General features: G+C 71.6%; 111 protein-coding genes and 1 pseudogene (1 of these 112 cut by a window edge). 72 read left to right on the top strand and 40 right to left on the bottom strand.

Translation table 11 applies throughout. The features are described from left to right. Nucleotides 1-83 precede the first annotated feature (83 nt). The 4 genes from WFK95_RS22145 (at nucleotide 84) to WFK95_RS22135 (ending at nucleotide 1,472) form a co-directional block, all read left to right on the top strand. Complete coding sequence (locus tag WFK95_RS22145; RefSeq protein ID WP_336672009.1) at nucleotides 84-275, top strand: hypothetical protein; 192 nt, start codon at nucleotides 84-86, stop codon at nucleotides 273-275. Beyond that, nucleotides 236-607: an HNH endonuclease gene (locus tag WFK95_RS24790; protein ID WP_443081585.1), complete on the top strand. Its 372-nt coding sequence runs from the start codon at nucleotides 236-238 to the stop codon at nucleotides 605-607. The genes WFK95_RS22145 and WFK95_RS24790 overlap by 40 nt, the downstream gene beginning before the upstream one ends. Nucleotides 608-632: 25 nt before the next feature. Then, nucleotides 633-1,022 carry a hypothetical protein gene (locus WFK95_RS22140; RefSeq protein ID WP_336672008.1) on the top strand — a complete coding sequence of 130 codons (390 nt, stop codon included), beginning with the start codon at nucleotides 633-635 and terminating at the stop codon, nucleotides 1,020-1,022. 108 nt (nucleotides 1,023-1,130) lie between these two features. Then, a complete protein-coding gene (locus tag WFK95_RS22135) occupies nucleotides 1,131-1,472 on the top strand; it encodes a hypothetical protein (RefSeq protein ID WP_336672007.1) in 342 nt (113 codons plus the stop codon). 337 nt (nucleotides 1,473-1,809) lie between these two features. On the opposite strand, the gene WFK95_RS22130 is transcribed toward WFK95_RS22135, so the two are convergent. Next, nucleotides 1,810-2,025 carry a hypothetical protein gene (locus tag WFK95_RS22130; protein WP_336672006.1) on the bottom strand — a complete coding sequence of 72 codons (216 nt, stop codon included), beginning with the start codon at nucleotides 2,023-2,025 and terminating at the stop codon, nucleotides 1,810-1,812. 137 nt (nucleotides 2,026-2,162) lie between these two features. On the opposite strand from WFK95_RS22130, the gene WFK95_RS22125 reads away from it, so the two are divergent. Beyond that, the gene (locus tag WFK95_RS22125; RefSeq protein ID WP_336672005.1) at nucleotides 2,163-2,552 is read left to right on the top strand and encodes an Ltp family lipoprotein; all 390 of its coding nucleotides are present in this window, start codon (nucleotides 2,163-2,165) and stop codon (nucleotides 2,550-2,552) included. 11 nt (nucleotides 2,553-2,563) lie between these two features. On the opposite strand, the gene WFK95_RS22120 is transcribed toward WFK95_RS22125, so the two are convergent. Genes WFK95_RS22120 through WFK95_RS22110 form a run of 3 tightly spaced genes read right to left on the bottom strand, consistent with a single transcriptional unit; the run spans nucleotide 2,564 to nucleotide 3,219 of the window. Further along, a complete protein-coding gene (locus WFK95_RS22120; protein ID WP_336672004.1) occupies nucleotides 2,564-2,734 on the bottom strand; it encodes a hypothetical protein in 171 nt (56 codons plus the stop codon). Between the two features lie 59 nt (nucleotides 2,735-2,793). Continuing rightward, on the bottom strand, nucleotides 2,794-2,985 hold the full coding sequence (locus WFK95_RS22115; RefSeq protein ID WP_336672003.1) for a hypothetical protein: 192 nt from the start codon (nucleotides 2,983-2,985) through the stop codon (nucleotides 2,794-2,796). A 36-nt stretch (nucleotides 2,986-3,021) separates the two neighbouring features. After that, the gene (locus WFK95_RS22110) at nucleotides 3,022-3,219 is read right to left on the bottom strand and encodes a helix-turn-helix transcriptional regulator (RefSeq protein WP_336672002.1); all 198 of its coding nucleotides are present in this window, start codon (nucleotides 3,217-3,219) and stop codon (nucleotides 3,022-3,024) included. 166 nt (nucleotides 3,220-3,385) lie between these two features. Here WFK95_RS22110 and WFK95_RS22105 point away from each other — a divergent pair, with 166 nt between their 5' ends. Then, on the top strand, nucleotides 3,386-3,850 hold the full coding sequence (locus tag WFK95_RS22105) for a hypothetical protein (protein ID WP_336672001.1): 465 nt from the start codon (nucleotides 3,386-3,388) through the stop codon (nucleotides 3,848-3,850). Nucleotides 3,851-3,919: 69 nt separating this feature from the next. Here the strand turns inward: WFK95_RS22105 and WFK95_RS22100 are convergent, their stop codons facing one another. Then, nucleotides 3,920-4,528, bottom strand: a complete 609-nt coding sequence (locus WFK95_RS22100) for a SanA/YdcF family protein (RefSeq protein ID WP_336672000.1) — start codon at nucleotides 4,526-4,528, stop codon at nucleotides 3,920-3,922. A 110-nt stretch (nucleotides 4,529-4,638) separates the two neighbouring features. On the opposite strand from WFK95_RS22100, the gene WFK95_RS22095 reads away from it, so the two are divergent. The 8 genes from WFK95_RS22095 (at nucleotide 4,639) to WFK95_RS22060 (ending at nucleotide 10,578) form a co-directional block, all read left to right on the top strand. Continuing rightward, nucleotides 4,639-5,325: a hypothetical protein gene (locus WFK95_RS22095; protein ID WP_336671999.1), complete on the top strand. Its 687-nt coding sequence runs from the start codon at nucleotides 4,639-4,641 to the stop codon at nucleotides 5,323-5,325. Nucleotides 5,326-5,408: 83 nt separating this feature from the next. Continuing rightward, the gene (locus WFK95_RS22090; RefSeq protein WP_336671998.1) at nucleotides 5,409-6,893 is read left to right on the top strand and encodes an MDR family MFS transporter; all 1,485 of its coding nucleotides are present in this window, start codon (nucleotides 5,409-5,411) and stop codon (nucleotides 6,891-6,893) included. Between the two features lie 23 nt (nucleotides 6,894-6,916). Next, nucleotides 6,917-7,744 (top strand): hypothetical protein, encoded by an 828-nt coding sequence (locus tag WFK95_RS22085; protein WP_336671997.1) that lies wholly within the window; start codon nucleotides 6,917-6,919, stop codon nucleotides 7,742-7,744. Nucleotides 7,745-7,746: 2 nt separating this feature from the next. Then, nucleotides 7,747-8,082, top strand: coding sequence for a VOC family protein (locus WFK95_RS22080; RefSeq protein WP_224645895.1), 336 nt, complete (start codon nucleotides 7,747-7,749; stop codon nucleotides 8,080-8,082). Between the two features lie 28 nt (nucleotides 8,083-8,110). Continuing rightward, complete coding sequence (locus tag WFK95_RS22075) at nucleotides 8,111-8,542, top strand: YdeI/OmpD-associated family protein (RefSeq protein ID WP_336671996.1); 432 nt, start codon at nucleotides 8,111-8,113, stop codon at nucleotides 8,540-8,542. Nucleotides 8,543-8,581: 39 nt separating this feature from the next. After that, nucleotides 8,582-9,580 (top strand): acrylyl-CoA reductase family protein, encoded by a 999-nt coding sequence (locus WFK95_RS22070; RefSeq protein ID WP_336671995.1) that lies wholly within the window; start codon nucleotides 8,582-8,584, stop codon nucleotides 9,578-9,580. Between the two features lie 126 nt (nucleotides 9,581-9,706). Beyond that, nucleotides 9,707-10,138 carry a VOC family protein gene (locus WFK95_RS22065; protein WP_336671994.1) on the top strand — a complete coding sequence of 144 codons (432 nt, stop codon included), beginning with the start codon at nucleotides 9,707-9,709 and terminating at the stop codon, nucleotides 10,136-10,138. A gap of 89 nt (nucleotides 10,139-10,227) precedes the next feature. Beyond that, the gene (locus WFK95_RS22060) at nucleotides 10,228-10,578 is read left to right on the top strand and encodes a hypothetical protein (RefSeq protein WP_336671993.1); all 351 of its coding nucleotides are present in this window, start codon (nucleotides 10,228-10,230) and stop codon (nucleotides 10,576-10,578) included. On the opposite strand, the gene WFK95_RS22055 is transcribed toward WFK95_RS22060, so the two are convergent. After that, entirely contained in the window at nucleotides 10,559-11,014 is a 456-nt protein-coding gene (locus WFK95_RS22055; protein WP_336671991.1) for a YbaN family protein, read from the bottom strand. The two genes, WFK95_RS22060 and WFK95_RS22055, sit on opposite strands and share 20 nt — an antisense overlap. 28 nt (nucleotides 11,015-11,042) lie before the next feature. Next, nucleotides 11,043-11,675, bottom strand: coding sequence for a DUF2461 domain-containing protein (locus WFK95_RS22050; RefSeq protein ID WP_224645901.1), 633 nt, complete (start codon nucleotides 11,673-11,675; stop codon nucleotides 11,043-11,045). A 68-nt stretch (nucleotides 11,676-11,743) separates the two neighbouring features. Here WFK95_RS22050 and WFK95_RS22045 point away from each other — a divergent pair, with 68 nt between their 5' ends. The 4 genes from WFK95_RS22045 to WFK95_RS22030 are packed head-to-tail and all read left to right on the top strand — an operon-like array spanning nucleotide 11,744 to nucleotide 14,580. Beyond that, nucleotides 11,744-13,012 carry an ATP-binding protein gene (locus WFK95_RS22045; protein WP_336671989.1) on the top strand — a complete coding sequence of 423 codons (1,269 nt, stop codon included), beginning with the start codon at nucleotides 11,744-11,746 and terminating at the stop codon, nucleotides 13,010-13,012. Between the two features lie 49 nt (nucleotides 13,013-13,061). Continuing rightward, nucleotides 13,062-13,520 (top strand): peroxiredoxin, encoded by a 459-nt coding sequence (locus WFK95_RS22040; protein ID WP_336671988.1) that lies wholly within the window; start codon nucleotides 13,062-13,064, stop codon nucleotides 13,518-13,520. Next, entirely contained in the window at nucleotides 13,517-14,134 is a 618-nt protein-coding gene (locus tag WFK95_RS22035) for a hypothetical protein (protein ID WP_336671987.1), read from the top strand. The genes WFK95_RS22040 and WFK95_RS22035 overlap by 4 nt, the downstream gene beginning before the upstream one ends. Beyond that, entirely contained in the window at nucleotides 14,131-14,580 is a 450-nt protein-coding gene (locus WFK95_RS22030; RefSeq protein WP_336671985.1) for an acetyltransferase, read from the top strand. Before WFK95_RS22035 ends, WFK95_RS22030 begins: the two co-directional genes overlap by 4 nt. On the opposite strand, the gene WFK95_RS22025 is transcribed toward WFK95_RS22030, so the two are convergent. After that, on the bottom strand, nucleotides 14,577-15,020 hold the full coding sequence (locus tag WFK95_RS22025; protein ID WP_336671984.1) for a MarR family winged helix-turn-helix transcriptional regulator: 444 nt from the start codon (nucleotides 15,018-15,020) through the stop codon (nucleotides 14,577-14,579). The two genes, WFK95_RS22030 and WFK95_RS22025, sit on opposite strands and share 4 nt — an antisense overlap. Before the next feature lie 92 nt (nucleotides 15,021-15,112). On the opposite strand from WFK95_RS22025, the gene WFK95_RS22020 reads away from it, so the two are divergent. From WFK95_RS22020 to WFK95_RS22000, 5 genes are all read left to right on the top strand, one after another. Further along, entirely contained in the window at nucleotides 15,113-15,805 is a 693-nt protein-coding gene (locus tag WFK95_RS22020) for a type 1 glutamine amidotransferase domain-containing protein (RefSeq protein ID WP_336671983.1), read from the top strand. A gap of 91 nt (nucleotides 15,806-15,896) precedes the next feature. Then, nucleotides 15,897-16,274 carry a YciI family protein gene (locus WFK95_RS22015; protein ID WP_336671982.1) on the top strand — a complete coding sequence of 126 codons (378 nt, stop codon included), beginning with the start codon at nucleotides 15,897-15,899 and terminating at the stop codon, nucleotides 16,272-16,274. Further along, a complete protein-coding gene (locus WFK95_RS22010; RefSeq protein ID WP_336671981.1) occupies nucleotides 16,274-17,461 on the top strand; it encodes an RNA polymerase sigma factor in 1,188 nt (395 codons plus the stop codon). Before WFK95_RS22015 ends, WFK95_RS22010 begins: the two co-directional genes overlap by 1 nt. Nucleotides 17,462-17,497: 36 nt before the next feature. Beyond that, nucleotides 17,498-18,058, top strand: a complete 561-nt coding sequence (locus WFK95_RS22005) for a DUF1707 SHOCT-like domain-containing protein (protein WP_224645911.1) — start codon at nucleotides 17,498-17,500, stop codon at nucleotides 18,056-18,058. 43 nt (nucleotides 18,059-18,101) lie between these two features. Then, nucleotides 18,102-18,725, top strand: a complete 624-nt coding sequence (locus WFK95_RS22000; RefSeq protein WP_336671980.1) for a maleylpyruvate isomerase family mycothiol-dependent enzyme — start codon at nucleotides 18,102-18,104, stop codon at nucleotides 18,723-18,725. A 3-nt stretch (nucleotides 18,726-18,728) separates the two neighbouring features. On the opposite strand, the gene WFK95_RS21995 is transcribed toward WFK95_RS22000, so the two are convergent. From WFK95_RS21995 to WFK95_RS21985, 3 genes are read right to left on the bottom strand one after another with little or no spacing between them, the layout of a single operon-like run. Then, nucleotides 18,729-19,193: a hypothetical protein gene (locus WFK95_RS21995; protein WP_336671979.1), complete on the bottom strand. Its 465-nt coding sequence runs from the start codon at nucleotides 19,191-19,193 to the stop codon at nucleotides 18,729-18,731. A gap of 26 nt (nucleotides 19,194-19,219) precedes the next feature. Continuing rightward, on the bottom strand, nucleotides 19,220-19,957 hold the full coding sequence (locus WFK95_RS21990; protein ID WP_336671978.1) for a Clp protease N-terminal domain-containing protein: 738 nt from the start codon (nucleotides 19,955-19,957) through the stop codon (nucleotides 19,220-19,222). 52 nt (nucleotides 19,958-20,009) lie between these two features. Next, on the bottom strand, nucleotides 20,010-20,639 hold the full coding sequence (locus WFK95_RS21985; RefSeq protein ID WP_336671977.1) for an NAD(P)H-dependent oxidoreductase: 630 nt from the start codon (nucleotides 20,637-20,639) through the stop codon (nucleotides 20,010-20,012). A gap of 9 nt (nucleotides 20,640-20,648) precedes the next feature. Here WFK95_RS21985 and WFK95_RS21980 point away from each other — a divergent pair, with 9 nt between their 5' ends. Beyond that, complete coding sequence (locus WFK95_RS21980; RefSeq protein ID WP_224645916.1) at nucleotides 20,649-21,056, top strand: MerR family transcriptional regulator; 408 nt, start codon at nucleotides 20,649-20,651, stop codon at nucleotides 21,054-21,056. On the opposite strand, the gene WFK95_RS21975 is transcribed toward WFK95_RS21980, so the two are convergent. Further along, nucleotides 21,046-21,399, bottom strand: a complete 354-nt coding sequence (locus tag WFK95_RS21975; protein WP_336671976.1) for a Fe-S protein — start codon at nucleotides 21,397-21,399, stop codon at nucleotides 21,046-21,048. The two genes, WFK95_RS21980 and WFK95_RS21975, sit on opposite strands and share 11 nt — an antisense overlap. A gap of 91 nt (nucleotides 21,400-21,490) precedes the next feature. Between WFK95_RS21975 and WFK95_RS21970 the strand changes: the two genes are divergently transcribed. The 3 genes from WFK95_RS21970 to WFK95_RS21960 are packed head-to-tail and all read left to right on the top strand — an operon-like array spanning nucleotide 21,491 to nucleotide 24,102. Then, nucleotides 21,491-22,684 (top strand): NAD(P)/FAD-dependent oxidoreductase, encoded by a 1,194-nt coding sequence (locus WFK95_RS21970; protein WP_336671975.1) that lies wholly within the window; start codon nucleotides 21,491-21,493, stop codon nucleotides 22,682-22,684. 8 nt (nucleotides 22,685-22,692) lie between these two features. Continuing rightward, nucleotides 22,693-23,676: a DUF5995 family protein gene (locus WFK95_RS21965; protein WP_336671974.1), complete on the top strand. Its 984-nt coding sequence runs from the start codon at nucleotides 22,693-22,695 to the stop codon at nucleotides 23,674-23,676. Between the two features lie 24 nt (nucleotides 23,677-23,700). Further along, nucleotides 23,701-24,102 (top strand): PaaI family thioesterase, encoded by a 402-nt coding sequence (locus tag WFK95_RS21960; protein WP_336671973.1) that lies wholly within the window; start codon nucleotides 23,701-23,703, stop codon nucleotides 24,100-24,102. 4 nt (nucleotides 24,103-24,106) lie between these two features. Here WFK95_RS21960 and WFK95_RS21955 read toward each other — a convergent pair whose 3' ends face one another. The 4 genes from WFK95_RS21955 to WFK95_RS21940 form a co-directional block, all read right to left on the bottom strand. Beyond that, a complete protein-coding gene (locus WFK95_RS21955) occupies nucleotides 24,107-25,117 on the bottom strand; it encodes a DUF4349 domain-containing protein (RefSeq protein ID WP_336671972.1) in 1,011 nt (336 codons plus the stop codon). Continuing rightward, entirely contained in the window at nucleotides 25,114-25,680 is a 567-nt protein-coding gene (locus WFK95_RS21950) for an RNA polymerase sigma factor (protein ID WP_336671971.1), read from the bottom strand. The genes WFK95_RS21955 and WFK95_RS21950 overlap by 4 nt, the downstream gene beginning before the upstream one ends. A 68-nt stretch (nucleotides 25,681-25,748) precedes the next feature. Next, a complete protein-coding gene (locus WFK95_RS21945; RefSeq protein WP_336671970.1) occupies nucleotides 25,749-26,387 on the bottom strand; it encodes an HAD-IA family hydrolase in 639 nt (212 codons plus the stop codon). A 66-nt stretch (nucleotides 26,388-26,453) separates the two neighbouring features. After that, the gene (locus tag WFK95_RS21940) at nucleotides 26,454-27,461 is read right to left on the bottom strand and encodes an alpha-hydroxy acid oxidase (protein ID WP_336671969.1); all 1,008 of its coding nucleotides are present in this window, start codon (nucleotides 27,459-27,461) and stop codon (nucleotides 26,454-26,456) included. Nucleotides 27,462-27,645: 184 nt separating this feature from the next. Here WFK95_RS21940 and WFK95_RS21935 point away from each other — a divergent pair, with 184 nt between their 5' ends. Continuing rightward, the gene (locus WFK95_RS21935) at nucleotides 27,646-27,852 is read left to right on the top strand and encodes a hypothetical protein (protein ID WP_224646123.1); all 207 of its coding nucleotides are present in this window, start codon (nucleotides 27,646-27,648) and stop codon (nucleotides 27,850-27,852) included. 16 nt (nucleotides 27,853-27,868) lie between these two features. On the opposite strand, the gene WFK95_RS21930 is transcribed toward WFK95_RS21935, so the two are convergent. Continuing rightward, nucleotides 27,869-28,864, bottom strand: a complete 996-nt coding sequence (locus WFK95_RS21930) for an ArsR/SmtB family transcription factor (RefSeq protein WP_224646122.1) — start codon at nucleotides 28,862-28,864, stop codon at nucleotides 27,869-27,871. A 128-nt stretch (nucleotides 28,865-28,992) separates the two neighbouring features. Beyond that, nucleotides 28,993-30,168 (bottom strand): FAD-dependent oxidoreductase, encoded by a 1,176-nt coding sequence (locus WFK95_RS21925; RefSeq protein ID WP_336671968.1) that lies wholly within the window; start codon nucleotides 30,166-30,168, stop codon nucleotides 28,993-28,995. 94 nt (nucleotides 30,169-30,262) lie between these two features. Here WFK95_RS21925 and WFK95_RS21920 point away from each other — a divergent pair, with 94 nt between their 5' ends. Beyond that, nucleotides 30,263-30,853 (top strand): TetR/AcrR family transcriptional regulator, encoded by a 591-nt coding sequence (locus tag WFK95_RS21920; protein ID WP_336671967.1) that lies wholly within the window; start codon nucleotides 30,263-30,265, stop codon nucleotides 30,851-30,853. Here WFK95_RS21920 and WFK95_RS21915 read toward each other — a convergent pair. The 3 genes from WFK95_RS21915 to WFK95_RS21905 are packed head-to-tail and all read right to left on the bottom strand — an operon-like array spanning nucleotide 30,840 to nucleotide 34,904. Then, nucleotides 30,840-32,429, bottom strand: a complete 1,590-nt coding sequence (locus WFK95_RS21915) for an ABC transporter permease (protein WP_336671966.1) — start codon at nucleotides 32,427-32,429, stop codon at nucleotides 30,840-30,842. The genes WFK95_RS21920 and WFK95_RS21915 overlap by 14 nt on opposite strands. Next, entirely contained in the window at nucleotides 32,417-33,178 is a 762-nt protein-coding gene (locus tag WFK95_RS21910; protein WP_336671965.1) for an ABC transporter ATP-binding protein, read from the bottom strand. Before WFK95_RS21910 ends, WFK95_RS21915 begins: the two co-directional genes overlap by 13 nt. A gap of 58 nt (nucleotides 33,179-33,236) precedes the next feature. Beyond that, nucleotides 33,237-34,904 carry an AMP-binding protein gene (locus WFK95_RS21905; protein ID WP_336671964.1) on the bottom strand — a complete coding sequence of 556 codons (1,668 nt, stop codon included), beginning with the start codon at nucleotides 34,902-34,904 and terminating at the stop codon, nucleotides 33,237-33,239. 106 nt (nucleotides 34,905-35,010) lie between these two features. Between WFK95_RS21905 and WFK95_RS21900 the strand changes: the two genes are divergently transcribed. The 4 genes from WFK95_RS21900 to WFK95_RS21885 are packed head-to-tail and all read left to right on the top strand — an operon-like array spanning nucleotide 35,011 to nucleotide 39,118. Beyond that, entirely contained in the window at nucleotides 35,011-36,534 is a 1,524-nt protein-coding gene (locus tag WFK95_RS21900; protein WP_336671963.1) for a CoA-acylating methylmalonate-semialdehyde dehydrogenase, read from the top strand. A gap of 9 nt (nucleotides 36,535-36,543) precedes the next feature. Continuing rightward, entirely contained in the window at nucleotides 36,544-37,707 is a 1,164-nt protein-coding gene (locus WFK95_RS21895; RefSeq protein WP_336671962.1) for an acyl-CoA dehydrogenase family protein, read from the top strand. 13 nt (nucleotides 37,708-37,720) lie between these two features. Next, entirely contained in the window at nucleotides 37,721-38,590 is an 870-nt protein-coding gene (gene mmsB / locus WFK95_RS21890) for a 3-hydroxyisobutyrate dehydrogenase (RefSeq protein WP_336671961.1), read from the top strand. A gap of 27 nt (nucleotides 38,591-38,617) precedes the next feature. Next, on the top strand, nucleotides 38,618-39,118 hold the full coding sequence (locus tag WFK95_RS21885; RefSeq protein ID WP_068524523.1) for a MarR family winged helix-turn-helix transcriptional regulator: 501 nt from the start codon (nucleotides 38,618-38,620) through the stop codon (nucleotides 39,116-39,118). Here WFK95_RS21885 and WFK95_RS21880 read toward each other — a convergent pair. After that, the gene (locus tag WFK95_RS21880; protein WP_336671960.1) at nucleotides 39,102-40,544 is read right to left on the bottom strand and encodes an MFS transporter; all 1,443 of its coding nucleotides are present in this window, start codon (nucleotides 40,542-40,544) and stop codon (nucleotides 39,102-39,104) included. The genes WFK95_RS21885 and WFK95_RS21880 overlap by 17 nt on opposite strands. A gap of 111 nt (nucleotides 40,545-40,655) precedes the next feature. On the opposite strand from WFK95_RS21880, the gene WFK95_RS21875 reads away from it, so the two are divergent. Continuing rightward, nucleotides 40,656-41,486 carry a helix-turn-helix transcriptional regulator gene (locus tag WFK95_RS21875; protein ID WP_336671959.1) on the top strand — a complete coding sequence of 277 codons (831 nt, stop codon included), beginning with the start codon at nucleotides 40,656-40,658 and terminating at the stop codon, nucleotides 41,484-41,486. Nucleotides 41,487-41,678: 192 nt separating this feature from the next. Here WFK95_RS21875 and WFK95_RS21870 read toward each other — a convergent pair whose 3' ends face one another. The 4 genes from WFK95_RS21870 to WFK95_RS21855 are packed head-to-tail and all read right to left on the bottom strand — an operon-like array spanning nucleotide 41,679 to nucleotide 46,043. After that, the gene (locus WFK95_RS21870) at nucleotides 41,679-42,461 is read right to left on the bottom strand and encodes a hypothetical protein (protein WP_336671958.1); all 783 of its coding nucleotides are present in this window, start codon (nucleotides 42,459-42,461) and stop codon (nucleotides 41,679-41,681) included. Then, on the bottom strand, nucleotides 42,458-43,654 hold the full coding sequence (locus tag WFK95_RS21865) for a DegT/DnrJ/EryC1/StrS family aminotransferase (protein ID WP_336671957.1): 1,197 nt from the start codon (nucleotides 43,652-43,654) through the stop codon (nucleotides 42,458-42,460). The genes WFK95_RS21870 and WFK95_RS21865 overlap by 4 nt, the downstream gene beginning before the upstream one ends. Beyond that, a complete protein-coding gene (locus WFK95_RS21860) occupies nucleotides 43,654-44,823 on the bottom strand; it encodes a sedoheptulose 7-phosphate cyclase (protein WP_336671956.1) in 1,170 nt (389 codons plus the stop codon). The genes WFK95_RS21865 and WFK95_RS21860 overlap by 1 nt, the downstream gene beginning before the upstream one ends. Then, complete coding sequence (locus tag WFK95_RS21855) at nucleotides 44,820-46,043, bottom strand: MFS transporter (RefSeq protein WP_336671955.1); 1,224 nt, start codon at nucleotides 46,041-46,043, stop codon at nucleotides 44,820-44,822. The genes WFK95_RS21860 and WFK95_RS21855 overlap by 4 nt, the downstream gene beginning before the upstream one ends. Nucleotides 46,044-46,227: 184 nt before the next feature. Here WFK95_RS21855 and WFK95_RS21850 point away from each other — a divergent pair, with 184 nt between their 5' ends. The 3 genes from WFK95_RS21850 to WFK95_RS21840 all read left to right on the top strand — a co-directional run bounded on the left by WFK95_RS21850 (nucleotide 46,228) and on the right by WFK95_RS21840 (nucleotide 48,902). Then, entirely contained in the window at nucleotides 46,228-46,929 is a 702-nt protein-coding gene (locus WFK95_RS21850; RefSeq protein WP_336671954.1) for a FadR/GntR family transcriptional regulator, read from the top strand. 186 nt (nucleotides 46,930-47,115) lie between these two features. Beyond that, nucleotides 47,116-48,267, top strand: a complete 1,152-nt coding sequence (locus WFK95_RS21845) for an acyltransferase family protein (RefSeq protein ID WP_336671953.1) — start codon at nucleotides 47,116-47,118, stop codon at nucleotides 48,265-48,267. 32 nt (nucleotides 48,268-48,299) lie between these two features. Further along, nucleotides 48,300-48,902, top strand: a complete 603-nt coding sequence (locus WFK95_RS21840) for an RBBP9/YdeN family alpha/beta hydrolase (RefSeq protein ID WP_336671952.1) — start codon at nucleotides 48,300-48,302, stop codon at nucleotides 48,900-48,902. Nucleotides 48,903-49,160: 258 nt separating this feature from the next. On the opposite strand, the gene WFK95_RS21835 is transcribed toward WFK95_RS21840, so the two are convergent. Then, nucleotides 49,161-49,838: a FadR/GntR family transcriptional regulator gene (locus tag WFK95_RS21835; RefSeq protein WP_336671951.1), complete on the bottom strand. Its 678-nt coding sequence runs from the start codon at nucleotides 49,836-49,838 to the stop codon at nucleotides 49,161-49,163. Nucleotides 49,839-50,010: 172 nt separating this feature from the next. Here WFK95_RS21835 and WFK95_RS21830 point away from each other — a divergent pair, with 172 nt between their 5' ends. From WFK95_RS21830 to WFK95_RS21820, 3 genes are read left to right on the top strand one after another with little or no spacing between them, the layout of a single operon-like run. Then, entirely contained in the window at nucleotides 50,011-51,762 is a 1,752-nt protein-coding gene (locus tag WFK95_RS21830; protein ID WP_336671950.1) for a 2-isopropylmalate synthase, read from the top strand. 50 nt (nucleotides 51,763-51,812) lie between these two features. Further along, nucleotides 51,813-54,278, top strand: coding sequence for an alpha-glucan family phosphorylase (gene glgP / locus WFK95_RS21825; RefSeq protein ID WP_336671949.1), 2,466 nt, complete (start codon nucleotides 51,813-51,815; stop codon nucleotides 54,276-54,278). Continuing rightward, the gene (locus tag WFK95_RS21820) at nucleotides 54,275-55,180 is read left to right on the top strand and encodes an ROK family protein (protein WP_336671948.1); all 906 of its coding nucleotides are present in this window, start codon (nucleotides 54,275-54,277) and stop codon (nucleotides 55,178-55,180) included. Before glgP ends, WFK95_RS21820 begins: the two co-directional genes overlap by 4 nt. A gap of 9 nt (nucleotides 55,181-55,189) precedes the next feature. Here WFK95_RS21820 and WFK95_RS21815 read toward each other — a convergent pair whose 3' ends face one another. After that, a complete protein-coding gene (locus WFK95_RS21815; protein ID WP_336671947.1) occupies nucleotides 55,190-56,287 on the bottom strand; it encodes an FAD-dependent oxidoreductase in 1,098 nt (365 codons plus the stop codon). A 165-nt stretch (nucleotides 56,288-56,452) separates the two neighbouring features. On the opposite strand from WFK95_RS21815, the gene WFK95_RS21810 reads away from it, so the two are divergent. Next, nucleotides 56,453-57,781, top strand: coding sequence for a WS/DGAT domain-containing protein (locus WFK95_RS21810; protein WP_336671946.1), 1,329 nt, complete (start codon nucleotides 56,453-56,455; stop codon nucleotides 57,779-57,781). Here the strand turns inward: WFK95_RS21810 and WFK95_RS21805 are convergent. Then, nucleotides 57,769-58,758, bottom strand: a complete 990-nt coding sequence (locus WFK95_RS21805; protein ID WP_336671945.1) for a LacI family DNA-binding transcriptional regulator — start codon at nucleotides 58,756-58,758, stop codon at nucleotides 57,769-57,771. The two genes, WFK95_RS21810 and WFK95_RS21805, sit on opposite strands and share 13 nt — an antisense overlap. A gap of 50 nt (nucleotides 58,759-58,808) precedes the next feature. Between WFK95_RS21805 and WFK95_RS21800 the strand changes: the two genes are divergently transcribed. Next, nucleotides 58,809-60,026 carry an MFS transporter gene (locus tag WFK95_RS21800; RefSeq protein ID WP_336671944.1) on the top strand — a complete coding sequence of 406 codons (1,218 nt, stop codon included), beginning with the start codon at nucleotides 58,809-58,811 and terminating at the stop codon, nucleotides 60,024-60,026. A 23-nt stretch (nucleotides 60,027-60,049) separates the two neighbouring features. Here the strand turns inward: WFK95_RS21800 and WFK95_RS21795 are convergent, their stop codons facing one another. Beyond that, entirely contained in the window at nucleotides 60,050-60,646 is a 597-nt protein-coding gene (locus WFK95_RS21795; protein WP_336671943.1) for a TetR/AcrR family transcriptional regulator, read from the bottom strand. Nucleotides 60,647-60,752: 106 nt separating this feature from the next. Here WFK95_RS21795 and WFK95_RS21790 point away from each other — a divergent pair, with 106 nt between their 5' ends. From WFK95_RS21790 to WFK95_RS21775, 4 genes and pseudogenes are all read left to right on the top strand, one after another. Further along, nucleotides 60,753-62,489, top strand: a complete 1,737-nt coding sequence (locus WFK95_RS21790; RefSeq protein ID WP_336671942.1) for an amidohydrolase — start codon at nucleotides 60,753-60,755, stop codon at nucleotides 62,487-62,489. After that, nucleotides 62,486-63,805, top strand: coding sequence for a M20/M25/M40 family metallo-hydrolase (locus WFK95_RS21785; protein ID WP_336671941.1), 1,320 nt, complete (start codon nucleotides 62,486-62,488; stop codon nucleotides 63,803-63,805). Before WFK95_RS21790 ends, WFK95_RS21785 begins: the two co-directional genes overlap by 4 nt. Beyond that, nucleotides 63,802-64,692, top strand: a pseudogene (locus tag WFK95_RS21780) (nitrilase-related carbon-nitrogen hydrolase); the annotation flags it as partial. The gene WFK95_RS21785 and the pseudogene WFK95_RS21780, both read left to right, overlap by 4 nt. Before the next feature lie 99 nt (nucleotides 64,693-64,791). Next, entirely contained in the window at nucleotides 64,792-64,971 is a 180-nt protein-coding gene (locus tag WFK95_RS21775) for a hypothetical protein (protein ID WP_336672016.1), read from the top strand. A gap of 16 nt (nucleotides 64,972-64,987) precedes the next feature. Here WFK95_RS21775 and WFK95_RS21770 read toward each other — a convergent pair whose 3' ends face one another. Then, entirely contained in the window at nucleotides 64,988-65,704 is a 717-nt protein-coding gene (locus tag WFK95_RS21770) for a CPBP family intramembrane glutamic endopeptidase (protein WP_374201286.1), read from the bottom strand. 105 nt (nucleotides 65,705-65,809) lie between these two features. Between WFK95_RS21770 and WFK95_RS21765 the strand changes: the two genes are divergently transcribed. From WFK95_RS21765 to WFK95_RS21745, 5 genes are read left to right on the top strand one after another with little or no spacing between them, the layout of a single operon-like run. Then, nucleotides 65,810-67,120 carry a glycosyltransferase 87 family protein gene (locus WFK95_RS21765; RefSeq protein WP_336671940.1) on the top strand — a complete coding sequence of 437 codons (1,311 nt, stop codon included), beginning with the start codon at nucleotides 65,810-65,812 and terminating at the stop codon, nucleotides 67,118-67,120. A 4-nt stretch (nucleotides 67,121-67,124) separates the two neighbouring features. Beyond that, a complete protein-coding gene (locus WFK95_RS21760) occupies nucleotides 67,125-68,189 on the top strand; it encodes a thiamine ABC transporter substrate-binding protein (RefSeq protein ID WP_336671939.1) in 1,065 nt (354 codons plus the stop codon). Between the two features lie 13 nt (nucleotides 68,190-68,202). Further along, a complete protein-coding gene (locus WFK95_RS21755; RefSeq protein ID WP_336672015.1) occupies nucleotides 68,203-69,810 on the top strand; it encodes an ABC transporter permease in 1,608 nt (535 codons plus the stop codon). 28 nt (nucleotides 69,811-69,838) lie between these two features. Further along, nucleotides 69,839-70,867 carry an ABC transporter ATP-binding protein gene (locus tag WFK95_RS21750; protein ID WP_336671938.1) on the top strand — a complete coding sequence of 343 codons (1,029 nt, stop codon included), beginning with the start codon at nucleotides 69,839-69,841 and terminating at the stop codon, nucleotides 70,865-70,867. 4 nt (nucleotides 70,868-70,871) lie between these two features. Continuing rightward, entirely contained in the window at nucleotides 70,872-72,818 is a 1,947-nt protein-coding gene (locus tag WFK95_RS21745; RefSeq protein WP_336671937.1) for a GMC family oxidoreductase, read from the top strand. 29 nt (nucleotides 72,819-72,847) lie between these two features. Here the strand turns inward: WFK95_RS21745 and WFK95_RS21740 are convergent, their stop codons facing one another. Next, nucleotides 72,848-73,846 (bottom strand): cation diffusion facilitator family transporter, encoded by a 999-nt coding sequence (locus WFK95_RS21740; protein ID WP_336671936.1) that lies wholly within the window; start codon nucleotides 73,844-73,846, stop codon nucleotides 72,848-72,850. 49 nt (nucleotides 73,847-73,895) lie between these two features. On the opposite strand from WFK95_RS21740, the gene mgrA reads away from it, so the two are divergent. The 3 genes from mgrA to WFK95_RS21725 are packed head-to-tail and all read left to right on the top strand — an operon-like array spanning nucleotide 73,896 to nucleotide 76,430. Next, the gene (gene mgrA / locus WFK95_RS21735; RefSeq protein ID WP_336671935.1) at nucleotides 73,896-74,960 is read left to right on the top strand and encodes an L-glyceraldehyde 3-phosphate reductase; all 1,065 of its coding nucleotides are present in this window, start codon (nucleotides 73,896-73,898) and stop codon (nucleotides 74,958-74,960) included. Further along, entirely contained in the window at nucleotides 74,957-75,697 is a 741-nt protein-coding gene (locus WFK95_RS21730; RefSeq protein ID WP_224646095.1) for a TetR/AcrR family transcriptional regulator, read from the top strand. Before mgrA ends, WFK95_RS21730 begins: the two co-directional genes overlap by 4 nt. A gap of 25 nt (nucleotides 75,698-75,722) precedes the next feature. Then, nucleotides 75,723-76,430 (top strand): glyoxalase, encoded by a 708-nt coding sequence (locus WFK95_RS21725; protein WP_224646094.1) that lies wholly within the window; start codon nucleotides 75,723-75,725, stop codon nucleotides 76,428-76,430. On the opposite strand, the gene WFK95_RS21720 is transcribed toward WFK95_RS21725, so the two are convergent. Next, entirely contained in the window at nucleotides 76,427-76,624 is a 198-nt protein-coding gene (locus WFK95_RS21720; protein WP_224646093.1) for a hypothetical protein, read from the bottom strand. The genes WFK95_RS21725 and WFK95_RS21720 overlap by 4 nt on opposite strands. Before the next feature lie 181 nt (nucleotides 76,625-76,805). Between WFK95_RS21720 and typA the strand changes: the two genes are divergently transcribed. From typA to WFK95_RS21690, 6 genes are all read left to right on the top strand, one after another. Beyond that, nucleotides 76,806-78,713, top strand: coding sequence for a translational GTPase TypA (gene typA, locus WFK95_RS21715; protein ID WP_224646092.1), 1,908 nt, complete (start codon nucleotides 76,806-76,808; stop codon nucleotides 78,711-78,713). Between the two features lie 75 nt (nucleotides 78,714-78,788). After that, a complete protein-coding gene (locus WFK95_RS21710) occupies nucleotides 78,789-80,648 on the top strand; it encodes an ABC transporter family substrate-binding protein (protein WP_224646091.1) in 1,860 nt (619 codons plus the stop codon). Further along, nucleotides 80,633-81,556 carry an N-acetyl-1-D-myo-inositol-2-amino-2-deoxy-alpha-D-glucopyranoside deacetylase gene (mshB, locus tag WFK95_RS21705; protein WP_336671934.1) on the top strand — a complete coding sequence of 308 codons (924 nt, stop codon included), beginning with the start codon at nucleotides 80,633-80,635 and terminating at the stop codon, nucleotides 81,554-81,556. The genes WFK95_RS21710 and mshB overlap by 16 nt, the downstream gene beginning before the upstream one ends. Next, nucleotides 81,556-81,909: a hypothetical protein gene (locus WFK95_RS21700; protein WP_336671933.1), complete on the top strand. Its 354-nt coding sequence runs from the start codon at nucleotides 81,556-81,558 to the stop codon at nucleotides 81,907-81,909. The genes mshB and WFK95_RS21700 overlap by 1 nt, the downstream gene beginning before the upstream one ends. Next, complete coding sequence (locus WFK95_RS21695) at nucleotides 81,906-84,497, top strand: bifunctional FO biosynthesis protein CofGH (protein ID WP_224646088.1); 2,592 nt, start codon at nucleotides 81,906-81,908, stop codon at nucleotides 84,495-84,497. Before WFK95_RS21700 ends, WFK95_RS21695 begins: the two co-directional genes overlap by 4 nt. Next, a complete protein-coding gene (locus tag WFK95_RS21690; RefSeq protein WP_336671932.1) occupies nucleotides 84,494-85,261 on the top strand; it encodes a hypothetical protein in 768 nt (255 codons plus the stop codon). The genes WFK95_RS21695 and WFK95_RS21690 overlap by 4 nt, the downstream gene beginning before the upstream one ends. Before the next feature lie 100 nt (nucleotides 85,262-85,361). Here the strand turns inward: WFK95_RS21690 and WFK95_RS21685 are convergent, their stop codons facing one another. Beyond that, nucleotides 85,362-86,567 carry a NupC/NupG family nucleoside CNT transporter gene (locus tag WFK95_RS21685; RefSeq protein WP_443081584.1) on the bottom strand — a complete coding sequence of 402 codons (1,206 nt, stop codon included), beginning with the start codon at nucleotides 86,565-86,567 and terminating at the stop codon, nucleotides 85,362-85,364. 126 nt (nucleotides 86,568-86,693) lie between these two features. Here WFK95_RS21685 and fdxA point away from each other — a divergent pair, with 126 nt between their 5' ends. From fdxA to WFK95_RS21660, 5 genes are read left to right on the top strand one after another with little or no spacing between them, the layout of a single operon-like run. Further along, nucleotides 86,694-87,026 carry a ferredoxin gene (gene fdxA, locus WFK95_RS21680; protein WP_224646084.1) on the top strand — a complete coding sequence of 111 codons (333 nt, stop codon included), beginning with the start codon at nucleotides 86,694-86,696 and terminating at the stop codon, nucleotides 87,024-87,026. 17 nt (nucleotides 87,027-87,043) lie between these two features. Next, nucleotides 87,044-88,129: a succinyldiaminopimelate transaminase gene (gene dapC, locus WFK95_RS21675; protein ID WP_336672014.1), complete on the top strand. Its 1,086-nt coding sequence runs from the start codon at nucleotides 87,044-87,046 to the stop codon at nucleotides 88,127-88,129. Further along, a complete protein-coding gene (locus tag WFK95_RS21670; RefSeq protein WP_336671931.1) occupies nucleotides 88,129-89,025 on the top strand; it encodes a multinuclear nonheme iron-dependent oxidase in 897 nt (298 codons plus the stop codon). The genes dapC and WFK95_RS21670 overlap by 1 nt, the downstream gene beginning before the upstream one ends. A 21-nt stretch (nucleotides 89,026-89,046) precedes the next feature. Continuing rightward, nucleotides 89,047-89,325, top strand: coding sequence for a hypothetical protein (locus WFK95_RS21665; RefSeq protein ID WP_336671930.1), 279 nt, complete (start codon nucleotides 89,047-89,049; stop codon nucleotides 89,323-89,325). After that, complete coding sequence (locus WFK95_RS21660) at nucleotides 89,312-89,713, top strand: hypothetical protein (RefSeq protein WP_336671929.1); 402 nt, start codon at nucleotides 89,312-89,314, stop codon at nucleotides 89,711-89,713. Before WFK95_RS21665 ends, WFK95_RS21660 begins: the two co-directional genes overlap by 14 nt. A gap of 4 nt (nucleotides 89,714-89,717) precedes the next feature. Here WFK95_RS21660 and WFK95_RS21655 read toward each other — a convergent pair whose 3' ends face one another. The 5 genes from WFK95_RS21655 to WFK95_RS21635 are packed head-to-tail and all read right to left on the bottom strand — an operon-like array spanning nucleotide 89,718 to nucleotide 93,766. Further along, nucleotides 89,718-90,527: an alpha/beta fold hydrolase gene (locus tag WFK95_RS21655; RefSeq protein WP_336671928.1), complete on the bottom strand. Its 810-nt coding sequence runs from the start codon at nucleotides 90,525-90,527 to the stop codon at nucleotides 89,718-89,720. After that, on the bottom strand, nucleotides 90,520-90,810 hold the full coding sequence (gene catC / locus WFK95_RS21650) for a muconolactone Delta-isomerase (RefSeq protein WP_336671927.1): 291 nt from the start codon (nucleotides 90,808-90,810) through the stop codon (nucleotides 90,520-90,522). Before catC ends, WFK95_RS21655 begins: the two co-directional genes overlap by 8 nt. Continuing rightward, complete coding sequence (catA, locus tag WFK95_RS21645; protein ID WP_336671926.1) at nucleotides 90,810-91,664, bottom strand: catechol 1,2-dioxygenase; 855 nt, start codon at nucleotides 91,662-91,664, stop codon at nucleotides 90,810-90,812. The genes catC and catA overlap by 1 nt, the downstream gene beginning before the upstream one ends. A 54-nt stretch (nucleotides 91,665-91,718) precedes the next feature. Next, nucleotides 91,719-92,822: a mandelate racemase/muconate lactonizing enzyme family protein gene (locus WFK95_RS21640; RefSeq protein ID WP_336672013.1), complete on the bottom strand. Its 1,104-nt coding sequence runs from the start codon at nucleotides 92,820-92,822 to the stop codon at nucleotides 91,719-91,721. A gap of 5 nt (nucleotides 92,823-92,827) precedes the next feature. After that, on the bottom strand, nucleotides 92,828-93,766 hold the full coding sequence (locus WFK95_RS21635) for a LysR substrate-binding domain-containing protein (RefSeq protein WP_336671925.1): 939 nt from the start codon (nucleotides 93,764-93,766) through the stop codon (nucleotides 92,828-92,830). Between the two features lie 173 nt (nucleotides 93,767-93,939). On the opposite strand from WFK95_RS21635, the gene benA reads away from it, so the two are divergent. The 5 genes from benA to WFK95_RS21610 all read left to right on the top strand — a co-directional run bounded on the left by benA (nucleotide 93,940) and on the right by WFK95_RS21610 (nucleotide 101,366). Further along, complete coding sequence (gene benA / locus WFK95_RS21630) at nucleotides 93,940-95,316, top strand: benzoate 1,2-dioxygenase large subunit (RefSeq protein ID WP_336671924.1); 1,377 nt, start codon at nucleotides 93,940-93,942, stop codon at nucleotides 95,314-95,316. Continuing rightward, nucleotides 95,313-95,837, top strand: coding sequence for a benzoate 1,2-dioxygenase small subunit (gene benB, locus WFK95_RS21625; RefSeq protein WP_336671923.1), 525 nt, complete (start codon nucleotides 95,313-95,315; stop codon nucleotides 95,835-95,837). The genes benA and benB overlap by 4 nt, the downstream gene beginning before the upstream one ends. 21 nt (nucleotides 95,838-95,858) lie before the next feature. Then, nucleotides 95,859-98,456: a benzoate 1,2-dioxygenase electron transfer component BenC gene (benC, locus tag WFK95_RS21620; protein WP_336671922.1), complete on the top strand. Its 2,598-nt coding sequence runs from the start codon at nucleotides 95,859-95,861 to the stop codon at nucleotides 98,454-98,456. Nucleotides 98,457-98,497: 41 nt separating this feature from the next. After that, entirely contained in the window at nucleotides 98,498-101,005 is a 2,508-nt protein-coding gene (locus WFK95_RS21615; protein WP_336671921.1) for a LuxR C-terminal-related transcriptional regulator, read from the top strand. A gap of 100 nt (nucleotides 101,006-101,105) precedes the next feature. Continuing rightward, on the top strand, nucleotides 101,106-101,366 hold the full coding sequence (locus tag WFK95_RS21610; RefSeq protein ID WP_336671920.1) for a hypothetical protein: 261 nt from the start codon (nucleotides 101,106-101,108) through the stop codon (nucleotides 101,364-101,366). Nucleotides 101,367-101,424: 58 nt separating this feature from the next. Here the strand turns inward: WFK95_RS21610 and dapD are convergent, their stop codons facing one another. Beyond that, nucleotides 101,425-102,375, bottom strand: a complete 951-nt coding sequence (dapD, locus tag WFK95_RS21605) for a 2,3,4,5-tetrahydropyridine-2,6-dicarboxylate N-succinyltransferase (RefSeq protein WP_336671919.1) — start codon at nucleotides 102,373-102,375, stop codon at nucleotides 101,425-101,427. A gap of 130 nt (nucleotides 102,376-102,505) precedes the next feature. Between dapD and WFK95_RS21600 the strand changes: the two genes are divergently transcribed. Both WFK95_RS21600 and mgtE read left to right on the top strand, forming a co-directional pair. Continuing rightward, nucleotides 102,506-103,015: a hypothetical protein gene (locus WFK95_RS21600; protein ID WP_336671918.1), complete on the top strand. Its 510-nt coding sequence runs from the start codon at nucleotides 102,506-102,508 to the stop codon at nucleotides 103,013-103,015. A gap of 53 nt (nucleotides 103,016-103,068) precedes the next feature. After that, nucleotides 103,069-104,139: the 5' portion of a magnesium transporter gene (mgtE, locus tag WFK95_RS21595; RefSeq protein WP_224646067.1), read on the top strand. 282 nt of this gene lie beyond the right edge of the window; only the first 1,071 of its 1,353 coding nucleotides appear in the window; it begins with the start codon at nucleotides 103,069-103,071; the stop codon falls past the right edge of the window.

The raw sequence follows: 104,139 nt of genomic DNA, 5'->3' as shown, positions 1-104,139 counted from the left end.
ACATCATCACGGAACTCTTTCGGATAAGGCTTAGGCACAGTAGTCATCCTTCCAGGCCGCCCTCCCGGGGCAAGCCAGATCAGATGTCACCTAACCGTGCACCAGTCCCCATCGCCGAGGTCGTGCCCGAGTACAAGAAGGCCCGCGACGCGGCGAAGCGAGCCACACAGGCAGTAGCGGTCACCCGCCACAATGTGGATGCAGTCAAGCGCCACATCAGCAGCGGCTCGACCCAATGGCGGCAGCCCAAGTTCGTCGACCCGGCGGTCCTCTAATGCCGCGCGCACCCAAGCACTGCGGCCACCCCGACTGCACCACACCAGTCCGAGGCACCAGCTACTGCCCAAGCCACAGGAACAAGTGGACCAGCACAGGACGCACAGCCTCCTCGCTCACCCACCGCAGCGCCGAGTGGAAGAGGTTGCGGTCAGCAGCTCTCGCCGGCAATCCCGACTGTGCACTGCAGATCAGCCCACGCTGCACCCACCAGCCGACCGAAGTCGACCTCATCACCCCAGCATCACAAGGCGGCACACTCACGCCGGCCAACACACAGCCCGTGTGCAACCCATGCCACGTACTCAAGACCCGACGCGAACGAGCCTGACCACCACAACCAGAGGAGCGAACACATGACCAACCTGCGACGCATCGCCACACCCCACGTCCTCAACGCCAACGACGACGGCCAGATCACCGTCTCCATCGAGCTATCCGAAGCCATCCCAACCAAATGGGGCTCGCACCTCAAGCGCGCGGCCACCACGTTCGACCTGCGTGCCGACGTCAACGACGACGCCACGCACCCCCAGATCACATTCGGATGCAGCGCCGACCACCTCGCCTCCGCAGTCGCCGACATGGACACCGCGATCACCGCCGCCAACCTCGCCCACACCGACGGCTACACCGCCGCATCAGAAGCACTCGCCGACGCCGCCAAAGCGAACGCCACCGCCGCCCGAACCCAGGCCCTGCACGACGCCCGAGCCGTCGCAGCGACCATCGCACCGCCCGCCTAACGACCCACCCCCACCCACCCCCTGCCCCACGCCCAAGGTCGACCGATGGGTGCTGCGGAATCCGCCAGACGCACGCATAAACGCTGACCCACAGATCGGAGGTACGCCGTGAGGCGATCCGCTGAAGCCCGCAAACTGGCGAAAGCCCTGGCTGACGAGCTGTCCGCAGCCGGCGAAGCAGCCGGTGTGTCCCTCGAATGGGGTGCCGCAGAGGCCACAATTATCGAGCAGATCCAGGACGAAACTGACCGAAAGTGCGAGATTCTGGACCTCTATCACGGGTGTGACGATGCGGGGCTGAAGCTGAAGCTCTCGGCGGAGGCCCGGTTGTTGGAGGGCTCGATCGCGAGGTTGCTGAAGCAGGTTCGGACCGAGTTGCCGCCGTCGGAGTCGCAGAAGACGGTGAAGGCGCGCGCGGCCGCGGATGCTCGTTGGCGGCGCGGTGCCTAGGGTCGTTGGCGCCGCGGGTGGCCGGCGCTCGGGAGCGGGTCTGTACGAGTGCCTGGTGGCTGCCGCCCGCGCGTCGGAGGCACGGTCTCGAGCGGCCGGGCTAACCGGCAACTACTGGGCCCGAGTGCTGGAGCCGGCCGCCAAGGGGAAGCCGATCACCGTGCCCGTCACAGCGCTCAACGGCCACTCGACGCGACGCGCAGCTGTCCCCGACGTTTCGCTGCCCGCACGCGATGAAAGAGCGAGCTGGTACCTCGTAGCGCCAGACGGATCCGTGCGATCGACGACTACCCCGATATTGGAGCAGGAAGGCACTCACGGAGGGTGACCTGGTAGCTCAGTCCTCGGAGTCCACGTTGGTGACCTCCACGTTGACCACATCTCGGGCACCGTTACTGAAGCCCTCCTTCCAAACGGCCTCGTTCTTCTCCCGATCCCAGACCTCCATCAGTCCATTGGGCCCGTTGGGTTCCTTGATGTGGAAGTCGTCGCCGACGAACTCTCTTAAGCCGCCGTCGCGGAGCTGCAGGGTGATCTTCCGTGTCTTCGCCATGTCCGAGACAGTAGCGACCGGTGTGCGCCGTCGGGAGCGAAACCGGGTTTGGAAGGTTGGCGAACAGTCATATGCCGCAGAGATTTTGCGAGGTACGATCCGGGTTTAACCCTTCTCAAGAATCGGGATCACCCGCTATGAAGCGCACCGTCAACGCCGCCATCGTCGGGATCGTAGGCGCGGCATCCATCGCCTTCGCTACCCCCGTGGTCGTCTCTGCCACGCCGCTGCCGCAGACGCCCGCTAGCCAGTCCAACGCGGTCTCGAAGGCGAAGGAGTATCTCAACTACTCGGCGTTCTCACGCACGGGCCTCATCGCTCAGCTGGAGTACGAGGGCTTCTCCACTTCAGACTCGACGTACGCGGTGGACAACATCGTCGTGAACTGGAATGAGCAGGCCGCCAAGAAGGCGAAGGAGTACCTGGCATACTCGTCATTCTCCCGGAGCGGCCTAATCGATCAGCTCATGTACGAAGGGTTCACTAGCGCCCAAGCGGCGTACGGGGTGAACGCGGTAGGGCTCTAGCGCGCCTCCGTTCAGCGGCAGATCACGAGTTGAACTGCCGAGTGTTGCAGCCCGACGACGGTGCAGATGAAGTCGCGTGCCTCCTGCTCGATGTCGGCGTACCGGCGGGCCTGAGTGACCGTGCCGACGTTGATCGCGCCGCCGGCAGTTCGGTAACCCTCAAGCTCAGGAACGTCGATCATCCACCAACGATCCTCGCGATGGACGTTCACTCTGTACGTGGTCATGGTGTTCCTCTCGGCTACCAGTACCAGGGCCGGCGGTATGCCTCGGGCGAGTCGCCCCGCTGCAGCGACGCACTCGCCCGGCGCCGCTCCACACGACGCTCATGCGCACGCCACCACCCGGGCCCGTTGTCGCGCCGGTACGGGTAGCCGTACCGAGCAGCGAGCATCGCGCGGTACTCGCGGGTGTCCTTGTCCGTGCCGCTCATCGTTATGACCTCCTGTTCGAAGGGCAGCCGATCAGCCTATCGCGGATTCGTCACCTCCGGTAGGCCCCGGATGTAGCTCTGGATGTCGCTGCCCCGGAACCGAACGAGGCGCGAGCCGCGCCGCGGGTGCACTGGGATCAACTCGCCGTCGTGGACGAGTTGTTCGACGCCTCGTTTGCTGATGGTGAGGAGGCGGGCGACGTCTTCGTATTTGAGGAGGTGGTCTGCGGTCATGGCAAGAGGCTAGTCCGCAGCCAGTCCGCAGCGCATTCGGTCACCCTCATGCATAGCCAACGGAACCAACGCTGTGAGCAGGCAGAATTCGGCTTACCCAACGGAACCAGTATCGACAAACTCCCAGGACGTAGTTCCGCTTCAACGTGTAGGTCGGGACGTCCCGATGCCCCGGCGCCGCGAGCTCGAAGACGTGTGCCGAGGGATCGCCACCAGTTTCGGTAGCCGGAACAACGACATCGCGGGCTGGTGGGGCATCGGCGTTCTCTGTCGTGAAGCGGGCCCGTCGGGAGTCGATCTCGACCTGCGAGCCGATACCCACGCTGATCCGCTCGCACGGAAGTACGGCGAGCAGTTCGTCCGTCAGCTATCCGCTCGCCGCATCCCGGGCGAGTGGGTGGACAGCGTGGCTCTCGCCCTGCGATTCACACCGGATCCGGTCGACGGCCGGTTCTGGCAGTACACGGTGACCGTGCGGATTCGTGACGATCGCGGGCGAACCTGGTCTGCGATTGACGCAGGGCGATGTTGGGCTCACGATCCTTCGCTCGAGCGCAGGTCGGGGAGATATCGCGCCGAGGGGCCGAGTATCTGGGATGCAATGAAGATCCGCCGGCGCCGGATGGCATGATCCGCTCGACTAGTCGTCGACTTCCGCTGGTCGCCCGGCCGGGCAAGGAAGTCGTGGACGCTCGCCCGCTCACCTGTCGAGCGACACCGGTCCGGGATCGCGGAGGGCGTCGAGCGCGGCCTTCGGGCGCGACAGAGAGACCTCGCGGACCCAGTTCCGCACCGTCAGATAGACGCCGGCGTCGGAATCCGCCTCGACGCCCACCGCGTCGATGCCCTGCGCCTGGCACAGCGCGACGGCGCGGCGCAGGTGGAAGTCCTGCGTCACCAGGATCGACTGCGTGATCCCGAAGACCAATGCCGCGCGGGCGCACGTGTTGTACGTCGTCACGCCGAAGCGGTCGTCGGTGATGGTGCCGGCGGCGACGCCGCGCTCTTCGAGGTACTTCCGCATCGCGGCCACCTCGTCGCCCTTCGTCGATGCCGCGTGTCCGGAGACGAGAACGCGCTGCGCCCGGTTCTCACGCAGGACCGTCAGTGCGGTGTCGAGCCGCTCGCGTAGATAGACCGAGGGTTCGCCGTCGTGCACGCGGTCGCCCAGCACGATCACCCACGGCCGGGACGCGTCCTGCTGGATGCGCGAGCGGCTCTCCCACTGCACCCACGCGCTCGAGGCGGCCATCGACAGGACGGCAGCGATCACGGCGTAGCGGATCAGGCGGCGCAGGATGGCGAACACTGGACCGAGCGTACCCATCACGTGGGCGTCGCCGCGGCCAGCGACTGGTACGAGTTGATCCGCCTTGCCGGTCAGCGCTGGATGTCAGACCTATCGCGCATACTCGCGTCATGTTGGAGATTGGTGGCAACGGGACCCCGGTGGTGGTTGGGGTGCCGTGCATGGGCGAGCTGCGAATGTGGTCCGCCGAGGAGGAGTTCGTCTACTTCACGGACGACTCATTCCTTCCCTCATTGCTTGGATGGGGGCGTGTCTCGCGCGCGCGATTCGGGTCCGGCGGCGAGCGGGAGATCGGGTTCCTCGATCAGTCAGCCGCGACACTGACCCTGTTGCCCCGCGAGTCGGGTGCGATGCTCGCCGAGGGCGTTCCGTTCCGCGGCCACATCGTTGCGCTCGGCGATGCGCCCGATCCGCTCATCGCCGGTTTGCACGAGCTCGAAGCAGTGCTGGAGAGCGCGGTCTTCCACGCTGCGATGACAGGCGAAACGGTGCGCCTGTCGCCGGGGAGGTGGTCCGTGGACCAGGGGCCCGACGAGGGAATTCCTGGTTGGCTCGAATGTGCCGTACATCGGCAGACCGAGTGGGATGAACACATCGCGCTTGTCACCGCGCCGGATCCGAGCGCGGCGTCGCCGAGTTCGTGGTCCGACTCCCGCGATCACTCCGCGAACGAGATGTCGATTCCGCTGCACGGCGACGGGATCGCACGCGCGGTTGCATTGATAGTCGACGCCGCCGCTCGTTGGGGAGTCGATCCGCCCGGGCTGATGCTCACGTTCGGCGAGGCCCGCCCATGATGTCGAAATCAGGCGCTCGCGTTCGTCGTATAGATGACGGCGACGGACGCCGGTCGCCGGAAAACGACTATGAGGAAGCCACCATGGCCACGCACACTGAACAGATGGACCATCCCCCCACCGACCTGACGAAGCCCGCCGACGCATCGCGGACCGAGCAGGCCGGGCGCACGCCGCTGGTGATCAAGCTGCTGGTCGCGGCCACCTTCGTCGTGATCCTCAACGAGACGATCATGATCAACGCGATCCCGCGCCTCATGACGGACTTCCGCGTCGACGCCCGCGCCGTTCAGTGGCTGTCCACCGTGTTCATGCTGACCATGGCCGCGGTGATCCCGGTGACCGGCTGGTTCCTGCAGCGCGTCAGCACCCGCACGGCGTACGCGGTGGCGATGGCGACGTTCAGCGCCGGCACCGCCCTCGCCGCGATCGCCCCGACCTTCGAGGTGCTGCTCGCGGCCCGCGTCGTCCAGGCGGGCGGCACAGCGGTGATGATGCCGCTGCTCATGACCACGCTGATGACAGTCGTCCCCGAGAGCGACCGCGGCCGCGTGATGGGCCAGGTCACCCTGGCCATGTCGTGCGCGCCCGCCCTCGGCCCGGCGGTCTCCGGCGTGATCCTGCACCTCGGCTCCTGGCGCCTGATCTTCGTGTTCGTGCTGCCCATCGCGGTGCTCGTCGGCGTCGCCGGGATGCGGCAGCTGCAGAACGTCGGCGAGACTGAGAGCACGCCGATCAGCTGGCTCAGCGTCGTGCTCGCGGCGGGCGGTTTCGGCAGCCTCGTGTACGGGCTCAGCGAGATTGGCACGGGTGACGTCACGGGCCCGGTGCTCATCGTCGTCGCGGGCGTCCTGCTCATCGCCGCGTTCGCGGCGTACCAGGTCCGGCTCCAGCAGCGCGAGATGCCGCTCCTGGACCTGCGCGCCCTGCGGCACCGCACCTTCACGGTCTCCCTGCTGCTGATGACCGCCGGGTTCATGGCCTTCCTCGGCTCGATGATCCTGCTGCCGTTGTACCTGCAGGAGCTGCGTGGGCTGTCCGAGCTGCAGACCGGTTTGCTGGTGATGCCCGGCGGACTCGCGATGGGCCTGCTCGGCCCGCAGGTCGGCAAGCTTTACGACCGCGTCGGCGCACGCCCGCTGGTGATCCCCGGTGCGATCGGCATCGTCGTCGCCCTCGCGGCACTGAGCCGCATCAGCGCGACCACGCCCTACCCGGTGCTCGTCGCGGTGCACATCGGCCTGATGGTGTCGCTGGCCGCCGTCTTCACCCCGGTCTTCACCGTCGGCCTCGGCGACCTGCCGGAGCACCTGTACTCGCACGGTTCCTCGCTGCTCGGCACGCTCCAGCAGGTGGCGGGCGCGATCGGCACCGCGGCGCTCATCGTCGTCATGTCGAACCGCTCGTCGCACCTCGCCGAGACGGGTGCCTCCCAGCCGGAGGCCTTCGTCGGCGGACTCCAGTGGGCCTTCGCCGCCGCCGCGCTCATGGGCGTCGTTGTCGTCGTGGCCGCCCTGCTCCTGCCCTCCAAGGTCGACGGTGCCCCCTCCGGCCCGGTGCATCACTGACGGCCCCGGCCTACGATCCGCCCATGCTGATCTCCACGGCCCCGCAGCGTCGCCTCGGCGTCCCGCACGACGAGGCGACACTGCGGATCGGCCCGATCGATCCGGAGACTCCGACGTCTTCCCGGCAGCTTTTCATCGAGGGAACCCCGTCGTTCGAGCTCTCCTACTGGTGCGGCACCTGTCCGTTCCTCTTCGAGCGCAAGACCATCGGCTACAACATCTCGGCCGAGCGGGAACCACTCCTGAGCTTGGAGGTCGGCCTGGACCTGGCCGACGACGAGGTCATCACCACGTTCGCGAGGCTGCTGCCCGAGGGGGAGTATCTGCCGCTTCTGATAGAGGTCGCGCCGGAGTCGGTCGCGCCCTACGACGACCGCGACTACTTCACGCGCGAGCAACTCGCGACCTGGGGAATCGACCGGGCGTGGGGCCTACCCCAGAACCCGCTGACCCCGTACTACCGCACTTTCGAGACCGAGGTCGGCCCGGACGCCCATCTCTTCGAGTTCGTTGTTCCCATGGTGCCTCCCACCTGGAACGACCAGAAGCGAGTCCAGCACTACGCCGACCTGCTCGACGCGGGCACGACGCCCACGGCGGTGTCGTTGTCGATACTCGATCGGCAGGCGCCGGCGGTCTCCGAACCGGGTGCGGACTGGTACGAGCACTGGGCAGTGACCCACTTCCTCCTCGACGGCCACCACAAGTTCGAGGCCGCGGCGCGAGTGGGCGCGCCGCTGCGCCTGCTCGCCCTCGTCAACATCGACGAGAGCCTCGCCGGCGCCGAGGCTGTCGCCGCACTCCCGGACCTACTGCGCCGCGCACCGTCGAAACGCCGACCCAAGGAGTGATCATGGATCTCTTCGCACGCCTCGCCGTGACCGACCTGCCCCGCGCGATCGCATGGGGCGAGCAGCTCTTCGGTGACGTGGAATCGTTCGCGCCCAACGATGTCGAGCATGTCTGGACGCTGGGGGAGCACGTGCACGTCTACGTCGAGCTGCTCCCCGAGCACGCGGGCCATTCCGCGGTCACGCTGTTCCTCGGCGACTTCGAGACCTTCCTCGCCGCAGCGGCCGGACGCGGACTGCGGCCGGACTCGGAGGAGTCCTACGACAACGGTGTGCGCAAGGCGGTCTTCATCGATCCCGACGGCAACGAGGTCGGGATCGGCGGCGGGCCCGCATAGCCCGACGAATTCGGGGACGATGGAACGCATGGCACTGCACGTACGAACCACGCTGGAGCCGGTTGGGCCGGCCACCGCCATCGAACTCACCGATGCGCAGGTCGAGGAACTCGGCGGAGGGAAGCGCGCGGCGGTGCGCGTCACGATCGGCGATCGCACCGCGCGGCTGCGGCTCGCGGGCATGGGTGGGTGCAACCTGATCGGCCTGTCCAAGGCCGCACGCAAGGACCTCGAGGTCGAGATCGGCGATACCGTCGACGCCCTGGTCGAGCTCGACGAGGCCGAGCGGACCGTCGAACTCCCGGACGATCTCGCCGCCGCGCTGCAGACGGCGGGCCGCCGCGAGGCCTTCGACGCCCTCAGCTACACCCGCCGCAAGGAGGCGGCGCGCGGCGTGGCCGAGGCGAAGCGGGCCGAGACCCGCGAGCGGCGCATCGCCGCCGTCGTCGCCTCCCTCTAGGATCGCGGGAAAGCCGCCGAGACCCTAGGAGAGACCACGATGACCCAGTTCCGGGCCCTGATCGCCGAATCCGCCGACGACGCGGTGACCACCCGCGTGGAGACCCGCGAACCGGCGGCGCTGGAGCCCGGGCAGCTGCGGATCGCCGTCGAGTTCTCGGGCGTGAACTTCAAGGACGCCCTGGCCCTCACACCGGGCGGCGGTGTGGTGCGCCAGTACCCGATCGTCCCCGGCATCGACATCGCCGGCACCGTCCTGGAGACCACCTCGGACGAGTTCGCCGCGGGTGACCGCGTCATCGCGCACGGCTACGAGATCGGCACCGCCCGCGACGGCGGCTACGCCGAACAGGCCGTCGTCCCCGCCGAGTGGGCCGTCAAGCTGGCGGCCCTGAGCACCCGCGAGGCCGCTGCCATCGGCACCGCCGGCTTCACCGCGGCCATGAGCGTCGCCGCCATCCTCGACGCCGGCATCACCCCCGATGCCGGGCCCGTCGTGGTCACCGGCGCGACCGGCGGCGTGGGCTCCACCAGCATCGACCTGCTCGCCGGCCTCGGCTACGAGGTCGTGGCGTCGTCAGGCAAGCCCGCCGCCGCGGATCGCCTGCGCGAGCTCGGCGCCGCCGAGGTCATCGGCCGGCTCCCGCTCGACCCCGACGCCAAGCCCCGGCCGCTGGGCAGGAGCCGCTGGGCCGCCGCGGTCGACTGCGTCGGCGGGGCCGCGCTCGCCGACGTGATCAGCACCCTCAACTACGGCGGCGTCGTCGCCGCTAGCGGCCTCACCGGCGGCGCCGGCCTCAAGACCACGGTCATGCCGTTCATCCTCCGCGGCGTCACCCTCGCGGGCATCGACTCGGTGCTCATGCCGATCGCGCCGCGTCGCGCCCTGTGGCAGCGGATCGAGACCGATCTGCGCCCGCGGCATCTCGACCTCGTCGCCAACGACATCGGGATCGACGGTGTCGGCACCGTTGTCGAGGCCCTCCGCGCGGGCGGGTACACCGGCCGCGCGGTCGTGGACCTCGGCCGCGGCTGGTAACCGGCGGACGCGTCGCGGTGAAATGTGCGGTCGTTCGTCCTCACGATCGCTTGGATCGATGACCGCATGTTCGGCGAGCCTGAAAAGAGGTCGAGATCTGGCCGCTGCCGCCGCTACCGTTTCCGCATGACCGTCAGACAGATTCAGGTGACCTTCGACTGTGCGGATCCGAAGCGCGTCGCGCTGTTCTGGTGCGAGGTGCTCGGGTACATCGTGCCGCCGCCCCCGCCGGGTTTCGAGGACTGGGACGCCTTCGAGGCGTCGCTGCCGGCGGAGGTGCACGGCTCGGCGTTCGCGTGCGTCGACCCCAACGGCGTCGGCCCGCGCCTGTTCTTCCAGCGCGTGCCCGAGGGCAAGACGGTCAAGAACCGCGTGCACCTCGACGTCCGCGTCGGCACCGGCATGGTGGGCGCCGAACGGCTCGCTGCCCTCGAGGCGGAGTGCGCGAGACTGGAGAAGCTCGGTGCTATTCGCCTCTACCTGCAGGAGGCCGACGGCGCGAACGAGTCCTGCCTCACCATGGCCGACGTCGAGGGCAACGAGTTCTGCCTCGATTGACGGTTCGCCCTGGATGAACGGGGTGGCCGTGGTCCCCTCCGGTGTGGACACTGGAGTCAAGTGGGTCCCTACGGCTCGAGGAGTCAGTCATGGCAGGTAACGACAACCCGTTCGGGTTCGGTCCGGGCGAGTTCGACGACCTCGCGCGCGAGGCCCGGGACATGATCGGCCGGATCGTCGGCGGCACCGCGGGCCGGGAGGCCTTCTCCGGGCTGTTCGACGATGCCGTCCGCCGCCCGAAGCGCCAGCCGGAGACGGCGGGCGAGACCGGCGACGGGGTGTGGGCGATCATCGCCACCGCCGAGGACGGGGGAGCCCGCGTCGAGCAGGTCTACGCCACCGAGATCGACGCGCTGCGCTCCAACCAGCACAACACCGACGTCACCCGGAAGGTCCGCTTCCTGCCGTACGGGATCGCGGTCACTGCTCTGGACGACTGACGGCCTCGGGGGCCGCCTCGGCCTCGCCGTCGGCGGCGGGCTCAGGCCCGCGCATCGGATCTGGCGTCGGCTCGGGGCGCAGCCACAGCCACGTGCCCACGATCGCCATGATCGCGGTGCCGATGCCGGCGATCCACCAGTGCGGCGTCACGAGGAACAGGATCACGGCGCACACGGCCATGCTGCCGACGGCCATGTACTTGGCCTTGCGGCTGACGGCGCCGGTGGCCTGCCAGTCCCGGATCATCGGGCCGAAGACCCGGTGCTCGAGCAGCTTGCGGTGCAGGGTGTCGGAACCGCGCGCCGCGCAGTACGCCGCGATCAGGATGAACACGGTGGTCGGCATGAGCGGAACCACGACGCCGATGATGCCCAGGCCGAGCGCGATGTAGGCGCAGAGCCACCACATCCACTTCAGTCGAGATCGCCCTGCCATGCCACCAGTGTAGGGAAGGGCCGCGGGGTCAGGCGTCGCCGTGCTCGACCAGCCAGTCGAGCAGGGCGGAGGTCTCGCGCCAGTGCTTGCGGATCTGGGGCACCAGCTTCGGCGTGTGGATGATCTCCTCGAAGCCGTAGTCGCGCATCACGGTGAGCGACTTGTGCCGCAACAGGTCGATCCGCGGGTGGTCGGCATCCCATCCGCGCGGGGAGGTCTTGAGCGTCTCGCCGCCGATCTCCCAGCCCTTGCGGCGGAGCTTCGCGATGACCTGCTCGAGCGCGGGGCCGTACAGGTCGTTGTCGATCGCCTTCCGGAAGGCGGCCAGCCGGGTGGGGCTCGCCTCGTAGAAGCCGGCGCCGACCCGCATTCCGGGCGCGCCGATCTGCAGGTAGTAGCCGGTGGCGGGGCCGACGCCGATGAAGGCGCCCTGGTGCGTCTTGTACGGCGTCTTGTCCTTGGAGAAGCGGACGTCGCGGTAGGGGCGGAAGATCTTCGCGGTGCCGAACTCGTCGGCCAGCTCCTCGGTCAGCGCGGCCATCGGCGCGGCGACGGAGGTCTTGTAGACCTCCTTGTGCGCCTCCCAGAAGACCTTCGAGTTGTCGGCCTCGAGGTCGTCGTAGAAGTCCAGCGCAGCCTCGGGGAATCCGGTGAAGCTCATGCGCCGAGGTTACCGCCGGCCCGGATATTCGATGGCGCCGGACGGCTTCCCCGCCTACCGTTCGTCCGATGCCCATCGACTTGACCGGGGAGAACCGGGACGTGACGCGCGCCGTGGAAGTGATCCGCGCGCTGCTCGGTGATGCCCACGTGACGCCGCGTACCGCGACGTCCTTCGCGGAGGACGCGCTCGGCGTTCTCGAGGCGCAGCACACGGTCATCAAGATCGCGACCACGCCCGCGACGGCCGTCGCGGTGGGCCTCGCCGTGTCGCGGCTCGTCGCCGAGCACGACGCCGAGTCGGGACCGGCCTGCCACACGGACCCGCCGTCCTGGCTCTCGATCGACCTGGGGGACGGCGCCGACCGCATCCCCGGAGATGCGGCGTTCGCCTTCCGTGCGGGCACCCTTGCCGATGCGCCGGTCGTGCTGCGTTGCGAGACCGAGTACCGCGAGACGCTGAGCGTCGGCGTCGTCACCCGGTCGTGCGACGTCGCTGTCGGCGAGGCGGTCCGTGACCGGATCCGCGCCGCGGCAGAGGAACTCAACCCGCTCAAGGGGCGGGCGATCGCAGTCTCCTTCCACGGCGGCATGACCTTCCGCGCATTCGAGCTCACCGGTGACCGCGCCGACGTCGTCGTCCCCGACCGGGTCTGGGCCGAGATCGACCTTTCCGTCCGCGCGGTCACCACCCACGCGGAACAGCTGCGCCGCCTCGGCTTCCGCGCCGCGCGCGGTGTGCTGCTCTGCGGGCCGCCCGGCGTGGGGAAGACGGCGGTCTCCCGCGCGGTCGCCGCCGAGTTGGTCGGCGACTTCACGGTGATCGTGGTCGGTGCGGGCGCGATCGGCGCGGGGCTCGCGTCGGTCTACGCCGCCGCCGTCGAGCTCGGACGGTGCGTCGTGATCCTCGACGACGTGGACCTCGCGGTCCGTCGCCGTGGTGACGGCGACGACACCGCGCTCGCGTCGCTGCTCGACGCGCTCGACGGCGTCGATCAGTCCGCCGAGGTGCTCACCATCGCGACGACCAACGACCCGCGCTCACTCGACGGTGCCGCCACCCGCGCGACGCGCTTCGACAGCGTCGTCGAGGTGGGCTACCCGAACCGCGAGGCGCTGATCGGCATCCTGCGACGGCGCACGGTCGGCCTCGGCCTGACGGACGGCGACGTGGCCTCGATCGCCGACGCCCTGCCGCCTGAGACCAGCGGCGCCGACGTGGGCGCTCTCGTTCGGCGCGTCGTCCTGGCCATTGCGGGCACCGACCTCGAGGCCTTCCTCACGGAGGTGCGGCGCCGTGGCTGGCTGGCGGCCGTCCCGGTCGGGCAGTACCTGTGAGCGTCGCCGACGGGAGCGCTCCGGCGGACGGGGGGCTAGCGTGGTCGGCATGAAACCCGGTGACACCGCGCCCGACTTCGAACTGCCCGATCAGGACGGCACCCCGCGGAAGCTGAGCGACCTGCTCGCCGCCGGCCCCGTCGCCCTGTTCTTCTACCCGGCGGCGTTCACGCCGGGCTGCACCAAGGAGGCGTGCCACTTCCGCGACCTCGCCGCCGAGTTCGCGGAGGCGGGCGTGCAGCGCGTCGGCATCAGCCGCGACGCGGTCGCCAAGCAGCAGGACTGGACGGCGAAGCACGGCCTCGACTACCCGCTGCTCTCGGACGTCGACGGCGCCGTGGCCACGGCGTTCGGCGTGAAGCGCGACGGACTGCTCAAGCTCGCCGGCATGCCCACCAAGCGCACCACCTTCGCGATCCGGCCCGACGGCACCGTCGCCGATGTGATCGCCTCCGAGGTGAACATGCAGGTCCACGCCGACCGCGCCCTCGCCGCACTGCGCGGGTGACGGAGGGCGCGCAGCCAGTCGTCGTGCGCTTCGGATTCCGCAGCGCCGGCGTCGGGGTACTTGCAATCATCGGCGGGTCCGGATTGCTGATGGTGTCGTTCTCGGCGTACCTCACGACGCAGGGCGAGCCGGCCGCTGGTGTCGTCCTCTGCCTGGCGATGGGGGTACTGCTCACCGCGCCCGCGGTGTTCTCGGTATCGATCATGTTGTCGCGACGCGTTGTCGTCGTCCTGTCGCCGGACGGCGTCGAGTTCCCATGGATAGCGGTGCCGTCGGTGCGACGGTGGACGTGGGCGGAGATCGAGGGCATCGTCGCTATAGAGCGGGCGCACGAGGGCTCTCGGACGGACTACCGACTCGAGCTCGCACCGTCGCCGCGCGCCCGGCGCCTGCGGTCCGTGCCTGACGACCTCACCCGTCTACAGCGCTATTTGATCCGGCCCGCTGGGCCGGCGACCTTCTCGATCTGGTGGTTCACCACGCCGTCGCCCCGCGTGGTGAACCGCTACATCTACGCCGTCGCACCGGAACTCGGCTTGCCGTTGATCCCGCCGCGGCATCGTCCCAAGGGATACCCATGGGGCGAAAACCGCTCGACAGGTCCGGAAGAATGACCGGAGTGATCACGCTCCGCAATGGCACCGACGCCGACCATCCCGCGCTGGTGCGGGTGTGGCGCAGTTCCGTCGACGCCACCCACGACTTCCTCGCCGAGGCCGACCGCGACGCCATCGAGGCGCGGCTCGCGAGCGATTATTTCCCGCAGGTCCGGCTCACCGTCGCGGAGATCGACGGTGCCGTGGCCGGGTTCGCCGGCACGGCCGGCGACGATCTGGCGATGCTCTTCGTGCATGCCGACGCCCGGGGGCGTGGCGTCGGCCGCGCCCTTCTCGACCACGCCGTCCGCGAGCTCGGCGTGCGGACCGTCGACGTCAACGAGCAGAACGCGCAGGCCGTCGGCTTCTACGCGCACAGCGGCTTCACGGTGACCGGGCGGAGCGAGACGGACGGCGACGGACTGCCGTACCCGCTGCTGCACCTCGCTCTCGCCGCGGACTAGCCCGCGCAGCCGTCGCGCGAGGTGCGGGCCACGACGGCGACCGCGCGCCGCAGCACCTCGACGTCGCCGGGGGACAGCGGCCCGAGCAACTCCGCCTCGGCGGCACTGACTTCCGCGCCCACCTCGCGCAACATCGCCAGCCCCGCATCGGTCGGCACGACCCGCCGTGCCCGGCGATCGGTGGGGGAGGGCTCGCGGCGCACCAGGCCCGCGTCCACCAGATCGTCCACCACGTACGGCATCACCGACTTGTCGATGAGCAGGTACTCCGCGAGCGCCAGCTGTGTCGGCAGGTCGTACGTCGCGGCGGCGTACAGCGTCTGGTACCCGCGTACCCCACGGGGGATCCGGTCCAGGATCGGCGCGACGGCCTCCGCGTACGCCTTGTTCAACACCCCCACGGACCAGCCGAAATCGCAGGTCTCCTCGTGCTCCGCCACACGTTCAGCCTAACAGGCCCGACATATCAGTTGAGTCACATATCAGTTGTGGTACCGTTCAGTTGTCGCGCAAACAAACTGAGGAGTACGTCATGAGCCGCATCCTGGTCGTCACCACCAGCGTCCCGTCCTACGCCGTGAGCGGTCGCCGCACCGGCCTCTGGCTCGGCGAGCTGACCCATTTCGTCGACGCCGTCGAGGCCGCGGGTCACAGCACCGTCATCGCCAGCATCGAAGGCGGCTTCGTCCCCATCGACCCCGAATCCCTCAGCCACGAGGTGCTGGCGCAGGGCGGCACGCGCGCCCGCTACGACGACCCCGCCTTCATGGACCGCCTGCGGAACACGCCCTCGCTCCGGGACGTCGATGCCGCCGACTTCGACGCGATCTACCTCACCGGCGGGCACGGCGTCATGTTCGACTTCCCGACCGACGAGCGCCTCGCGGCCCTGCTCCGCGACTTCGACGCGGCGGGCAAGGTCGTCTCGGCCGTCTGCCACGGCACCGCCGGGCTCCTCGGCGCCATGAAGGCCGACGGTGCGCCGCTGATCGCAGGCCGCCGTATCGCGGGCTTCTCCTGGAACGAGGAGGTGCTGGCCGGGCTGGATTCGATCGTCCCGTTCAACCTCGAGGAGCGGATCGCCGCGCTCGGCGCCACCTACGTGCAGGCCGACGAGGCGTGGACCCCGTTCGCCGTCACGGACGGCACCGTCGTGACCGGCCAGAACCCGGCCAGCGCGCACCCCGTCGCTGACGGTGTTCTCGCCTTGCTTGCCGCCCGGTAGAAGCGTTCTCGCGAGCCCTGTCGATTCCGCGTCGCCTCGATCGTCATCCCTGTGCCCCGCCCCTGGGGCACAGTGGACTCGAGGAGGAACCATGCATTACGCACTGCTGATCAACAACGCCGAACCCGACGAGGGCGACATCGCGGAGGAGGCCTTCCTGCAGATGCAGCGGGCCATGGCGGACTACACCGCCGCTCTGCAGGCCGCGGGCGTGCTCATCGGCGCCGAGATCCTGGAACCGCAGGCGCAGACGGTCACCGTCACCCGCCGCGACGGCGACCTGACGATCCAGGACGGCCCGTTCGCCGACACCCGCGAGGCGCTCGCCGGCGTCTTCCTGCTCGACGTGCCGGACCAGGACGCGGCCCTGGCCTGGGCCGAGAAGCACCCCGCGACCCAGTACGCGGTGATCGAGGTTCGCAAGGTCGCCGCAGCCTGCGACGAGGGCATCTGGAACGCCGCGGACTGATGGCCGGGGATGCCGAGGTGCGGGCGGAGAACGCAGCCCGCACCTCGTACGGCCGGCTCCTCGCGCTGCTCGCGTCCCGCACCCACGACCTCGCCGCCGCTGAGGACGCCCTCGCGGACGCCTTCGAGCGGGCGCTCACGCGGTGGCCGGTCGACGGGACGCCCGACGATCCGGACGCGTGGCTGCTCACCGTGGCGAGGAACCGCCAGCGCGACAGGTGGAAGTCCGCGGCCGAGCGTCGCTCGCTGCCCTTCGACGAGGCGGCGCACGACGCCGCGGCGCCGGGCGAGAGCCCCGACCGACGACTCGAACTGCTCCTCGTCTGCGCGCACCCGGCCGTCGCGGACGCGAGCGTGCCGCTCATGCTCAACACGGTCCTGGGCTTCACCGCCGAGCAGATCGGCGCGGCCCTGCTGATCCCGACGGCGACGATGGCCGCCCGCCTGACGCGCGCGAAGAAGCGCATCGCGCGCGAACGGATTCCGTTCGCGGTCCCCGAGACGGATGCTCTCGCCGGTCGTCTCGGGCCCGTCTTCGAGGCCGTCTACGGCTCGTACTCGATCGAATGGCCCACCCCGCCGCGCGAGCGCCATGCACTCCTCCTCGGGCTGGCCGGGACCATCGCCGAGTCGGCCCCGACGGTCGCGGAGGCGCACGGCCTGGCCGCCCTGATGTACCTCTCCAGCGCCCGGCTGCCCGCCCGTGTCGACGAGGACGGGCGCTACATCCCGCTGCCGCTGCAGGATCCGCGGCGCTGGGACCGTGACCTCATCGCCGCCGGGCACCGGCACCTGCGGGTGGCGCACGCGCTCGGCACCGTCGGACGGTTCCAGCTGGAAGCGGCGATCGGGGCTGTGCACTGCGCCCGCCGCCCGGGCGAGGCACCGGACTGGGCGAACCTGCGGCGCCTCTACGACGCACTCGTCGCCCTGGCGCCCACGCGCGGTGCGGCCGTCGCGCGGGCCGCCGTCATCGCCGAGACCGACGGTGCGCGTGCGGGACTGGAGGCGCTGGACCTCCTCGACGGCGTGGAGCGACTGCAACCCGCGTGGGCCGTCCGCGCGTCCCTGCTCGACCGCCTCGGCGAGCCCGCAGCCGATGCCGCCTACGCCAAGGCGATCTCGATCACCACCGATTCGGCCGAACGCGAGTACCTGGCCCGGCGCGCCCGCGGCACCGGTCGATAGCGGCGGAATCCGGGCGCAATCGCTAGGGTCGGGCGCATGGCGGACAGCGATGGGATCCGGGTGGGCGACCCCGAACGACAGCGGGCCGTCGAACTGCTCGGGGAGGCGATGGCCACCGGCTACCTCACCGTCGAGGAGTTCGACCAACGCACGCACGCGGCCTACGCCGCCGCGAATCGCGGTGAGCTGCAGGCGCTGGTGAACGACCTGCCGATCCGCGAGCGACTCTTCCCCACGGTGCCGGACGTCGCGGACCGGCCCGTGGAGGTGCTCGACCTGGAATGGACGACGGTGCACCGCAAGGGCGTGTGGACCGTGCCCGCGCGCCTGCGCATCACGGGCTCGACGGGCACCGCGAAGATCGACTTCCGCAACGCCGACTTCCCCTACGGCGGGGTCGAGATCGACGTCCAGGTCTCGTGGAGCACGCTGAAGCTGCACCTGACGCCGACGATGCGGGTCGACGCCACCGGTGTCGACTACTCGGGGTGGAGCTCGCTCAAGGACAAGGCCGGGCCGGCGGACGGCGCGGCGGGGCCGCTCCTGGTGCTGCGCGGCTCGGCCTCGGCGGGGAGCAGCATCCAACTTCGCCGGTGAGGCCCTGGATTTCCCGCTACGGTGAGCGGGACGAAGGAGTCGCATGTCCGATGTCTGGCAACTGGTCCACGCGGAGCGCCGCGCCCTGATCGCCTTCCTCGAGGGCGTCGACGACGCGCGTTGGGACACGCCCTCGCTGTGCCCCGGGTGGCGCGTGCGCGACGTCGTCGCCCACCAGATCTCCACCGCGGACACCACCCGCCTGGGCTTCATCAAGGGAATGGTGCTCGCTCGCTTCGACTTCGACCGCGACAACCAGAACGGCGTCGACCGCGAGCTGGGCCCGGCGGCGCAGATGCTCGACCGGTTCCGGTCCCTCGTCGACCGCGCCTCGGGCCCGCCAGCGCCGCTCGACACCCGGCTCGTCGAGGCCGTCGTGCACGGCGAGGACATCCGCCGGCCGCTCGGCGCCGTCGGCGACTATCCGGCGGAGGCGGTCGAACGGGCCCTGCGGCTGCAGGCCCGCACCGGGAAGGGCATGGGCGGAGCGAAGGAGCACATCGCCGGACTGCGGCTGCGCGCCACCGACGCGGACGTCACGCTCGGCGACGGCCCTGAAGTCACCGGTCCGCTGCTCGCCTTGTTGCTCGCCGTGAGCGGGCGCACCGTCGCCCTGGGGGAACTGAGCGGGGAGGGTCTGCCCACTCTCGCGGAACGGGTCTCCTGACGCTCAGCGCGGCGGCGTGATCGTGATCCGCGCGTCGATGCGGGTGATGAGGCACGTGCTGCGCGGGATCCGGAAGTCCTCGTCCGTGGGTGCGTCCACGACGCGCTGCCCGGCGATGCGCACGGGCACGATGAACCGGTAGTTCAGCAGGTCGCGATCGCCGCCGGGCGCGACGGTGCGCGCCGTGACCCGCGGCGCGTCCATGATCGAGTACTGCAGGTGCCGGTCGAGATCCCCGCGCAACTGGTCCCCGGAGAAGCCCGTCTGCAGGCCGTTCTCGAAGCGGACGGCGTTCGGCGCGAAGGGGACCGCGGTGGCCTTAGTGCGATCGCCCAGCGCCGCGATGTAGGCGTCGGCGGCGGCGAGCTGGCGTGCCGGAGTGCAGGTCGCCGCCGTGGCGGGCGCGGCGAATGAGGCGGCCGCGACGGCGGGGATCAGGGCGGGCACGAGGCGGGCGAGGACGGCCATGCGCTCACAGTAGCGGCGCCCCGGCGTCACTCCGGGGTGTACGCCGAAAGCACCTCGCGCACCGCGGCGTCGATCGTCGCGTGATCCACGCCGCGCTCGGTCAGGAAGACCGCGCCCGGGCCGGTGCCCTCCGCCAGGATGCCGAGCAGGATGTGCTCGGTGCCGACGTAGTTGTGGCCCAGTCGGAGCGCTTCGCGCAGCACCATCTCGACGGCCTTCTTCGCCGCGGGCGAGAAGGGGATGAGCTCCGGGCTCTCCTCGGTGTCCGTCGCCGAGATCTGCCGGTGCAGGACGGCTTCCGTGACCGCCTCCTCCGTGATCCCCCGGCCGAGGAGTAGGCGGGCAGCGATGCCCTCGGGCTCGCGGAACAGTCCCAGCAGCATGTGGTCCGTGTCGATCGTCGGGCTCCCCACCTCGCGCGCCTCGTCCTGCGCCGCCACGACGACGCTCCGTGCCCGCGGCGTGAACCGCGAGTAGGGCGAGCCGGTCGCGTCGATGAGCGCCGACGGGTCGATGCTCGGCGGCGCCGAGCGCTGCTGCGCGGCCTGCTTCGTCATCCCCATGGACTCGCCGATCGAGGTCCAGGTGGCGCCGCTGCGCCGCGCCTGGTCGACGAAGTGTCCGACGAGGTGGTCGGCGGTCTCGCCGAGGTGCGCCGCGACGGCGACGGCATCGCCGAGGTGGGCGAGCGCGTCGCCGTCCGGGTGGAGCGCGTGGACGGTGCGGATGAGGGCGTCGAGGCTGACGGGATCGTTCTGAGGCATGCGTCAAGCATGAGTTGACGCGGCGTGGTTGTCAACCATTGATTGACGACGATCAGGCGGCGGCACCGTCGGCGATGCGCGCGGCGACCGACGCGGCGGCGTCCTCGGCCGCGACCTCGCGGGCGCGATGCCGATCCGGATCGTCCGATTCCCCGTCGCCCAGCAGGAACAGCCCGGAATCCTCCGCGCCCATGTAGTTCGCGAGGCCGTCGACCAGCTGGGCGTTCATGCCGTCGAGGTAGCCGTGCTTGCGGTAGGTGGACTCGCCGACGGCGCCGATCGGGAAGAAGTACAGGCGCTTCGGCGCCGCGAGCTCGGCACCGGAGTTCGTGTCGTCGTACGCCCAGTCGCGGGTGAAGACGCGGTCGACCCAGCCCTTGAGCGGGCCGGGCAGGCCCCACCAGTACACCGGAAAGACGACGGCGATCGCGTCGAACTCCTCCAGTCGGCGCTGCTCGGCCCGCACGTCCGCGGGGACGACGGTGCGGTCGCGGTACGCCGCGTGGTCGGCCGAACCGAAGGTCGGGTCGAAGCCGGCGGCGAGGACATCGTGCCGCTCGACATCGGCGTACCCGCCGCGGAGCAGGCCGCGGGCCACGGCGGCGGCGGTGGAGGCGGTGGCGGAGTCGGCATCGGGGTGGGCGGTCACCACGACCGCGCGGAGCTGCTGCTGATTCGTCATACTGAGAGCATGAACTCTGACACCAGTGTCATGGTCAAGCCCGGGCTGCGGATGCGTGACCTGTGTGCCCGCACCGGCACCACGCCCCGCATGATCCGGCACTACGAGAAGACGGGGATCCTCGCGCCGGGGCGCGAGTCGAACGGCTATCGGGTGTTCACCGAGGAGGACGTGCGCACCGTCGCCGATGCGCGGTGTCTCATCGAGGCCGGGTTGTCGGCCACGGAGACGGCGGAGTTGGTGGGCATCGTCTGCGGCGAGGGCGACGCCCCGCCGGCGGAGTTGGACGCGGCGCTGGTCCGTATCGGCGAGCGTCGCACCGTGCTCGACGAGCGGATCGCGCAGCTCGTCGCCGCGAAGGAAAAGCTCGACGAGCTCCGCGACTACGTCCACGACATCCGCGGCGTCACCAGATGACGGCGAGCCCCGCGGCGGTCAGTGACAGCAGGCCCGCGGCGTAGAACATCCCGAGCGGGACGGCCTCGCCGGTGCGCTTCTGTCGTGCGCTGCCCATGCCGAGCAGGCCGCCGAGGACGAGCAGGATGAGCAGCTTGATGCCGATCTTGGGGTAGTTCAGCTCGATTCCCGCGGGCCAGGGCGCGGCCAGAGCGAGGCCGGTGACGAGCGAGACCAGCAGCCCGTAGTCCATGACGCGCTCGAACCGGAACCGTCCCGCGGCCGCGGAGGCAACCCAGCCGCCGAAGGTGACGGCGAAGCCCACGATGTGCACCAGAACTATTACGTTGCGTAGTACTTCCATGGTCCGAGCGTAGCGAACCGGACGAATCGTGCACCCGATACGGCGATTCGAGGGGTTCCCCTCGTCGGCGGACGGGGCTACGGTCGAGGGCATGGGTGCGATCGTCATCGTCGGAGCAGGACTGGCGGCCGCGAAAGCGGCCGAGGCGCTACGGGATCTGGGCCACGACGGCCCGATCACGGTGATCGGCGCCGAATCCCATCCGCCCTACGAGCGACCCCCGCTGTCCAAGGACTACCTGCAGGGCAAGGCCGAGCGCGACAGCGTCTTCACCTTCGACGCCGCCTGGTACGCCGACCACGACGTCACCGTGCGGACCGGCGTCCGCGCCACCGCGCTCGACCGGGAGGAGCGCACCGTCGGCCTGGATACGGGGGAGTCGCTGCCCTACGAGCACCTGGTGCTGGCCACGGGATCCCGCGCGCGGCCTCTGCCCGGAGCCGACGGGGTGCACTACCTCCGCACCCTCGACGACAGCGACGCGCTGCGGGCCGTGTTCGAGAAGGGCGGCCGGCTCGGCGTCGTCGGCGGCGGGTGGATCGGGCTCGAGGCGGCCGCCGCGGCCCGTGGGGCCGGCCTGGAGGTCACCGTCGTCGAACCCGCCGAGCAGCCGCTGCTCGGCGCCCTCGGCCCCGAGCTCGGCAAGGTCTTCGCGGACCTGCACCGCGCGCACGGCGTGGACCTGCGCACCGGCACCGGCGTGCGGGCCGTCGAGCCCGGTGGCCGGGGACTGGTCCTCGAGGACGGGACCACGATCGAGACCGACGCCGTGCTCGTCGGGATCGGCGCGATGCCGAACATCGAGCTCGCCGAGGCCTCCGGCCTCGAGACCGCCGAGGGCGGCGTGGCCGTCGACGCCGGGCTGCGCACCTCCGACCCGCACGTCTTCGCCGTCGGCGACATCGCCGCCGCCGAGAACCCGACGGTGGGCCGGCGCGTGCGCGTCGAGCACTGGGCCAACGCCCTCAACCAGCCGCGCGTGGCCGCCGCCAACATCCTCGGCGGGTCCGAGGTCTACGACCGCCTCCCGTACTTCTTCACCGACCAGTACCAGCTGGGCATGGAGTACCTCGGCCTGTCCACGGGCTACGACGACGTGGTGATCCGCGGCGACCTGGACGCCCTCGAGTTCGTCGCCTTCTGGCTGAAGGAGGGACGCGTTCTGGCCGGTATGAACGTGAACGTGTGGGACGTGGGCGATGATGTGCGTGCGCTGATCACGACCCGCCGGGTGGTCGACGCCGCCCGTCTCGCCGATCCCGGCGTACCGCTTGCGGAGGTCTAGTGCGCATGATGCCCCGACGGTCGGCGCGGGTCGCCGGCACGATCGCCGCTACCCTGGTCACCGTCGCGCTGGTCTCCGCCCCGCCGTCGAGCGCGGCACCGTCGCCCTACTGCGGCACCGCGCTGACGCCCGCGGAGAACAAGCGCATCATCGCGCTGTCCGATCCGGCCGCACTGCCCACGGAGCCGACCTTCGCCGGCCTCGACGACCTGACGGTGCGCCAGCGTGGCATCGCCGACATCCTCGGCGCTCACCGCGACCGACGGGGACTGTTCGGCGTCGGCATGGACGGCGTGATTCGCGATGCGGTGACCCCGACGCAGCGCAACGAGGCCGGGCTCGACGACCCGCGATACGCCAAGTCCCTGTCCATCGACCTGGTCAGCCGCTACCTGAAGGCCGTCCACGCGCAGTGGACCGGCGGCGCCGTGCCGCAGTGGTGGGGCAACTACTTCCGGCTGGCCGCGCGGTGCGAACTGCCGCCCGGGCGGGTGGCGATGGCGGGCTACAACGCGCACATCACCGTCGACCTCGCGTACACGGTCGCGCACACCCGCAGCACACCCGCGAACGCGCTCGACTTCTACCGCATCGTCGACTCGATCGCGAAGAACGGCAACGTGATCCCCGAGCGCAGCAAGCGCATCTACGGCGCCGACCTGTGGGGCCTGTGGACCTTCTACTTCTTCGGCCAGGGGCTCGACCGGATCGTCGGAGCGGGCGTCGCATCGAACCTGATGCTCCGCGCCGCCGACGACGGCTACAACACCCTCACCTTCGCCAACGGCCTCGCGCTGCAGAACCCCGCCGTGCGGCCCGCCACGGAGGGCGCGATCCTCGCGCTGTGGCAGACCGGCGAGATCGCCTTCGACGTCCTCTCCGGGCTCGGCGGGCTCGGCACCCCCGTCGCGCCAGTGCCGAACCCGCGCCCCGCACCCACCCCGGTGCCGCGCCCCACGCCCGCCCCGGTGCTCGCCGCGACCGGCCGCTGAACGCCGGGGTGCGATAGTGCTGGGGTGACCTTCGACGAACTCGTCAGCTACAACGCCTCCCTGCCGTTCAACCGGTGGGCCGGAATCGAGGTGCTCAGCGCCGACCTCGACGAGGTCGTGCTCCGGCTCGAGCGCCGCGACGACCTGTGCCAGAACGTCGGCGGCCTGCACGCCGCGCTCATCGCCGGCGTCCTGGAGAACGCGTGCGGCTACGCGCTCGCGATGCACCCCGGTGCGGGTGGCCTCGTGACCCAGATGGACACGCAGTTCCTGCGTCCCGCGCAGGGCGAGGCCTTCCTCGCCGTCGGCCGGGTGGTCAAGCCCGGCAGCAAGCAGAGCTTCTCCGAGGCCGACTTCTTCATCGAGGTCGACGGTGCGCGCGGGCCCCGGTTCGCCACGGCCCGCGCGCTCGTCGTCCCCTCCTAGCCGCTCAGGAGCGGGGCCGGAACCGGCGCACCGCCCGGTACACGCCGTACAGCACCAGCAGCACCGCGGCCCACGGCAGCACCGCGCCCACGATCACCAAGAGCCACCGTCCGGCGGCGAGCAGTGCGTCCCAGCCGTTCTGCAGGCCGCCCGTGAATCCCGACCGGTTAGCGGTCACGGTCGGCTTCTCGATGGACACCGTCACCGTCGAGAGGGAGACCCGGTCGCCGATCGACGCGCGCCGTGACTGCAGGGATTCGAGCTCCTGCTGGCGCGACGTGAGTGCGGACTCCGCCGCGATCACCTGGTCGGTGGTGTCGGCCCTGGCGAGGATCGCCGTCAGCCGGTCGACGGAGACCTGGGTCGCGCGGATGCGCGCCTCGAGATCGACGACGGTGCCGGTCACGTCCTCATGCTCCAGCTGCACGGAGCCGACCTCGCCGAGCCCGCCGATCTTCTCCACCAGCTCGTTCACCTTGTCGTTCGGCACCCGCAGCGTGAGCTTCGCGCGGGCCTTCTCGCCGCCGGTCTCGGTGCGCGCGTCGACGCGTCCGCCGAGGCGCTCCGCGGTCGCGGCCAGCTCCCGGGCCGCCGACGCCGGATCGGCGTTCGTCACGTCGACGGTGCCGGTGGTGATCACCTGACGGTCCGCCGGCGCGTTCGCCGGGGTCGACGGCGCGGCCGGCCCCGTCGTGGGCGCCGCCTTCGGAGCGGGGGCGACCGCGGCCTGCCCGCCTGTGATGGGCGCGGACTCCGCGGCCCCGCGGCCCCCGGCCTGGGGTGCTGGCGGCTGGTAGAAGGCCGAATCGCTCGTGCCCCCCTGGAACTGGCTCGCGACGACGCCGCCCACGGCGACGACCGCGATCGCCGCGGCCGCGGCGATGCCCATCGTCCGGTGCTTGCGACGGCTGCGGCGCGCCTGCAGGTCGTCGCCGACCTCGGTCATGACGGCGGCGCGCATGGCGGAGAGCCGGTCGTCGGTGAGGATGTCGTCGGGGGTGATCCGGGTGGTCATGACTGCTCCCTCAGGGTGCTCAGGTCGGCGCGCAGGCGGCCGCGCAGCCGGGAGACGCGGTTGCGCACGGCGGCGTGGGTCACGCCCACCTCCGCGGCGGCCCGCTCGTAGGTCTGTTCGTCCTCCACGCACAGGCGGTAGAGGCGCTGGTCGGTGGGGGACAGGGCGGCGACCGCGCCCGCGATGAGCGCGCGGATCTCGGCGGCGAGCACCTCGTCCTCGGGCGACGGAGCCGCCCCCGGTGGCTCGGCGTCGTCGAGCGGCGCCGATCTGTCCCGGACCGCGGAGAGTCGTCTCCCCGCGTTGAGCGCGGTGTACCGCGCGGTGGTCAGCAACCACGGGAGCACCGACTCGTCGACGATCCGCACCGCGTCGATGCGGCGCCAGAGCGTGAGGAAGGTGTCCTGGGCGACTTCCTGCGCGGCGTCGGCGTCGCGCAGGACGGCGTACGCCTGCCAGTAGACGGGGCGCACGTGGCGGTCGTGGATCGCCGCGAACGCCGACCCGTCGCCGCCCGCGGCGCGGGCGAGGAGGGTCCGGTCCGCGGACTCGTCGGTTCTCATCGTGGACGTCACACCCCCCTTATGTCGCCGGGGCGGCCGACCGTCTCACCCGGATGCGACGGTGCCGGTCAGAGCGTCAGGTGGATGCCCTCGTCGTCGACGGTGACCGCGACCTTCGTCAGGTCGTCGACCTGCGCGTCGGGGGAGAAGCGGGCCGCCCCCGGGCCCACCCCGACCACCCGCATCCCGGCGGCCTTGCCCGCGGCGATGCCGGCCTCCGAGTCCTCGAAGACGATGCAGTCTGCCGGGGCGACCCCGAGGAGCGCGGCGCCGCGGAGGAAGCCCTCGGGGTCGGGCTTGCTCGCGCGCACGTCCTCGGCGGTCACGCGCACCGCGGGCAGGGGCAGGCCCGCGGCGCCCATCCGCGCCGTCGACAGCGGGACGTCCGCGGAGGTCACCAGGGCGTGCGGCGCACCGTCAAGCGCGGCGAGGAAGGCGGGCGCCCCGGCGACGGGGACGATGCCCTCGGTGTCGGCGGTCTCCTGCGCCAGCAGTTCGCGGTTCTCCGCGAGATTGACCTCGACGGGGCGGTCCGGCAGCAGCTCCGCCATCGTCGCGTGGCCCTGGCGGCCGTGCGCGACGGCCAGCACCGCCGCGGGGTCGAGCCCCTTCTCCCGCGCCCACCGGCTCCAGCACCGTTCCACGACGGCGTGCGAATCCACGAGTGTGCCGTCCATGTCCAGCAGCAGAGCGCGACCGGTGAGCATGCATATCCTCCTGAGATGGGCGTGTGGGCCCAACGATACGGACGGCGCGGGGAGCGGCGGTGCGGATCAGCGGGGGACGACGAGGTCCGGCGTGAGCTCGTCGAGGCGGACGGCGCCCGCCAGCCCCATCGCGTGCCGGAGCTCCTCCTGCAGGCCGGCCAGAATCGAGCGGACACCGTCGGCGCCGGAGACCGCCAGGCCCCACAGGATCGGCCGGCCCACGAAGACGGCGTCCGCGCCCAGGGCGAGGGCGGCCAGCGCGTCGAGACCGTCACGGACGTCGCCGTCGACGAGCACGGTCGCGTCGGCGCCGACGGCCGCCGCGATTCCGGGCAACGCCTGCGCGGGCGCGACGGTGCGCCCCAGCTGCCGACCGCCGTGATCGCTCACCCACACCCCGGCCGCGCCGGCGTCGACGCACCGTCGGGCCTCGTCGGCGCGCAGCACACCCTTGACGATCACCGGGAGCCCCGTCAGGTCGGCGAGCCGCCCGATGTCCTCGAGGACGGCCCCCGCGTCCTGCTCGATCGCGGCCCACGCGTCGGCCCCGGGCGGCAGGTGCTGCGCGACGTTGACCAGGGCCACGTCGTCGCCCAGCGGCGGCAGCCCGCGGCCGCCGGAGCGGCCCACGTAGGGGGTGTCGCCGGTGAGCACCAACGCCGTCGCGCCGGCCGCCGCGGCCCGCTGCACCAGCGCGTCGGTGATGGATCGGTCGTGCATGAGGTAGACCTGCTGCCACCACGGGCCGCCCACCGCGGCGGCGACCTCCTCGATCCGGGTGGTCGCGCGCATGGACAGGACGAACGGGGCGCCGCACTCGGCTGCGGCGCGGGCGGTCGCCGCCTCGCCGCCGGGGTGGACGAGGCGGTGGAAGGCCGTCGGTGCGACGCCGATGGGGGAGCGCCAGTCGCCGAGGACGGTGGTCGTGGTGTCGATGGACCTCACGTCGCGCAGCACGCGCGGCGTGAATCGCCAGCGCTCCCACGGGGACTCGCCGGTGCTCGCGCCGCGCATCAGGTACGCCCACACGTCGGGCGCGACTACCTGCTCGGCCTGCTGCGCGAGTTCGATCATCCGGTCGCTCCCCCTGATTCGTGGCACTGAGGCCGCGCGGTGCCCGGCACGCTGGTGCGGCGGACGGGGCTTCACGATCTCACAGTCGCTTCGAATGTGTTACGGCGCACAGTGTCCCCGATCACACTTTAGGTCATCACTTAAAGATTGGCGGCGCGGTGGCGCGGCCGGGAGACTCTTGGTCATGACCAATTACCGTGATTTCAAGAGCCTCACCGCCGACCCGACCGCCGGCACCGTCTACGCCCGCCTCGCGGACATCCACGAGGACGCCGCGAAGCCCACCGCCGCGCCGCGCTCCGGATTCGCCGCCGCCGGCCTGCGTGCCGCCCTGCAGCGCTTCGTCACCGCCAACCCCGAGTACACCGGCCCCGCCGCGCTGCGCTTCTGATCCTCCCCGCTCGATCTCAGGCGCGGTGGCCGCGTACCAACCGGTCACCGTCCGGCGTGCGCCGATAGAGCACCTCGCGCCCGCTCCGAGCCCGGTCGACCAGGCCGTTCTCGTGGAGCACGCGCAGGCTCTGGGACGCCGCCGACGGCGTGACCTCCAGTCGCCGCGCCAACTCGCTGACCGCCATCGGCTCGACCAGGGCGTGCAGCACGTCCGCCTTCGCTCCGCCGATCAGCCGCCGCAGTGCGCCCGGCGGAACCTCTCGCATCGACTCCATGAGGGTCGCGCTGCCGCGCGCCGGATAGCCGGCGTGCGGCGTCGCCGTCTCCGGTGAATGCGCGCTGACGAGACGGGTCAGGAAGACGCTCGGAATCAGGATGAGCCCCCGGCCCGCTGAGGCGTACTCGCCGGATCGCGTGTACGCCAGATCCAGGCGCAACCGCCCGTCGCGATCCCACGCCAGGTTGGGGTTGAGCGAGGCGAACAGCTGGGTCGGCCCGCCGATCGCCAGCTCCCGCCCGCGGAACGTGATGTCCGACTCCAGGATCCGGTTCACCGACGGCCAGATCGGCGCGATGACCACCCGGTGGTAGCGCTCCAGCGCCCCCGCGATCCGCGGCCCCGCCCGCTCGGGGTCGTCGAGCAGGCGCGCCAGCGCGGGCGACGGATCGTCGCCCTCCCGCAGGTCGTCCAGTTGCGCATGGATCAGCGCCGGATCGGTCGCCGCGATCGCAGCGAGTCCGTCGTCGAGCGACGGCCGCGCGTTGCCGGGCTCCGGCATCGGCGTGAGGAAGTCCGGGATCGCGTTCCCCGACGGCGCCACCAGCGCACTGACGAGCCGGTGGTCGTACCGGTCCCGCTGAGCCTGCGCGTTGCTGCGCCACCGATTCAGGTGGGCGGAACTCTCGTGCGTCGTGTTCAGGTGGAACAGGCTCAGTGAGGTCTCGTTCATCGGCGCCAGGACGAAGCGCACGTCCGAGAGGTCGCGGACGTCCAGCACGTAGGTGAGCATGAGACGCCCAGCTTAGGGTCGCGCCGGCCCCGCCGCCCCCGGTTCACGACTTAACAGCGCTAGCCCGAAGGGCTTCCTGGGGATTCGTTGTGCAGCGAGTGCGTGCTACTCGCGGGTAACCGCGTCGGTCATTGCGCCCTGCTCATCAGCCGGAGCAGTGCGGGACCCACGAGCGGCGCCGTCAGCGCTCGGATCATCAGGTCCTGCACGCCGAGGTGCAGCTTGCTCGGCGGCGCGAACCGCGCCATCCCGGCGCGCGCCTGTCGCTGGCGCTGCGCGACCTCCGGGCGCAGCCCGGCCTCCCATGCTTCCAGTGCCGCGCCGATGTCCCCGGGGTGCTCCGCGAGCGCGCGCCCCAAACGGTCTGCGCCCGCGAGGGCGAGGCCGGCGCCGTGGCCGGCGAAGAGGGAGACGCACCACGCGGCATCGCCGACCAGCACCACGCGCCCGCTGCTCCACGTGTCCATGACCACCTGGGACACGGAATCGAAGTAGCCGTCCTCGGCGCCGGCGGCCCCGCGGATCGCCTCGTGCACCGGGCCGGTGAGATCGCCGAAGTGCGCTGCGAGGGCGTCGGCGTGCGAGCCCGCCGCGTCGGCCTCGGCGGTCGGGGTGCGGTAGGTGAAGAAGGCCGACGGTGCGTGCTCACGGGGCCGGAAGACCGCCGCGGTGCGGCCCACGTCGATGAAGGTGCTCGCGGTCTGCACCGGCAGACCCTCCGGCGCGGCGTCCAGCGGGAAGGCCGCCACGGCGTGCTGCAGATCGCGGACGAACTCGGGCGCCGACCCGAAGGCGAGGTCGCGGACCCCGGAGTGCAGGCCGTCAGCGCCGACCAGCAGGTCGGCGTCGTGGACGGTGCCGTCGCTGAGCGTGACGCGGAGCCCGTCGGCCTCGTCGGCCCCGGTGACCGTCGTGCCGAACCGGATCTCGACCGCCCCGTCGAGGGCGTCGTGCAGCGCGGCCTCCAGGTCGCCCCGGAAGACGGTGAGCGCGCGGGAGCCCAAGGACTGCTCGGCGAGCGCCGCGGGCATTGTGAGCTTCGTCGAGCCGTCGGCACGGACCAGGCGCGAGGTGAAGACGCCCTGGTCGCGGGTGCGCAGGGCGGGCACCAGGCCGAGCGCATCGGCCGCGTCGAACCCCACGCCGAGGAGGTTGACGAGGTAGCCGCCGGTCCGGCGGGCCGGCGCGCGCTCGACGACGAGGACGCGGTGCCCGTCGCGGTGCAGCCGGAGCGCGGTCGCGAGGCCGGCGATCCCCGCGCCGGCGATGACGATCCGCAGGGGGTGTTCGATGTGGTCCGGCATGATTCCCTCTCGGTATGAGCGTGTGTTCATACCGAGTATGAGCGATTGTTCATACTTGGCGCAAGGACGCGGGCGCGACTCGTAGAATCGACGCATGCCCAGAGGAGTCGCGATCGACGGCGCGCGCCAGCGCCTGTTCTCGGCCGCCGAGGCTGTGATCCTCCGCGACGGGGTGGTCGGCCTGAAGGGGCGTGCGGTCACCGCGCAGGCGGGCGTCGCTACCGGGCTGCTGCACGCCCATTTCGGCGACTTCGAGGGCTTCCTCGCCGCCTATGCGGTCGACCGCAGTTTCCTGCTCGCTGCAGAACTCGGGGATGGGACGCGGTCAGAACCGGAAGCGACGGTGGCGGAATCGATCTGCGCGCAGGTCGACGCGCTGCCGCAGCCCACCGCCACCGCCTTCGCCCGACTGCTGGCCGCCCGACCGGACCTGCGCGAGCGCGCCGCCGAGGTGCTCGGCGCGGAGGCAGCCGGCTTCGAGGGGGTGACGGCGGCGGTTGCCGACGAGCTCGCGGCCGAGGTGCGTGGGGGCCGGCTGCGGGCCGGTACGCACGCCGGCGATCTCGCCTACGCCGCCGTCGGGGCGGCGCTGCGCGCCTGGTGCGCCGGCGACCCCGACGAGCGGTGGCGCAGTGCGGTGGCCGCGATCGTCGCCGCCTCCGCCGGGCCGGTCAGACCCGGGTGATCGCGTACTGGATGAGGTCGGGCCGGCTGCGGAGCCGGCCGATGGCATTCCGCCCGAGCATCCACCAGAAGGCCGCCCCGATCGCGGCGGCCGCGACGACGCCGAGCCAGCCGAGTGCGCCGGGGAGGAGTCCCGCGAGGAGCGCGCACGGCACGGTGGTGACCGCGAGGACGCCCATCGAACCGAAGGCCCAGCCGATCGCGGCGCCGCTCGACGAGTTCCGGGTGGAGAACGACATCATCTTCCGGGCCTCCGGAACCGGATAGGGCGCCGCGGCCGAAGCGAAAGCGATCAGGCCTGCGCCCACGCCGATCATGCAGATCGTCACGGCGGCGGGGATGGCTGCGCTGTCGAACGCTGCACCGCCGAAGGCGCGGACGACGACCACGGGGAGCACCGCGATCGGGGTGACGACGAGTGCCCAGGCGAGCTGCCGTCCACGGACGTCCGCCGAGGCCGCCTCGGGGATGAGCGCGATGTGCCAGAAGGATTTGCCGTCCAGCCCGTACAGATTCAGCGCCGCCATGACGGCCATGAGGAGCACCATCCAGGCGCCCCACCGGGCGTTGAACGGGAAATCGTCGAGGAACAGTGGCAGAACGCCGCTCATGACGGCGAAGGCGATCGGCGACAGGAGCTGGTAGCGCCGCCGGATGTCGCCGCCCCACAGGGAGAGCTCGCGTGCGACCACGGCGCCCCGCGGGCTTGCGCGCCACCCACCGCGCAGGTAGCCGCGCCGCTCACGGCCGCTGCGGGACGGCGTGGGCAGGGGGATCGCGCCTGCGAAGGCCCGCCGGATCAGGCGCTGCCACGCGGTGAGGAGTGCGACGTCGAGGGCGGCGAGGCCCAGGACGGCGGCGATGCCGAGGATCCACTCGCCGTGTGCGGCGCGCTCGACGGCCGCGATGCCCCAGGCGAACGGGATCGCCGTCACGATGCTGAGGCCGTCGCCGTCCGCGGCGGCGATCACGCCGTTCAGGAGGAACTGGCCCGCGTAGAGCGCGCAGAACCCGGCGACGAAGAGCAGGAGGGCCGCCTCCCGTGCGCGCCGGGTTCGAGCGGCCTGCGACAGCGCGAGCGAGATCACCCGCGACAGGGCGACGACCAGGACCAGCGTGAGGGCCGCCGCGGGCACCGCGAGGACCAGCGTGACCGGCGCCCGTGCCGCCGAGTAGCCGACGATCGACAGAAGTGCGAGTGCGCTGAGGGGGACGGGGATCCCGATCAACGAGGCCAGGAACAGTGCACGGGCGAAGGGGCCGGAGCGGAGCGGCAGGAGCGTGAACTGGCGCGGTTGCAGGGTGTTGTCGGAGAAGCCCGACAGCGCGGGCAGATACGCCCACATCACACCGAGCCCGACCAACGCGGCGCCGATGAATCCGCCGGCCGACGAGCTCCCGTCGACGCCCGCGGCCACCGCGCCGAGGACCAGCCCAATCGCGGCGCAGGTTCCCAGAACCCCGACGACGATGTTCGCCGCGAGCCGCCCGCCCGTGGATCGGCGCTTGTACAGGGTCCACTGCATCGAGGCGACGACCCGGTTCAGGCCTCCGTCGGACGCCGTCACTGCAGCCACGACAGTCCGCCCGTGTACGCCGGACCGCCGACCAGGCGGACGAACGCATCGTCGAGCGTGCCACCGGCCCGGACCTGTTCGACGGTGCCCGCCGCGGCTACCCGGCCCGCGTTGATCACCGCGACGTGGCTGCACAGCTGGTCGACGGTGGCCATGACGTGGCTCGACAGGATCACGGTGCCGCCGCCCCGCACGTATTCGACCAGGATCGAGCGGATCGTGGTGCTGGAGACCGGGTCCACGGACTCGAAGGGCTCGTCGAGCACCAGCAGTCGTGGGCTGTGCAGGAGCGCCGCGGCGAGGCCGATCTTCTTCGTCATGCCGGCGGAGTAGTCGGCGATCACCGTGCGCTCGGCGCCGGTGAGACCGAGCACGTGGAGCAGTTCGTCGCGGCGAGCCGCGATCACCTCCTCCGGCATGTCGCGGAGCCTGCCGAGGTAGGTGAGGAGTTCGCCGCCCGTGAACTGATCCGGAAGGGCCAGGCCGTCCGGAAGCACCCCGAGGAGCTGCTTCGCGCCGATCGGATCTCCCCAGACATCGATGCCGAAGACCAGGCTGCGACCGTGCGCGGGGCGTAGGAGGCCGACGGCCATTGATAGGGAGGTCGTCTTCCCCGCGCCGTTCGGGCCGACGAGGCCGAACATCGACCCTTGCGGCACCCACAGCGACACCCCGGACACCGCCGGCGTGCCTCCGAAGGCGACGTGCAGGTCTTCCAGAAGCAGGGCCGGCGGCGCGGGTGTGGTCATGCCACGACGCTAGTTCACGATCGCGAACCTGTCGATGCGGGGCCGCGGTGGATCGAGGTCAGGACTCGCGGAATTCCGCGGAGGTCAGGCCCTGCTCCTCGGCCTTGCGCAGCTCCACGCGGCGGATCTTGCCGCTGATCGTCTTCGGCAGGTCGGCGAAGGCGATGCGGCGCACGCGCTTGTAGGGCGCGAGGTGCTCGCGGCTGTAGTCGAAGATCGACTTCGCCGTGGCCTCGTCCGGCGCGTGGCCGTCGGCGAGCACGATGTACGCCTTCGGCACCGCGAGGCGCAGCTCGTCGGGCGCCGGGACGACGGCGGCCTCGGCCACCGCATCATGCTCCAGCAGAACCGATTCCAGCTCGAACGGGCTGATCTTGTAGTCGCTCGACTTGAAGACGTCGTCGGTGCGGCCGACGTAGGTCAGGTAGCCGTCCGCGTCCTTCGAGGCGACGTCGCCGGTGTGGTAGACGCCGCCGTCCATGACCTTCGCGGTCTTCTCGGCGTCGCCGTGGTAGCCGACCATGAGGCCGAGCGGCCGCGGGTCCAGGCGCAGGCAGATCTCGCCCTCGTCCACGCCCTGCTCGCCGGTGGCCGGGTCGACCAGCACCACGTCGTACCCGGGGCACGGGCGGCCCATCGACCCGTCCTTGAGCGGCTGGCCCGGCGTGTTCGCCACCTGGACCGTGGTCTCGGTCTGGCCGAAGCCGTCGCGGATCGTCACGCCCCACGCGTTCCGCACGCGGGTGATCACCTCGGGGTTGAGCGGCTCGCCGGCGCCCACGACGACGCGCGGCGGCGTGGCCAGGGCGCTGAGGTCGGCCTGGATCAGCATGCGCCACACCGTCGGCGGCGCGCAGAAGCTGGTGACGCCGGCCCGCTCCATCTGCTTCATCAGGGCGGCCGCGTCGAACCGGTTGTAGTTGTAGATGAAGACGCAGGCCTGGGCGATCCACGGCGTGAAGACGTTGCTCCACGCGTGCTTCGCCCAGCCCGGCGAGCTCACGTTGAGGTGCACGTCGCCGGGGCGCAGCCCGATCCAGTACATCGTCGACAGGTGGCCCACGGGGTAGCTCGCGTGCGTGTGCTCGACCAGCTTCGGCGCGCTCGTGGTGCCGGAGGTGAAGTACAGCAGCAGGGTGTCGTCGGCGTGGGTGACGTGCGAGGGGGTGAAGTCCGACGGTGCCGTGTACGCCGCCGCGAACGACTCCCAGCCCGGCACCGGATCGCCGATGGCGATCCGGGTGACCTGCGCGTCCGCGGGGACGCGCGCGGCGAGCTCGCTGCGCACGATGACGTGCTTCGCGCCGCCGCGGGCGATGCGGTCGGCGATGTCGCCCTCGGCGAGCAGCGTGGTCGCGGGGATGACCACGGCGCCGAGCTTGATCGCGGCGAGCATGACGTCCCAGAGCTCGACCTGGTTGCTGAGCATGAGCAGGATCCGATCGCCCGGATTCACGCCGCGCTCGCGCAGCCAGTTCGCGACCCGGTTGCTGCGCGCGCTCATCTCCGCGTAGCTGAACTTCGACTCGGAGCCGTCCTCCTCGACGATCCACAGGGCGGGGGCGTCGTTGTTCTCGGCCACCCGGTCGAACCAGTCGAGCGCGAAGTTCCACTCGTCGAGCTGCGGCCAACTGAAGCGCTCCCGCGCCGCGTCGTAGTCGTCGGCGAGCTCGACCAGCAGGTCGCGCGCGGCAAGGAAGTCTCGATACCCCTGTGTGCTAGCCACTTTCAGATCCTCCGGTTGATTACTTGGATATCCAAGTATATAGTGATGGGCAACACATCGCGCAAGGGCTTCGCGATGGACCTCGATCGAGAGAGAAGGACACACCATGGCTGACGTGCGCACCATCCCGCATTTCATCGACGGTCGTCGCGTGGAGGGCACGGGCCGCACCGCCGACGTCTTCGACCCGAGCACGGGTCAGGTGCAGGCCACCGTCCCGCTGGCGAGCACCGCCGAGGTCGACGACGTGGTCGCGCGGGCGAAGAAGGCTCAGATCGAGTGGGCCGCCTTCAACCCGCAGCGCCGCGCCCGCGTCTTCATGAAGTTCATCGACCTGGTCCACCAGAACGTCGACGAGCTCGCCTCGCTGCTCTCCAGCGAGCACGGCAAGACCGTCGCCGACGCCAAGGGTGACATCCAGCGCGGCATCGAGGTCATCGAGTTCTCGATCGGCATCCCGCACCTGCTCAAGGGGGAGTACACCGAGGGCGCCGGCACCGGCATCGACGTCTACTCGATGCGCCAGCCGCTCGGCGTCGTCGCCGGCATCACGCCCTTCAACTTCCCGGCCATGATCCCGCTGTGGAAGGCCGGCCCGGCGCTGGCCTGCGGCAACGCCTTCATCCTCAAGCCCTCCGAGCGCGATCCCTCCGTGCCCGTCCGCCTGGCCGAGCTCTTCATCGAGGCTGGCCTGCCCGAGGGTGTCTTCCAGGTCGTCCACGGCGACAAGGAGTCGGTCGACGCGCTGCTGAACAACCCCGACGTCAAGGCCGTCGGCTTCGTCGGCAGCTCGGACATCGCGCAGTACATCTACGAGACCTGCGCCAAGAACGGCAAGCGCAGCCAGGCCTTCGGCGGCGCCAAGAACCACATGGTGATCCTCCCGGACGCCGACCTGGACCAGGCTGTCGACGCCCTCATCGGCGCCGGCTACGGCTCCGCCGGCGAGCGCTGCATGGCGATCTCCGTCGCCGTCCCCGTGGGCGAGGAGACCGCGAACCGCCTGCGCGAGCGCCTCGTCGAGCGCGTGCAGCAGCTGCGCGTGGGCCACAGCCACGACCCGAAGGCCGACTACGGGCCCCTCATCACCCCGGCCGCGGTGGAGCGCACCAAGAGCTACATCCAGCAGGGCGTGGACGCCGGCGCCGATCTCGTGGTCGACGGCCGCGAGCGCACCAGCGACGAGCTCACCTTCGGCGACGCCGACCTCTCCGGCGGCAACTACCTCGGCCCGACGCTGTTCGACCACGTCACCAAGGACATGTCCATCTACACGGACGAGATCTTCGGCCCCGTGCTGTGCATCGTCCGGGCGAACACCTACGAGGAGGCCCTCGCGCTGCCCACTGAGCACGAGTACGGCAACGGCGTGGCCATCTTCACCCGCGACGGCGACGCCGCCCGCGACTTCGTCGCCCGCGTCGAGGTCGGCATGGTCGGCGTCAACGTGCCGATCCCGGTTCCCGTGGCGTACCACACCTTCGGCGGCTGGAAGCGGTCCGGCTTCGGCGACCTGAACCAGCACGGCCCGCACTCGATCCTGTTCTACACCAAGACCAAGACGGTGACCTCGCGCTGGCCCTCGGGCATCAAGGACGGCGCGGAGTTCTCCATCCCGACGATGCACTAGGAGAGGCACGTGCCCTACCCGAACCTGACGGGGGACGACCTCGCCATCGTCGAGATGGCGCGCGACTTCTCCCGCAAGCGCCTCGCGCCCTACGCGCTCGACTGGGACGCCACCAAGCACTTCCCGGTGGCGGAGATGAAGGAAGCCGGCAGCCTCGGCATGGCCGCCATCTACACCCGCGAGGACGTGGGCGGATCCGGCCTGCGCCGGCTCGACGGTGTCCGCATCTTCGAGGAGCTCGCCAAGGGTGATCCCGTGACCGCGGCGTTCATCTCGATCCACAACATGTGCACGTGGATGGTCGACACCTACGGCTCCGAGGAGCAGCGGCAGGAGTGGATCCCCAAGCTCGCGCCGATGGACGTGATGGCCAGCTACTGCCTCACCGAGCCGGGGGCCGGCTCGGACGCGGCCTCGCTGACCACCAAGGCCGACCGCGACGGCGACGACTTCGTGCTCAACGGGACGAAGCAGTTCATCTCCGGCGGCGGCGCGTCCGACCTGTACGTGGTCATGGCGCGCAGCGAGGGAGAGGGTGCCCGCGGCATCTCGACCTTCCTGGTGGACAAGGGAACCCCCGGTCTCTCCTTCGGCCCGCCCGAGGTGAAGATGGGCTGGCACAGCCAGCCCACCACCCAGGTGATCTTCGAGAACGTCCGGATCCCCGCTTCGCGCATGCTGGGCGGGACCGACGGTGCCGGCAAGGGTTTCGGCATCGCCATGAACGGGCTCAACGGCGGCCGCCTGAACATCGCCGCCTGCTCCCTGGGCGGCGCGCAGGCCGCGTACGACCTCGCCCTGCGCTACATGACGGAGCGCGAGACGTTCGGCCGCAAGCTGATCGACGAGCCGACCATCCGGTTCACGCTCGCCGACATGGCCACCTCGCTCGAGGCCTCCCGCCTGATCCTGTGGCGCGCGGCCACCGCGCTCGACGAGAACGACCCCGACAAGGTCGAGCTCTGCGCCATGGCGAAGAAGTTCGTCACCGAGACCTGCTACCAGGTCGCCGACCAGGCGCTGCAGCTGCACGGCGGCTACGGCTACCTGCACGAGACCGGCGTCGAGAAGATCGTCCGCGACCTGCGGGTGAACCGGATCCTCGAGGGCACCAACGAGATCATGCGGATGGTGATCGGCCGCGCCGAGGCCGCCCGCATCCAGGGCAAGTAGGAGGCACACCTTCATGAGCACGATCGCATTCCTCGGCCTCGGCCACATGGGCGGCCCGATGGCGAAGAACCTCGTCGCGGCCGGCCACACCGTGCGCGGCTTCGACCTCGTCCCCGCGGCGCAGGACGCGGCCCGCGCGGCCGGCGTCACCGTGATCGACACCGCCGAGGAGGCCGTGACCGGCGCCGACGCCGTGGTCACCATGCTGCCCAACGGCGGCATCGTGAAGGCCGTGTACGAGTCGGTCCTCCCGCACGCCGCGCCGGGCACGCTGTTCATCGACAGCTCCACCATCTCCGTCGACGACGCCCGCGCGGTGCACGCGCTGGCCGAGGCCGCCGGGATGAAGCAGGTGGACGCGCCCGTCTCGGGCGGCGTCAAGGGCGCCGACGCCGGCACCCTCGCCTTCATGGTGGGCGGCGACGACGCCGCCTTCGCCGCGGCCCAGCCCGTGCTGGATCCGATGGCGGGCAAGGTGATCCACTGCGGCGGCTCCGGTAACGGGCAGGCCGCCAAGGTCTGCAACAACATGATCCTCGCGGTCCAGCAGATCGTCGTGGGCGAGGCCTTCGTCCTCGCGGAGAAGCTGGGCCTGGCGGATCAGGCGCTGTACGACGTGGTCACCGGCGCCACCGGCAACTGCTGGTCGCTGCACACCAACTGCCCCGTGCCGGGGCCGGTGGCGGGGGCACCGTCGGGCAACGAGTTCAAGCCCGGCTTCGCGACCGCCCTGATGAACAAGGATCTGGGGCTGGCCATGGACGCCGTGGCGTCCACCGGCTCGAGCGCGCCGCTCGGCTCGCACGCCGCCGAGCTGTACTCTGCGTTCGCGCAGGACAACGGCGGCCTGGACTTCAGTGCGATCATTCAGACGCTGAGGTAGCGATTCACAACGAGGAAGGCGGGCGCGATGGCTGAACCGGACCCCCGGGACCCGATCGCGCGTGCCCGCCGCAACTGGGAGGACGCGGGCTGGGGCGGCGACGTCGCCTCCGGCATGGAGGCGGTGACGTCCGTGATGCGGGCGCACCAGATCCTGCTCGCGCGGATCGAGACGGCCCTCAAGCCCTTCCGCCTGTCGTTCTCCCGGTTCGAGCTGCTGCGGCTGCTCGCCTTCACCAAGCGCGGCGAACTGCCGATCTCGAAGGCGAGCACCCGGCTGCAGGTGCACGTCTCGTCGGTGACCCACGCGATCGACCGGCTGGGCGAGGCAGGGCTGGTCGAGCGCAAGCCTCACCCCACCGACGGCCGCACCACCCTCGTCGCCATCACCCCGGACGGCCGGGAACTGGTGGAGAAGGCGACGGTCGTGCTCAACGACGTCTTCTCCGACATCGGCATGCCTGACGACGAGTCCGCCGCGCTGGTGGGCGCGATCCGCTCGCTGCGCCGCTTCAACGGCGACTTCTGACCGCCGCCGCCGGAACCGGGGACTCCGTGACGCCGGTCGACGGTGCGCGGTGCAAGGTCCGCGCACACGTTGCGAAGGCGATCGCGAGTCCCGCGTGCACCAGCAGGATCAGCGCGAAGGCGTACTGCGCGGGCATGCCGCCGGCCAGCGCCGTGTAGCCCGTCCCGAGCGTCGCGACGCCGAGCGCGAACGCCGCCTGCTGCGCAGTCGACACCAGCCCGCCGGTGAGCCCGGCGATCCGGTCGGGCACCGCCCCCATGATCGCCCCGACCAGCGGCCCGAACTGCATCGCCTGGGCGGCGCCCACGAGGATCAGGGCGGGCTGCACCGCCCACGCCCAGACCTGCGGGGCCGCGAGTCCGCTCGCCGCGAGCGCCACCAGCCCCGCGGCGTTGAGCAGCGCCCCCACCGGCATCGTCCGCGCGCCGAGGCGGCGATGGATCCCCGGCTGCGCCAGCGAGACGGCCACGAAGGCGGCACCGTACGGAACCAGGGCCAGGCCCGACGCCATCGGGCTCATCCCCAGTGCGTGCTCGCTCACCAGGGCGTACTCGAAGACCAGGGTGCCGTAGCCGGAGAAGAACAGCAGCGCCATGAGCAGGCCGACCCGGATCGGCCGGTGCGCGAACACCGAGGGCGGCAGCATCGGCGCACCGCCCGCGGCCTCCCCGCGACGCTGCGATGACCAGAACGCCGCGCCGGCCCCGACGGCGACGACGAGCAGTACCCACGAGACCGGCGGCCAGCCCAGCGTGCCGCCCACCGAGAGCCCGACCAGCAGCGCGAGCAGTGCCACCGTCAGCAGCGCCGTGCCCCGGTAGTCCAGCGGCAGCCGACGCTCGGCGCGGGTCTCCGGCACCGCACGGGCGGCGGCCGCGGCGAACCCGGCGATGACCGCCGCGGACCACCACACGGCCCGCCAGCCGAGCCCGGCCGGATCCCACGCCAGCAGCGCGCCGCCGAGCACCTGCCCGCCGCAGAAGCCGAGCCCCGCGGTCGCTGCGATCACCGCGATCGCCCGGCGCCGCGCCTCGCCCGCGGCGGTGGCCTGCACCGTCGAGAGGACCTGCGGGGTGAAGGCCGCCGCGCCGATGCCCTGCACCGCGCGCAGCACGATGAGCGAGGTGACGTCCGGCGCGAAGCCCGCTGCGACGGAGGCGATCCCGACGGCGATGAGGCCCGCGACGAAGACCCGTCGCCGCCCGCGGTTGTCGCCGAGGCGGCCGAAAAGGATGAGCGCGGTCGCGAAGGTCGCCGAGAACGCCGCCAGGATCAGCGTCTGCTGCGCCGGGGAGGCGGCGAGCCGCCGGGCCACCTCCGGGACCGCCACGTTCGCCGACGCGAACAGGAACGTCGTGAGGAAGTAGGCGACGCCGAGGACGGCGAGCCCCGGGCGGGTCAGGCGGGGGTGGGGAGCGGAGGTCATGGCTCGACGGTGCTCCACCGCCATCCGGGTATCCAGACCGTGTGGATCCTAGTAGTGACACCACCGGGCTGGCGGCGCCGCGACGGCCTCGCGGCGGGGGATACTCGGTGCATGGGCACCCGCAACAACGCCGAGTTGGCGCGCTTCCTGCGCACCAGGCGCGAGCAGGTGACGCCGCAGCAGGTGGGGCTGGCGGCCGGCGGGCGGCGGCGCACGCCCGGGCTGCGCCGGGAGGAGGTCGCGGCGCGGGCCAGCGTGGGTACCACCTGGTACACGTGGGTCGAGCAGGGGCGCGATGTGAACCCCAGCCCGGAGGTGCTGTGCGCCGTCGCCGACGCGCTCCTGCTGGATCCGGGGGAGCGGAACCACGTCCTGCGGCTGGCCGGCCATCAGCCCGGGCCTCCGGCAGCGGATACCGTCGCGGACACCGTCCAGCCCGTCCTCGACGCGCTCCTGCCCAACCCCGCCGTGGTGCTCAACGCGCGCGGCGACATGGTCCGCTACAACCGCGCCTTCCGCTTCCTCATCACCGACGTCGAGGAGTTCGCCCCGGAGGACCGGAACTGCCTGTGGCTCGACTTCACCGACGAGCTCTGGCTCGGCGCTTACGCAGCGGACCGGCAGGAGCTCGAGGCCGTCGTGGCGCGGACCCGGGCGATCTACGCCGGCAGCCACGCCGACCCGTCGTGGAAGCCGCTGCTCGACCGGCTGCAGGCGGCCTCGCCGCTGTTCGCGCAGCTGTGGCACGCGGGCCTGGTGCTGGACGCCGCCGACTGGGAGAAGACGATCCGCAACCCGCGGGTGGGGGAGCTGCGCCTGCAGGTGAGCACCTTCAACCTGCGCGACCGGCCCTCTCTGCGGATGCTGACCTACCTCCCGCGCGACGTGGAGACCCGCGAAAGGCTGACCCGGATCGTCCCGCCGGAGTATCGCGGAGCGTGACTCCCGGCGAGACCGCCGGCCGGGCTGTGATCGGCGCCGCGCACTTAAGTGGGAGCAGCCTCCTGACGGTGCTCCCACTTAAGCCGCAAGGATCACTCACGATTAGGCGCGGCGATACTGTCACCACCAATTGCTCCCGTCCCATCCACCTGTCGCGGGGCGGGGCGATAGCGGCTAGATGGGCGGGTACACCTAGACGGGGATGTCGACGGTCACCGTCAGTCCCAAGGAGTCAAGCGTGTGCGCCTCAGATTCGGGAGGCGGGAAGGAGAGGCTGACGGCGGTGTGACCTGTGGCTCCTGGCGCGGGTGCCTTGGTGCGTTGCGGTGCGCCGTGGATGGCGGTGACGTCGTGCTGGAAGAGCTCGAGGTTGATGTCGCCGAGTCGGACCATCGCCATGCGCAGGGTGTCGATGGCGGGCACCTGGAACTGCTCGAGCATGAACGTCTGTTCTGCGTCCGCGACCGATCCTAGGATGTGACTGCCTCCGATCGACTCGAGCGCGGCGACGGCCGCGCTGAGGTCAGTGACGACGAATCCAACGTGGTCGAGGTCGATCACAGTGGGGATCGCGGCGGTCGGATCAGGATCGGGATGGGTCGCCAACCGGCTGACCTGTTCCGAGGGGTGCCCGGGCGCCCATTGCTGGATTTCGAAGTATCCTCCCCAGGGGGATCGGAAGTATTGCCAATGGAAGTCGGTGAGTGGACCGCTGTCGATGTGCATCGGGCGGCCGAGGACGGCGACTCCCTCCTCACGTAGATAGGAGCTGGCTGCGTTGATGTCTGTTACTCGGAGGCAGAAGTGGCTGCAGCCAGCGTCGATTACGCGCGGCATAGTTGTGTAGGTTTCGCTGTCCGACAGCGCCTGTCGAAAGTGAAGCAGGTCGGCCGCCCTGGTACCCGCTAGGTTTCGAAACCAGGCAGCCGCGTGGTCGGGTTCTGGGACTGCGACGGTGAATCCGGTGATGGTCATGCGTAGCTCCCTGAGATCGTGGCGGAGGTGGCGACCGCGTTGGCGAATTCAGCAGCGATGGCGTTGATCTCGTCGTTGGTGCTGTTGGGATGGATCCCGTATCCGGAGCCGAGGTGTCCGTCGCTGACTCCTACGGACAGTGCAATCGACCTTTCCAGGAGATCGTCTGTGCGTGGAAGGGCGCCGCGTTGTGCGCGGTCACCGAGCTGAATCATGTTGGCGTAGAAATGACGCCCTGAGTCGTCGAGCGTCTTAGAGCCCAATTTGGTGGCGGTCCGCTGCGCGTGCGCCTGTTCGTCGAAGGTGATGACAACGACGTTGCCTGTGTCGCCAGCGGCGTCGTTGCTTGGCCGGAGGTGGGCGGTCGCAGGGACTTCGAGCGCCTCGAGGAGGCGATCACGCGCGTCTCGGACCTCGTGAAGCACCTCGTCGAGCTTGTCGAGTTGTGCGCATCCGATTGCGGCGGACAGCTCCGGCATCCGCAGGTTCAGCCCGAATGTCGGCTTGTATCCGTCGGGTTCATTGCCGAGTTCGCGTCCGGGAGGCCATCCCTGATCTTGGAAGGCGTACCCGGCGTAGTAGTCGCGGTATCGAGAGAACAGTGCGACACCTCCTTCACCTGTCGTGATCACCTTGTACGGGTTGAAGGAGAAGGCGCCAGCATCGCCAACTGTACCGAGTGAGCGTCCCTTGTAGCTGCCCCCGAAGGACTGTGCGGCGTCCTCGACCAGCGCAAGGCTGTTGTCGTCAGCGATCGTGCGCAGCGCATCGAGGTCGCATGGGGCGCCGAGCATGTGCACGGCGACAATCGCCTTCGTTCGGGAAGTGATTCGCGCGGCGACATCGGCGGGATCGAGGGTGAGGGTGCCGTTGATCTCGGCCAGGATCGGTGTGGCTCCCAAGTGAGCGATGGCGCCGATCGACGCGACGTAGGTGTAGCCGGGAACGATCACTTCGTCGCCGGTTCCGATGCCGAGCCCGGCTAGTGCTGTCACCAGAGCGGAGGTGCCGCTGTTGACGGCGACGGCGTGCGGGCTGTCGAGTCTTACGCTGATGTTCGTTTCGAATCGGCGTACCCATGATTGATTCTCTGGGTCGGCGAAGAGATAGCGGGTGAGCGCCCAGGTGGACAGCACGTCCTCTGCGTTCGACCTCTCGCTTTGGCCGATCTTGTCGTATCCGGGCCCGGGCATCAGCGAGCTCCGTTCAGGTTGGCGAGACGGGCTGCTGCGGCCTCAAGTTCGTTGCTGCTGACGTCCTGGGTGAATCCGCACGCTCCGATGCCGTCGAGGATCGGCAGATTCAGGGCGCCGCCGCGGTGCAGGCGTGACTCGGCGAGGGCATGTCGGTGAACCTCGACGTCGAGGAACATGGGATGGAGCGTGGGGAGACCGACCTGGGTCATGACCGCGTGGATGCGCTCGACGTCCTGCTTGGAGATCCGTCCTCTCTGCTCGGCGATCGCTGCGGTGAAGAGGCAGTCGATTGCGACCGCTTCGCCGTGCAGGAGGTCGGGGACGACGGCCATTTCGATGGGAGGGCTGAAGATGTGGCCGTAGTCGACGATGCGCTGCAGGTCACGCTCCCATAGGTTGTCGCGGAGTTCGGTGTGCATGCCGACGATGGCTCGTTCGATGACTGCGTGCGCTTGCGGGTGCTGAAATGCGGTGGCGACGAGCTCGTTGCCGTGTTGCTCGAGGAGATCGAAGAGGGTTGCGTCCTTGATCAGGGCCATCTTGAGGATCTCGCCGCAGGCGTTGGAGATCTGCCGTTCAGGCAGGCTCGCGAGGAGAGTGCTGTCGATGAAGGTCTGCTCTGCGGGGTGGAAGGAGCCGAGGCGGTTTCGTGCGCCTCGGTGGTTGACGCCGGTCTTCGCTGAGACGCACCCGTCGACCACGCCCAGGAGCGTCGTGGGGATTCTGATCCACGGGATGCCTCGCCGGTAGATGCTGGCGGCGAATCCGACGATGTCGAGAAGGACGTTGCCTCCGATCCCGATGACCGCGTTGCCGGTTCGTTTGACGCCGACAGTGTCAAGAAACTCGACCACGGCGAGGACACTGTCTATGTCCTTGCGCGCCTCGCCGGACGGCAGAGTCAGTACGTGGGCGTCGATCTCGTGGGCTGCGAAGTAGGCGGAAATTCGTTCGCGGAGGTTCTCAGGCAGTGCGCCATCGACGACGATCGCGCGGCGCTCTCCGAGGCTGCTGGCGCGGTGGTTATCTGCGAGCAGCGTGTTCTCCTGCGCGAACAAGTTGTCGGAGACGTCGAGCCGGTATCGGATATCGAGCACAGCAGTGGTGTCGAGTGACAGGGTCAGTCCCTCGGTGGTGGCGGGTGCGTCGGGGAGTGTCGTGGTCACAGGTCTGCCTCTCGAAGAGTGGAGTACGAAAGTTCAGGTGAGTCGGTTGAGTCCGTTGATGATTCCGGTGCGCTGCGCGCGGCGAACCAGACAATGACGGCGGCTACGACCGTGATCAGCGATCCGACCAGCAGGGTCGGAGCCAGCGCACCTGTCCCGTAGGCGCCGATGAGTGCGCCGAGGAGAGGCGGACAGAAGACGGCGCCGGCCATTGCGCCGGCGATGACGTAGGCGAAGGCGGATCCTTGGGCGTAGCCGGTGGTCATGAGCCAGTTGAGGCCGTTCGGGAAGATCGGTCCGATGAAGAGGCCTGCGAGCAGGTAGGCCCAGATTGTTGCTGGCTCGTAGAATGCGAGCGCGACGGCGAAGGTCATGCCGACGGCGCTGACGATGACTACCGTCGCCGGTGAGACGCGGTGCGCGATCGGTGCGACGGCGAAGCGGCCGACGACCATGGCGAGCCAGTATCCCGAGGTCGCCAAGCCGCCGACGGCGGCGCTGTGACCGAGGTCGAGTAGACGGCTCGGTTCCCAACTGCCGATACCGGATTGCACCGCGAAGTGCGCGATGTAGAGCACAAGCAGCCCACCGACCACGCCGACGACTACGCGGCGAGGAGCCTTGGCCGCCGCGGTAGGGGGAGCCGATTCTGCGGCGTCTGCAGGTGTGGGCCGCGGCGCCAGTCCGCGCATGGTCACAGCCGCACCGAGCCCAAGGACGGCGACGCCGGCAAAGACGAAGCGGTAGTTTTCGGCCCCGATTCCGGCGATCACCGCCGGTGCGACGACAGTTCCGATGCCGAAGCACGCATGGGCGACATTGACGAGAGCCGGTCCGCGTTCACCATGTCCGATCAGGAAGAGCTGCGTGATCAAAGCGTCGCAGCCGCCCAAACCGAGTCCGGCGATCACGGCACCGATCAAGGTCAGTGACCAGGTCGGTGCGCCCGCGATCAAGCACGAGCCGACGACAATCAACAGCAGAGAGCTGGCAACGGCGAACTGGTTTCCGCGACGGCGAAGAACCGGCTGAGCCGCCAGCACGCCCACCACGGCGCCGACGGACTGTACCGCCAGGCCGCTTCCTGCGGCGGCATCAGAGAGCCCGAACTTGTCCTTGAGCTCCGGGATGGCCGGGCCGTAAGCAGCAAGCAGACCTCCCACCCCGACCATCGCAACGCACGCACCGGCGGTCGCTGATCTGCTGAACAACTGAGTCATGTATTCCCCCTAACATCATGTAACCTCATGAACTGAAGACCTTAAGAGCTGCCCTTTGAACGTAAACGAAGTCACCGGCGGTGGCGACTCATGTGACTCGAATCACTGGCCCAGAAGTGGGCTCGTCTGGTTCGGGTCCCACGGAGTGATACCTTCAGCCGGCGACGACTGCAGGAGGTGACCAATGACCGCGACACCGGCAATGCCGCAGCGAACCGCCCTTGTAGGGCAAGTGATCAACATTCTTCGGTCCGAGATCGCCAGCGGCCGTTGGCCCGTCGGCTCCAAGATTCCGGTCGAATCTGAACTCGCCACCGAGTACGGAGTCAGCAAAGCAACGCTCCGGCAGGCAGTCCAAGCGCTTGTTCATGTAGGAGTGTTGGAGACCATCCAGGGCAACGGCACCTTCGTCCGCGCTTCCGACGAGGTAGGGCCAGTGCTATCGCGCTACCTCGCGGAGGAAGACGACGTCACAGTCCTCGAAGTCCGCGAGGCGATCGAAGCCACCGCTGCGGCTCTGGCTGCAACGCGAGCCACTGACGAAGAGATCGCCGCAATGGAAGTGCTGATCGATCGCGCCGATGCGGCGATCGCTGCGGACGATCTCGAAACATCGAACGCTCGGTCCGTGGACTTCCATGCCGCGGTAGTCAGCGCCGCTCGCAACCCGGTCCTCCAACACTTCTACGATGCGATCGAGGCCGCGACTGTTCGGATGATCCGGTCGTGGACTACACCTCAAGCGCCGCAAGATTTCCACCGGGAACACCGGGGCATCTTGGCCGCGATCAGCGACCACGACCCCGAACGCGCACGCGCCCTATCGAGGGAGCATCTGGCCCCGGTCCTTGCGGCAGCTCGCACGTCGACGGAGCAGCTCTACTAAGCGCACATTCCGACGCCTCACGCCGGTCGCCGGTTCCCTACAACGAGGGAGTCGACTCGGCGACAGTCCTTCGGTATCAGCCACCCTCACACGACGATCCGCTGTGCATGACCCTCAGCCCCGAAGAGCCGTTTCGTGCGTGCTCAGGAGGCGCAGCCGTGTGAACAACCACGGAGACCCCCGGATATGGCAACGACCTCGATCGAACCGGCACACACGAACACGCAGCATCGGCAGCGGCGTCTCGATTCCCTGACAGCGCTCAGATTTCCGGCAGCCCTGGCGGTCATGCTTTTCCACAGCGCGCTGCCGGAGCTGAACCCGTTCCATAACCACACCGCAGCAGATCGCTACTACGGCCTGCTCTGCCAAGCGGGCGGGCTCGGCGTGACCTTCTTCTTCATCCTCAGCGGATTCGTCCTCACCTGGTCCTACCGCCCCTCGCAGCCTCGTTGGGAATTCTGGGCACGCCGATACGCCAAAATCATCCCGCTCTACATCCTCGCCGGCCTTATCGCCGTCGTGACGCTGGTCGCCGTCGCCTCGCCTCCGACGAGGCAGGACATCATCGACTACTTCACGATGACCCAGGTCTGGCACCCCGAGTATCTGCGCAACTTCGCACTGCTGCCACCCGGGTGGTCGCTGAGCGTAGAGGCGCTGTTCTATCTGACCTTTCCGCTCCTCTGGAGCCGGATAGCGGCATTCAGTGTCCGTTCGGCATGGGCCGCCGCGGCGGCATCCATGGCGACCATCGTCGCCGTGTGCGTGATCGGATCCGTTCTGCCCACGACCGGCGGTGTGGTCAGCAATGAACCTAACCACCACGGCCTGGAGCTCTGGTTCACCTACGTCTTCCCGGTTGGACGGATGCCTGAGTTCGTCCTCGGCTGCTGCCTGGCGGTATTGGTCAAACGAGACGCCCTCCCACGGATCAGTATGGCGACAGCGGCCCTCTCTATGGTCGCCGGATACCTGATCGCGTCGATCATCCCGGTCACCTACGGATGGCGGATCCCACTCGTGATTCCATGCCTGCTTATGATCGCGGCTACGGCGCGCCTGGATCTCGAAGGTGCACCCAGTCCGCTCCGTCGTCGCCCCCTGCAGCGACTCGGGGAGTGGTCCTTCGCCTTCTATCTCCTCCACTATTCAGTCCTCAGGCTGCTCCACCACGCCTTTGGGGCGCGCCTTAACAACATCGCCGCGGACGTGCTCTACCTCACGCTCGCAGCGATTGCGTCGATCGTAGTGTCGGCTCTACTCTTCAAATACTTTGAAGAGGTAACGATGCGGTGGGCGCGATCCGGAATTATCAAGCTCCGCGGCACCGGGTAGTGCGGCTGGATAGAAGGGGCTGGGAAAGCGAGATGGTAAGCACACAGATCGAACGGGCGATTATCGTCCACGGGTACCTGGGCAACTCCGGGAAGCACTGGTTTCCGGAGTTGATTGACGATCTCGTGAAAATCGGGATCGATGCACGCGCGACCGACCTCCCAAGCCCTGAGCAACCCGATCTTGAGCGGTGGGTGGAGCACCTCTCACTTACCATTGGACAACCCGACGAGGGGCTACTCGTAGTCACCCACAGCCTCGGCGGGCTGGCCGTTGCGGCCTACCTCGGAGGCCTGGACTACGCCTTCACGCTCGGCGGACTCCTGGCTGTGGCGCCGTTCTATAATCCCTTGCCAATCTTGCCCGAATTGGATCATTTCGTAGCAGCCGTGAGTGCACCCGAGGAGAAACTAGCAACAATCGGCAGGAGCACGTTGAGCCGGAGAGTGATCAGGTCCGACAACGACCCTTACGTACCCAGGGGACACTCCGAACGCTACGCCCAGCAACTGGGCGCGTCGACCGTCGTTGATGCGTCGGCAGAGCACTTCTTCGATCGGCGGTACCCAAGTATCGCCACCACTGCCGGCGAGCTCACGCAACTCGGGCAGTCGCATGCTGGCCGCTCGACATAAGGCGGCAGCGGTGCCTCACGACCGGGCGGGCCGGTCCAACAGGGGTGATGGCTCCCGCTGAGCCGATCACGCGAGATCAGAAATTGGACTGTCGAGGGTGGCTTGAAATCGGAGCATCGTGAGCCGCGCGGTCTCCAGGCCGCCTTCCACGAGGCCGAGCGTTGTAGGTATTCAAGTGGCCGCCAGAGCTGCGGATACCGCATCGCCGGAAGCGGCGCCTCGAGCGAACATTCTCTCGCTTCAGGGCCTGACCTGAGTTCAGTGCGCGGCTCGCCGGGTGAGCATGCCGGACAGGTGTTCCCGGCTCAGCCGTGCGGCCGCGGCGGCGTCGCCGCGCTCGACGGCGGCGAGCAGGTCCGCGTGCGATTCCTGGTCGTCGTCCCCGCCGTAGGGCTCGGGCCGGGACCGCAGCATGTCGACCATCGCGCGCCGCAGGTGCGCGGCGATGCCGTCGAACATCTCCAGTAGCACCGGGTTGTGGGCGGCCGCGATGACCGCGCGGTGGAAGTCGGTGTCGGTCTCGACGTGGCGCACCAGATCGGCGCGGTGGGCCGCGCGGATGGCGAGCGCGGCGCGGATCGCGTCCAGGTCGCCCTCGGTGCGGCGCCGGGCGGCGAGGGCCGCGGCCTCCACCTCGACCGCGATCCGCGCCTCGAGCACCGCGTCGATCGCGGCCCCGTCGAGCATCGTGTCGAGGCCCGACGGGGCGTCGAGCCTGGTCACGAACACCCCGGCGCCCTGCCGCGTTGCGAGCACACCGATCCCCGCGAGTCGGCGGATCGCCTCGCGCACCGTCGAGCGTCCGACGCCGAGCTGCGTGGCCAAGGTGGTCTCGCCGGGGAGCTTGTCGCCGACCGCCCACTCGCCGGATCGGACGCGGGCGAGCAGCGCGTCGGCGGCCTGGTCGGCGAGCGAGGTGCGGCGGAGCGGGGGCATGCATCGAGAATACTTCTCAGCTTGTCTGAGGAGTTGTGCTAGGGTCGTCGGCGTGACACAGCAGGGCCACCTCCTTCTCCTTCCGCGCCACGGCGGGGCCTGACTTTCCGGGCCGGCCTCCCGCCGTGGGGATTCCGTGCCGGCCCGCCCAGGAACCGACGAAGGAACCGTCATGCCCTTCCCCACGATCGACACGCCCCGCGGCCCCGTCCCCACCGCCGCGCCCGCCTGGAACCGCCAGCGCGGCTCCCAGATGCCGCACCACCGCTACCGCGACGTCCACGCCCGCGTCGACGTCCCGCTCACCGACCGCACCTGGCCTTCCCGGCGCCTGACCGCGGCGCCGCTGTGGGTCCCCGTCGACCTGCGCGACGGGAACCAGGCCCTACCCGAACCGATGGATCCCGCACGTAAGCGCCGGTTCTTCGAGCTCATGGTCGCCATGGGCTACAAGGAGATCGAGGTCGGCTACCCGTCGGCCTCGCAGACCGACTACGACTTCGTCCGGCTCATCGTGGAGACCGACATCGCGCCGGAGGACGTCACCGTCGTCGTCTTCACGCCCGCCCGCCGCGACCTGATCGAGCGGACCGTCGAGTCCGTCCGCGGGATCCGCAACGAGGTGGTGATCCACATGTACACCGCGACCGCGCCGACCTGGCGGGACGTGGTGCTCGGCCGGGACCGCGACGAGCTGCGCTCGCTGATCCTCGACGGCGGACGCGACCTGCTCGCCGCCGCCGGCGACCTCGACGGCGTGCGGTTCGAGTTCTCGCCCGAGGTCTTCAACCTCACGGAGCCCGACTACGTGCTCGAGGTCTGCGACGCGATGACCGCGCTGTGGGACGCGACCGTCGAGCGGCCGGTGATCCTCAACCTGCCCGCGACGGTCGAGGTGGCGACGCCGAACGTCTACGCCGACCAGATCGAGTACATGCACCGCAACCTCGCCCGCCGCGACGCGGTGATCCTCTCGGTGCACCCCCACAACGACCGCGGGACCGGCATCGCCTGCGCCGAGCTGGCCGTGCTCGCCGGGGCGCAGCGCGTGGAGGGCTGCCTCTTCGGCAACGGCGAGCGCACCGGCAACGTGGACCTGGCGACGTTGGCGCTCAACATGTTCGCGCAGGGGATCGACCCGATGGTCGACTTCTCCGACATCGACGAGGTGCGGCGGACCGTCGAGGCGTGCAACGGGATCGCCGTGCCCGACCGGCACCCGTACGTCGGCGACCTCGTGCACACCGCGTTCAGCGGCACCCACCAGGACGCGATCAAGAAGGGCTTCGCCGAGCACCGCACCCGCGCTGCGGCTGAGGGGCGACCGGAGCGGGCGATCGAGTGGCGCGTGCCCTACCTGCCCGTCGACCCGGCCGACATCGGCCGGACCTACGACGCCGTCATCCGCGTCAATTCCCAGTCGGGCAAGGGCGGCATGGCGTACCTCCTGGAGCGGGACCTGGGCCTGGAACTGCCGCGGCGACTGCAGATCGACTTCGCCCGCCACGTCCAGGCACACGCCGACGAGCACGGCGCGGAGATGGACACCGCCGCGCTGTGGGCCGTCTTCGAGCGGGCCTACCGGGCCGCGGGCGGGCGGTTCGAGCTCGTCGACTGCGTCGCGGAGGAGGGCGCGGCCGGCAGCCGGGTCACCGTCGGGCTCCGGGTCGACGGTGCGCCGCACCGCACCGTCGTCGACGGCGTGGGCCCGGTCGAGGCGATCGTCGCGGCACTCGCCGAGCACGACGCGAAGATCGACGTGCTCGCGCTGCACCAGACCGCGCTCGGCCGCGGCGACGACGCGGAAGCGCTCACGCTGATCGAGTACCGGCGCGACGGCGAGGTGCGGTGGAGCATGGGGCGCGACCGTTCCGTGCTGGCCGCGACAGCCGCCGCCGTGATCGGCGCGGCCCAGGCCACGTGACCCGCCGGTAACGTCGCGGGCGGCGCGGGCAGGCAATAGGGTCGGTAGGCGTGCACGCAGAAGGAACCTTCACCGTCGAGCCCGCCTACCCCGAGTCGCTCGCGCCGCTCGCCAACCTCGCGCGCAACCTGCGCTGGGTGTGGCACGGCCCCACCCAGGACCTGTTCGCCACCGTCGCGCCCGAGGTGTGGGCGGCGACCCGTGACCCGCTCGAGGCGCTCCGCGGCGCCGATCAGGCGCGGGTGGCGGCCCTCGGCGACGACGCGGAGTTCGTCGCGCTGGTCCGCGCCGTCCACGCCGACCTGAACGACTACCTCACGCGGCCGTCCTGGGCCGACGAGCTCACCGACGGCGCGAAGGGGATCGCGTACTTCTCGATGGAGTTCGGCGTGAGCCAGACGCTGCCGAACTACTCGGGCGGGCTGGGCGTCCTGGCGGGCGACCACCTCAAGGCCGCGTCCGACCTCGGGCTCCCGTTGATCGCGCTGGGCCTGCTGTACCGGCACGGCTACTTCCAGCAGTCGCTCTCCGCGGACGGCTGGCAGCTCGAGGCGTACCCCGAGCTGGACCCGGCGCAGCTGCCGCTGCGGCCCGTGACGCTCTCCAGTGGGCAGCAACTGGTGGTCTCGGTGCCGCTCGAGGGCCGCGTGCTCAGCGCCGCCGTGTGGCGGGCCGATGTCGGACGGATCCCGCTGCTGCTCATGGACACCGACATCGAGAACAACGACCCCGATCTCCGCGGAGTCACCGACCGGCTCTACGGCGGCGACGCCGAACACCGCCTGCGGCAGGAGATCCTGCTCGGCATCGGCGGCGTCCGCGCCGCCCGCGCCTTCTGCGACCTGACCGGCCACCCCGGCGTCGAGGTCTTCCACGCCAACGAGGGCCACGCCGGCTTCCTCGGCCTGGAGCGGATCCGCGAGCTCATGGCGACCGAGGAGCTCAGCTACGCGGAGGCCCGGACCCTGGCGCGCACCGCCACCGTGTTCACCACCCACACCCCGGTGCCCGCCGGGATCGACCGGTTCCCCGTGGACCTCGTGCGCCGCTACTTCGGCGACGGCAGCCAGATGTGCTCGCTGCTGCCCACGGTGCCCCTCGACGAGATCATCGCCCTCGGCGCCGAGGCCGACCCCGGCGTCTTCAACATGGCCCACATGGGATTCCGGCTCGCCCAGCGCGCGAACGGGGTCTCGAAGCTGCACGGCGCCGTGAGCCGCGAGATGTTCGCCGGCCTGTGGCCCGGCTTCGAGCCGGCCGAGGTGCCCATCGGCTCGGTCACCAACGGCGTGCACCACGGAACGTGGGCCGACCGCCTCGTCGCCGAGCGCGCCGCCGACCCGCTGTCCATGCCCGACGAGGCCCTCTGGCGCCTGCGCACCACGCTGCGCCACCGCCTCGTCGACGAGGTGCGCACCCGCACCCGGGCGGCGTGGCGCGAGCGCGGCGCCGTGGACGCCGAACTCGGCTGGACCGAGCGGATGTTCGACCCCGAGGTGCTCACCATCGGCTTCGCCCGCCGCGTCTCGACGTACAAGCGGCTCACCCTGATGCTGCGCGATCCCGAGCGGCTGCGCGCGCTCCTGCTGGACCCGGACCGACCCGTCCAGGTGGTCATCGCCGGCAAGAGCCACCCGCACGACGACGAGGGCAAGCGCCTGCTGCAGCAGCTGCTGCACTTCACTGACGATCGCACCCTGCGGCACCGGATCGTCTTCCTGCCCAACTACTCCATCGGCATGGCCGGGTACCTCTACCACGGCTGCGACGTGTGGCTGAACAACCCGCTGCGGCCCCTGGAGGCCTGCGGGACCTCGGGCATGAAGAGCGCGATGAACGGCGGCCTCAACCTCTCGGTGCTCGACGGCTGGTGGGACGAGCTGTACGACGGGAACAACGGCTGGGCCATCCCGTCGGCCGTGGGCGTGGACCCGGGCCGCCGCGACGACATCGAGGCCGACGCCCTGTACGACCTGCTCGAGCACGACGTGGTGCCCGCCTTCTACGACCGCCGCGACGCGGACGACGCGCCCCCGCGCTGGCTCGCCAAGGTGCGACACACGTTGTCCGCCACCGCGCCCGAGGTCGCCGCCGACCGGATGGTCCGCGAGTACGCCACCGCCTACTACCGGCCCGCCGCCCGCTCCGCCCGGGCGACCAGGCCGGCCATCGGCGACCTCGTCGAGTACATCGACAAGGTCCGCTCCGGCTGGGACGCGGTGCGCGTCGGAGAGTCCACCGCGACCGTGCTCCCCGAGGGAGTGGAGATCGCCGCCGCCGTCGCGTTGGGGGCGCTGGAGGACGGCGACATCCGCGTCGAGGCCGTCATCGGCGGCGTCGACGAGGCCGGGGACATCGTGGAGGGCAGGGCCGTCCGGCTGCACTTCGACGGCGAGCGCTACCGGGCCGTGCTGCCCGGGCAGGTGGGCCGGTTCGGCTACGCGGTGCGGGTGCTCCCGCAGCACCGCCTGCTCACCGGCCCCGCCGAACTCGGTCTGGTCCGGTACGCGCGATGACCGTCCTCGCGGTGGACCTCGGCGGCACCAAGGTGGCGGCCGGGCTGGTGGAGGCGGACGGCACCGTCGTCGAGGCGTCGCGGCACCGTGCACCAACCGGGCCCGAGGCGACGACCGCCGAACTCGAGGCCGCGATCACCGGCGTCGTGCGCGACGCCCTCGCCGCCGCGGACGGGCCGGTCCAGGGGGTGGGCCTGGCCGCGGCCGGGCCGGTCGACGACGCGGCGGGCACCACCTCGCCGATCAACCTCGAGGCGCTGCACGGCTTCCCGCTGCGCGACCTCGTGGCGGACGCCGCCGGCGGCCTGCCCGTCGAGTTCCGCCGGGACGGCGTCGCGATCGTGCTCGGCGAGCATTGGCTCGGGGCGGCGCGCGGCCACGAGGACGCCCTCGGCATGGTGGTCTCCACCGGCATCGGCGGCGGCTTCGTCGTGGGCGGCCGCGCGCTCGTCGGCAACGCCGGGCACATCGGTCAAGTCGAACTGTCGGGGTACACCGGCAGCGAATCCCTCGGCCGCACCACCATGCTCGAGTCCGTCGCCTCCGGTCCGCACACCGTGGAATGGGCGCGCACGCAGGGCTTCGATGGCTCCACCGGAGAGGAGCTGGGGGAGGCGTACCGCGCCGGGGACGCCGTCGCGGTCGCCGCGGTCCGACGGTGCGCCGCCGCCGTCGGCCAGGGGATCGGCAGCGCCGTGGCGCTGGTCCCCGTCTCGGTCGTCGTCCTCGGCGGCGGATTCACCCGCGTCGCCGACGATTTCGTGGACCTCGTGCAGGCCGCGGTCGCCGCGCACCCGCTGCCCTACGTGGCCGCCGCGCGGGTCGTCCCCGCCGGCCTCGGCGCCGACGCGCCCCTCATCGGTGCCGCGGCGCTCGTCTACCGGCGCGCCGTTCTTGCCTGATCGGCGTCGTCACGCCAGGCGGAACGGCGAGCGGGCGCCCGGGGTGGAGGCGAGTCGGGCCAGCAGCTCGCCCAGCGCGGGCAGGAACTTGAAGCCGTGGCCCGAGAACCCGGCCGCGACCGTGATCGGTCCGACGCTGCCGATCGCGAAGTCCGCGGTCGGGGTCGTCGTGTACGTGCAGCTGATCTCCTCGAACCGGTCCGGGTCCGCGCCGGGGATCCACTCGGCGACGTACCGCCGGAGGGCGAGCAGCTGGGCCGGTTCCGATCGCAGGGTGCGCGCGTCGGGATCAGTGACGGGGCCCACGCCGTGCCACCCGGCCTTGATCCCGACGCCGGGCGTCCAGCCGCCGTAGACGGCCGAGGGCCACCACGCGGAGTCCGCCTCGGGGTGATGGTTGAACGCGGGCAGGTCGGGGAGCGGCGCGGCGAGCGCGAAGTGCGCGGGCTGCTCCTGGGTGACGGTGAGCGGGGGCAGGTCCACGACACCGTCCAGCAGGCGGTTCGACCACGCGCCCGCGGCGACGACGGCGGTGCGGGCGGTGATGGGCCCGCCGTCGGTCTCGATGACCACGCCGTCGTCGTTCGCCTGGAGCGAGGTGACCCGGGTGCCCTCGAGGATCCGTGCGCCGCGGGCCTCCGCGACCCGGTAGAGCGCGTCGACGGACCGCTCGGCGTAGAGCCGCCCACCGTCGGGGAGGTGCACGGCGGGGCCGGCGAACCGCAGCTGGGGCCACCGTCGGGAGGCCTCGCGGGCGTCGAGCAGCTCCGCACGCAGGCCGATCGTGGGCAACGCCTCCAGGAGGTCCGCCACGTCCGGCCGCGGCCCGCGGTTGACGACGCCCACCTGGTCGAGGAGGTGTGCGCCCGACTCGGCCTCGATCTCCCGCCAGAGGGGGAGCGCGGCGCGCAGCAGCGCGAGGTACTCGGGGCGGGTGTAGCCCGGGTTGAAGTTGCGCGTGGCGCCGTGCGAGGCGCCCAGCGCGTGGGCGCGTCGGTACCGCTCGATCAGCACCACGTCGACCCCGGCGCGGGCGAGGGCCCACGCTGCGGCCGCCCCGACACCGCCGCCCCCGATGACCGCGACCCGGTGGCCGGTCCGTCCCATCCGCGTCTCCTTCTCCCGGCCGGCGAGTCCGTGTCGGCCGGGCGTCGTGATCGAAACTACGGGAGACCGTGTGGCGAGGGCTTCTCCTCAGGGGGATCCGATCGTGGTGACGACATGGCTTCCGCCGTCGCGGAGGCCGGGATCCGCGTGCGTTAGCGTGGTGGCGTGACCGGTGGGCTCCTCTCCCCGCGCGACGCCCGTACCCATTGGGCGTCGGCGGTGATGCCGAGCGACCAGTTCCTGCTCTACTGCTTCGACCACGGCGCCGGCCCGGCACCGTCGGCCGCGGAGGTGGCGGACGTCGTGCTGGCACGCGCACCGTCGATCGCGGACCTGCGGCTGCGGATCGCGCCCGCGCCCGGCGATCTCGAGCACCCGGCGTGGGCGCCGGGCGAGGTGGCCGACGTCCGCGAGGGGATCGCGCACACCTGGGACGCGGTGCCCGGCGCCGTGGCCCGCCTGTTCGCCCGGCAGGTGGATGCGACGGTGGCGCCCTGGCGGCTGCACGTCTTCCCCCGGGTGGCGGGCGCGCCGCGGTGCGCCGGCCCCGCGACCGTGGTGGTGCTGCAGGTGGCCCACGCCCTCGCGGACGGCCGACGGTCCGCCGAGATCGCCCGCGCGCTCTTCGGTTCCGGCGCAGCGGGTGAGGCGCCGGTCTTCCGGCCACTGCCCGGCCCGCTCCGCGCCGCCCGGGGCGTGCTGGGGCTGCCCGTCGCGCTGGCCCGGACGGTGGCGCTCGGCGCGCTCGCGCCGCGGGCCCGCGCCGCGATCGACCGGCGCACCCGGGACGGCGCGCTGCCGCCCGCGATCCCCGGCTGTCCCCGCACCCTGCTCAACACCGCCCCCGACGCCACCCGTGACGTGCGGATGCTGGTGCGCGACACCGCCTCCCTCCATGCCGGGCACACCGTCACGGTGACCGCGCTCGCCGCGGTCTCGCTGGCCGTGGAGCGGTACCTGCGCCTCCGGGGCGGGGCGGTGCCCGCGGAGCTGTCGGCGGAGGTGATGGTCGCGCGCGAGCGGCGGCACGGCGAGCGCAACGCCTTCGGCAACGTCTCTGTGCCGCTGTACCCCGGCATCCCCGCCGCGGAGCGTCCCGCTCGCATCGCCGCGGCGTTGGCCGCCGCCCGCGAGCGCGCCGCGAGTCCGTTGTGGCGCACCGTCGGGGCGGCGGAGGATGCAGCACCGTCGGCCCTCGCGGTGCTCGGCGTGCGCGCCTTCGACCCCACGATCGTCCCGGACACGATGGCCGGCGCGACGGTGCTGTCGAGCGTGCACCGCGGACCGGCGGACCTGGAGCTGCTCGGCGGGAGATCGGTGTTCACCGCGGGCTTCCCGGCGCTGTCGCCCGCGATGGGGCTCACGCACGGCGTGCACGGACTGGGCGACACGGTGACGGTCTCCGTGACCAGCAGTCGTACCGCCGTGCCCGACCCGGACGAGTACGCGGCTCTGCTGGCGGCTGCGCTCGACGAGGTGGCTCAGGACCGCTGAGGCGCCGACCCGGTCGTGTCGCCGACGACGAGGTCGACGTCGAGCGCGAGCGTCGGCAGCGGCGCGCCGTCCTGCGCGGCCAGGACCGCCTGCGCAGCGAGCCGGCCCATCTCGACGATCGGCTGCCGGATCGTGGTGAGGACGCGGTCGAAGCCGTCGATGCGGACACCGTCGAAGCCGACGACGGAGAGGTCCTCCGGGACGCGCAGGCCCCGGGACTCTGCGGCGCGGATCACCCCGGCGGCCAACAGGTCCGACTGGGCGATCACCGCGGTGGGGGCGTGCGCGTCGAGTAGCTCGCCGCCCGCGCGGAAGCCCTCGTCGATCGTGCTGTCGGCCGAGACGACGACGGCGGAGTCCGGGAAGGCGGCCAGCGCCGCCGCCGTGCGGGCTTTCTCGACGTCGCCGTGGCGCAGCCGCACGACGCCGACGGACCGGTGGCCGAGTGCGCGGAGGTGGCCGGTCAGCAGGGCGGTGGCGGCGCGGTTCTCGACGCCGACGCTGCCGATGTCGTCGACCTGGTTGCCCGCGGTGACGACGGGGATCGCGCGCTTCGCCATCGCCGCGCGCAGCGAGCCGAGGGCGGGGGAGCAGCCGGCGGCGACCACGCCGTCGACGGGGAGCGACCGCAGGCGCTCCTCCGGGAGCGAATCGGGGAGGAGCAGGACCGAGGTGGGGCTCGCGGCCAGCGCGGTCGACACCCCGTCGAGGATGCCGATGATGACCGGGTCGCGGAAGGCGCGGCCCGCCTCGTCGTCCACCTGGACGCCGATGATGTCGGTGCGGCCGCTGCGCAGCGACCGGGCCCGCGGGTCCGGCCCCTCGTAACCCAGCTGGGCGGCGGCGGCCAGGACGCGGGCGCGGGTGGCGTCGCTGATGGGCTTGTCGACGCCGAAGGCGTGGGACGCCGTCGACAGCGAGACGCCCGCCGCCTCGGCGACGTGCACCAGCGTTATCCGGTTTGACCCGCGTGTCATGGGGACCTAGCCTAGCAAGCAACAATCGAAACGTTTCGAAGGGTTGATCGGTGAGCGTGGACTTCCAGGAGCAGAAGACGGACGCGGTAGGGGGCTCTGTGCTCGCCTGGCGCAATGCCGTCGCGGTGATCTTCGCGCTCAGCGGGCTCACCTTCGCCAGCTACATCGGCCGGTTGCCCCAGGTTCGCGACGATCTGCGGGCCACCACGCTGCAGGTGGCGCTCCTGACCTTCGGCCTGGCGGTCGGCTCGGTCGTGGGCCTCGTCGGCTCGGGGGCGCTGGCCGCGCGGTTCGGAGCGCGCCGCGTCATCGCGGTGACCCTGCCGGCGCTGGGCGTCACCATGATCGCCGCCGCCGCGGGCGCGCAGTCCGGGAACTACGCGCTCACATTGCTGCCGCTGGTCTTCGTCGGGCTCTCGCACGGCATCACCGACGTCTGCATGAACCTCTCCGGCGCCGAGAATGAGCGGGCGCTGGGGCGCACCGTGATGCCCGCCTTCCACGCGGCGTTCTCGATGGGCACCGTGGCCGGCGCGCTCACCGCCGCCGCGGCCCAGGCCGCGCACGTACCGCTGCTGCCGCACCTACTGGTCGTGAACGGCGTCCTGCTGGTGGTCGGCTGGTTCGCGCTGCGGCACGTGCCCTTCCAGGCGCACGACGCCGACGACCACGCCCCGGTCTCCCGCCGCGAGCGGCTGGCGGTGTGGCGCGAGCCCCGCACGCTGCTCATCGGCCTCATGGTGCTCGGAATGGCGCTCACCGAGGGCAGCGCGAACGACTGGCTGGCGTTGGCGATGGTCGACGACCACGGCACGTCGAAGACCGTCGGCACGCTGACTTTCGCGGTCTTCGTCACCTTCATGACGATCGGCCGGCTCGCAGGTACTCGCGTCCTGGACTCCTACGGTCGAGTGCGCACGCTGCGCGCCTGCGGCGCACTCGCCTTCGTGGGCCTCGCGCTCGTCATCTTCGGCCCGACCTGGGCCGCCTACGTGGGTGTGGCGCTGTGGGGCCTCGGCGCCTCGCTCGGCTTCCCCGTCGGCATGTCCGCCGCGGCCGACGAGCCGCGCATGGCGGCGGCGCGGGTCTCCGTGGTCTCGACCATCGGCTACCTCTCGTTCCTCGCCGGCCCACCGATCATCGGCGCCCTGGGCGAGTACGTGACGCTGCTCTACGCGCTGATCCTGGTGCTCGTCGCAGTCGCCGTCGCGGTGGTCGTCGCGCCCGCGGCGCGCGAGCCGGAGGCTTCGGGGCCGGCGGCGGGCTAGCCGCCGGAGTCCGCGCGCGGGTGTCAGGGCGCGGGGAAGTACCGCGCGATCGCGGGGCGCAGGCGCGCCGATTCGAAGTCGTCGACGGGGAGCGCCAGCTGCTCGAGGACGAGGCCGTTGACCGTGGTGAGGAGGTCCGCCGCGTCGGCCTCCGGGTCGGCGGCCCCGGCGCCGCGCAGCTCGCGCGCGAAGGCGGCGCGCTGCGTGGTGCCCCATTCGTCGAGGCTGGCGCGCAGACCCGGGCGGCGCGCGACCTCGAGGAAGAGCTCGTAGCGGGCGATCGCCGCATCCCGGTCGTCGGTGAGTGAGCCGGTGACGTACCGGGTGAGCCGGTCGATGCGCTCGGGAATCCCGGCGTCGGGCAGCTCCTCCGCGAAGAGCGTGCGCACCTCCTCGATCTGGCGCGCGGCCAGCCGGTGCAGGGCCTCGTCCAGCAGCTGGTCGAGGGTCCCGAAGTAGTAGCGGGCGTTGCCGTGCGTGGTGCCGGCCTCCGCCGCCACGGAGCGGTGCGTGAGCGCCCGGGCACCGTCGCGCGCGACCAGCCGGACCGCCGCGTCGAGCAGCGCCTCGCGGCGCGCGGCGCCCCGGGCCATGCGTGGTTCGCGCACCGGTGAGGACATGGTCGCGATCGTACCGTCGGCCGATTTCCGATCAATTTTCTCCAAATGGAGAAAATTGGGGTTACGGTGGTGGCGTCCGCAGGGGACACATCTCGGAAGGGCCGCTATGACCACAACACTCATCACCGGTGGGCGGGTGCTCACCCTCGATCCCGATCGTCCGGAGGCCGAGGCGCTCGTCCTCGACGGGGGCCGGATCGTCGCCGTGGGCGACCGGCGCGCCATGGAGGACGCCGCGGGATCCGGCGCGCAGCGCGTGGACGCCGGTGGCGCCACCGTGATGCCCGGGCTCATCGACACGCACCCGCACGTCATGCATTTCGGCATGCTCGCGGGCGGGCTGGTCGATCTGACGGACGCCGTCGACCACTCCGACATCGTCGCGCGGATCCGGGCGAAGGCCGCCGTCACGCCCGCGGGGGAGTGGATCATGTGCACCCCCGTCGGGGAGCCGCACTACTTCCTGCGCCGCTCCGAGAAGGACCTGCTCGAGCGGCACCTGCCCGACCGGTGGACGCTCGACGCGGCGACCGCCGACCACCCGGTCATGATCCAGGCCTGGGCGCCGAAGATGCCGAACGTGGTGGCCTTCAACAGTGCCGGGCTCCGCGCCGTCGGACTGAGCGCCTTCATTCCCGATCGCGTGTGCGACGTGGAGATCGAGAAGAACGACGCCGGCGAGCTGACCGGCGTCCTCCGTGGACCGGTCACCAACTACTACACCTACGACCCCTTCTGGGGTCAGATCCTGACCAAGCTGCCGCGGCCGAGCCTCGACACCGCCGCCGCCGGGACCACCGCAGAGATGGCGAGGTTCACCCGGCAGGGCGTCACCACGGGCTACGAGGGGCACGCCATGGAACCCGAGCACCTCGCGCTGTACCGGCACCTGCGCGCCGCGGGCGCCCTCACCATGCGCATCCACGCCACCCTCGACGTCGAATCGGTGATCTTCTACCCCTTCGACCCGCTCACCGACGCCGAATTCGCCGACCGGCTCCCGCAGTTCGCGGCGCAGGTGGGGGAGGCGGGCGACGACCTGCTCCGCACCGGCGGCCTCACCATGAGCCCCGGCGGCCCGTGCTTCTCCGGCTACTTCGCCACCTACGAGCCCGCCCTCGACCCGTTCGGCAGGCCCACCCGCGGCACCCGGTTCCTCTCCCTGGAGAAGGAGGAGGCCTTCGTCCGCTACTGCGCCGAACAGGGCATCCGCGCCAACCTCTGCCTCGGCGCGTTCCGCGAGCACGACGACTTCCTCGACATCGCCGAGCGCGTCGTCCGCGAGGTCGATTTCCGCGACCGCCACTGGATCCTGCAGCACGCCATCACCATCACGCCCGCGCAGGCGCGGCGCTACGCGGACCTCGGCTTCCAAGTGACCACCAGCGCCGGCTTCGCGTGGGGCAAGGGCGCCATGTACGGCGAGCGCATCGGCGAGCACGCCTGGCGCGACCTCGAACCCCTCCAGCGGCTCGTCGACACAGGGCTCGACCTCGCCGGCGGCTCCGACTGGGGACCCAAGAACCCCTGGGAGCAGATCGAACTCGCGCAGACCCACCGCTTCGCCGGCAGCGACCACCGCAACGACGGCCCCGACCAGAAGCTCTCCCGCGTCGACGCCCTCCGCATGTGGACCACCGGCGCCGCCGCCGTCCTCGACTGGCCCGAGATCGGCTCGCTCGCCGCGGGGAAGCACGCCGACCTGATCCTCGTGGACCGCGACCCGTCGACCTGCCCGATCGACGAGCTCGCCGGAACCCGGGTGCTGCGCACCTACCTCGGCGGCGAGACCGTCCACGACAGCGGCGAGCTCGCCGCCCCGGCGCAGGAGGTGCGCGCATGACCGCCGCCGATCGGGTACTGGGCCGCGTCGACGGCCTGCGCGAGGAGATGATCGCGACGCTCGGCGACGCGATCGCCGTGCGCAGCGTCAATCCCACCTATCCGGACCAGGACTTCGACGACCTGGTCGGCGGCGAGACCGAGGTCGCGCGGCTGCTCGCCGGCGTCTACCGCGAGGCCGGCGCCGAGACCGAGCTGTTCGGCGAGGTCCCCGGGCGCGACAACGTGGTCGGCGTCGTCCACGGCGAGGGCGACGGGCGCTCGCTCATCTTCAACGGGCACGTCGACGTGGTTCCGGCCGGAGATGCCGACGCCTGGACCCACGACCCCTTCGCCGGCTTCCGCGACGAGACCCACGTGTGGGGCCGCGGCTCCGTCGACATGAAGGCCGGGCTCGTGGCGCAGGCCTTCGCGGCCCGCGCGCTGCGCGAGGCGGGGGTCCGCCTCGGCGGCGACCTGATCCTGCAGGGCGTCGTGGGGGAGGAGAACCTCGAGCACCACCTCGGCACGTCCGCCGTGCTCGCCCGCGGCTACACCGCCGACGGCGCGATCATCGCCGAGCCCACCGGCGCGCTCGCCCCACTGAGCGTGATGCCCGCGACCCCCGGCGTCCTCGTCCTGCGGATCACTGTGACCGGCCGCACCGGCCACGCCTCGGCCCGCTCCCTGATGCGCTCCCAGCGGCGCGCCGGGGCCGAGGACCCGATCGCCGCGAGCGCCGTGGACGGCGCGCTCGCGATCCACGACGCGCTGCGGCGGCTCGAGACCGAGTGGGAGCGCACCCGCGTCGACCCGCTCTTCGAGCCGGGCCAGTTCACCATCGGCCTCGACGTGATCGACGGCGGCGCCCGCGCAGGCCGGAACGTCGCCTTCATCCCCGACGAGACCACCCTGGACTACGCGATCTTCTACCCGCCCGCGGCGGGCATCGCCGACGTGCAGGCCGAGATCGCCGCCGTCGTCGCCCGGGTCGCCGGCGCGGACCCGTGGCTGCGCCGACACCCGCCGGTACTGGACTGGCCGATGCACTACCCCGGCGGGCGCACCGACGGCGACGACCCGTTCTGCCAGATCGTCGTGGCCGCCCGCGAGGACGCCGCCGCCGGAACCGCCTACGCCGGCGCCCCCGACGTCCGGCCCTTCCCGAGCGCGACCGACCTCACCTGGTTCACCGCAGCGGGGATCCCCGCGGTCGGGCTCGGACCGGGCGCCCTCGCCATGGCGCACGCGGTGGACGAACGGTGCGCGATCGACGAGGTCGTCTGCGCGGCGAAGACCTACGCGCTGTCCGCCCTGCGCTGGTGCGGTGTCCGATGACGGCGGCGAACGGGCCGATCGCGCCCTACATGGCCGTGGGCCTCTCGACCTTCGTGCACGGCATCGGCGCGCGCGAGCACATCGCGCGCAACCTCGACGTGATCGAGGAGGCCTTCCACGCCGCGGTCTCCATCGTGGGCATCAACCTCCCGGTCAAGCTGGTAGCCCTGTCCGAGGGGGCGCTCACCGGGTTCACCGACGAGGTCTTCAACCTGCCGCACGCGCGGAGCGCCCGCGAGCTGTTCATCGACATCCCGGGGCCGGAGACCGAGCGGCTCGCCGCGCTGGCGCGGATGTACCGGACCTACGTCGTGGTGCAGTGCAAGGCGCGCTGGCCCGAGGTGATCGAGGACCGGTTCTTCAACGTCATGATCGTGATCTCGCCCGACGGGGAGATCGTGCACCGGGCGGCGAAGAACCATGTCTGGTGCCGCGAGCACTCGTGCACCCCGCACGACGTCTACGACCGATGGGTCGAGCTGTTCGGCGACGGCATCGACGCCTTCTACCCGGTGCTGCGCACGCCCGACATCGGCAACATCGGCACCATCTGCTGCAGCGACGGCGAGTACCCCGAGGCGGTACGGGCGCTCGCGCTGGGCGGCGCCGAGGTGATCTACCGGCCGAGTGAGGCGGTGCCGATGACCGCGGCCGGCCCGGACCCCGGCGGCACCTGGCTGCTGCAGAACCGGGCGCACGCCCACTTCAACGGCGTCTACATGGTGTGCCCCAACACCGGGCCGGTGTACTCGTCGCCGGCGGCGGAGCACCCCGTCGACATCGCGGGCGGCAACGGGCACATCGTCGACTACACGGGGCAGGTGATCGGGCGGGCGCCGTCGGGCGCCAACGCGATCGTCGCGGCCCCCGTCGACGTCGAGGCGCTGCGCCAGTTCCGCGCGATGAACCTCAACTCCAATTGGATGAAGGACCTGCGGACCGAGCTGTTCCGCGGCATGTACGACCGGCCGATCCATCCCGCGAACCTGTGGCTGGACCGCGAGCCGGGCCGGCACGCGGAGGTCGACGAGATCTATCGCGGCAACATCGCGCGGCTCGTGGAATCGGGCGCCTACACCGAGCCCGCGGCGCGGCACCCCGGTGCGCGGCACCTTCCCGGTCCCGCCGACGGCGACTTCGACGCGGTGATCGCGAACTGGGAGTGATGCCCGACGGCGCGGGTCAGCGCAGGAGCTGCCAGGCGAAGGCGGCGGCCAGCGCGCCCGCGCCATTGAGGCACCAGTGCAGCGCGATGGGCGCGATGAGGGATCCGCTGCGGGAGCGCAGCCACGTGAACACCCAGCCGGCGAAGGCGGTCGCGATCACGGCGCCCGCGATGCCGAGGAACTGGGCGAGGGGGCCGGCGCCGAGGATCTTGGTCAGGCCGGCGTTGCCACTGGTCAGGCCCAGCGACGAGGCGATGTGCCAGAAGCCGAAGAGCAGCGAGCCCGTGACGACGACCCAGCGGAAGTGCATCGCGCGCGACAGTGTGCCGTGCAGCGCGCCGCGGAAGGCGAGCTCCTCGGGGATCACCGTCTGCAGCGGGATGATCACCATCGACGCGATGATCGCGGTCGAAAAGGTGGCGTAGCGGTCGTTGAGGAACAGTCCGCGCGTGACCGGCAGCAGCGCGCCGACCACGATCACCGTCGCCACCACGAAGACGGCCGCGGCCGCGTACTTCGCCCCGGAACGCCAGTGCTCGCGGCCCAGGCCCAGCTCGTGCCAGTCCAGGCCGCGGTGGCGGGCGATGCCGATGAGCAGGACGGCGGACACCGGCACGGCCAGCAGGGCGGCCCAGCTGCCGGTGAAATGAGCGACCAGATTGGTCGCGACCAGCACCGCGACCACGACGCCCACGTCGACGATCGCGCGCGCCCCGGAGACCGCCGAACGCAGGGCGGAATGATCGGGGGCGGTCGTCTCGGCTGTGGTCACCCGCTCCATAGTCCAGACGCGCGGCGGTTCGCGCAACGGGTGTGAGCATGGCTAAGGTGTCCACCCGTGACCAAGGACCGCAGCACGTCGGCCGACGGCGGCCGGTCGAGCGGCCTCCGGCGCGTCGCGCTTCCCCTCTTCCTCGTGGCCCTCGGCGCCCGGATCGTGTGGATCCTCGCCGGGCAGCACAACTTCAACTTCGTCGACCTGCGGGTGTACTACGAGGCCGCGCAGCGGGTGACGTCCGACGGCGGGCTCTACGACTTCGCGCTCCGCGACTACACGCCGCAGCAGCCGCTGCCCTTCACCTATCCGCCCTTCGCGGCACTGTTCTTCTACCCGCTGAAGTTCCTCCCCTTCCCGGTGGTCGCGGTCGGCTGGGTGGCGCTCACCGCGGGGCTGTTGTTCCTGGTCATCCGCATGTGCCTGGCGATCCTGGCCGCGGGGCGCGGCGCACCGTCGCGCCTGGGCGACGTGCCGCGCGAGCTGCCCCTGGTGTGGACCGCGGCCGCGCTGTGGATCGACCCCGTGCGGACGAACCTCGACTACGGCCAGATCAACGTGGTCCTCATGACCTTCGGCGTGTGGGCCGCCTACCTCGTCGCCCGCGCCGCCCCGTCGCCGTCCCTCGCGCTGAAGCCGGAGAAGGTCGACGGTGCCTCCGGGTTCCTCGTCGGCCTCGCCGCCGGGATCAAGCTCACCCCCGCGGTGGGCGGACTGTTCCTGCTCGCCCGCGGCCGGGTCTGGGCCGCCGTCTTCTCCGGTGTGACGTTCGCCGCCACCGTCGGGATCAGCTACCTGATCCTGCCCGCGGAGACCCGGCGCTACTTCACGGTGCTGCTCGGCGACACCGGCCCCATCGGCGATCCCGCCAAGCCCGACAACCAGGCGCTGCGCGGCGCGGTCTCCCGGTTCGCCGGCCACGACGTGGGCACCGGGCCGGCGTGGATCATCGCGGTGATCGTGGCCGCCGCCCTGCTGTTCGCCGCCTGGTGGGTGGTGCGCCGCGGCGACGCCCTCATCGCGCTGGTGCTGGTGCAGTTCCTCGGGCTGCTCGCCTCGCCGATCTCGTGGATCCACCACTTCGTGTGGATCGTCCCGCTGCTGATCTGGGTGGTGCACGGCCCCCTCGGCCCGGGCGGCGGCGCGGACTTCCGCACCCCCGGCGCGGGCTTCACGCCCTGGGCGACCGCGGTCGCGGGCGTCACCGCGGTCTTCGGCTACATCGGCGTGCACTTCCTGCGCAAGGGCCTCGCCGCGATCGGGATCGACGACGGCCCCGTCTGGGCCCTGTTCATGGCGCCCGGTGTGCTGGCGCCGATGGTCCTCGTCGCGCTGATCCTCGCGCAGCGGCGGCGGCTGGACGCACTACTCTGAGCGGATGACCACCCTCGGCCGCGTAGGCCTTGCGATCCTCACGGCGGCGACCCTCGCGACCAGCGCCTGCGCGACCAGCACGGCACCGTCGAAGGAGAGTGACGCACCGTCGGCCACGGGCACCGTGACCCTGGTGACCCACTCCAGCTTCCACCTGCCCGAGCAGGTCCTCGCCGACTTCACGAAGCAGACCGGGCTCGCGATCAAGACCGTCGAGCTGGGCGACGGCGGTGAGCTCGCCACCAAGCTGTCGCTGACCCCGGGCAACCCGCCCGGCGACGTCGCGTTCGGCGTGGACAACACCTACGCCGCGCGGCCCGTGCGCGCCGGCGTCTTCGACGAGTACGTCTCGCCCGCCGCCGCGAACGGCGCACAGGACTACGCGCTGGCCGGCATGCCGCAGCTGACCGCGATCGACTTCGGCGACGTCTGCGTCAACATCGACACCCGCTACTTCCGCGCCAAGAACCTGCCCGAGCCGGTCACCTACCAGGACCTCGCGAAGCCCGAGTACCGCGGCCTGACCGTCGTGCAGAACCCCGAGACCGCGTCGCCCGGCATGGCCTTCCTGGCCGGCACCGTCGCGGCCCTCGGCGAGGGCTGGCAGGACTACTGGCGCTCCCTGCGCGCCAACGAGGTCTCCGTGACCCCGAACTGGTCGACCGCGTACTCCACCGACTTCTCCGGCTCGTCGGGCAAGGGCCCGAAGCCGATCGTCGTCTCCTACGCCAGCTCGCCCGCCGCCGAGGTGGGTAAGGACGGCGCCGCGCCCCCGACCAAGGCCCTGCTCGACACCTGCTTCCGGCAGGTCGAGTACGCCGGCGTGCTGCGCGGCACCAAGAACCCCGACGGCGCGCGCAAGCTCATCGACTTCCTGCTGACCCCCGCGGTGCAGGCCACCATCCCCGACGAGATGTACGTCCACCCCGTGACCCGCGGCGTCGCGCTGCCCGAGTCGTGGGCCAAGTACGCGCCGGTCCCGCCGAAGGCCGCCACGCTGCCCGCCGACCGCCTCGCCGACGAGCGCGACGGCTGGGTGCGGCAGTGGCGCCAGCTGATGGGGCGGTGAACCTCCGCCCGTGATGACCACCTCGCGCGGGCGGCTCGCGCTGCTGGCCGCCCCGCTGCTGTTCGTCGCGGTGTTCTTCCTCTGGCCCGTCGCCGCGATCGTCGCGCGCGGGCTCTCGTCCGACGGTGTCGGCCTCTGGCAGGGCTTCACCGGCGCGGGCGGCCTGGGGCTGGTCTGGTTCACGGTCTGGCAGGCCGCGGCGTCGACCCTGCTCACCGTGGTCCTCGGGCTGCCCCTCGCGTGGTTGACCGCGCGGGTGAAGTTCCGCGGGCAGTGGCTCGTGCGCGTGGTGGCGACGGTGCCCTTCGTGCTGCCGACCGTCGTGGTGGGCGTCGCCTTCCGCACTCTGTTCGCGCCCGGCGGGAGCCTCGGCTTCCTCGGCCTCTCCGAGACGGTGTGGGCGGTGCTGCTCGCGCACGCCTACTTCAACGTCTCGGTGGTGGCCCGGATCGTGGGCGGCGTGTGGTCCGCGGTCGACCCGCGCGCCGAACAGGCCGCGCGCACGCTGGGCGCCGGCCCCGTCCGCGCCTTCCTCACCGCGACCGCGCCGGCGCTGCTGCCCGCCATCGCGTCGGCGGCGTCCGTGGTCTTCCTGTTCTGCGCGACGAGCTTCGGCATCGTGCTCGTGGTCGGCGGCAGCCGGCTGCGCACCCTGGAGACCGCGGTCTACCAGGAGGTGGTCGGCGCCTTCGACCTGCGCACCGCCGCGCTGCTCGCGCTGGTGCAGATCGTCATCGTGGTGCTCGCCGTCGCCCTGAGTGGCGCGCTGCGGGTGCGGGTCTCGCGGCCCTCGGCGTCTGCGCGGGTCGAGCCGCCCCGTCCCGGGGGCCGCGCCCGGCTCGCGGTGCTCGTCGGCGTGCCCGTGAGCGTCGCGCTGCTGCTCTTCCCGCTCGCTGCCCTGCTCCTGCGCTCGCTGCGCCCCGACCCGTCGGGCGCGCTGAGCCTCGACGCCTACCGGCGGCTGACCACCGGCTTCGGCGGCGTCGTGCCCGTGAAGGCGCTGGTGATGTCGCTGGTCACGGCCGCGCAGGCGGGGGCGATCGCGCTGCTCGTCGGCGGGCTCGCCGCGGTGGCGATCGCCCGCTCCCGCGGGCTGCTGAGCCGGTTCGCCGACGCCGTGGTGATGCTGCCGCTCGGCGTGAGCGCCGTGACGCTCGGTTTCGGTTACCTCCTCGCGCTGCAGTCCCTGCCCGCGATCCGCGAATCGCCCGCCGTGCTGCCCTTCGTGCAGGCGCTCGTCGCGTTGCCGCTGGTGGTGAGGGTGCTGGTGCCCGCGCTCGGGGCCGTCGACCCGCGGCAGCGGCAGGCCGCCGCCGTGCTCGGGGCCTCGCCGGTGCGCGTCTTCACCTCCGTCGACCTGCCGGTGATCAGCCGGTCGGTGGCCGTTGCCGCGGGCTTCGCGTACGTCGTTACCCTGGGGGAGTTCGGGGCCGCCAGCTTCCTGGTGCGGCCCGAGCAGATGACGCTGCCAGTGCTGATCGGCCGGATATCCGGCCGCCCCGGCTGGGCCGACGCGGCGCTCGCCGCGTCGTGCTCCGTGCTGCTCATCGCCGCGACGGTGCTGGTGATCGGCGCCGTCGAGGCGCTGCGCCGCGACGACGCCGGGCGGGCGGAGTTCTGATGCGTGTCGGCGGGGGAGAGGAGTCGCGATGCTGACCATCGACCGGGTCTCGGTGCGCTACGGCGACCGGACGGCCGTGCGGGACGTCTCGCTCACCGTCGGGAACACCGCCGCGACGGGCGGGGCGGACTCCGTGACCGCGCTGCTCGGGCCGTCGGGCTGCGGCAAGTCCACCCTGCTGCGCGCCGTCGCGGGCCTCGAGCCCCTGGCCGGCGGGCGCATCCTCTGGGACGGCGAGGACCTCGCGCCCGTGCCCACCCACCGCCGCGGCTTCGGCGTCGTCTTCCAGGACGGACAGCTCTTCGGGCACCGCGACGTGGCCGGCAACATCCGCTACGGGCTGCAGCGCCACCACTGGCAGCGCGCCGAGGCGAACGCCCGCGTCGAGGAACTGCTGAATCTCGTCGGGCTGCCCGGGATGGGCGCGCGGCCCGTCGGGGAGTTGTCCGGCGGGCAGCAGCAGCGCGTCGCGCTGGCCCGCGCGCTGGCCCCGAAGCCCCGCCTCCTCCTGCTCGACGAGCCGCTCTCGGCCCTGGACCGGCAGCTGCGCGACCGCCTCGTGGGCGACCTGCGCCGCATCCTCCGCGAGACCGGGACGCCCGCGCTCATCGTGACCCACGACCACGACGAGGCCGTCGAGCTCGCCGACACCGTCGCCGTGCTGGACGCCGGCGAGCTGGCCCAGGTGGACCGGCCCGCCCGGCTGTGGCGGCGCCCCCGCACGCCCGACGTGGCCCGCTTCCTCGGCTACTCCGTCCTGCTCGACGCGCAGGTCAAGGACCTACAGGCGACCTCCGCGCTGGGCCAGGTGCTCGTCGACTGCCCCGACGGGCGGTTCCGGCTCGGCCTGCGCCCCGGCTCCGTCGTGATCCAGGCGCACGGGGTGCCGGCCCGGGTGACCGGCTCCGTCCCCACGGCCGACGGGGTGCGGATCACCGCCGCCGTCGACACCGACGACGGCGAGCTGCTGGTCGACGCGCTCGGCGACACCGCGCCAGCCGACGGCGAGACGGTGCGCGTCGCGCTCAATCCGCGCCGCATCGCCGTGATCGGATAGTCCCGTGACCGACGTCTTCACCCCGCGCCAGGCCCGCGCGCTGCTCTCGATCGCCGACACGCTCGTCCCCGGCGGCGACGGCGTGCCCGGCGCCCGGGACATCGACTTCCTGGCCTCCGTCTCGCGCACCGCGCAGCACAAGATGCTGCCGCGCGAGCTGCGCGAGCTCAAGCTCTTCCTCGACGTGTGGGACACCCGCGGCTTCGGCCTGGTGAACCGGATCGGCCCCCGCAAGTTCTCCGCGCTGCCGCAGGAGCGGCGCGAGAAGGTCCTGCTGGGCTGGGGCAGGCACCCGCGTGCCGAGATCCGGACCGTTTTTCAGGGGCTGCGCTCATTGCTGATCGGCGCGTACTACATCGCGCCGGACGCCGTCGCCGCGCGCGCCGCGACGGGTTACCCCGAGGCGCCCGGGCCGCTGCCCGACGCCCCCGAGAGGCCGCTCCGGCCCCTGACGATCCCCGCGGGCGGTGCGCGCCTCACCGCCGACGTCGTAGTCGTCGGTTCCGGCGCGGGCGGCGGCACCGCGGCCGCCGTGCTCGCCGCCGCCGGCCTCGACGTGCTGGTCCTCGAACGCGGCGGCTACCACGACGACCGCGACTTCGGCCGGGGCGAGTTGGAGTCGCTCACCACGCTGTACGCCGGCGCGCCCGCGATCTCGGCCGAGGGGCAGTTCTCGTCCCTCATGGCGGGCGGAACGCTCGGCGGCGGCACCGTCGTCAACTGGACCACCTCGTTCGCGACGCCCGAGCACGTCCGGGCCGAATGGGCCGCGCACGGCGCGCGACAGTTCGCGGGCGACGAGTTCACCCGCGCGCTCGACGCCGTGCAGCGCCGGCTGGGGGTGAACACCGACCACGGCTCGGCCTCTTCGCGCGACGCGATCCTCGAGCGCGGGCTCGCCGCGCTCGGCTGGCAGCGCGACGCCATGCCCCGCAACGTGCTCGGCTGCGACCAGGGGGTCGAGTGCGGGCGCTGCGGCTACGGCTGCCGCATCGGTGCCAAGCAGTCCACCGCCAAGACCTGGCTGCAGGACGCCGCCGCCGACGGTGCGCGGATCGCCGTCGGCGTCGAGGTCCGGCGCGTGATCGTGGAGCGGGGCCGGGCGACCGGCGTCGAGGCGATCGGGCCCGACGGTGCCCCGGTCACCGTCGCCGCGAAGGCCGTCGTGGTCGCGGCGGGCTCGCTGCAGACCCCGCCGCTGCTGCGGCGCTCGGGCCTGCGGAACGAGCGGATCGGCGAGAACCTGCGCCTGCACCCGGTGACCGCGGTGGCCGGCGTGTTCGACGAGGACGTTCGCCCCTGGGAGGGCGGCCTGCAGACCCGCTACTCCACCGAGCACGCCGACCTCGACGGCGAGGGATACGGCGTCATCTACGAGACCGGTCCCGTCAGCCCCGGCGCGATCACCCTGTTCCAGCCCTGGCACTCGGCGGCGCGGCACGCCGCCGACATGCGGGCGATGCGGCACACCGTGCAGGTGGGCGTCATCGTCCGCGACACCGGCAGCGGGCGGGTCACCGTCGGGCGGGACGGCGAGCCCGTCGTGCGGTACCGGCTGAACGATCGCGACGCCGCGCACATGCAGCGCGGCGTGGTCGGTGCGGCCGAGATCCTCGCCGCCGCGGGCGCGACGTCGGTGCGCAGCTCGCACCAGAACCGCGTCTCCGCCGACCTGCCCGGGTCGCTCGACGGCTTCGCCGCCGCCGCGCAGCGGGAGGGCTACGCGCCCGCGCGGTGCATGATGATCGCGCTGCACATCATGGGCACCGCCGCGATGGGCGGCAGCCGGCAGACCTCGGCGACGGACCCCGACGGCGCGACCTGGGAGGTGCCGAACCTCGTGGTCGCCGACGCCTCGTGCTTCCCCACGCCGAGCGGCGTGAACCCGATGATCTCCATCGAGGCCATCGCGCACATGAACGCCTCGCGGCTGGCGGCGCGGCTCGGGTAGGCGGCGCCGACGGCGGCGCGCCCGTCCCGCTAGGCGCGGCGCTCGTCCTCGGGCAGGTACCAGTCGGGGAGGGGCTCGGCGGCCAGCCGGGTGGTGTCGCCGGGGCGGGTGAGGGTGAAGAGGGCCCGCTGGATGCGGGGGATGCGGTTCATGTCGTCCGAGATCGCGGCCAGCCGCGCCGCGACCTGGGACTCCGGCAGGTCGCCCTCGAGGTCGACGGCCGCGACCAGGAACAGCCGGTCGGCGCCGACCCACTCCATGTGCAGGAAGCTCACCTGCTTGACGTCCGGGTGCGACTGCAGCGCCTCCAGCATGCGGTTGCGGGCCAGCGGCGTCGCCTCCTCACCCGTGAGGAAGTCCATGTTGCGCCGGATCAGGAACACCGCGACGAAGCCCAGCAGGATGCCGACGAGGATCGACCCGACGGCGTCCCACACGGGGTTGCCGGTGATCTGGTGCAGCGCCATCGCGCTCGCGGCGATGACGATGCCGATGAGCGCGCTGAGATCCTCCGCGAAGACCGAGCGCAGCACCGGATTCGACGTCACCCGCACGTACCGCAGTGGGTGCAACATCCGCTCCTGCGCGCCCTCCTTCGTCTGGCGCAGCGCCTGCGCGAACGAGATCCCCTCGAGCACGAACGAGATCGCCAGCACGGCGTAGCCCCAGCCGTAATCCGTCGCCTCCTCGGGCGCGCCGAGCGACGAGATCCCGTGCCACACCGAGACGGCCGCGCCCACGCTGAACAGCCCGAAGGCTGCGAACATCGACCACACGTAGCCCGAGCGTCCGTAGCCGAACGGGTGCGAATCGTCGGCGGGCTTCGCCGCGCGCTTCGCGCCGATGAGGAGGAAGACCTCGTTGCCCGTGTCGGCCCACGAGTGCGCGGCCTCGGCCACCATCGCCGCCGAGCCGGTGACCACCGCAGCCACCGACTTCGCCACCGCGATCAGCACGTTCGCGGCGAACGCGACGAGCACCGTCAGCAGGCTCTCGTCCTGGGTTCCGTTCGTCGCCTCGTCGCTCATGCTGCCGATCGTAGGCCCGGCGGCGCCGTGCGCCGGGCATGATGGGGGTATGGGTGCATTCGATCCGTACGTCGCCGCCGATCGCCGCTACGACGGGGTGCCGTACCGCCGGGTGGGGGAGGCGGGGCTCACGCTCCCGGCGGTCTCACTGGGCCTGTGGCACAACTTCGGCGACGACAAGCCGCTGCAGACCCAGCGCGACATCCTGCGCCGGGCCTTCGACCTCGGCGTGACCCACTTCGACCTCGCGAACAACTACGGCCCGCCGCCCGGCAGCGCCGAGCGGAACTTCGGCACGCTCTTCGCCGAGGACTTCCGGCCCTACCGCGACCAGCTCATCATCTCCTCGAAGGCGGGTTGGGACATGCAGCCCGGCCCCTACGGCTTCGGCGGCTCCCGCAAGTATCTGCTCTCCTCGCTGGACAGCTCGCTGCGGCGGATGGGCCTGGACCACGTGGACATCTTCTACAGCCACCGGCCCGACCCCGAGACGCCGCTCGAGGAGACCATGGGCGCGCTGCACACGGCCGTCACCTCCGGACGGGCGCTGTACGTGGGCATCTCCTCGTACAGCGCCGAGCTGACCGCGCGGGCGCAGGAGATCATGCGCGGACTCGGCACGCCGCTGCTCATCCACCAGCCCTCGTACTCGATGCTCAACCGTTGGATCGAGCGCGGCGGGGAGGGCGGCGGGCCGTCGTTGCTGGAGACCACCGCGGCCGAGGGCATGGGCGTCATCGCCTTCTCGCCGCTCGCGCAGGGCCTGCTCACCGACCGCTACCTCGGCGGCGTGCCCGAGGACTCCCGCGCCGCCGCGGGCAAGAGCCTCTCCGACGGCATGCTGTCCGAGGAGAACCTGGCGCGCGTCCGGGGGCTGGCCGGCATCGCCGCCGACCGCGGCCAGACGCTCGCGCAGATGGCGATCGCGTGGGTGCTGCGGTCGCCGGCGGTGACCTCCGCGCTGATCGGGGCGTCCAGCGTCGCGCAGCTCGAGGACAGCGTGGGCGCCGTCGCGAACCTCGCCTTCACCGCCGACGAGCTGGCCGCGATCGACGAGTTCGCCGTGGACGGCGACGTGAACATCTGGTGGGGCGCCACCGCCTCGACGTCATGACCACCGCGCGGACCGGCGCGACCGGCCGGGGCGCCGCAGCCCGGAGCAGCGCCGCGGGACGGACCGACGCGGGACGGAGCGCGGCCGGACGGAGCGCCGCCGGGCGGGTGTACGGCGGTGCCGACGCCCGCACCCGGCACGCCGAGCGGCTCGCCCGGCTCGAGGACGCCGGGCTGGAGCTGTTCGCCACTGTCGGGTACCAGCAGACGACGGTCGCCGACGTCTGCGAGCGCGCGAAGGTCTCGCGGCGCCACTTCTACGAGCAGTTCGCCGACCGCGAGGCCCTCCTGCGGCACCTCTACACCGGCGTCCACGACCGCGGGCGCGCCGCCGTCGCCGATGCGCTGGCGGCCGGTGCCCCCGCCGCGGGCACCGGCGACGGGGCCGTCGCGGCGCTGGTCGCGTCGGGGCTGACCGCGTACATCGGCGCGGTGCTCGCCGACCCGCGGGGGCTGCGGGTGGCCTTCGTCGAGGTCGTGGGAGTGAGCGCCGAGCTGGAGGCGTTCCGGCTGGCGAACCGCGACCTGTGGGCGCAGACCATCCGGTCGGCGGCGGAGGCGGCCGGCGCGCGGCCCGTGGCGCCGTGGGTGCACGCGGCCTTCATCCCGTCGGTCAACGAGTTCCTCATGGCCTGGTGGCAGCACGGGGGCGACCGGTCGAATCCCGCGGAGCTGGTGCGCGTGCTGACGTCCGTGCTGGTGAACCTGCTGGTGACGGCACCGTCGGACAGGAACTGACCGCATTCCGCACTAGCCTGGCGGGGTGCCCACCACCGCCGTTCCGGTCCTGCCCTGCGTCGACCCCGAGGCCACCCGCGACTTCTACACCGCCCTCGGATTCGAGTGCACGGGCTACCAGGTCCGCCCCTACCTCTACCTCGCGTTCACGCGCGACGGTGCGGACGTCCACTTCGCGCGGTTCGCCCGCGACGCCGACGACACCGGGATCTGCCTGCTGCTGGTCGACGACGTCGCCGCGGAGCACGCCGCGTTCAAGGCCGCGATCAAGGGACTCCTCGGAAAGGTGCCCGCCTCGGGGGAGCCGCGGCTGACCCGGTTCCGCCCGGGCGCCTCCCGGTTCACCCTCGTCGACCCGTCGGGGAACCAGCTGCTGATCATCCGCAAGGACGAGGAGGAGTTCGAGTACGGCGGCGCGAAGGAGCTGTCCGGGCTCGCGAAGGCGCTCGACAACGCCCGCATCCTCAGTGGCTTCAAGGGCGACGACGTCGCGGCCTATCGGGCGTTGACCTCGGCGCTGCGGCGCCCGAAGGAGGGCGACACGGATGCCGACCGTGCTTGCGCCCTGGCCTTCCTGCTCGAGCTCGCGCCGGCGGCGGGCCGCGACGCGGACGTGCCGGGTCTGGTGGGGGAGCTGCGGGCACTGCCGGTGACCCCGGAGGAGCTCGACCGCGCCGTCGCGACCGCCGCCGATCCGGGCGCGTTGCGGAAGCTCCTGGAACCGGCGGACTAGGCCACGCGCGTGCGATCGGGGTTGGCGCGCACCGTCTTCAGGGACTTCTCGAGTTCCTTCTTCGAGGCGCCGTGGGCGGCCATCCGGTTGAGCTTGTGGATCACCACAGGGCACTTCATGCACCGCGTCTTCTTACGGCAGCACTTCTTCTTGGGCTTGCTGCCCACGAGTTTGTGCGCCTTGGTCTTACTCACCTGAATAGGTTAGCGCAACCTAATCGTGGGATGCCAACCGTCACATCCGGCGGTCACGATGCGGCTCCGCGGGCCTCTGGGAAGTAACCTGGTCACGACCAGGCGTGTCCACACGCCCCCTTCGACGCGCCCACGGACCATCGGCCGTAGCGCGCGCACGACCACCTCCAGGAGAACCACAGTGGCTCAGCCCAGCTTCCGCAACGTCGCCATCGTCGCGCACGTCGACCACGGGAAGACCACCCTGGTCGACGCCATGCTGCGGCAGTCCGGCGCGTTCGCCGAGCGTGCCGAGCTGGTGGACCGGGTCATGGACTCGGGTGACCTGGAGAAGGAGAAGGGCATCACCATCCTGGCGAAGAACACGGCCGTGCACCGTGTGAACGCCGACGGCACCACCACCGTCATCAACGTGATCGACACCCCCGGCCACGCCGACTTCGGCGGCGAGGTCGAGCGCGGCCTGTCCATGGTCGACGGTGTCGTCCTGCTGGTCGACGCCTCCGAGGGCCCGCTCCCGCAGACCCGCTTCGTGCTGCGCAAGGCGCTCGCCGCGTCGCTGCCCGTCATCCTGGTCGTGAACAAGACCGACCGCCCGGACGCCCGCATCGAGGAGGTCGTCACCGAGGCGCAGGACCTGCTGCTCGACCTCGCGTCGGACCTGTCCGACGAGGCCGCGGAGGCCGCCGAGCTCGCGCTCGAGCTCCCCGTCGTCTACGCCTCCGGCCGCGAGGGCAAGGCCAGCACCACGGCCCCCGCCGACGGCACCGTCCCCGACGCCGAGAACCTCGACGAGCTGTTCCAGATCCTGCACGACTACATCCCCGCCCCCAAGGGCGACGCCGCGGCGCCGCTGCAGGCCCACGTCACCAACCTCGACGCGTCGGCCTTCCTCGGCCGCCTCGCGCTGGTCCGCATCCACAACGGCACCCTCCGCAAGGGGCAGACCGTCGCCTGGATGCGTGAGGTCGACGGCGAGCCCGTGATCACCAACGCCAAGGTCACCGAGCTGCTCGCCACCGACGGCGTCGAGCGCAAGCCCGCCGAGGAGGCCGTCGCGGGCGACATCGTCGCCGTCGCGGGCTTCCCGGAGATCATGATCGGCGACACCCTCGCCGACCTCGAGAACCCCGTCGCGCTGCCCCGCATCACGGTCGACCAGCCCGCCATCTCGGTGACCATCGGCACCAACACGTCGCCGCTGGTCGGCAAGGTCTCGGGCCACAAGCTGACCGCCCGCATGGTGAAGTCGCGCCTCGACTCCGAGCTCATCGGCAACGTCTCGCTCAAGGTGCTCGACATCGGCAAGCCCGACCAGTGGGAGGTGCAGGGCCGCGGCGAGCTGGCGCTGGCCATCCTCGTCGAGCAGATGCGGCGCGAGGGCTTCGAGCTCACCGTTGGCAAGCCCCAGGTCGTCACCCGCAAGGTCGACGGCAAGGTGCACGAGCCCTTCGAGCACCTGACCATCGACGTCCCCGAGGAGTACCTCGGCTCGGTCACCCAGCTGCTCGCGAACCGTCGCGGCCGCATGGAGACCATGGCCAACCAGGGCACCGGCTGGGTCCGCATGGAGTTCGTCGTCCCGTCGCGCGGCCTCATCGGCTTCCGCACCGACTTCCTCACCGAGACCCGCGGCACCGGCATCGCCAACGCCGTCTTCCACGAGTACGCGGCGTGGGCCGGCGAGATCCGCGCCCGCCACACCGGCTCGCTCGTCTCGGACCGCCAGGGCAGCGTGACCCCGTTCGCGATGATCCAGCTCGCCGACCGCGGCACCTTCTTCGTCGAGCCCGGCGCCGACACCTACGAGGGCATGGTCGTGGGCATCAACCCCCGCGCCGAGGACCTCGACATCAACGTCACCAAGGAGAAGAAGCTGACCAACATGCGTCAGTCCTCCGCCGACGTGATGGAGACCCTCGCCAAGCCCATCAAGCTGGAGCTCGAGGCCGCGATGGAGTTCTGCGCCGGCGACGAGTGCGTCGAGGTCACCCCCGAGGTCGTTCGGGTGCGTAAGGTGCACCTGAACGCCACCGAGCGCGCCCGTGAGCGCTCGCGCGCCAAGTCGCGGGACCAGTCCGCGGGCTGATCCCGCGGTCGCGGCGACGGGCCCGACGACGACGGTCGGGCGGTGGACTTCCAGCGAGCGTAGGAGGCACGAGCAGTGCGGCACAGGTCCCTGGGGCTGACGGTGGCGTCGGTGCTGCTCGCGACCACCCTCACCGCGTGCGTCGCCGACCCGCCGCCCGCGGTGCCGGGCTCGGAGACCTCCGCGCCGCCGCAGGCCCCGGCCACCACCGGGGCCACCGTGCAGGTGGCGATCGACGGCCTGGGGCCGGGCTTCAACCCGCACCTCGCGTCGAACTCGTCCTCGGCGTCGCGCGCCCTGGCCGCGATGACCCTCCCGAGCGTCTTCCGTGAGGTCCGGGGGCAGGACGGGCGGGTGACGCTGCAGCAGAACACCGACCTGATCCCGGCGATCGAGCACCCCGCGCCGCTGCAGATCGCGTACACGATCCGGCAGGACGCGCAGTGGTCCGACGGTGCGCCGATCGCCGCCGAGGACTTCGTGTACCTCTGGCAGTCGATGACCACCGCGCCCGACACGGTCGGCTCCGCGCCGTACCGGCAGATCGAGTCGGTGGCGTCGGGCGCCGGGGGCAAGCGGGTCATCGTCACCCTGAAGGCGCCGCTGCCCGGCTGGCGGACCCTGTTCCAGAACCTGCTGCCCAGCCACCTGATCAAGGGCTCGCCGGGCGGCTTCAACGGCGCCATGCGGGAGAAGATCCCCGCCTCGGGCGCCGGCTACCTGGTCAAGAAGGTCGACGTGGCGCGCGACGAGGTCACCCTCGAGCGCAACGACCGCTACTGGATGAAGCCCGCCCGCGTCGACCGCATCGTGCTCCGCAAGGGCGGCACCGACACCCAGCTCGCCAACTCCGTCCGTACCGGCGACGTGCAGGTGGTCTCGGTGCACGGCGGACCGTCGCTGCTGGCGCAGCTCACCTCGATCTACCAGGTGCGCGCCGTGGAGCAGGTCGATCCCCGGGTGCTGTCGCTGACGCTGAACACCCGCTCGAAGTTCCTCGCCGACGTCGAGGTGCGCCGCGCGCTGCTCGACGCCGTGAACGTGGACCTGCTCACCACCGTCGGGTCCGGAGGCGACGCCGCGCGACCCGCCCGCGCGCAGGTGCTGGCACCGTCGGATCCCGGCTACGTCCCGACGATGCCCGCGCGCCCCGCGCCCGCGGAGGCGAAGGCCCGCCTGGAGCAGGCCCTCGCCGGCGCCGGCTACACGCTGCAGAACGCGCCGATCCCGCCCAGCCAGAGCGTGCCGCCCACGCCGCCCCCCGCGACGACCGAGCCGGCCGGCCCGAGCACCAGCGCCGACCCGTCGGCGCTCCCGGTGCCGCCGTCCCCGTCGCCGGGCGAGAACGTGCAGCAGTACGTCCGCGACGGGGTGCCGATGTTCCTGCGGATCGGCGTGCCGCAGGGCAACGTCGCCGCGTTCGCCGTCGCCAGCAACGCCACCGACCAGCTGCGCGCCATGGGCGTCTTCGCCTCGGTGGTCGCTCTCGAGCCGCAGGTGGTCGCCGGGACCGCGCTGCTCGACGGTGCCGTCGACGCGGTGGTCGGCTGGTCCAGCTCCGGCCCCACGCCGGCGGAGCGGTTCGCCTCCCGCGTCGAGTGCCCGGCGCCCCCGTCCGAGGGCGGCCAGCGGCCCACGACCACCAGCACGCCGCAGGCGCCGAACCTCGAGAACGACCCCGCCGCCACGACGGTCGGCGGCAACCTCTCCGGCCTGTGCGACGCGGACCTGCAGGGCCTCGCGCTCGACGGCCTGCGCGGCGGCCCCATCGACCTCGCGGCGATCGACGCGCAGCTGTGGTCGCGCGCGACGGTCCTGCCGATCCTGCAGGACGTGACGCTGACGGCCGTCGGCCCGACGGTGCAGGGCGTGACCCTGGAGGGCCCGCCGCGCGACGGCGTCTTCACCGGCGTGGAGGGATGGGCCCGGCAGTGACCGACGCGAGCGGACGGCGCCTGCTGCTGGTGCACGCGCACCCCGACGACGAGACCATCACCACCGGCGGGACGATCGCGCGCTACCTCGCCGAGGGCGCCGAGGTCACCGTCGTGACCTGCACGCTGGGCGAGGAGGGCGAGGTGATGGAGCCGCCCTTCGCGCAGCTCACCGCCGACAACGCCGACCAGCTGGGCGGCTACCGGGTCGGCGAGCTGACGGGCGCGCTGGCCGCGCTGAGCGACCCGACGGGGCCGGTGCTGCGGCCCCGCTTCCTCGGCGGCATGGGCCGCTGGCGCGACTCCGGCATGGCCGGCACCCCCGCCGCGGAGCACCCGCGGGCGTTCGCCTCGTCGCCCTACCTGGAGTGGGTCGACGGCAGCCCCCTGCAGGCCCTCACCAGCATCCTCCGGGAGACCCGGCCGCACGTCGTGATCACCTACGACGAGGTCGGCGGCTACGGCCATCCCGACCACATCGCCGCGCACCTGCTCACGCACGCCGCCGTCGATGCCGCGGCGGACCCCGGCGTCCCGGGGGAGCCCTGGGAGGTCGCGAAGCTGTACTGGACGGTGACCGCCCGCGACGACCTCGACGCCGGCCTCGCCGCGTTGCGGGGCACCGACCTGCCGGACGGCTGGCGCATCCCCGCGGCCGCCGAGTTGCCCGCCCACGACGCCGCCGCGATCACCACGCGGATCGACGTATCCTCCGTCCTCGACCGCAAGCGCGCCGCGCTCCGCGCCCACGCGACCCAGCTCGGCGTCAGCGCGGACGGCGCCGCCCTCGCCCTGACCAACCGGATCGCGCAGCCGGTGTTCGCCGAGGAGGCCTACGTCCTGGCCCGCGGCACCGCCGCGCCCGGCCCCGACGGGGTCGAGCGGGACCTGTTCGCGGGGGTGGCGTGATGGAGCCGCTGGACCGGATCCTGCTCGGCGTCGCGACCGTGGGCGGCGCGGTGTGCGCGGTCGGCGCCACGATGTACCTCTACCTGTACTCCGGCGCCGTGCCCCTTCCGCTCTCCGCGGTTCTCTTCGGCGCGCTGCTCGCGGGGATCTCCGTCGCGACCCGCCGGCTGGGCGGCGAGCCGGTCCACGGTGCCCTGCCCGTGATCGCGTTCCTCCTGGTGATCGCGGCCTTCCTGCTCGGCGGGCCGGGCGGCGACATCGTCCTCTACGCCGACTGGCGGCTGCTCCTGCTCCTGCTCTGTGGAATCGGGATGCCGATCCTCGCGGGACACCTGGCATCATCGGTGGAGTGACGGACGCTTCAGAGCAATCTCCCGCTCTCCTCCCGGTGCCCTCGGTGCCGAAGCGAGCCGCGGAGCCGTACGTACCGACGGCGTCGGCGATGCGCCGCGCCCTGCGCCGGGCGCGGGACGGGGCGGTGCTCAACGTCGACGAGGCGCAGGTGCTCCTCGCGGCCCGCGGCGACGACCTGGACGACCTGTGCCGCTCCGCGGCGCGGGTGCGCGACGCCGGGCTCCTCGAGGCCGGGCTGACGGGGGCCGACGGTACGCCGCAGGTCACCTACAGCAAGAAGGTCTTCATCCCCATCACGCGGCTGTGCCGCGACAAGTGCCACTACTGCACCTTCGTGACGGTGCCCGGCAAGCTGGCGGCCGAGGGGCACGGCGCCTACATGGAGCCGGACGAGATCCTCGAGGTCGCGCGCCGCGGCGCCGAGCTGGGCTGCCACGAGGCGCTGTTCACGCTGGGCGACCGGCCCGAGGACCGCTGGGAGGCGGCCCGGACCTGGCTCGACGAGCGCGGCTACGACTCCACGCTGGACTACGTGCGGGCCATGGCCATCCGGGTGCTGGAGGAGACGGGGCTGCTGCCGCACCTCAACCCGGGCGTCATGAGCTGGGAGGAGCTCTCCCGGCTCAAGCCCGTCGCGCCGTCGATGGGCATGATGCTCGAGACCACCTCCGAGCGCCTGTTCACCGAGAAGGGGCAGCCGCACTACGGCTCGCCCGACAAGGACCCGGCGGTCCGGCTGCGCACCCTCACCGATGCGGGCCGCCTCTCGGTGCCCTTCACGACGGGCCTGCTCATCGGCATCGGCGAGGACGAGCGCGAGCGCGCCGAGTCGATCATGGCCATCCGCAAGGTGCACAAGGCCTTCGGCCACGTGCAGGAGGTCATCATCCAGAACTTCCGCGCCAAGCCCGATACCGCCATGCGGTCGGTGGAGGACGCGGACCTCGAGGTCTACCGCGCGGCGATCGCCGTGACCCGGATGGTGCTGGGGCCCGCGATGCGGGTGCAGGCGCCGCCGAACCTGGTCTCCGCCGACGAGTGCCGGCTGCTGCTGGAGGCCGGCGTCGACGACTGGGGCGGCGTCTCGCCCGTGACCCCGGACCACGTCAACCCCGAGCGCCCCTGGCCGGACCTCGACGCGCTCGCGACGATCACCGCCGACGCGGGATTCGAGCTGCGGCAGCGGCTCACGGCGCAGCCCAAGTACGTGCGCGCCGGCAGCCCGTGGATCGATCCGCGGGTCGCGCCGCACGTCGCGGCCCTCGCCGACCCGGAGACGGGGCTCGCGGACCCGGACGCGATGCCCGTCGGCGTGCCCTGGCAGGAACCCGACGAGGAGTGGGCGTCCTCGGGCCGCACCGACCTGAACACCGCGATCGACGTCGACGGCCGCAACACCGACACCCGCTCGGACCTCGGCTCCGCCTTCGGCGACTGGGAGTCCGTGCGCGAGCAGGTGCTCTCGCTGTCGGCGCCGGAGAAGGTGGAGTCCGACGTGCTCTCGGCCCTGCGCGCCGCGGAGAAGAACCCGGGCGGGCTGTCCGACGACCAGTACCGCGCGCTCGCCTACGCCGACGACGCCGGGCTGGAAGCGCTGGTGGCCCTGGCGGATCAGCTCCGCAAGGACGTCGTGGGCGACGTGGTGACCTACGTGGTCAACCGGAACATCAACTTCACCAACATCTGTTACACCGGCTGCCGGTTCTGCGCCTTCGCACAGCGCAAGGGCGACGCCGACGCCTTCACGCTCTCCATGAAGGAGGTCGCCGACCGCGCCGAGGAGGCGTGGCAGGTGGGCGCCACCGAGGTGTGCATGCAGGGCGGCATCGACCCCGACCTGCCCGCCACCGGCTACGCCGACCTGGTGCGCGCCGTCAAGCAGCGCGTCCCGGGTATGCACGTGCACGCGTTCAGCCCGATGGAGATCGTCAACGGCGCGGCCCACTCGGGGGAGTCGGTGCGGGACTGGCTGATCGGGCTGCGCGAGGCCGGCCTCGACACGATTCCCGGCACCGCCGCCGAGATCCTCGACGACGAGGTCCGCTGGGTGCTCACCAAGGGCAAGCTGCCCACGTCGGCGTGGGTCGACGTGGTCACCACCGCCCACGAGGTGGGCATCCGGTCGAGTTCGACGATGATGTACGGCCACGTCGACAACCCGTCGCACTGGGTGACGCACCTCAACGTGCTGCGCGACATCCAGGACCGCACAGGCGGCTTCACCGAGTTCGTGCCGCTGCCCTTCGTGCACCAGAGCGCCCCGCTGTACCTCGCGGGCGCCGCCCGCCCGGGGCCGACCAAGCGGGACAACCGCGCCGTGCACGCGCTGGCGCGGGTCATGCTGCACGGCCGCATCGACCACGTCCAGACGTCGTGGGTGAAACTGGGCACGGCGGGCACGCAGGCCATGTTGCAGGGCGGAGCGAACGACCTGGGTGGCACCCTGATGGAGGAGACGATCTCGCGGATGGCGGGATCGGCGCACGGATCGGAGAAGACGGTGGCCGAACTGCACGCGATCGCGAACGGCATCGGGCGCCCGGCGCGCGAACGCACCACGACGCACGCCCAGCGGGGTGCCGCGTGAACGCGCTGGAGCCGCGCGGCGGCGCGGTCACGGGCACGGTGACGGACCTGGAGCTGGCGCGCACCGTCGGCGTCTTCGTCACGGTCGCGCGGCCCGCGGTGGCCGGCGTCCGGGTCGTCTCCACGCTGGCCGGACTCACCCCGATCCCCCTGGTCAACGGCTACCTCAAGCGCGACGCCGACGGCCGCTCCCGCTGGTGGGTCATTCCCGTCGGCGCGGTCTCGACGGTGGCGGTGGCCTGGCCCGGCGCCCTCGGCTTCGTCGCGCGCCTGCTGCCGCTGCAGACCTACCTGGGCTTCGCGAACCAGACGCTCGTCGTCGTGGGCGTGGCGAGGGAGCATGGCGTCGACCAGGTGCCCGAGCAGATCGACCTCGTCGCGCGGGTCCTCTCCCGCCGCCAGATCGACGCCCGCGCGCTCCTCGGGGATCAGCCGGGCTTCCAGGACCTCGTGCCCGTGCGTGAGACGACGGAGAAGCTGCGGGGCGGCGTGTTCTCCGCGTTCGGCGCGGTCCGCGACGTGCTGCACACCGTGAAGTCGGCGCGCTCGGCGCTCGAATCGCGCCCGCGCCCGGGCGGGGTCTTCGACACGGTGGGCAGGCTGCCGGTCGTCGGCGCGGCCGCCGGCTACGTCGGCGAGTTCGCCACGCTCCGCATCGTTGAGGCCCGCGCCTCCGACGGCGCGAAGATCCTCGGCCTGGAGGCCGCCTTCGCCGGAAACGCGGCCCCGTCGGGCGTCGAGGCGGACCCCGAACCCGAGAACTGACGCGCCAGGTCGCTCACGATGTCGACGTCTGCGGCATCGGACGTGCCCTCACGCACCTCCGACGCAGCAGAACTCGACATCCTGAAGCATCGGACTGGTGTCAGGAGATGAGCCCGACGACCGTTGCGGAGATGAACGAGACCAGCGTGGCGCCGTAGAGCAGTTTGAGGCCGAACTTGGCGATCTGGTCGCCCTGCTCCGGTGCCAGGGACTTCGCGGCGCCGGCGATGATGCCGATGGAGCTGAAGTTCGCGAAGGAGACCAGGAAGGTCTGCACGATCGCGGTGGCGCGCTCGCTCATCACGACGGGGCCGTTGCCGGACGGGTTCATCTCGGTGAACGACATCATGGCGACGAACTCGTTGCTCACCAGCTTGGTCGCCATGATCTCGCCCGCCTGCACGCTCTCGGACCACGGCACGCCCGTGAGCCACGCCAGCGGCGCGAACACGTAGCCGAGGACGTCCTGGAACGTGGTGCCACCGAAGACCCAGGCGAAGAGACCGTTGACGAGCGCGAGCAGGGCGACGAAGCCGATCAGCATCGCGGCGACGGTGAGCGCCACCTTCGCGCCGTCCATGATGTACTCGCCGAGCATCTCGAAGAACGACTGCTTCTTCTGCTCGGGCGCGGCGAAGACGTCGTCCTCGGGCGCGACCTCGTACGGGTTGATCAGCGAGACCACGATGAACGCGCCGAACAGGTTGAGCACGATGGCCGCGACCACGTACCGGGGCTCGATCATCGTCATGTACGAGCCGACGATCGACATCGACACGGTCGACATCGCGGACGCCGAGAGCGTGTAGAGGCGGTTCGGCGGCAGCGTCGGCAGGATCTTCTTGATCGCGATGAAGTTCTCGGACTGGCCGATGATCGCCGAGCTCACCGCGTTGAAGGACTCCAGCTTCGGCATGCCCGTGACCTTCGACAGCGCCAGCCCGAGGTACTTGATGATCAGCGGCAGCAGCTTGAGGAACTGCAGGATGCCGATCAGGGACGAGATGACGATGATCGGCAGCAGCACGTTCATGAAGAACGGGCCCGGGCCGCCGGGATCCTTGCTGTAGTCGACGAGGCCGCCGAATACGAACGCCGTGCCCTCATGGGCGAATCCCAGCAGGTTCTTGAAGCCCCGCGACAGCCAGTCGATGACGTTCTGCCCCACTGGGGTCTTGAGCATGATCAGGCCCAGCACGAACTGGATCGCGAGCATGCCCAGGATGTACGGCGCCTTCTTCTTGAGCAGGGCGACGTTCCGCGTGGGCAGGTACGCGAGGAGGAGGAAGACGACGAGTCCGAACACACCGACGATTACGTGCACTGGTGAATGAAATCACACACCGGCAGGTTAGGCGACACTTCTTTGTGACACGTTCCAGCGGCGCGGAATACTGTCGGGTGGAAGCAGTCGGTGCGAAGGAGATGACAGGTGACGTACACCATCGCAGAGCCCTGTGTGGATGTGCTCGACAAGGCATGTATCGAGGAGTGCCCCGTCGACTGTATCTACGAGGGCAACCGGATGCTGTACATCCAGCCCGATGAGTGCGTGGACTGCGGCGCCTGCGAGCCCGTGTGCCCCGTCGAGGCCATCTTCTACGAGGACGACGTGCCGGACGAGTGGGCCGAGTACGTGAGCGCGAACATCGATTTCTTCGACGAGATCGGTTCGCCCGGCGGCGCCGCCAAGCAGGGGAAGATCGACTACGACCACCCCTTCATCAAGGCGCTCCCGCCCATGAACACCGACACCGAGCACTGATCGTGCCGCGCGTGCCCGTGGCGTCCGGCCTGCCGGACTTCCCGTGGGACACCCTGGCGGGCGCGAAGGCGAAGGCCGCGGCGCACGTCGGCGGCATCGTCGACCTCTCCGTCGGCACCCCCGTCGACCCGGTCGCCGAGCCGATCCGCCGCGCCCTCTACGAGGGCTCCGCGTTCCCCGGCTACCCGGCCACGATCGGCACCCTCGCGCTGCGCGAGGCCGCCGCGGAGGCGCTGAGCCGCCGGTACGGCACCGTCGCGCTGCCGGAGAACGCGATCCTGCCCGTGATCGGGACCAAGGAGGCGATCGCGCAGCTGCCGTCGCAACTCGGGCTCGGAAGCGATGACGTCGTCGTGATCCCCGAGGTCGCGTACCCCACCTACGAGGTGGGCGCGCTGCTCGCCGGGGCCCGGCCGGTGCGGGCCGACGGTACCGCCCAGCTCGGCCCGGAACGGCCGGCGCTGGTCTTCGTGAACTCCCCGTCGAACCCGACGGGCAAGGTGCTCGGCGTCGACCACCTGCGCAAGGTGGTGCAGTGGGCCCGCGAGCGCGGCGCGATCGTGGCGTCCGACGAGTGCTACCTGGGCCTGGCCTGGGAGGCCGAGCCCGTCTCGGTGCTCGATCCGCGCGTCTGCGACGGCGACACCACCGGTCTGATCGCGATCCACTCGCTGTCGAAGACCTCGAACCTCGCGTCCTATCGCGCGGGCTTCCTCGCGGGCGATCCCGCGCTCATCGCCGAGCTGGCCGCGGTGCGCAAGCACGCCGGCGCCATCGTTCCCTTCCCGGTGCAGGCCGCCATGACCTACGCCCTCTCGGTGGACGAGCACGAGGCCGAGCAGCGCGCCCGCTACGCCGCCCGCCGCGCGGTGCTGCTGCAGGCGGTCCGCGGCGCGGGCTTCACGGTGGACCACTCCGAGGCCGGGCTGTACCTGTGGTCGACGCGCGGCGAGCCCTGCCGCGACACCGTCAACTGGCTGGCCGAGCGCGGCATCCTCGCCGCGCCGGGCGAGTTCTACGGCCCGCAGGGCGCGCAGCACGTGCGGATCGCGATGACCGCGACGGACGAGCGGATCGCCGCCGCCGCCCAGCGCCTGGCCTGATGGGGATCTCCGGCGTCTCGGCCGCGTGGCGGCCGGAACTCGCCGGGATGCTGCTCGACGGTGCGCGCTCGGGCTCCGTCGCCTTCACCGAGATCGTCGCCGAGAACGTCGACCCGGCCGCCCTCCCCGCCGAGCTGACGGAACTGGCGGGCCTCGGCGTCACGGTGGTGCCGCACGGGGTCACGCTCGGCATCGCGGGCGCCGACCTCCCCGATCCCGCCCGGCTGCGTCGGCTCGCCGACCTCGCGGTGGCGCTGGACGCGCCGCTCGTCAGCGAGCACGTCGCCTTCGTGCGGGCGGGCACCGTCGGGCTGGACGACGATCCCGCAGAGGACGCGCCCGGGCCCCACGACGACGTCCTGGAGGCCGGCCACCTGATGCCGGCCCCGCGCACCGCCGAGGCGCTCGACGTGCTCGTGGAGAACGTGCGCGCCGCGCAGGCGGCGCTGCCCGTGCCGCTCGCGCTGGAGAACATCGCCGCCCTGTTCGCGTGGCCCGAGGACCACTACGACGAGCCCGCGTACCTGCGGGAGCTGGTCGACCGGACCGGGGTGCGCCTGGTCCTCGACCTGGCGAACGTCTACGCCTCGTGCACGGCCCGCGGGGCGGACGCCGCCGCGGAGCTGCGGCGATACCCGCTGGAGGCCGTCGCCTACGTGCACATCGCGGGCGGACGCTTCGACAAGGGGCTCTACCTCGACACCCACGCCGACCCGATATGTCCGGAAGTTCTGGATCTGCTTGCGGTCTGGCGCGATTCACAGCGTTCTCTTGGGGGCGTTTCCGCAGGTGGGGGCACGTTGCCCGGAGTGTTGCTGGAACGTGACGAGTCCGTGATCGAATCCGCCGTTCGGCACGAGATGCTGTGCCTACGAGAGGTTCTCGGGATCGACTGAACGACGATCGGGAGGTGCGAGATGGAAGCAGTGGTGGTTCTCTTCGTGATCTTCGCGGTGATCGCGGTGTGCGTCTCCGCCGCGGGAGGCCAGAGCGGCGGGCGGCGCGGCGGGCGGTCCCGCCGGCGCGGCGGCTCGTCGGGCGACGGCGGCGGCTCGGCCTGGTTCTTCGGCGGCTCCGACGGCGGCTCGCACCACTCGGGCCACGATTCCGGCTCCAACTGCAGCGCGAGCAGCTGCGGGTCCAGTAGCTGCGGCTCCAGCTCGTCGAGCAGTTCGAGCAGCTGTGGTTCCTCCTGAGGCGCGGGACCGGCTGCGGCACCGTCAGGCGGCGGTGCTCACCGATCTGCTCGCCGGCCGGGTGCCGTCCGGCTTCGACGCCGGCGGCGCGGCCCTGACCGCCCGGGTCCTCGCGGTGAAGCGCGCGGGTTCGGCGGCCCGGGCCCTCCCGGCGCTGAAGACCCTGCCGGGCTGGCCGGGCGGCTTCGTCGGCTACGCGGCGGCGCACCCGAAGGCGGACTGCTCCGCCCACGACGCCCGCGCGTACGTCGATCACCTGCGCGCCCACGGCACGGAGACCGAGCGCGCCTGGGTGGCCGTCGAGTCGGTGCGCAGCGGCGCGCGGCGCTGGGCGGTGGCGCGCGGCCGCCCCGTCGTCCGGGTCGGGTCCCGGGTCTACGGCGCCTGACGCGCTACCGTGCGGCCCGGAGGAGGTCCAGGAGCAGCGGGTCGAAGAGCTCGGGCGTCTCCAGTGACGGGCTGTGCCCGGCGCCCGGGAGCACGTGCAGGTCGGCGGTGCCGAGCGCCGCGGCCAGGCCCGCGCCCAGGACGCCGGCGTCGAAGACGTCCTCCGCGCCCACCACGACCCGAGCCGTGCCGCCGAACCCGCCCGCGACCGCGGTGAGGTCGCGCCGTCCGGCCCGGCCGCGCAGGGCCGCCGCCGCACTGGCCGGGGGCGCCGCGGCGATCATCGCGCGGGCCAGCTCGCACACCTCCGCCCGCGTCGCGACGGTCGTCGGCCCGAGCACGGCGGGCAGGAACTCCTCCCCGTACCGGACGGTGCCCTCGGCCTCGAGCCGGTCCGCGAGGGCGTACCGTGCGGCCCGGACCTCGGGGGCGTCGAGCCCGGCGAAGGTGTCGCTGAGCAGGAGGCGTTCGAGCCGTGGGCCGGCGAGGTCCACGAGCTCGAGCGCCACCTGGCCGCCCATCGAGTAGCCGACCGCCGTGAATCCCTCGGCCCCGAGCGCGTCGAGCACATCGAGCGCGGCCTCGGCGTGGTGGTGCAGCGGGATCTCGCCGCTCGGCGGCGCGGGGGCGGTGTCGCCGAAGCCGAGCAGATCGGCCGCGACGCCCCGGAAACCGGCGTCCGCGAGCGCGGCCAGCTGCGGGGCCCACATGGCGCGGGAGAACAGGAAGCCGTGCAGCAGCAGCACCGTCGGAGCTTCGCCCGCCACGGTGGCCCCGACGGGGCCGTGCCGGGTCTGCAGGACCCGCTCAGCCATCGAGCGCGATGTCCGACGGGTGGCCGGCCAGCGGCGTGACCTCCACCGTCATCCACTTGAACAGCGGCAGGCCCCAGAGGATCTCGTGCAGCCGCTCGTTGTCGGCGACGTCGAAGACCGAGATGTTGGAGTACTGACCCACGATGCGCCAGATGTGGACCCACTCGCCGCCGCGTTGCAGCTCCTGGCTGTAGGCCTTCTCGGTGGCGATGGTCTCGGCCCGGACCGCCGGGTCCACGTCGTCGGGGATGGCGACGTCCATGCGCACCGCGAACAGCGCCATCAGCGGGTCTCCGGATCGAGCACGAAGTCGTAGACCACGGTCTCGCCGTTGCCATCGGCGGCGGGCTGCGGGTCGAGCACCAGCTCCGGCTTCACGGCGGAGGCGATGTCGTCGTCGTTGTGCGCGTCGCCGGGGAAGTAGAGCTGCGCGGTGAGCAGGTCCTTGCCGGGCGCGGACACCTTGAGGTGCAGGTGGGCGGGCCGCCAGGCGTGCCAGTCGGCGGCCGCGATGAGCTTGCCGCACGAGCCGTCGGTGGGGATCTGGTACGGCGCGGGGCGGATCGTCGTGATCTCGAACCGGCCCTCGTCGTCGGCGACGAACCTGCCGCGCAGGTTCCACTCGGGCAGGCCGGGGGCGTACTGCGAGTAGAAGCCGTCGGCGTCGGCGTGCCAGATCTCGATCTTCGCGCCGGGCAGGGCGTTCCCGTCGAGGTCGCGGACCTGGCCCGAGAAGACGAGCGGGGTCCCCGACTCGTTCTCGCGCATGGGGAGTGCGCCGCGGGCGCCGATCACGGGGGAGTCGGGCACGTAGTACGGGCCCTCGATGGTGCCCTTGTTGCCCTGGTGGTGCGCGTTGGCGACCTCCTCGACGACGTGCTCGATCCAGACGTCCAGGAACAGGGGCCATTCGCCGTCCTGGCCGACGTTGATGAGCCAGGACTTCACGGCGTCGTACTCGGCGTAGGTCACCTGATGGCGCCGGACCACGTCGTGCACGGCGGTGATGACCTCGGTGGCGAGCTGGGAGACGCGCTCGGGCGGGGTGTCCGCGCCGGCGCCCTGCTTCTTGAGGAAGGCGGCGGTGGCGCCGGCTCCGGAATCGGCGGCCTTGGCGTCGGATTCGGTGGTGGTCATGGTCTTCTCCTCGGGGTGGGCTGATGTTCTGGCTGAGGCTTCAGGGGGACGGGGCTATCCGTCGAGGCGGTAGTGCGCGAGCTTGTCGGGGTCGACGGTGACGCCGAGCCCGGGACCGGAGGGAACGGCCAGTTCGCCGTCGACGATGCGGAGCGGCTCGGTCAGCAGGTCGTCGGCCATGTCCAGGAAGTTGGAGAGCTCGCCGGCGCGGGCGCTGGTGGCGGCGTGGGCGGCGCCGAAGGCGACGGTGCAGGCGGTGCCGAGCTGGCCGTCGATCTGATTGCCCATCACGACCTCCACGCCGAGGCCGGTGGCGAGGTTCAGGATCTCCTGCGAGCCGGTGAATCCCGTGCGGGCGGTCTTGATGGAGACGGCGGTGGCGCCGCCGCCGAGCAGCTCGCGGGTGACCTCCGCCGGGGTGGTGACGGATTCGTCGCCGACGAACGGGATGCGGCAGTTCGCCACCAGCCGCCGCCGGCCGAGCACGTCGTCCGCGGGGCACAGCTCCTCGGCCAGGGTGAGGCCGGCGTCGGCGAGCATGTCCAGGGCGCGCAGCGATTCCGAGGCCGTCCAGCCGCGGTTGCCGTCGATGTACAGCTCGGCCTTGTCGCCGAGGGTGTTCCGCAGCGCGCGCACCACGTCGACGTCGAGGTCGACGGGGCGGCGCCCCACCTTCACCTTGAACGTGGTGATGCCGTAGCGGTCCCGGACGGCGGAGGCCTCCTGGGCCATGGCGGCGGGCGCGTCGAAGCCGAGCATGTGGCACACCCGCATGCGGTCGGTGTGGCCGCCGAGGGCGCGGCTGACCGAGGTGCCCCAGGCCTGCGCGAGGACGTCCCACACCGCCATGTCGACGGCGGCCTTCGCCGCGGGATTGCCGACGGTGCGGTGCATCCGGGCGTGCAGGACGGCGCGCCGGTCGGCGTCGAGCCCGACGAGCTGCGGGGCGAAGATCCCGTCGATCACGGCGACGATCCCGGCCTGCGTCTCGCCGTAGGTGAAGGGCCGCGGCGGCGCGTCGGCGTGGCCGACCAGGCCGCCCGCCGTGTGCACCCGCACCAGCACGTGGTCGGCGTGGGTCACCTCGCCGGAGGCGAACTTCAGCGCCTTGACGTAGGGGATCCGGTACGGGATCGCCTCGATGGCGGTGATGCGCAGGTCGGTCATGCGGCCGTCTCCCGTTCGTCGGTGAGGTCGGTCCCGCCCAGCGCCTCGAGGACGCGGGCGAGGAGGGGTGAGTCGTCGGCGGCGCGCCACGCGAGGGCGAGCTCGACGCTCTCGGTGTCGGGCAGGTCGACGAAGTGCACGCCGGGGAGCTGGATGGAACTGGCGGTGCGGGGGACCAGGGCGATGCCGAGGCCCGCCGCCACGAGCGCGAGCAGCGTGGAGGTCTGCGGCACCTGGTGGGCGCGGCGCGGCGTGAAGCCCGCCGCGGCGCAGGTCCGGACCACGGCGCCGTCGACGACGGAGCCGGTGTCGGCCGGGTAGGTCACGAAGGTCTCGTCCTGGAGGTCGGCGACGGTGACGTCGGGGTCCCCGTCGAACCGGTGCCCCTGCGGCAGGGCGAGGATCAGCGGCTCCGCGAAGAGCACGCGGTGCGCGATGCCCTCGACGGCGACGGGGGTGCGCAGCAGCGCCAGGTCCAGGCGGCCGTCGATGAGGGCGGCGGCCTGCACCGGCGTCAGCATCTCGGTGTCGATGGTGAGCTCGACGTCCGGGAGGACCGACTTCACCCGGCGGACCACGCGGGGGAGCACGCCGTACGAGGCGGAGCCCGTGACGCCGACGCGGAGAACGCCGCTCGCGCCCTGCCCGATCAGCCGGGCGCGGCCGACGGCACCGTCGAGCTCGGCGAGGATCCGGCGGACCTCCCCGGCGAAGACCCGGCCGGCCTCCGTGAGCTCCACCTGGCGGGTGGTGCGCTCGAAGAGCGGGGTGCCGAGGGAGGTCTCGAGCTGCCGGATGGTGCGCGACAGCGCGGGGCCCGCGATGTGCAGCCCGTCCGCGGCGCGGCCGAAGTGCTCGGTCTGCGCGACGGCCAGGAACTGGCGCAGGTGTCGCAGCTCCATGGCGTCCTCCTCGGTGGTCGATGTGATGCGCATCTCACGGTAGGAGCATCGATTGGGAAAGACCAGGACTTATTCCGATGTGATTAGTGCCTGGATGGCAGTAAAAGCACCCTGGTGGGTTGCTAGCGATATGCCCGGCGCGCGGGCTGCACGTCGCGCGGCACGGTGATGGGGATCACAGCCACCCAGCCGACCGGAGGTCTCCCATGACCGTGACCGAACCTTCACCCACCCCGTCTCCCGACGTGCTCGACCGGGCGATCGACGAGCGTCCCGCGGACGGCGTCTACCGGGTGAACCGCAACATCTTCACCGACGAGGAGACCTTCGAGCTGGAGATGAAGTACATCTTCGAGGGCAACTGGGTCTACCTCGCGCACGAGAGCCAGGTCCCCGAGGTCGGCGACTACTACACGACCTACATCGGCCGGCAGCCCGTGGTGATCACCCGCGGCGCCGACGGCGAGCTGAACCTGCTCATCAACGCCTGCGCGCACCGTGGCGCGATGCTGTGCCGCAAGAAGACCGACAACCGCAAGACCCTGACCTGTCCGTTCCACGGCTGGACCTTCCGCAACGACGGCCGGCTGCTCAAGGTCAAGGATCCCGACGGCGCCGGGTACCCGGCCCAGTTCGACAAGGAGGGCAGCCACGACCTGACGAAGGTCGCGAAGTTCGGGAACTACCGCGGCTTCCTGTTCGGCTCGCTGAACCCGGACGTGCTCCCGTTGGAGGAGCACCTCGGCGACACCACGGCCATCATCGACATGCTGGTGGACCAGTCGCCCGAGGGGCTCGAGGTGCTCCGCGGCGCGTCCACGTACACCTACGACGGCAACTGGAAGGTGCAGGCGGAGAACGGCGCCGACGGCTATCACGTGACCGCCACGCACTGGAACTACGCGGCCACCACCAGCCGCCGCAACACGGGCGACTCGGGCAACACCACCAAGACGCTGGACGCGGGCCAGTGGGGCAAGTCCGGCGGAGGTTACTGGTCGTACCCGAACGGCCACCTGTGCCTGTGGACCTGGGCGGGGAACCCGCAGGACCGGCCGCTGTGGGACCGGCTCGACGAGCTGAAGGAGCAGTTCGGTGAGGCCAAGGGCGACTTCATGGTCCGCGGCTCGCGCAACCTGTGCCTGTATCCGAACGTCTACCTGATGGACCAGTTCTCCACGCAGATCCGGCACTTCCGGCCGATCAGCGTGGACAAGACGGAGGTCACCATCTACTGCATCGCCCCGAAGGGGGAGTCGAAGGAGAACCGCTCCTGGCGGATCCGCCAGTACGAGGACTTCTTCAACGCCTCGGGCATGGCGACGCCGGACGACCTCGAGGAGTTCCGCAGCTGCCAGAAGACCTTCCTCGCGACCGCCGCGCAGTGGAACGACATGAGCCGCGGCGCCGAGCACTGGCTGACCGGCCCGGACGAGGTCGCGACGACGCTCGGCATGACCGGCGTCGTCTCCTCCGGCGTCAAGAACGAGGACGAGGGCCTGTATCCGGTGCAACACAAGTACTGGCAGGAGGCCCTCCAGGCCGGCCTGCAGGCCGACGCCGCGAAGGGGGTCGTCCGATGAGCGCCCCTACGACCGCCGCGACCGGCTCGCGCGCCATCGACCAGCACGTCATCGAGCAGTTCCTCTACCGCGAGGCGCGCCACCTCGACGACCGCGAGTTCGAGAAGTGGCTGGACTGCTACGCGGACGACTGCGAGTTCTGGATGCCCGCCTGGGCGGACGACGACAGGCTCACCGAGGACCCGCAGACCGAGATCTCGCTGGTCTACTACCCGGACAAGGGCGGCCTCACGGACCGCGTCTTCCGGATCCGCACCGAGCGCTCGTCGGCGACCTCGCTGCCGGAGCCGCGGACCAGCCACAACATCACCAACGTCGAGGTGATCGAGCGCCGCGGCGACCTGGTGGACGTCCGATTCAATTGGCACACCATGTACTTCCGGTACGACACGATCGACCCGTACTACGGCACCACCATGGCGACGCTCGACTTCTCGGGGGAGCAGCCCCTGTTCCGCCGGAAGACCGTGGTGCTCAAGAACGACTACATCCACCACGTCGTCGACATCTACCACGTCTGAACGGGCGGAAGGGATCTCATCATGGCGCATCAGGTGGCGCTCGCCTTCGAGGACGGGGTGACCCGGTTCATCTCCGTCGACCCCGGGCAGACGGTGGCGGACGCCTCGTACCGGCAGCGGATCAACATCCCGCTCGACTGCCGCGACGGGGCGTGCGGAACGTGCAAGGCGCTCTGCGAATCCGGGACCTACGACGGCGGCACCTACGTCGAGGACGCGCTCACCGCGGACGAGGCGGAGCAGGGCTACTGCCTGCCCTGCTCGATGTCGCCGACGTCCGACCTGGTGCTCCAGATCAGCAGCACCTCGGCGGTGGCGAAGACGCAGGTCGGCGAGTTCGCCGCGACCGTGACGGGCCTGGAACGGCTCACCCCGAGCACCGTCGGGCTGCGGTTGCGCGCCGACGAGCGCGAGCGCCTCGCCTTCCTCCCCGGGCAGTACGTGAACATCGCGGTGCCCGGATCCGGGGTCGACGGTGCGCCCGACGCCGAGCGGTCCTACTCCTTCGCCTCGCACCCCGACGACGAGGAGCTGGAGTTCCTGGTCAAGCTCATCCCGAGCGGCGGCGCGATGTCGGACTGGCTCACGGGGCGGGCGAAGATCGGCGACCGGGTGAGCTTCCGGGGGCCGCTCGGCTCGTTCTTCCTCCGCGAGGCCGACCGGCCCGCGTTGCTCGTCGCCGGCGGGACCGGGCTCGCGCCCATGCTGTCCATGCTGCGGTCCATGCGTACCCGCGACCCCGGGCGCTCCGTGCAGCTGCTCTACGGCGTCTCGCAGGACCAGGACGTCACGCAGCTCGACGTGCTCGACGGTCTCCGGGAGGAGCTGGGGGCGTTCGACTTCGAGCACTGCGTCTCCGCCGCCGACAGCACCGCCGCCCACCGCGGGCACGTGACCGACATCCTCCGCACCGCGCACCTGCACGGCGGCGACGTGGCGGTCTATCTCTGCGGGCCGCCGCCCATGATCGACGGCTTCCGCGTGGAGCTGGACCGGCTCGGTATCACCCCCACGGGCTTCTACTACGAGAAGTTCCTCCCCGCCGTCGCCGCTGCACCCGCGCCCGCCGTTCCGGTGGCCGCACCCGCGACCGAGGCCCAGGAGTCCGTCGCGCCGAGCCCTGCGCCCGCGGAATCCACGTCCGTCGAACCCCGGACCCCGCTGCCGGCGGCTGCAGCACTGGAACCCGACGCCGCGGAGGCCCTGTCGTTCGACGGGCTGCTCGTCGGCGCGGGCGGTGCGCTCGTGGAGAATCCGGACGCGCGCGGCGTGGCCGGCCAGCCGCTCCTCGCCACGAGCGACCTGCAGCCGCTCGTCGTGCACGCGGATCCCGCCGCGCGGGCGGACGGCTACGAGATCGGCGAGGAACACCCCGACATCCGCAAGTCCGATGCCGTCTTCGAGGCCCGCAAGGCGCTGGAACTCGGTGCGCTGGAACTCGTGCTGGGGCGGCTCGGCTCGCCGCAGCTCGCGGGCTACCGGCTGCTCGCGGAGGCCACGGTGCCCTACCTCGACGGCGACCGGCTCACCGACGCCGCCGGGTACACCGAGGCCAACGCCGCCTTCCACGACTACCTGTTCACGCTCACCGGGAACGAGCACCTGCTCGCCGCCTACCAGCGGCTCGGCGTCCGCAGCCACATGGACACCACCCTGCGCAGCGCCACCTGGATCCACCCGCGCTGCGCGCAGGACCATCTCGACATCGTCGAGGCGATCGCCGCCGGGGATCGGGAGGCGGCGCGCACCCTGGTCGCCGACCACGCCGAGCGGTCCATGGAGACCACGCGGCGCGCGATGCACGAGCAGGAGCTGGCGCGCACACCCGCCTTCGTCCATCCCGGGCGGTTCGCCGGCCGGGTCGTCGTGGTCACCGGCGCCGCGCAGGGCATCGGCGAGCGCGTGGCCCGCCGCGTGCACGCGGAGGGCGGTCAGGTCGTGCTCGTCGACCGGTCCGACCTGGTCCGCGAGCTCGCCGACGAGCTCACCTCCCACGGGGCGCAGGCGGTGGCCGCCGTGGCCGACCTCGAATCGCTCACCGGCGCACAGGACGTCGCAGCGCAGGCGCTGGAGCGCTTCGGCCGGATCGACGTGCTCGTCAACAACGTGGGCGGCGCGATGTGGTTCAAGCCCTTCACCGAGTTCACGGAGGCGCAGATCGGCGCCGAGGTCACCCGGTCCCTGCTCACCACGCTGTTCTCCTGCCGGGCCGTGCTGCCGTCGATGCAGCGACGGGGTCACGGGGTCATCGTCAACGTCTCGTCGGTCGCCACCCGCGGCGTCCACCGCGTGCCCTACTCGGCGGCGAAGGGCGGCGTGAACGCGCTCACCGCGTCGCTCGCGATGGAGTACGCCGACAGCGGGATCCGCGTCGTCGCGGCGGCCCCCGGCGGCACCGAGGCGCCCGCCCGCCGCATCCCCCGGGGCGGGGACGTCCCCGAGACCGAGGTCGAGCGGGCGTGGTTCCAGGCGCACATCGACCAGACGCTGGAGTCGAGCCTGATGCACCGGTACGGGACCCTCGACGAGCAGGCGGCCGTGATCTGCTTCCTGGCGAGCGACGAGGCCGGCTACCTCACCGGCTCGGTCCTGCCGGTCGGCGGCGGGGATCTCGGCTGAACCGGCGTCCCGCCGCCGCCCCGCCCGCCTATCGTGGGGCGATGGACCCCTGGTCGGTGCGGCGCATCCGCGGAGCCCGGGCGGCCGTGGTCGGCGACCCGACGGGCCGCGGTGCGCGGGCGCTGGCTACGTACTCCCGCCCCGACGCTCCCGTCGTCCAGGCCCTCGGCGCCCTCGCGCCGGACGACGGTGCGCGCCTGCGCGAGGCCCTCGCCGCCGGCGCAGGTGTGATCGTCGCCGACGCGCAGCGGCTCGATGACCGTGAGCTCGGTGAGCTCGCGGCCGCGGCGCAACGGGGCACCCCGGTCGTACTGGCGCGGGCGACGGCCGAGCCGCCGGTATCCGGCCTGTGGAACGACGACGCGCGCGCCCTCGGCGCCGACGTCCACCTCGCGCTGGACGCCTTCTCCGCCGACGAGATCGCCGCCCTGGCTCGCGGCCTCGGGCTCGAGCTGTCGGGCGCGGCAGCGGTGCGGCTGCACCGTCGGACCGGGGGCGCGATCGAGGCGACGCTCGCCGCGCTCGACGAGGCCGCGCGCTCCGGCGGGCAGCCCTCGGACGCGGTGCCCGCGGGCGAACGGCACCGGATCACCGCGGCGCTGGCGGAGGTCGGGGAGCCGGCGGCCGGCGTCGCCCTCGCGGCGGCGGTCCTCGGCGGCGCGACCCCGACCGACCTCGCCGCCGTGGCCGGCACCGAGCTGACCGCGGAACTGCTCGACGCGCTCGCGGCCCACGGGCTGGTGATCGCCCGCCGGGACCGGGACGGCCCATGGATCGCGCCGCCCGCGCCGATCGTCGCCCGCGCGGTGGAGGAGGCCTCCGCGTGGACGGACAGGGCGCGGCTGCACGCCGCAGCCGCCGAGGTGGTCGATCCGCACCGCGCCCTGCGCCACCGCGCGGCCGCGGTCCTGCGGAGCGACGCGGCGCTGGCGAGGGCGCTCGCCGACGACGGCGGTGCGCTGGCCGCCCGCGGCGAATGGTCCTCGGCTGCTGCTGCGTTCGCCGCGGCCACCGGCGTCGCCGCCGACGCCGAGGCCGCGCGCGAGCTGCGGATCGCGGCCGTCGACGCCTACGTCAGCGCCGGCGACCTCGGCGCCGCCCGCGAGCTGGTGCCCGCCATCGAGGCACTTCCGGCCAGTCCCGAGCGGGACTCGGTGCTGGGCTACGTCGCGATCCAATCGGGGCGGCCCGCCGAGGCGCTGGACCGGCTGGAGCGCGCCTGGAACGCGGTGAACCCCCGCCTGAACCCGCTCCCCGCCGCGCGGATCGCGCACCGTCGGGGCCTGGACGCCCTCGTGCGCTGGGACGGCCCGGCGCTCATAACCTGGGCCGACCGTGCCATCGCCCTCGGCGGCGACGCTCCGCCCGCCATCGAGTCCCGGGCCTTCCGCGGGCTCGGCGCCGCTGCGGCCGGCGACGTGGTCGGTGCGGCCCGCGCGGTGGAGGTGGGGCTCGCCGAGACCGGCCTTCCCGTCGCGGTGTCCCAGCGGCTCATGCTGGGCGTGGGCTGGATCCAATACGGGCTCGGCGACCTGGACCGGGCGCGGACCGCGCTCACCGCCGCCCGGGAGGCCGTGGGCGGCGCGCACCGGGTCTCGCTGTGGGCCCTGGGCTGGCTGGCGCGGGTGCAGTTCGAGATCGGCGACTGGGACGCCGCGCTGGAGAGCGCGCGCGAGGCGGTGGAGCTCGGCGACAGTACGGGGATCGTGCTGTGCTCGCCGCTCGCGCACTGGACCGCGGCCGAGATCCTCGCGCTGCGCGGTGACGCCGACGGCGCGGACCGGCACGCGGCGGCCGCGCGGGTCGCCCCGACCGGCTATCTGACGCAGCGGATCCCGGCGGCGCTGGCGCAGGCCGCGGCGGCCAGGGGCGGCTCCCGCGCCGTGCTGGCGGCCGTCCAGCCCCTCCTCGCGGACCCGGCCGCCCGGACGGTGAGTTCCGATTTCTGGCCCTGGCACCACGTCGCCGCCCGCGCGCTCGCGGACGCGGGGCGCGGCGACGAGGCCGTCGCGCTGCTCGACGGCGCGCCCGCGCCGCAGAGCACGCCCGCGCGGATCCGGCTGGGGGCGGCCCGCGCGGCGGCGGATCCCGATGCCGACGCGGCGGCGGACGCGCTGCGGGATTGTCTGGCGGAGGCGGAGTCCTTTCCCGTCGCGGCGGGCGGCCTGCACCTCGACCTGGGGATGCTGCTGCGGCGCACCGGGCATCGGAGGGACGCGGCCCACCATCTCGGCGAGGCCGCGGCGGCCTTCGAGTCGCTCGGGGCGCATGCCCGGTTGCGGACGACCGACCGCGAGCTGGGCCGGACGAGCGGCCCGTCAGCCGCGGACGTCGCGACGCTGACTCCGCACGAGCTGAACGTCGCGCGCCTGGTGGTGGCGGGGGATACCAACCGGCGCGTCGCGGAGCAGCTGTACCTCTCGCCGAAGACGGTGCAGTTCCACCTGACCCGGATCTTCGCCAAGCTGGGCGTTCGGACCAGGGGGGAGCTCACCGCCCGGTACGGCGGCGAGCTCACGGACCGCGGCCCGGCGGGCCTCGGCAGCTAGCGGCGCACCCAGCTGATGATTGCCTCTGCGAATCATCACGGGGGCTAGTGCTACGCTATTGCAAAGAGGAGTGAGGTTCAGTTGCGGGAAGGCGGTGAAGATGACATTCACGAAAGTCAGGGTCGCCCTGGTCGCTGCGCTGTGCGCGGCGGTGGTGCTGTGCGGCGTGGGGTTGTGGATGGTCGAATCCCGCCTGGTGTCACACCATCCGGAGTGTGTGGGCACTGGCTCGCCGCGCGTGTCCGTGACCGAGCCCGTGGGCGAGCAGCCCGTCCTGCATCGTGCGCTCGACCGGGTGTTGGGCGGGCTGGGGTGCTCCATGGGGCCCGCCGGCGACCTCTCCGTGAAGAGTGTTCACTGACGGCGGACGAGAGCGGCGGCCGGTGCCTGCACCGGCCGCCGTTCTCGTCGCGTCCGGGTCAGTTCTTGTGCAGCGCGGCGTTGAGCTCGACGCCGTCGCTCTGCCACGGCACGACCTCGACCGCGCCGGTCACCGAGTTGCGGCGGAACAGCAGGTTGCTCTGCCCGGCCAGCTCGCGCGCCTTGACCTGGGTCCCGTCGGGGCCGGTCACCTTGGTGCCGGCGGTGAGGTAGAGGCCGGCCTCGAGGACGCAGTCGTCGCCGAGGGGGATGCCGAGACCCGAGTTGGCGCCCAGCAGGCACCGCTCGCCGAGGCTGATGATCTCCTTGCCGCCGCCCGACAGCGTGCCCATCGTCGAGGCGCCGCCGCCCACGTCGGAGTGATCGCCGATGACGACGCCCGCCGAGATGCGGCCCTCGACCATCGCGGTGCCGAGCGTGCCGGCGTTGAAGTTCACGAAGCCCTCGTGCATGACGGTCGTGCCCTCGGCCAGGTGCGCGCCGAGGCGGACGCGGTCGGCGTCGCCGATGCGCACGCCGCTGGGCAGCACGTAGTCGACCATGCGCGGGAACTTGTCGACCGAGTACACCGTGACGTGGCCGCGCGGGAACAGCGCCGCGCGCACCGACTCGAAGTCCACGGGGGAGCAGGGGCCGAAGTTGGTCCACACGACGTTCGTGAGCAGGCCGAACTGGCCGTCGAGGCTGAGGCCGTGCGGCTGCACGAGGCGGTGGCTCAGCAGGTGCAGGCGCAGGTAGACGTCGTGCGCGTCGGCCGGGGCGGCGTCCAGGTCGGCGATCGTGGTCTGCACGACCACGACGCGTACCTTGCGGGCCGCGTCCGCGCCGGCGGAGGCCGTGAGGACCTCCGGCGCACCGTCGGGATCCTGCACGGTGCCGGCGGTGCCGCCGCCGTCGGTCAGCTCCGGCGCGGGGTACCAGGTGTCGAGCACCGTCCCGTCGTCCGTGAGGGTGGCCAGTCCGTACGCCTTAGCTCCACGATTCGTCACGCGATCAGGGTACCGGCAGTCGGTACAAGGGTGGGCACCGCGCGATGTACTATGGCGCATTCAGAATGCACAACAGTGGGGGTGTGCAGTGGTGAGACCGGCGTCAGGATGGCGACGACACCCGCTCTGTGTGGCGGGCGCACTTCTCGGAGCGGCATTCCTCGTTCTCGCGGTAATCGCGGGAGTTGAGAGCGTTCGCGGTCACCACATCCCTGATCCGCGCGGTAACAACTGCAAGGACTGTGTTTTCGTCAACGGCCGGCTTTCTCCGGGCGAGGTGGGTGCGTCCCGTCCCGCCCTCGATTTCGGTTCGTCGACGCGGTGGCGGATCGATGAAGTGGAGTTCGCGGGATCCAGCGAGACGGGGCCCGGTGGCGAGAAGGTTCGGGTGGGAGCGTGTCCTCTGGGGCCGCTGACGTTCCCGGTTCCCGGAGGCGAGATGACGATCACGAAGATGTGCGACTACGACGTTCCGGCAGGCAAGGAGGTCGTGTACTTCTGGCAGTGGGGGAAGATGCGCTGGCGCGGCGTGCACCTGACGCAGGGCCAACGTCGTGGACCGGTTGTGGAACGGTCGATCACGGGCACATACTACTACCGGTTGGGCGCCAATCATGAGGTCCTTCCCGCACCGCGCTGAGTCTCACCGGTGCTCACCCTGCGCAGCCGCGGGATTCGGATACCGTGCATTCAGTGACCACGACACTCGACACGGCCAAGCTCGCCAACCGGATCGACGACGCGGTCGACGACGGGGACCTGAGCACCGTCGCATCGCTCATCGCGCCCCTGACCTCGCACGAGGTCGCCGACGTCCTCGAACGCCTCAGCCGGAAGGACCGCGCCGTGGTCTTCCGCCTGCTGGCGAAGGACGAGGCGCTCACCGTCTTCGAATCCCTCGACGCTCCCCTGCAGGGCGAGCTCATCCACGATCTCCAGGACGACCAGGTCACCGGCCTCTTCGCCGAGCTGGACCCCGACGACCGGGTCACCCTGCTCGACGAGCTGCCCGCGACCGTCGCCGGACGCCTGCTCCAGGGCCTCCCGGAGGGCGAGCGCGCCGCGACGGCGGCCCTGCTCGGCTACCCCCAGGGATCCGTCGGCCGCGAGATGACCCCCGAGTTCGTCTCCGTCCACCCCGGCGACACCGCCGAGCAGGCCCTGGAAGCGGTGCGGGCCCGGATCGACGACGTCGAGACCATCTACGGCATCCCGGTCGTCGGGCCCGGGCGCGTGCTCGTCGGCATCGTCGGGCTGCGCGGCCTGCTGCGCAGCGCCCCGGAGACCCCGGTGCGCGAGATCATGAACATCGCGGGCACGGCCCGGGCGCGGGAATCGGCCGAGGAGGCCGCCCGCCGCTGCGCCGAGCAGCGCCTGCTGGTGATGCCCATCGTCGACGACGAGCACCGCCTCGTGGGCATCCTCACCGTCGACGACGCGCTCCGCATCCTCGAGGAGGCGGAGAGCGAGGACGCGGCGCGCCAGGGCGGCGTGGAACCCCTGAACCGGCCCTACCTGTCGACGCCCGTGCGGACGCTGGTGCGCTCGCGCGTGGTGTGGCTCCTGGTCCTGGCGATCGGCGCGACGCTGACCGTCAAGGTGCTCTCGGTCTTCGAGGACAGCCTGCAGGAGATGGTGGTGCTCTCGCTCTTCGTGCCGCTGATCATCGGCACCGGCGGCAACACGGGCAACCAGGCCGCCACCACCGTGACCCGCGCGCTCGCCCTCGGCGACATCACCACCGCGGACGTCTTCCGGGTGCTG

The sequence above is a fragment of the Tsukamurella sp. USMM236 genome (assembly GCF_037148755.1).
GTDB lineage: Bacteria > Actinomycetota > Actinomycetes > Mycobacteriales > Mycobacteriaceae > Tsukamurella.
This window is presented reverse-complemented; position numbering and strand designations above follow the sequence as displayed.

What these genes read in the sequence shown, in the direction of transcription:
- WFK95_RS22145 (WP_336672009.1), top strand. Translation starts at nt 84, where the DNA reads ATGTCACCTAACCGTGCACCAGTCCCCATCGCCGAGGTCGTGCCCGAG.
- WFK95_RS24790 (WP_443081585.1), top strand. Translation starts at nt 236, where the DNA reads ATGGCGGCAGCCCAAGTTCGTCGACCCGGCGGTCCTCTAATGCCGCGC.
- WFK95_RS22140 (WP_336672008.1), top strand. Translation starts at nt 633, where the DNA reads ATGACCAACCTGCGACGCATCGCCACACCCCACGTCCTCAACGCCAAC.
- WFK95_RS22130 (WP_336672006.1), bottom strand. Translation starts at nt 2,025, where the DNA reads ATGGCGAAGACACGGAAGATCACCCTGCAGCTCCGCGACGGCGGCTTA.
- WFK95_RS22125 (WP_336672005.1), top strand. Translation starts at nt 2,163, where the DNA reads ATGAAGCGCACCGTCAACGCCGCCATCGTCGGGATCGTAGGCGCGGCA.
- WFK95_RS22120 (WP_336672004.1), bottom strand. Translation starts at nt 2,734, where the DNA reads ATGATCGACGTTCCTGAGCTTGAGGGTTACCGAACTGCCGGCGGCGCG.
- WFK95_RS22115 (WP_336672003.1), bottom strand. Translation starts at nt 2,985, where the DNA reads ATGAGCGGCACGGACAAGGACACCCGCGAGTACCGCGCGATGCTCGCT.
- WFK95_RS22110 (WP_336672002.1), bottom strand. Translation starts at nt 3,219, where the DNA reads ATGACCGCAGACCACCTCCTCAAATACGAAGACGTCGCCCGCCTCCTC.
- WFK95_RS22105 (WP_336672001.1), top strand. Translation starts at nt 3,386, where the DNA reads ATGCCCCGGCGCCGCGAGCTCGAAGACGTGTGCCGAGGGATCGCCACC.
- WFK95_RS22095 (WP_336671999.1), top strand. Translation starts at nt 4,639, where the DNA reads ATGTTGGAGATTGGTGGCAACGGGACCCCGGTGGTGGTTGGGGTGCCG.
- WFK95_RS22090 (WP_336671998.1), top strand. Translation starts at nt 5,409, where the DNA reads ATGGCCACGCACACTGAACAGATGGACCATCCCCCCACCGACCTGACG.
- WFK95_RS22085 (WP_336671997.1), top strand. Translation starts at nt 6,917, where the DNA reads ATGCTGATCTCCACGGCCCCGCAGCGTCGCCTCGGCGTCCCGCACGAC.
- WFK95_RS22080 (WP_224645895.1), top strand. Translation starts at nt 7,747, where the DNA reads ATGGATCTCTTCGCACGCCTCGCCGTGACCGACCTGCCCCGCGCGATC.
- WFK95_RS22075 (WP_336671996.1), top strand. Translation starts at nt 8,111, where the DNA reads ATGGCACTGCACGTACGAACCACGCTGGAGCCGGTTGGGCCGGCCACC.
- WFK95_RS22070 (WP_336671995.1), top strand. Translation starts at nt 8,582, where the DNA reads ATGACCCAGTTCCGGGCCCTGATCGCCGAATCCGCCGACGACGCGGTG.
- WFK95_RS22065 (WP_336671994.1), top strand. Translation starts at nt 9,707, where the DNA reads ATGACCGTCAGACAGATTCAGGTGACCTTCGACTGTGCGGATCCGAAG.
- WFK95_RS22060 (WP_336671993.1), top strand. Translation starts at nt 10,228, where the DNA reads ATGGCAGGTAACGACAACCCGTTCGGGTTCGGTCCGGGCGAGTTCGAC.
- WFK95_RS22055 (WP_336671991.1), bottom strand. Translation starts at nt 11,014, where the DNA reads ATGGCAGGGCGATCTCGACTGAAGTGGATGTGGTGGCTCTGCGCCTAC.
- WFK95_RS22050 (WP_224645901.1), bottom strand. Translation starts at nt 11,675, where the DNA reads ATGAGCTTCACCGGATTCCCCGAGGCTGCGCTGGACTTCTACGACGAC.
- WFK95_RS22045 (WP_336671989.1), top strand. Translation starts at nt 11,744, where the DNA reads ATGCCCATCGACTTGACCGGGGAGAACCGGGACGTGACGCGCGCCGTG.
- WFK95_RS22040 (WP_336671988.1), top strand. Translation starts at nt 13,062, where the DNA reads ATGAAACCCGGTGACACCGCGCCCGACTTCGAACTGCCCGATCAGGAC.
- WFK95_RS22030 (WP_336671985.1), top strand. Translation starts at nt 14,131, where the DNA reads ATGACCGGAGTGATCACGCTCCGCAATGGCACCGACGCCGACCATCCC.
- WFK95_RS22020 (WP_336671983.1), top strand. Translation starts at nt 15,113, where the DNA reads ATGAGCCGCATCCTGGTCGTCACCACCAGCGTCCCGTCCTACGCCGTG.
- WFK95_RS22015 (WP_336671982.1), top strand. Translation starts at nt 15,897, where the DNA reads ATGCATTACGCACTGCTGATCAACAACGCCGAACCCGACGAGGGCGAC.
- WFK95_RS22010 (WP_336671981.1), top strand. Translation starts at nt 16,274, where the DNA reads ATGGCCGGGGATGCCGAGGTGCGGGCGGAGAACGCAGCCCGCACCTCG.
- WFK95_RS22005 (WP_224645911.1), top strand. Translation starts at nt 17,498, where the DNA reads ATGGCGGACAGCGATGGGATCCGGGTGGGCGACCCCGAACGACAGCGG.
- WFK95_RS22000 (WP_336671980.1), top strand. Translation starts at nt 18,102, where the DNA reads ATGTCCGATGTCTGGCAACTGGTCCACGCGGAGCGCCGCGCCCTGATC.
- WFK95_RS21995 (WP_336671979.1), bottom strand. Translation starts at nt 19,193, where the DNA reads ATGGCCGTCCTCGCCCGCCTCGTGCCCGCCCTGATCCCCGCCGTCGCG.
- WFK95_RS21990 (WP_336671978.1), bottom strand. Translation starts at nt 19,957, where the DNA reads ATGCCTCAGAACGATCCCGTCAGCCTCGACGCCCTCATCCGCACCGTC.
- WFK95_RS21985 (WP_336671977.1), bottom strand. Translation starts at nt 20,639, where the DNA reads ATGACGAATCAGCAGCAGCTCCGCGCGGTCGTGGTGACCGCCCACCCC.
- WFK95_RS21980 (WP_224645916.1), top strand. Translation starts at nt 20,649, where the DNA reads ATGAACTCTGACACCAGTGTCATGGTCAAGCCCGGGCTGCGGATGCGT.
- WFK95_RS21975 (WP_336671976.1), bottom strand. Translation starts at nt 21,399, where the DNA reads ATGGAAGTACTACGCAACGTAATAGTTCTGGTGCACATCGTGGGCTTC.
- WFK95_RS21970 (WP_336671975.1), top strand. Translation starts at nt 21,491, where the DNA reads ATGGGTGCGATCGTCATCGTCGGAGCAGGACTGGCGGCCGCGAAAGCG.
- WFK95_RS21965 (WP_336671974.1), top strand. Translation starts at nt 22,693, where the DNA reads ATGCCCCGACGGTCGGCGCGGGTCGCCGGCACGATCGCCGCTACCCTG.
- WFK95_RS21955 (WP_336671972.1), bottom strand. Translation starts at nt 25,117, where the DNA reads ATGACCACCCGGATCACCCCCGACGACATCCTCACCGACGACCGGCTC.
- WFK95_RS21950 (WP_336671971.1), bottom strand. Translation starts at nt 25,680, where the DNA reads ATGAGAACCGACGAGTCCGCGGACCGGACCCTCCTCGCCCGCGCCGCG.
- WFK95_RS21945 (WP_336671970.1), bottom strand. Translation starts at nt 26,387, where the DNA reads ATGCTCACCGGTCGCGCTCTGCTGCTGGACATGGACGGCACACTCGTG.
- WFK95_RS21940 (WP_336671969.1), bottom strand. Translation starts at nt 27,461, where the DNA reads ATGATCGAACTCGCGCAGCAGGCCGAGCAGGTAGTCGCGCCCGACGTG.
- WFK95_RS21935 (WP_224646123.1), top strand. Translation starts at nt 27,646, where the DNA reads ATGACCAATTACCGTGATTTCAAGAGCCTCACCGCCGACCCGACCGCC.
- WFK95_RS21930 (WP_224646122.1), bottom strand. Translation starts at nt 28,864, where the DNA reads ATGCTCACCTACGTGCTGGACGTCCGCGACCTCTCGGACGTGCGCTTC.
- WFK95_RS21925 (WP_336671968.1), bottom strand. Translation starts at nt 30,168, where the DNA reads ATGCCGGACCACATCGAACACCCCCTGCGGATCGTCATCGCCGGCGCG.
- WFK95_RS21920 (WP_336671967.1), top strand. Translation starts at nt 30,263, where the DNA reads ATGCCCAGAGGAGTCGCGATCGACGGCGCGCGCCAGCGCCTGTTCTCG.
- WFK95_RS21910 (WP_336671965.1), bottom strand. Translation starts at nt 33,178, where the DNA reads ATGACCACACCCGCGCCGCCGGCCCTGCTTCTGGAAGACCTGCACGTC.
- WFK95_RS21900 (WP_336671963.1), top strand. Translation starts at nt 35,011, where the DNA reads ATGGCTGACGTGCGCACCATCCCGCATTTCATCGACGGTCGTCGCGTG.
- mmsB (WP_336671961.1), top strand. Translation starts at nt 37,721, where the DNA reads ATGAGCACGATCGCATTCCTCGGCCTCGGCCACATGGGCGGCCCGATG.
- WFK95_RS21885 (WP_068524523.1), top strand. Translation starts at nt 38,618, where the DNA reads ATGGCTGAACCGGACCCCCGGGACCCGATCGCGCGTGCCCGCCGCAAC.
- WFK95_RS21880 (WP_336671960.1), bottom strand. Translation starts at nt 40,544, where the DNA reads ATGACCTCCGCTCCCCACCCCCGCCTGACCCGCCCGGGGCTCGCCGTC.
- WFK95_RS21875 (WP_336671959.1), top strand. Translation starts at nt 40,656, where the DNA reads ATGGGCACCCGCAACAACGCCGAGTTGGCGCGCTTCCTGCGCACCAGG.
- WFK95_RS21870 (WP_336671958.1), bottom strand. Translation starts at nt 42,461, where the DNA reads ATGACCATCACCGGATTCACCGTCGCAGTCCCAGAACCCGACCACGCG.
- WFK95_RS21865 (WP_336671957.1), bottom strand. Translation starts at nt 43,654, where the DNA reads ATGCCCGGGCCCGGATACGACAAGATCGGCCAAAGCGAGAGGTCGAAC.
- WFK95_RS21855 (WP_336671955.1), bottom strand. Translation starts at nt 46,043, where the DNA reads ATGACTCAGTTGTTCAGCAGATCAGCGACCGCCGGTGCGTGCGTTGCG.
- WFK95_RS21850 (WP_336671954.1), top strand. Translation starts at nt 46,228, where the DNA reads ATGACCGCGACACCGGCAATGCCGCAGCGAACCGCCCTTGTAGGGCAA.
- WFK95_RS21845 (WP_336671953.1), top strand. Translation starts at nt 47,116, where the DNA reads ATGGCAACGACCTCGATCGAACCGGCACACACGAACACGCAGCATCGG.
- WFK95_RS21840 (WP_336671952.1), top strand. Translation starts at nt 48,300, where the DNA reads ATGGTAAGCACACAGATCGAACGGGCGATTATCGTCCACGGGTACCTG.
- WFK95_RS21835 (WP_336671951.1), bottom strand. Translation starts at nt 49,838, where the DNA reads ATGCCCCCGCTCCGCCGCACCTCGCTCGCCGACCAGGCCGCCGACGCG.
- WFK95_RS21830 (WP_336671950.1), top strand. Translation starts at nt 50,011, where the DNA reads ATGCCCTTCCCCACGATCGACACGCCCCGCGGCCCCGTCCCCACCGCC.
- WFK95_RS21820 (WP_336671948.1), top strand. Translation starts at nt 54,275, where the DNA reads ATGACCGTCCTCGCGGTGGACCTCGGCGGCACCAAGGTGGCGGCCGGG.
- WFK95_RS21815 (WP_336671947.1), bottom strand. Translation starts at nt 56,287, where the DNA reads ATGGGACGGACCGGCCACCGGGTCGCGGTCATCGGGGGCGGCGGTGTC.
- WFK95_RS21805 (WP_336671945.1), bottom strand. Translation starts at nt 58,758, where the DNA reads ATGACACGCGGGTCAAACCGGATAACGCTGGTGCACGTCGCCGAGGCG.
- WFK95_RS21795 (WP_336671943.1), bottom strand. Translation starts at nt 60,646, where the DNA reads ATGTCCTCACCGGTGCGCGAACCACGCATGGCCCGGGGCGCCGCGCGC.
- WFK95_RS21790 (WP_336671942.1), top strand. Translation starts at nt 60,753, where the DNA reads ATGACCACAACACTCATCACCGGTGGGCGGGTGCTCACCCTCGATCCC.
- WFK95_RS21785 (WP_336671941.1), top strand. Translation starts at nt 62,486, where the DNA reads ATGACCGCCGCCGATCGGGTACTGGGCCGCGTCGACGGCCTGCGCGAG.
- WFK95_RS21760 (WP_336671939.1), top strand. Translation starts at nt 67,125, where the DNA reads ATGACCACCCTCGGCCGCGTAGGCCTTGCGATCCTCACGGCGGCGACC.
- WFK95_RS21755 (WP_336672015.1), top strand. Translation starts at nt 68,203, where the DNA reads ATGACCACCTCGCGCGGGCGGCTCGCGCTGCTGGCCGCCCCGCTGCTG.
- WFK95_RS21750 (WP_336671938.1), top strand. Translation starts at nt 69,839, where the DNA reads ATGCTGACCATCGACCGGGTCTCGGTGCGCTACGGCGACCGGACGGCC.
- WFK95_RS21740 (WP_336671936.1), bottom strand. Translation starts at nt 73,846, where the DNA reads ATGAGCGACGAGGCGACGAACGGAACCCAGGACGAGAGCCTGCTGACG.
- mgrA (WP_336671935.1), top strand. Translation starts at nt 73,896, where the DNA reads ATGGGTGCATTCGATCCGTACGTCGCCGCCGATCGCCGCTACGACGGG.
- WFK95_RS21730 (WP_224646095.1), top strand. Translation starts at nt 74,957, where the DNA reads ATGACCACCGCGCGGACCGGCGCGACCGGCCGGGGCGCCGCAGCCCGG.
- mshB (WP_336671934.1), top strand. Translation starts at nt 80,633, where the DNA reads ATGGGCCCGGCAGTGACCGACGCGAGCGGACGGCGCCTGCTGCTGGTG.
- WFK95_RS21700 (WP_336671933.1), top strand. Translation starts at nt 81,556, where the DNA reads ATGGAGCCGCTGGACCGGATCCTGCTCGGCGTCGCGACCGTGGGCGGC.
- WFK95_RS21670 (WP_336671931.1), top strand. Translation starts at nt 88,129, where the DNA reads ATGGGGATCTCCGGCGTCTCGGCCGCGTGGCGGCCGGAACTCGCCGGG.
- WFK95_RS21665 (WP_336671930.1), top strand. Translation starts at nt 89,047, where the DNA reads ATGGAAGCAGTGGTGGTTCTCTTCGTGATCTTCGCGGTGATCGCGGTG.
- WFK95_RS21655 (WP_336671928.1), bottom strand. Translation starts at nt 90,527, where the DNA reads ATGGCTGAGCGGGTCCTGCAGACCCGGCACGGCCCCGTCGGGGCCACC.
- catC (WP_336671927.1), bottom strand. Translation starts at nt 90,810, where the DNA reads ATGGCGCTGTTCGCGGTGCGCATGGACGTCGCCATCCCCGACGACGTG.
- catA (WP_336671926.1), bottom strand. Translation starts at nt 91,664, where the DNA reads ATGACCACCACCGAATCCGACGCCAAGGCCGCCGATTCCGGAGCCGGC.
- WFK95_RS21635 (WP_336671925.1), bottom strand. Translation starts at nt 93,766, where the DNA reads ATGCGCATCACATCGACCACCGAGGAGGACGCCATGGAGCTGCGACAC.
- benA (WP_336671924.1), top strand. Translation starts at nt 93,940, where the DNA reads ATGACCGTGACCGAACCTTCACCCACCCCGTCTCCCGACGTGCTCGAC.
- benB (WP_336671923.1), top strand. Translation starts at nt 95,313, where the DNA reads ATGAGCGCCCCTACGACCGCCGCGACCGGCTCGCGCGCCATCGACCAG.
- benC (WP_336671922.1), top strand. Translation starts at nt 95,859, where the DNA reads ATGGCGCATCAGGTGGCGCTCGCCTTCGAGGACGGGGTGACCCGGTTC.
- WFK95_RS21615 (WP_336671921.1), top strand. Translation starts at nt 98,498, where the DNA reads ATGGACCCCTGGTCGGTGCGGCGCATCCGCGGAGCCCGGGCGGCCGTG.
- WFK95_RS21610 (WP_336671920.1), top strand. Translation starts at nt 101,106, where the DNA reads ATGACATTCACGAAAGTCAGGGTCGCCCTGGTCGCTGCGCTGTGCGCG.